The sequence below is a fragment of the Bacillota bacterium genome (genome assembly GCA_029961055.1).
Classification (GTDB): domain Bacteria; phylum Bacillota; class Sulfobacillia; order JAIMAT01; family JAIMAT01; genus JAIMAT01.
Map to the genome: position 1 here is coordinate 1 of JASBVM010000005.1, position 113,841 is coordinate 113,841.

Annotated in this window: 110 protein-coding genes and 1 pseudogene (1 of these 111 only partly in view); 96 read left to right on the forward strand and 15 right to left on the reverse strand. The window is 73.6% G+C overall.

The genetic code is table 11. The annotated features are described in order from the left end of the window. The coding region (locus tag QJR14_01640; GenBank protein ID MDI3316323.1) for an AAA family ATPase at positions 1-752 on the forward strand (752 nt) is incomplete at its 5' end. An 88-nt stretch (positions 753-840) separates the two neighbouring features. Here QJR14_01640 and QJR14_01645 read toward each other — a convergent pair. Continuing rightward, the gene (locus QJR14_01645; protein MDI3316324.1) at positions 841-2,097 is read right to left on the reverse strand and encodes a beta-ketoacyl-ACP synthase II; all 1,257 of its coding nucleotides are present in this window, start codon (positions 2,095-2,097) and stop codon (positions 841-843) included. A gap of 114 nt (positions 2,098-2,211) precedes the next feature. Continuing rightward, on the reverse strand, positions 2,212-2,481 hold the full coding sequence (locus QJR14_01650) for a ferritin-like domain-containing protein (GenBank protein ID MDI3316325.1): 270 nt from the start codon (positions 2,479-2,481) through the stop codon (positions 2,212-2,214). A gap of 230 nt (positions 2,482-2,711) precedes the next feature. Between QJR14_01650 and QJR14_01655 the strand changes: the two genes are divergently transcribed. From QJR14_01655 to QJR14_01750, 20 genes are all read left to right on the forward strand, one after another. Continuing rightward, positions 2,712-4,787, forward strand: coding sequence for a SpoIIE family protein phosphatase (locus tag QJR14_01655; GenBank protein ID MDI3316326.1), 2,076 nt, complete (start codon positions 2,712-2,714; stop codon positions 4,785-4,787). A 69-nt stretch (positions 4,788-4,856) separates the two neighbouring features. Beyond that, on the forward strand, positions 4,857-6,305 hold the full coding sequence (gene tilS, locus QJR14_01660; GenBank protein ID MDI3316327.1) for a tRNA lysidine(34) synthetase TilS: 1,449 nt from the start codon (positions 4,857-4,859) through the stop codon (positions 6,303-6,305). A 140-nt stretch (positions 6,306-6,445) separates the two neighbouring features. Beyond that, the gene (ftsH, locus tag QJR14_01665) at positions 6,446-8,428 is read left to right on the forward strand and encodes an ATP-dependent zinc metalloprotease FtsH (protein ID MDI3316328.1); all 1,983 of its coding nucleotides are present in this window, start codon (positions 6,446-6,448) and stop codon (positions 8,426-8,428) included. A 210-nt stretch (positions 8,429-8,638) separates the two neighbouring features. Then, the gene (coxB, locus tag QJR14_01670) at positions 8,639-9,691 is read left to right on the forward strand and encodes a cytochrome c oxidase subunit II (protein ID MDI3316329.1); all 1,053 of its coding nucleotides are present in this window, start codon (positions 8,639-8,641) and stop codon (positions 9,689-9,691) included. An 84-nt stretch (positions 9,692-9,775) separates the two neighbouring features. Then, entirely contained in the window at positions 9,776-11,632 is a 1,857-nt protein-coding gene (ctaD, locus tag QJR14_01675) for a cytochrome c oxidase subunit I (protein ID MDI3316330.1), read from the forward strand. Next, complete coding sequence (locus QJR14_01680; protein ID MDI3316331.1) at positions 11,629-12,243, forward strand: cytochrome c oxidase subunit 3; 615 nt, start codon at positions 11,629-11,631, stop codon at positions 12,241-12,243. Before ctaD ends, QJR14_01680 begins: the two co-directional genes overlap by 4 nt. A 13-nt stretch (positions 12,244-12,256) precedes the next feature. After that, positions 12,257-12,565 (forward strand): cytochrome C oxidase subunit IV family protein, encoded by a 309-nt coding sequence (locus tag QJR14_01685; GenBank protein MDI3316332.1) that lies wholly within the window; start codon positions 12,257-12,259, stop codon positions 12,563-12,565. A gap of 126 nt (positions 12,566-12,691) precedes the next feature. Continuing rightward, on the forward strand, positions 12,692-13,660 hold the full coding sequence (locus tag QJR14_01690; GenBank protein MDI3316333.1) for a heme o synthase: 969 nt from the start codon (positions 12,692-12,694) through the stop codon (positions 13,658-13,660). Then, positions 13,657-14,127 carry a DUF420 domain-containing protein gene (locus QJR14_01695; protein MDI3316334.1) on the forward strand — a complete coding sequence of 157 codons (471 nt, stop codon included), beginning with the start codon at positions 13,657-13,659 and terminating at the stop codon, positions 14,125-14,127. Before QJR14_01690 ends, QJR14_01695 begins: the two co-directional genes overlap by 4 nt. A gap of 61 nt (positions 14,128-14,188) precedes the next feature. Continuing rightward, positions 14,189-15,574, forward strand: a complete 1,386-nt coding sequence (locus QJR14_01700; protein MDI3316335.1) for an MFS transporter — start codon at positions 14,189-14,191, stop codon at positions 15,572-15,574. Positions 15,575-15,627: 53 nt separating this feature from the next. Further along, the gene (locus tag QJR14_01705; protein MDI3316336.1) at positions 15,628-16,635 is read left to right on the forward strand and encodes a COX15/CtaA family protein; all 1,008 of its coding nucleotides are present in this window, start codon (positions 15,628-15,630) and stop codon (positions 16,633-16,635) included. 107 nt (positions 16,636-16,742) lie between these two features. Then, the gene (locus QJR14_01710) at positions 16,743-18,017 is read left to right on the forward strand and encodes a hypothetical protein (GenBank protein ID MDI3316337.1); all 1,275 of its coding nucleotides are present in this window, start codon (positions 16,743-16,745) and stop codon (positions 18,015-18,017) included. Next, complete coding sequence (locus tag QJR14_01715; GenBank protein ID MDI3316338.1) at positions 18,014-19,327, forward strand: pitrilysin family protein; 1,314 nt, start codon at positions 18,014-18,016, stop codon at positions 19,325-19,327. The genes QJR14_01710 and QJR14_01715 overlap by 4 nt, the downstream gene beginning before the upstream one ends. Continuing rightward, the gene (locus QJR14_01720; protein ID MDI3316339.1) at positions 19,320-20,627 is read left to right on the forward strand and encodes a pitrilysin family protein; all 1,308 of its coding nucleotides are present in this window, start codon (positions 19,320-19,322) and stop codon (positions 20,625-20,627) included. Before QJR14_01715 ends, QJR14_01720 begins: the two co-directional genes overlap by 8 nt. Continuing rightward, complete coding sequence (gene hutH / locus QJR14_01725; GenBank protein ID MDI3316340.1) at positions 20,624-22,141, forward strand: histidine ammonia-lyase; 1,518 nt, start codon at positions 20,624-20,626, stop codon at positions 22,139-22,141. Before QJR14_01720 ends, hutH begins: the two co-directional genes overlap by 4 nt. Positions 22,142-22,218: 77 nt before the next feature. Next, positions 22,219-23,304 carry a hypothetical protein gene (locus tag QJR14_01730; protein MDI3316341.1) on the forward strand — a complete coding sequence of 362 codons (1,086 nt, stop codon included), beginning with the start codon at positions 22,219-22,221 and terminating at the stop codon, positions 23,302-23,304. A 32-nt stretch (positions 23,305-23,336) separates the two neighbouring features. Then, positions 23,337-24,308, forward strand: coding sequence for a D-glycerate dehydrogenase (locus QJR14_01735; protein ID MDI3316342.1), 972 nt, complete (start codon positions 23,337-23,339; stop codon positions 24,306-24,308). A gap of 53 nt (positions 24,309-24,361) precedes the next feature. Continuing rightward, positions 24,362-25,861 (forward strand): leucyl aminopeptidase, encoded by a 1,500-nt coding sequence (locus tag QJR14_01740; GenBank protein MDI3316343.1) that lies wholly within the window; start codon positions 24,362-24,364, stop codon positions 25,859-25,861. A 44-nt stretch (positions 25,862-25,905) separates the two neighbouring features. Then, entirely contained in the window at positions 25,906-26,682 is a 777-nt protein-coding gene (locus QJR14_01745; protein MDI3316344.1) for an enoyl-CoA hydratase-related protein, read from the forward strand. Beyond that, entirely contained in the window at positions 26,679-27,725 is a 1,047-nt protein-coding gene (locus tag QJR14_01750; protein MDI3316345.1) for a DUF3048 domain-containing protein, read from the forward strand. Before QJR14_01745 ends, QJR14_01750 begins: the two co-directional genes overlap by 4 nt. Before the next feature lie 25 nt (positions 27,726-27,750). On the opposite strand, the pseudogene QJR14_01755 reads toward QJR14_01750, so the two are convergent. Next, a pseudogene (locus QJR14_01755) lies at positions 27,751-29,001 on the reverse strand (oligosaccharide flippase family protein). Between the two features lie 24 nt (positions 29,002-29,025). After that, positions 29,026-29,589: a hypothetical protein gene (locus tag QJR14_01760; protein ID MDI3316346.1), complete on the reverse strand. Its 564-nt coding sequence runs from the start codon at positions 29,587-29,589 to the stop codon at positions 29,026-29,028. 307 nt (positions 29,590-29,896) lie between these two features. Here QJR14_01760 and speD point away from each other — a divergent pair, with 307 nt between their 5' ends. The 3 genes from speD to QJR14_01775 all read left to right on the forward strand — a co-directional run bounded on the left by speD (position 29,897) and on the right by QJR14_01775 (position 31,756). After that, a complete protein-coding gene (gene speD, locus QJR14_01765; protein MDI3316347.1) occupies positions 29,897-30,307 on the forward strand; it encodes an adenosylmethionine decarboxylase in 411 nt (136 codons plus the stop codon). 197 nt (positions 30,308-30,504) lie between these two features. Further along, on the forward strand, positions 30,505-31,128 hold the full coding sequence (locus QJR14_01770; GenBank protein ID MDI3316348.1) for a DUF1405 domain-containing protein: 624 nt from the start codon (positions 30,505-30,507) through the stop codon (positions 31,126-31,128). Positions 31,129-31,141: 13 nt separating this feature from the next. Continuing rightward, positions 31,142-31,756, forward strand: a complete 615-nt coding sequence (locus tag QJR14_01775) for a cob(I)yrinic acid a,c-diamide adenosyltransferase (protein MDI3316349.1) — start codon at positions 31,142-31,144, stop codon at positions 31,754-31,756. On the opposite strand, the gene QJR14_01780 is transcribed toward QJR14_01775, so the two are convergent. Continuing rightward, positions 31,742-32,668: a polysaccharide deacetylase family protein gene (locus tag QJR14_01780; protein MDI3316350.1), complete on the reverse strand. Its 927-nt coding sequence runs from the start codon at positions 32,666-32,668 to the stop codon at positions 31,742-31,744. The two genes, QJR14_01775 and QJR14_01780, sit on opposite strands and share 15 nt — an antisense overlap. Before the next feature lie 115 nt (positions 32,669-32,783). On the opposite strand from QJR14_01780, the gene QJR14_01785 reads away from it, so the two are divergent. From QJR14_01785 to QJR14_01825, 9 genes are all read left to right on the forward strand, one after another. Next, complete coding sequence (locus tag QJR14_01785) at positions 32,784-33,887, forward strand: alanine--glyoxylate aminotransferase family protein (GenBank protein ID MDI3316351.1); 1,104 nt, start codon at positions 32,784-32,786, stop codon at positions 33,885-33,887. Then, entirely contained in the window at positions 33,887-35,485 is a 1,599-nt protein-coding gene (gene serA / locus QJR14_01790) for a phosphoglycerate dehydrogenase (protein MDI3316352.1), read from the forward strand. Before QJR14_01785 ends, serA begins: the two co-directional genes overlap by 1 nt. After that, the gene (locus QJR14_01795; protein ID MDI3316353.1) at positions 35,482-35,892 is read left to right on the forward strand and encodes a nucleotide pyrophosphohydrolase; all 411 of its coding nucleotides are present in this window, start codon (positions 35,482-35,484) and stop codon (positions 35,890-35,892) included. Before serA ends, QJR14_01795 begins: the two co-directional genes overlap by 4 nt. Positions 35,893-35,961: 69 nt before the next feature. Then, entirely contained in the window at positions 35,962-36,354 is a 393-nt protein-coding gene (locus QJR14_01800; GenBank protein ID MDI3316354.1) for a hypothetical protein, read from the forward strand. A gap of 701 nt (positions 36,355-37,055) precedes the next feature. Next, complete coding sequence (locus QJR14_01805; protein MDI3316355.1) at positions 37,056-37,835, forward strand: S8 family peptidase; 780 nt, start codon at positions 37,056-37,058, stop codon at positions 37,833-37,835. 52 nt (positions 37,836-37,887) lie between these two features. After that, a complete protein-coding gene (gene ilvE / locus QJR14_01810) occupies positions 37,888-38,766 on the forward strand; it encodes a branched-chain-amino-acid transaminase (GenBank protein ID MDI3316356.1) in 879 nt (292 codons plus the stop codon). 190 nt (positions 38,767-38,956) lie between these two features. Beyond that, the gene (locus QJR14_01815; GenBank protein MDI3316357.1) at positions 38,957-39,220 is read left to right on the forward strand and encodes an alpha/beta-type small acid-soluble spore protein; all 264 of its coding nucleotides are present in this window, start codon (positions 38,957-38,959) and stop codon (positions 39,218-39,220) included. Positions 39,221-39,492: 272 nt separating this feature from the next. Continuing rightward, on the forward strand, positions 39,493-39,732 hold the full coding sequence (locus QJR14_01820) for an IreB family regulatory phosphoprotein (GenBank protein ID MDI3316358.1): 240 nt from the start codon (positions 39,493-39,495) through the stop codon (positions 39,730-39,732). Positions 39,733-39,888: 156 nt separating this feature from the next. Next, positions 39,889-40,443 (forward strand): stage V sporulation T C-terminal domain-containing protein, encoded by a 555-nt coding sequence (locus QJR14_01825; GenBank protein MDI3316359.1) that lies wholly within the window; start codon positions 39,889-39,891, stop codon positions 40,441-40,443. Positions 40,444-40,533: 90 nt separating this feature from the next. Here the strand turns inward: QJR14_01825 and QJR14_01830 are convergent, their stop codons facing one another. Together QJR14_01830 and QJR14_01835 are read right to left on the reverse strand one after the other, a co-directional pair. Beyond that, positions 40,534-41,142 (reverse strand): hypothetical protein, encoded by a 609-nt coding sequence (locus QJR14_01830; GenBank protein ID MDI3316360.1) that lies wholly within the window; start codon positions 41,140-41,142, stop codon positions 40,534-40,536. 48 nt (positions 41,143-41,190) lie between these two features. After that, the gene (locus tag QJR14_01835; GenBank protein MDI3316361.1) at positions 41,191-41,874 is read right to left on the reverse strand and encodes a DUF421 domain-containing protein; all 684 of its coding nucleotides are present in this window, start codon (positions 41,872-41,874) and stop codon (positions 41,191-41,193) included. 99 nt (positions 41,875-41,973) lie between these two features. Here QJR14_01835 and tatC point away from each other — a divergent pair, with 99 nt between their 5' ends. Continuing rightward, positions 41,974-42,774 (forward strand): twin-arginine translocase subunit TatC, encoded by an 801-nt coding sequence (gene tatC, locus QJR14_01840; GenBank protein ID MDI3316362.1) that lies wholly within the window; start codon positions 41,974-41,976, stop codon positions 42,772-42,774. 171 nt (positions 42,775-42,945) lie between these two features. Here tatC and QJR14_01845 read toward each other — a convergent pair whose 3' ends face one another. Next, the gene (locus QJR14_01845; GenBank protein MDI3316363.1) at positions 42,946-43,653 is read right to left on the reverse strand and encodes an HTH domain-containing protein; all 708 of its coding nucleotides are present in this window, start codon (positions 43,651-43,653) and stop codon (positions 42,946-42,948) included. Positions 43,654-43,785: 132 nt separating this feature from the next. Between QJR14_01845 and QJR14_01850 the strand changes: the two genes are divergently transcribed. Further along, positions 43,786-44,547, forward strand: coding sequence for a PKD domain-containing protein (locus QJR14_01850; protein MDI3316364.1), 762 nt, complete (start codon positions 43,786-43,788; stop codon positions 44,545-44,547). Here QJR14_01850 and QJR14_01855 read toward each other — a convergent pair. Continuing rightward, on the reverse strand, positions 44,513-46,093 hold the full coding sequence (locus tag QJR14_01855) for a DUF255 domain-containing protein (GenBank protein MDI3316365.1): 1,581 nt from the start codon (positions 46,091-46,093) through the stop codon (positions 44,513-44,515). The genes QJR14_01850 and QJR14_01855 overlap by 35 nt on opposite strands. 20 nt (positions 46,094-46,113) lie before the next feature. Here QJR14_01855 and QJR14_01860 point away from each other — a divergent pair, with 20 nt between their 5' ends. The 20 genes from QJR14_01860 to QJR14_01955 all read left to right on the forward strand — a co-directional run bounded on the left by QJR14_01860 (position 46,114) and on the right by QJR14_01955 (position 63,179). Continuing rightward, a complete protein-coding gene (locus QJR14_01860; protein ID MDI3316366.1) occupies positions 46,114-46,521 on the forward strand; it encodes a YraN family protein in 408 nt (135 codons plus the stop codon). A gap of 146 nt (positions 46,522-46,667) precedes the next feature. Continuing rightward, positions 46,668-46,979, forward strand: a complete 312-nt coding sequence (locus tag QJR14_01865; protein ID MDI3316367.1) for a metal-sensitive transcriptional regulator — start codon at positions 46,668-46,670, stop codon at positions 46,977-46,979. A gap of 57 nt (positions 46,980-47,036) precedes the next feature. Continuing rightward, positions 47,037-47,210, forward strand: a complete 174-nt coding sequence (locus QJR14_01870) for a YHS domain-containing protein (GenBank protein ID MDI3316368.1) — start codon at positions 47,037-47,039, stop codon at positions 47,208-47,210. Then, on the forward strand, positions 47,207-48,163 hold the full coding sequence (locus QJR14_01875) for a quinate 5-dehydrogenase (GenBank protein ID MDI3316369.1): 957 nt from the start codon (positions 47,207-47,209) through the stop codon (positions 48,161-48,163). Before QJR14_01870 ends, QJR14_01875 begins: the two co-directional genes overlap by 4 nt. Before the next feature lie 109 nt (positions 48,164-48,272). Then, positions 48,273-48,671: a cytochrome c maturation protein CcmE gene (locus QJR14_01880; GenBank protein ID MDI3316370.1), complete on the forward strand. Its 399-nt coding sequence runs from the start codon at positions 48,273-48,275 to the stop codon at positions 48,669-48,671. Beyond that, the gene (locus QJR14_01885) at positions 48,668-49,513 is read left to right on the forward strand and encodes a hypothetical protein (protein ID MDI3316371.1); all 846 of its coding nucleotides are present in this window, start codon (positions 48,668-48,670) and stop codon (positions 49,511-49,513) included. Before QJR14_01880 ends, QJR14_01885 begins: the two co-directional genes overlap by 4 nt. Positions 49,514-49,520: 7 nt before the next feature. Then, the gene (locus QJR14_01890; GenBank protein ID MDI3316372.1) at positions 49,521-50,237 is read left to right on the forward strand and encodes an ABC transporter ATP-binding protein; all 717 of its coding nucleotides are present in this window, start codon (positions 49,521-49,523) and stop codon (positions 50,235-50,237) included. 11 nt (positions 50,238-50,248) lie between these two features. Then, a complete protein-coding gene (locus QJR14_01895; protein ID MDI3316373.1) occupies positions 50,249-50,881 on the forward strand; it encodes a heme exporter protein CcmB in 633 nt (210 codons plus the stop codon). A gap of 35 nt (positions 50,882-50,916) precedes the next feature. Beyond that, positions 50,917-51,618, forward strand: a complete 702-nt coding sequence (locus QJR14_01900; GenBank protein MDI3316374.1) for a cytochrome c biogenesis protein — start codon at positions 50,917-50,919, stop codon at positions 51,616-51,618. A gap of 84 nt (positions 51,619-51,702) precedes the next feature. Then, positions 51,703-51,903, forward strand: coding sequence for a CcmD family protein (locus QJR14_01905; protein MDI3316375.1), 201 nt, complete (start codon positions 51,703-51,705; stop codon positions 51,901-51,903). 194 nt (positions 51,904-52,097) lie between these two features. Beyond that, a complete protein-coding gene (mdh, locus tag QJR14_01910) occupies positions 52,098-53,042 on the forward strand; it encodes a malate dehydrogenase (protein MDI3316376.1) in 945 nt (314 codons plus the stop codon). 67 nt (positions 53,043-53,109) lie between these two features. Next, the gene (locus QJR14_01915) at positions 53,110-54,378 is read left to right on the forward strand and encodes a malic enzyme-like NAD(P)-binding protein (GenBank protein MDI3316377.1); all 1,269 of its coding nucleotides are present in this window, start codon (positions 53,110-53,112) and stop codon (positions 54,376-54,378) included. An 83-nt stretch (positions 54,379-54,461) separates the two neighbouring features. After that, positions 54,462-55,586: an ADP-forming succinate--CoA ligase subunit beta gene (gene sucC, locus QJR14_01920; protein ID MDI3316378.1), complete on the forward strand. Its 1,125-nt coding sequence runs from the start codon at positions 54,462-54,464 to the stop codon at positions 55,584-55,586. After that, entirely contained in the window at positions 55,587-56,459 is an 873-nt protein-coding gene (gene sucD / locus QJR14_01925) for a succinate--CoA ligase subunit alpha (GenBank protein MDI3316379.1), read from the forward strand. It begins immediately after the preceding gene. 430 nt (positions 56,460-56,889) lie between these two features. Then, a complete protein-coding gene (gene trpD / locus QJR14_01930) occupies positions 56,890-57,942 on the forward strand; it encodes an anthranilate phosphoribosyltransferase (GenBank protein ID MDI3316380.1) in 1,053 nt (350 codons plus the stop codon). Next, positions 57,939-59,390, forward strand: a complete 1,452-nt coding sequence (locus tag QJR14_01935; GenBank protein MDI3316381.1) for a hypothetical protein — start codon at positions 57,939-57,941, stop codon at positions 59,388-59,390. Before trpD ends, QJR14_01935 begins: the two co-directional genes overlap by 4 nt. Next, a complete protein-coding gene (trpB, locus tag QJR14_01940) occupies positions 59,320-60,588 on the forward strand; it encodes a tryptophan synthase subunit beta (protein MDI3316382.1) in 1,269 nt (422 codons plus the stop codon). The genes QJR14_01935 and trpB overlap by 71 nt, the downstream gene beginning before the upstream one ends. After that, complete coding sequence (gene trpA / locus QJR14_01945; protein ID MDI3316383.1) at positions 60,585-61,424, forward strand: tryptophan synthase subunit alpha; 840 nt, start codon at positions 60,585-60,587, stop codon at positions 61,422-61,424. The genes trpB and trpA overlap by 4 nt, the downstream gene beginning before the upstream one ends. Positions 61,425-61,479: 55 nt before the next feature. Next, positions 61,480-62,034 (forward strand): HDIG domain-containing protein, encoded by a 555-nt coding sequence (locus QJR14_01950; GenBank protein MDI3316384.1) that lies wholly within the window; start codon positions 61,480-61,482, stop codon positions 62,032-62,034. Between the two features lie 143 nt (positions 62,035-62,177). Further along, positions 62,178-63,179, forward strand: a complete 1,002-nt coding sequence (locus QJR14_01955) for a rod shape-determining protein (GenBank protein ID MDI3316385.1) — start codon at positions 62,178-62,180, stop codon at positions 63,177-63,179. On the opposite strand, the gene QJR14_01960 is transcribed toward QJR14_01955, so the two are convergent. Beyond that, on the reverse strand, positions 63,164-63,487 hold the full coding sequence (locus QJR14_01960) for a hypothetical protein (protein MDI3316386.1): 324 nt from the start codon (positions 63,485-63,487) through the stop codon (positions 63,164-63,166). The genes QJR14_01955 and QJR14_01960 overlap by 16 nt on opposite strands. A gap of 128 nt (positions 63,488-63,615) precedes the next feature. Here QJR14_01960 and QJR14_01965 point away from each other — a divergent pair, with 128 nt between their 5' ends. Next, complete coding sequence (locus QJR14_01965) at positions 63,616-64,458, forward strand: YitT family protein (GenBank protein ID MDI3316387.1); 843 nt, start codon at positions 63,616-63,618, stop codon at positions 64,456-64,458. Positions 64,459-64,478: 20 nt separating this feature from the next. On the opposite strand, the gene QJR14_01970 is transcribed toward QJR14_01965, so the two are convergent. After that, positions 64,479-65,795, reverse strand: a complete 1,317-nt coding sequence (locus QJR14_01970; GenBank protein MDI3316388.1) for an MFS transporter — start codon at positions 65,793-65,795, stop codon at positions 64,479-64,481. Positions 65,796-65,833: 38 nt separating this feature from the next. On the opposite strand from QJR14_01970, the gene QJR14_01975 reads away from it, so the two are divergent. From QJR14_01975 to QJR14_02065, 19 genes are all read left to right on the forward strand, one after another. Beyond that, on the forward strand, positions 65,834-66,652 hold the full coding sequence (locus QJR14_01975) for an FtsQ-type POTRA domain-containing protein (GenBank protein MDI3316389.1): 819 nt from the start codon (positions 65,834-65,836) through the stop codon (positions 66,650-66,652). Positions 66,653-66,792: 140 nt separating this feature from the next. Then, entirely contained in the window at positions 66,793-67,854 is a 1,062-nt protein-coding gene (gene ftsZ / locus QJR14_01980; protein MDI3316390.1) for a cell division protein FtsZ, read from the forward strand. A 168-nt stretch (positions 67,855-68,022) separates the two neighbouring features. After that, positions 68,023-68,877, forward strand: a complete 855-nt coding sequence (locus QJR14_01985) for a sigma-E processing peptidase SpoIIGA (protein ID MDI3316391.1) — start codon at positions 68,023-68,025, stop codon at positions 68,875-68,877. A gap of 80 nt (positions 68,878-68,957) precedes the next feature. Further along, positions 68,958-69,620, forward strand: a complete 663-nt coding sequence (gene sigE / locus QJR14_01990; GenBank protein ID MDI3316392.1) for an RNA polymerase sporulation sigma factor SigE — start codon at positions 68,958-68,960, stop codon at positions 69,618-69,620. 191 nt (positions 69,621-69,811) lie between these two features. Further along, positions 69,812-70,582, forward strand: a complete 771-nt coding sequence (gene sigG, locus QJR14_01995; GenBank protein MDI3316393.1) for an RNA polymerase sporulation sigma factor SigG — start codon at positions 69,812-69,814, stop codon at positions 70,580-70,582. 43 nt (positions 70,583-70,625) lie between these two features. Beyond that, positions 70,626-71,510, forward strand: a complete 885-nt coding sequence (locus QJR14_02000) for a stage II sporulation protein R (protein MDI3316394.1) — start codon at positions 70,626-70,628, stop codon at positions 71,508-71,510. Positions 71,511-71,597: 87 nt separating this feature from the next. Next, the gene (locus QJR14_02005; protein ID MDI3316395.1) at positions 71,598-71,939 is read left to right on the forward strand and encodes a YlmC/YmxH family sporulation protein; all 342 of its coding nucleotides are present in this window, start codon (positions 71,598-71,600) and stop codon (positions 71,937-71,939) included. Positions 71,940-71,994: 55 nt separating this feature from the next. Beyond that, positions 71,995-72,798 (forward strand): peptidoglycan editing factor PgeF, encoded by an 804-nt coding sequence (gene pgeF, locus QJR14_02010; protein MDI3316396.1) that lies wholly within the window; start codon positions 71,995-71,997, stop codon positions 72,796-72,798. An 89-nt stretch (positions 72,799-72,887) separates the two neighbouring features. Further along, the gene (locus tag QJR14_02015; GenBank protein MDI3316397.1) at positions 72,888-73,355 is read left to right on the forward strand and encodes a cell division protein SepF; all 468 of its coding nucleotides are present in this window, start codon (positions 72,888-72,890) and stop codon (positions 73,353-73,355) included. Positions 73,356-73,398: 43 nt separating this feature from the next. Continuing rightward, positions 73,399-73,707, forward strand: coding sequence for a YggT family protein (locus QJR14_02020; protein ID MDI3316398.1), 309 nt, complete (start codon positions 73,399-73,401; stop codon positions 73,705-73,707). 72 nt (positions 73,708-73,779) lie between these two features. Further along, positions 73,780-74,334: a DivIVA domain-containing protein gene (locus QJR14_02025; GenBank protein MDI3316399.1), complete on the forward strand. Its 555-nt coding sequence runs from the start codon at positions 73,780-73,782 to the stop codon at positions 74,332-74,334. Between the two features lie 147 nt (positions 74,335-74,481). Further along, positions 74,482-77,286 carry an isoleucine--tRNA ligase gene (ileS, locus tag QJR14_02030; GenBank protein MDI3316400.1) on the forward strand — a complete coding sequence of 935 codons (2,805 nt, stop codon included), beginning with the start codon at positions 74,482-74,484 and terminating at the stop codon, positions 77,284-77,286. A gap of 60 nt (positions 77,287-77,346) precedes the next feature. Beyond that, entirely contained in the window at positions 77,347-77,808 is a 462-nt protein-coding gene (locus QJR14_02035) for a peroxiredoxin (protein ID MDI3316401.1), read from the forward strand. A gap of 73 nt (positions 77,809-77,881) precedes the next feature. Then, positions 77,882-78,331 (forward strand): TraR/DksA C4-type zinc finger protein, encoded by a 450-nt coding sequence (locus tag QJR14_02040; protein MDI3316402.1) that lies wholly within the window; start codon positions 77,882-77,884, stop codon positions 78,329-78,331. 106 nt (positions 78,332-78,437) lie between these two features. Next, the gene (lspA, locus tag QJR14_02045; protein ID MDI3316403.1) at positions 78,438-78,890 is read left to right on the forward strand and encodes a signal peptidase II; all 453 of its coding nucleotides are present in this window, start codon (positions 78,438-78,440) and stop codon (positions 78,888-78,890) included. Between the two features lie 34 nt (positions 78,891-78,924). Then, positions 78,925-79,908: an RluA family pseudouridine synthase gene (locus QJR14_02050; GenBank protein ID MDI3316404.1), complete on the forward strand. Its 984-nt coding sequence runs from the start codon at positions 78,925-78,927 to the stop codon at positions 79,906-79,908. A 59-nt stretch (positions 79,909-79,967) separates the two neighbouring features. After that, positions 79,968-80,516, forward strand: a complete 549-nt coding sequence (gene pyrR / locus QJR14_02055) for a bifunctional pyr operon transcriptional regulator/uracil phosphoribosyltransferase PyrR (protein ID MDI3316405.1) — start codon at positions 79,968-79,970, stop codon at positions 80,514-80,516. Next, the gene (locus QJR14_02060) at positions 80,516-81,907 is read left to right on the forward strand and encodes an aspartate aminotransferase family protein (protein MDI3316406.1); all 1,392 of its coding nucleotides are present in this window, start codon (positions 80,516-80,518) and stop codon (positions 81,905-81,907) included. The genes pyrR and QJR14_02060 overlap by 1 nt, the downstream gene beginning before the upstream one ends. Before the next feature lie 18 nt (positions 81,908-81,925). Further along, positions 81,926-83,128, forward strand: coding sequence for an acetoin utilization protein AcuC (locus tag QJR14_02065; GenBank protein ID MDI3316407.1), 1,203 nt, complete (start codon positions 81,926-81,928; stop codon positions 83,126-83,128). On the opposite strand, the gene QJR14_02070 is transcribed toward QJR14_02065, so the two are convergent. Further along, entirely contained in the window at positions 83,105-84,925 is a 1,821-nt protein-coding gene (locus QJR14_02070; GenBank protein ID MDI3316408.1) for an NFACT family protein, read from the reverse strand. The two genes, QJR14_02065 and QJR14_02070, sit on opposite strands and share 24 nt — an antisense overlap. 95 nt (positions 84,926-85,020) lie before the next feature. Between QJR14_02070 and QJR14_02075 the strand changes: the two genes are divergently transcribed. The 18 genes from QJR14_02075 to QJR14_02160 all read left to right on the forward strand — a co-directional run bounded on the left by QJR14_02075 (position 85,021) and on the right by QJR14_02160 (position 106,415). Next, positions 85,021-85,869, forward strand: a complete 849-nt coding sequence (locus tag QJR14_02075; protein MDI3316409.1) for an inositol monophosphatase family protein — start codon at positions 85,021-85,023, stop codon at positions 85,867-85,869. Positions 85,870-85,890: 21 nt separating this feature from the next. Then, positions 85,891-88,692 (forward strand): cation-translocating P-type ATPase, encoded by a 2,802-nt coding sequence (locus tag QJR14_02080; protein MDI3316410.1) that lies wholly within the window; start codon positions 85,891-85,893, stop codon positions 88,690-88,692. Positions 88,693-88,724: 32 nt separating this feature from the next. Beyond that, positions 88,725-89,564, forward strand: coding sequence for a diaminopimelate epimerase (gene dapF / locus QJR14_02085; GenBank protein ID MDI3316411.1), 840 nt, complete (start codon positions 88,725-88,727; stop codon positions 89,562-89,564). A 16-nt stretch (positions 89,565-89,580) separates the two neighbouring features. Next, entirely contained in the window at positions 89,581-90,750 is a 1,170-nt protein-coding gene (locus QJR14_02090) for an LL-diaminopimelate aminotransferase (protein ID MDI3316412.1), read from the forward strand. Continuing rightward, positions 90,747-91,955 carry a cysteine desulfurase family protein gene (locus QJR14_02095; GenBank protein MDI3316413.1) on the forward strand — a complete coding sequence of 403 codons (1,209 nt, stop codon included), beginning with the start codon at positions 90,747-90,749 and terminating at the stop codon, positions 91,953-91,955. Before QJR14_02090 ends, QJR14_02095 begins: the two co-directional genes overlap by 4 nt. Next, positions 91,952-93,154: a tRNA uracil 4-sulfurtransferase ThiI gene (thiI, locus tag QJR14_02100; protein ID MDI3316414.1), complete on the forward strand. Its 1,203-nt coding sequence runs from the start codon at positions 91,952-91,954 to the stop codon at positions 93,152-93,154. The genes QJR14_02095 and thiI overlap by 4 nt, the downstream gene beginning before the upstream one ends. A 61-nt stretch (positions 93,155-93,215) precedes the next feature. Next, positions 93,216-93,530, forward strand: a complete 315-nt coding sequence (locus QJR14_02105; GenBank protein ID MDI3316415.1) for a DUF370 domain-containing protein — start codon at positions 93,216-93,218, stop codon at positions 93,528-93,530. After that, entirely contained in the window at positions 93,527-94,240 is a 714-nt protein-coding gene (gene gmk, locus QJR14_02110; GenBank protein ID MDI3316416.1) for a guanylate kinase, read from the forward strand. Before QJR14_02105 ends, gmk begins: the two co-directional genes overlap by 4 nt. A gap of 6 nt (positions 94,241-94,246) precedes the next feature. Next, positions 94,247-94,456, forward strand: coding sequence for a DNA-directed RNA polymerase subunit omega (rpoZ, locus tag QJR14_02115; protein MDI3316417.1), 210 nt, complete (start codon positions 94,247-94,249; stop codon positions 94,454-94,456). Beyond that, a complete protein-coding gene (gene priA, locus QJR14_02120) occupies positions 94,453-96,699 on the forward strand; it encodes a primosomal protein N' (GenBank protein ID MDI3316418.1) in 2,247 nt (748 codons plus the stop codon). The genes rpoZ and priA overlap by 4 nt, the downstream gene beginning before the upstream one ends. Before the next feature lie 112 nt (positions 96,700-96,811). After that, positions 96,812-98,236 (forward strand): methionyl-tRNA formyltransferase, encoded by a 1,425-nt coding sequence (fmt, locus tag QJR14_02125; protein ID MDI3316419.1) that lies wholly within the window; start codon positions 96,812-96,814, stop codon positions 98,234-98,236. After that, complete coding sequence (gene rsmB / locus QJR14_02130) at positions 98,229-99,611, forward strand: 16S rRNA (cytosine(967)-C(5))-methyltransferase RsmB (GenBank protein ID MDI3316420.1); 1,383 nt, start codon at positions 98,229-98,231, stop codon at positions 99,609-99,611. The genes fmt and rsmB overlap by 8 nt, the downstream gene beginning before the upstream one ends. A 3-nt stretch (positions 99,612-99,614) precedes the next feature. Then, on the forward strand, positions 99,615-100,709 hold the full coding sequence (rlmN, locus tag QJR14_02135) for a 23S rRNA (adenine(2503)-C(2))-methyltransferase RlmN (GenBank protein ID MDI3316421.1): 1,095 nt from the start codon (positions 99,615-99,617) through the stop codon (positions 100,707-100,709). A 71-nt stretch (positions 100,710-100,780) separates the two neighbouring features. Next, the gene (locus tag QJR14_02140; protein ID MDI3316422.1) at positions 100,781-101,551 is read left to right on the forward strand and encodes a Stp1/IreP family PP2C-type Ser/Thr phosphatase; all 771 of its coding nucleotides are present in this window, start codon (positions 100,781-100,783) and stop codon (positions 101,549-101,551) included. Next, a complete protein-coding gene (gene pknB / locus QJR14_02145) occupies positions 101,548-103,473 on the forward strand; it encodes a Stk1 family PASTA domain-containing Ser/Thr kinase (GenBank protein MDI3316423.1) in 1,926 nt (641 codons plus the stop codon). The genes QJR14_02140 and pknB overlap by 4 nt, the downstream gene beginning before the upstream one ends. Next, entirely contained in the window at positions 103,470-104,366 is an 897-nt protein-coding gene (rsgA, locus tag QJR14_02150; GenBank protein ID MDI3316424.1) for a ribosome small subunit-dependent GTPase A, read from the forward strand. Before pknB ends, rsgA begins: the two co-directional genes overlap by 4 nt. A gap of 19 nt (positions 104,367-104,385) precedes the next feature. Further along, entirely contained in the window at positions 104,386-105,111 is a 726-nt protein-coding gene (gene rpe / locus QJR14_02155) for a ribulose-phosphate 3-epimerase (protein MDI3316425.1), read from the forward strand. A 38-nt stretch (positions 105,112-105,149) separates the two neighbouring features. After that, positions 105,150-106,415, forward strand: coding sequence for a CBS domain-containing protein (locus QJR14_02160; protein MDI3316426.1), 1,266 nt, complete (start codon positions 105,150-105,152; stop codon positions 106,413-106,415). Positions 106,416-106,764: 349 nt separating this feature from the next. Here QJR14_02160 and rpmB read toward each other — a convergent pair whose 3' ends face one another. Then, a complete protein-coding gene (gene rpmB / locus QJR14_02165; GenBank protein ID MDI3316427.1) occupies positions 106,765-106,956 on the reverse strand; it encodes a 50S ribosomal protein L28 in 192 nt (63 codons plus the stop codon). 187 nt (positions 106,957-107,143) lie between these two features. Between rpmB and QJR14_02170 the strand changes: the two genes are divergently transcribed. Genes QJR14_02170 through recG form a run of 3 tightly spaced genes read left to right on the forward strand, consistent with a single transcriptional unit; the run spans position 107,144 to position 111,721 of the window. Further along, positions 107,144-107,524, forward strand: coding sequence for an Asp23/Gls24 family envelope stress response protein (locus QJR14_02170; protein ID MDI3316428.1), 381 nt, complete (start codon positions 107,144-107,146; stop codon positions 107,522-107,524). 22 nt (positions 107,525-107,546) lie between these two features. Then, a complete protein-coding gene (locus QJR14_02175; GenBank protein ID MDI3316429.1) occupies positions 107,547-109,256 on the forward strand; it encodes a DAK2 domain-containing protein in 1,710 nt (569 codons plus the stop codon). Positions 109,257-109,282: 26 nt separating this feature from the next. Next, entirely contained in the window at positions 109,283-111,721 is a 2,439-nt protein-coding gene (recG, locus tag QJR14_02180; protein MDI3316430.1) for an ATP-dependent DNA helicase RecG, read from the forward strand. Positions 111,722-111,806: 85 nt separating this feature from the next. Here recG and QJR14_02185 read toward each other — a convergent pair whose 3' ends face one another. Continuing rightward, complete coding sequence (locus tag QJR14_02185; GenBank protein MDI3316431.1) at positions 111,807-112,829, reverse strand: hypothetical protein; 1,023 nt, start codon at positions 112,827-112,829, stop codon at positions 111,807-111,809. Positions 112,830-113,162: 333 nt separating this feature from the next. Further along, positions 113,163-113,841, reverse strand: the 3' portion of a protein-coding gene (locus tag QJR14_02190) for a VIT1/CCC1 transporter family protein (GenBank protein ID MDI3316432.1). It continues 32 nt past the right edge of the window; 679 of the gene's 711 nt are visible here — the last part of the coding sequence; its start codon lies beyond the right edge, outside the window — the gene reads right to left on this strand; it ends in the stop codon at positions 113,163-113,165.

The window sequence follows — 113,841 nt, forward strand, 5'->3', positions numbered from 1 at the left end:
AGCCGCACACCATCTCCCGGCTTCTCGGCAGCCCGCCCGGCTACGTCGGTTACGGCGAGGAAGGCCGGCTGGTCAAGGCGCTGAAGGAGCACCCGTACTCGGTCCTCCTCTTCGACGAGGCGGAGAAGGCGCACCCCGACATCTTCAACGCCTTCCTGCAGATGATGGCGGAGGGGCGGATCACGGGAGCCAACGGGCATACCGCCGACGCCTCCCATGCCTTCCTGATCTTCACCTCCAACGTGGGGAGCGAGGAGCTGGCGCGGGAGACCATCGGGTTCCGCGGCGACCGGGCGCAGGCGGAGCTCGACCGCCAGGAGCGGGCGATGCGGGCGCTGCGCCGCTCCTTCCGGCCGGAGTTCCTCGGCCGCCTGGATGCCATCGTCGTCTTCCACGACCTCGGGCCCGAGGAGTACCGGAGGGTGGCCGAGAAGTTCGTCCGGCGCCTGAGCGAGCGGCTCGCCGAGCGCTACCCGGGCCTCCGGCTCGAGGTGACCCCGGAGGCGGTGGAGAAGCTGGTCCAGCTGGGAACGGCGCCCGAGACCGGTGCCCGCCAGATGGGGCGCGTGGTGGAGCGCGAGATCACGGACCAGCTGGTGGACGTGGACGCCTGGATCAGCCAGGGCCGGCTGCAGCCGCCCGCCACCCTGACGGTCGACCTCCCCGGGGAGGGCGAGAGCGCGCCGGAGGGGGCGCACGTGGTGATCCGCGGGCCGCAGGGGTTGCTGACGCGGCCGAAGGTGCGGGCCTGAGCGGGGGCCTAGCCCGCGGCGCCGGGGCCCCGGGTCCTCCGACCCGGGGCCCCGGCGTGCGGCGGCGGCTTGGGGCTTGGCGGCGGCCTCAGGAGTCGCCGGGGAAGCGGCGGAAGAGGAGGCTGACGTTCTGGCCGCCCAGGCCGAAGGCGTTGGCCAGGGCGGCGCGCGCGGCGCTCTCCAGCGGGCGCCCGGCCACCACGGACAGGTCGCACTCGGGATCGGGCTGCTCGTAGTTGGCGGTGGGCGGCACCAGGCCGCGCGCCAGGCTCAGGACGGTGAAGACCGCCTCCACGGCGCCCGCGGCGCAGGCGGCGTGGCCCATGGCCCCCTTGAACGAGGTGACCGGCAGCCGCCGGGCGTGGCGGCCGAAGACGGCGTGGATGGCGCGGCTCTCGGCGACGTCGTTGAGCGGCGTGGAGGTGCCGTGCGCCTTGACGAAGCCGACCTCCTCCGGATCGGTGCCGGCGTCGGCCAGGGCGCGGCGCATGGCCAGCGCCTGCCCGTCGGGATCGGGGGCCGTGTCGTCGGTGGCGTCGAAGGACCAGCCCGCACCGGCCAGCTCGGCCAGGACGGGCGCGCCCCGTCGCCGCGCGTGCTCCTCGTTCTCCAGGACCAGGATCCCCGCGCCTTCCGCCAGGACGAAGCCGTCGCGGCGAGCGTCAAAGGGGCGGGAGGCCCGCTCGGGCTCCTCGTTCCTCCGGCTGAGCGCACCGAGGCGGGCCAGCGCCGCGATGGCCAGGGGCGCGACGGTGGTGTCCGAGCCGCCGGCCAGCATCACCTGCGCGTGTCCCAGCCGGATCAGGTTGAAGGCCTGGCCGACGGCGTCGGCGCCGCTGGCGCAGGCCGAGTTGACAGTCGTGTTGGGGCCGCGCAGACCCAGCTCGAGGCCGATGCGAGCGGCGGCCATGTGCGCCCCCACCTTGGGGACCAGCAGGGGGTCGACGCCGTGCGCACCCCGTTCTTCGAGCCGGCGCTCCTGCACGCCGGTCTCCCAGATGCCGCCCGAGGTGGCGATCGCGACGCCGGTCTCGTCGGGAGCCGGATCGAGGCCGGCCGAGGCCAGCGCCTGGCGCGCCGCGGCCAGCGCCAGCTGGGCGAAGCGCCCCGTGCGCCGCGCGGTCCGCCGATCCATGTAGAGCAGGGGGTCGAAACCCTTCACCTCGCCGGCGAAGCGCACCGGCAGCGCGGAGGCGTCGAAGGAGGTGATGGGCGCCACCCCGGATCGCCCGTGAAGAAGGGCCTGCCAGCTGCTTTCCACGTCCAGCCCGAGGCTGGTCAAAGCCCCCAGACCGGTGACCACCACCCGGGGAAACCGGGTGCGCGTGTCGCCCGTCTCGCTCAAGACCGCCACCCTCCTCGCGCCGGCTCACCTTCGGCCGAGGCTGCACCGCCCCCTTCCTACCGCCAGGTAGAAACGACGGGCCCCCGGGCGGTTCCTCCGGGAGGCCCGGCCGGTTCAGCCGGAGAGACGCCGGCGCATGTGGAGGAGCAGTTCGCGATGCTTCAGCTCATCCTGCCGGATCGACCAGAGGATGTCGGCGTCGGCCGCCTCCCGCACCATCCGTGCCATCTGGCCGTACATGCGCGCGGCCGCCTCTTCGTCACGGATCGCCTCGTCCAGCATCGCTTCCAGACCGCCGCCGGGCGGTACCCTGGCCCCCTGTGCCCCCACCTGCTGCTGGGGAGCGGCAGGGACGCGGGAGCGACTCGTCTCGTGGCGTGGCAAGAGCCATCATCTCCCCTTTCCGGCCCGCACCGGGGTTCGGGCCTCCCTTGCAGGCTATGAGGGAGGCGCCCGGCATGTCCCCGCGGGCCGCCGCGCGGCGCCTCCGGGTCGAAGCGTCGCGAGAAGGCGCGGGGCGCGCGGGGGAAGCTTGGCCGGAGTCGACAGGCACCCGGCCGTGCAGCGGCTAGAATGGCCGGCGCGCACTTGCCGAGGGGCAGGGAGGGGATGCCATGCGAGAGCGGTGGACGAGCCTGCCGGACGTCGCCCGGCGGGCCACCCCTTGGCTGGCCGCCGCCTCGACCGCCCTCTACGCCCGGGCGGCGCTTCTCGGCTCGCTCGGCGGCTTCGGTGCCGGCTGGTACGCGCTCCTGCTCGGCCGCGGCGCCACCCCGGCCGTCCGCCTGCTGGCGCTGGTCGCCGGCGCGGCGGGCGGCTTCAGCGCCGGCGGGCCCAGGGGCGCCGTCGGCTTCCTCGCGGGGTCGGCGGTTCTGGAACTGCTCTGGCTCCCCTGGAGCCGGCGGGGCAGGGGCCGTGCCGGGGCTGCCGCGGTCGCCGCGCTGGCCGCCAGCGCCGTCATGCTCGCGGGCCGCGACGCCCGCTGGCTGCTGGCTGTCTCGCTGCCCTCGGCCGCTCTGGGCGGCTCGCTGGTCTTCCTGGGCGAGCGGGCGCTGGTCCGGCGGGAGGCGATCGAACGCTGGACCGACCTCCTCCCGGTCGCCTTCCTGGCGGGTGCGGCCGCCGCCGGACTGCGCGGCCTGGCGCTGGGACCCGTGGCGCTGCAGCCGGTACCCATGGCCCTGGCCGTCCTCTCGCTGGGGACGCGAGCCGGGGCGGGCGCCGGCGCCGCGGCGGGGGCGGTGGCGGGGACGCTCCTGGCCTTGAGCGCGGGCGAGCCGGTCGCGGCCGCCTCCCTGGCGCTGGGGGGCTACCTGGCCGGCGCGGCGGCGCGCCTGGGGCGCGGCGCCGCGGCCCTGGGCATGGCCGCCGGGGCGGCCGCGGTGATCCTCGCCTACGGCGGGGCGCCCATGGCCGGCGCCGGCGTGCCGGAGGCGTTGACGGGGTCGCTCCTCCTGGGGGAGGCGGGGGGTGCGCTTCTCTTCCTGGTGCTGCCCGCCCGCTGGCTCGACTGGATCGCGGCGAGCCTGCCACGGCCTGGCGATCCCGGTCCGGGGACGACGCGGCGCCTGGCGCAGCTCTCGCTCCTCCTGGAGGACGTGGCCCGGCGGGTGGAGATGCCGGTGGGGCGGCCGAAACCGGCGGGCCCGCCGGAGATGGAGGAGCTGATCGGGCAGGTGACGGGCGGCCCCTGCCAGGGTTGCCCGGCCTTCCAGGAGTGCTGGGAGCGCCGCCTGGTGCGGCGCCGGCGCGAGCTGTCGGACCTGGCCGCGCTTCTCGAAGAGGCCGGCGAGGAAGCGGCGCTGCCGGAGGCCTGGCGGCCGCCGCGCTGTCTCCGGCCGCCGGCCGTGCGTGCGGCGGTGGAGCGATGGCTGGCGCGCCGGCGGGGCGAGCACGTGGCGGCGAGACGGCTGGAGCAGGGTCGCTTCCTCCTGGCCAGCCAGATCACCGGTGTGGCCAAGGTGGTGGGAGCCCTGGCCGAGGAGGCGGCAGCCGCGGTGGAGACCAGGGCCTGGACGGCGGCGGAGCCGGTCCTGGGCTGCGCCATCGGCGCGGCCAGCTGGCCGGCCCGGGAGGGCGCGCCCAGCGGCGACCGGCACGCGGCTCAATCGCTGGAAGGCGACCGGATCGCCCTCCTCCTCAGCGACGGCATGGGCAGCGGGCTGGCGGCGGCCCGCGAGGGAGAGGCGGTGCTCGAGCTGCTGGGGCGGCTCCTGGCCGCTCACTTCCCGCCGGCGGTGGCGGTGGAGACCGCCAGCGCCCTCTTCACCCTGCGCACCCCGCGGGAGAGCGTGGCCGCTTTGGACCTGGTCCTCCTCGACCTGCGCCGCGCCCGCCTGGAGTCCATCAAGGCCGGTGCGCCGCCGAGCTTCCTGCTGCGGGGAGGCGACGTGGAGGTGCTGGTCCAGCAGGGGCCGCCCCTGGGCGCGCCGGATTTCCCGCGCCCCACGCCGCTGGAACGCCCGCTCGAAGCGGGCGACCTGCTGATTGTGGCGACGGACGGCCTCCTCTCCGCCCTCGGCGTGGGGGCAGAGGGCGTGACCCGCCTCCGGCAGCTCCTTCGCCGCCCGCTGCCCCGGGAGCCCCAGGAGGCGGCCGACCGCCTGCTGGCGCTGGCGCTGGCGGCCTGCGGCGGGGAGCCGAAGGACGACATGACGGTGGTGACCGTCCGCCTCCTGCCCGAGTGCTGAACGCACGGCCCCGCCGGGACGGGGCGGCCTCCCGGCCGTCCCGTCTATACTCGACCCGGGGGATCGACCGTGGAAGCTTCCGGCGAGAAGCAGACGGTGGACGGCTTCCGCCGCCGGCTGGCCGAGGAAGCCTTGGCCCGTCACCTCTTCGGCCCGCACCAGCGCGTGCTGGTGGCGCTCTCGGGCGGCCCGGACTCCTCGGCGCTGCTGGACGCGCTGGCGGCGGTCCGGGAGATCTGGCCGCTCCGGCTCCACGCGCTCTACGTCGACCACGGCCTCCGACCGCAGGCGCCCGAGGAGGCCCGCTTCTGCGCCGAACTCGCCGCCGCCCGCCGCGTCCCCCTGGAGGTCCGGAGAGTGGACGTCCCCTCCCTGGCCAGCCGCCCCGGCTGGTCGGTCGAGAGCGCCGGTCGCCATCTCCGCCTCCGCGCCCTGGAGGAAGAGGCGCTCCGCCTGGGAGCCGAGCGGGTGGCCCTCGGCCACCAGGCGGACGACCGGGTGGAGACGGTGCTGATGCGCCTCCTCCGCGGCTCGGGCCGGCGGGGCCTGGCGGCGATGGCCTGGGTGCGACCGCCCTTCGTCCGGCCGCTCCTCGCCTTCCGCCGCGAGGAGACCCGCGCGTACTGCCAGGCGGCGGGTATCCGGCCGCGGGAGGACGCGAGCAACGCCGACCCCGCCTTCTTCCGGAACCGCCTCCGCCTCCGGCTCCTGCCGGAGATGGAACGATACGCGCCCGGCCTCCGCCGCCGCCTCTGGAACCTGGCGGAACTCCTCACCGACGAGGAAGCCTGGCTCGACGAGCTGACCCGCGCGCTCCTCCCGGAGGTGCGGCTTCCGGACGGCAGCCTGGACCGGCGCCGTTTCCGGCACCTGCCCCCGGCCGCCCAGCGGCGGCTCCTCCGCCTGCTGGCCGGCTCGCCTCCCCGGCAGCTGGACTTCCTCAGGGTGGAGGCGGCGCGCCGGGCGGTCCTCCGCGGCCGCGGACGCGAGGAGCTCGGCGCCGGCTGGGTGCTGGCGGCGGGAGGGAGGTCGGCACGGCTCCGCCGGAGGGACGGGGCGGCCCCGGCGGGCCGGGAGCGAAGCCCGGAGCAGGGCGTGACGACGCCGCCCGAGGCGACGGCCTGGACGCTGCCGCTCTCCGCCGTCCTGCTCTGGCGTGGGGCCGACGGCCGCTACTGGCGCTTCCGCCTGGAAGGGCCGGCGCCGCGCCCCGGGGAACCGGGCGCCCACTGGCAGCCGCTCTGGCTCGACGGCCGGCGGCTGACCGAAGGTGGCCTGGCCGTGCGCCCCGCCCGGCCGGGCGATCGCTGGCAGCCCTCCGGCCTCGGGCTGCCGGTCCGGCTCGACCGGGCGCTCCGGCGGCGGCTGGCGCCCGCTTCGCGCGCACGCTGGCCCGTGCTACTCTACCGGGGCCGGCCGGTCTGGAGCCCCGGGCTGCTGCCCGACGCCCGCATCCTGGCCCCGTCTGGCGCCATGGGCTGGGCGCTCCGGATCGAAGGCCCGGTTGCGCAGCTCTAGGGCACGGATCGAGCAGATGCCTATGATAGAATCAACTCGCATCTGGCCGCGACCCGCGGTAGCGGGCCGAGCGGGGAGCCGTGGGGGAGCAGCCGGGTCGTGACCGGCACCGGCTCCCCGTTTCTGCTAGGAGGGCGAGGATGAATTCGAATCGGGCGATCCGCAGCCTGGCCTTCTACGTGCTGCTGGTGCTCCTGGTGGTCACCATGTTCCAGCTCTTTTCCCACACGGAGACCAAGCAGCCGGAGGCGGTGAGCTATAACCGGTTCCTCACCTGGGTCGAGCAGGGTCAGGTGAGCAGCGCCCAGATCCAGACCGACGGCAGGCTGCTGGGCAAACTGAAGGACAAGACCGAGTTCACCACCACGGTGCCGCCGGACTCCATCAACGACATCAGCCGCCAGCTGGCCTCCAAGGGAGCCAACGTGGACATCCAGCCGCCGACCCAGCCGCCTTGGTGGACCGGCCTGCTCACCACGCTGCTGCCCATCGTGATCATCGTCGGCTTCTTCATGTACATGATGCAGTCCTCGCAGGGCGGCGGGAACCGGGTGATGCAGTTCGGCCGCAGCCGCGCGAGGATGAACGTGGACGACCCCAAGCACCGGGTCACCTTCGCGGACGTGGCGGGGGTCGAAGAGGCCAAGGAGGAGCTGGCGGAGATCGTCGACTTCCTCAAGCACCCCAAGCGGTATGCGGCGCTGGGCGCGCGCATCCCCAAGGGCGTGCTGCTGGTGGGCGCGCCGGGCACCGGCAAGACGCTCCTGGCCCGCGCGGTGGCCGGCGAGGCCGGAGTGCCCTTCTTCAGCATCAGCGGCTCCGATTTCGTCGAGATGTTCGTCGGCGTCGGCGCGGCCCGCGTCCGCGACCTCTTCGAACAGGCCAAGAAGAACGCTCCCTGCATCGTCTTCATCGACGAGATCGACGCCGTCGGCCGCCAGCGCGGGGCCGGCCTGGGCGGCGGGCACGACGAGCGGGAGCAGACGCTCAACCAGCTGCTGGTCGAGATGGACGGCTTCGGTCCCCACGAGGGGATCATCGTCATGGCGGCCACCAACCGGCCGGACGTGCTCGACCCCGCGCTGCTGCGCCCGGGCCGCTTCGACCGCCAGGTGGTGCTGGAGCGGCCGGACCTGAACGGCCGTCACGCCATCCTGCAGGTGCACGCCCGGAACAAGCCGCTGAGCCAGGACGTGGACCTGAAGGTGCTGGCGCGCCGGACGCCGGGCTTCACCGGCGCCGACCTGGAGAACGTCCTCAACGAGGCGGCGCTCCTGGCCGCGCGCCAGCAGAAGAAGAGGATCGAGATGGCCGACGTCGAGGCCGCCATCGACAAGGTGATGGCCGGCGGGCCGGAGCGGAAGGGCCGGATCATGAGCGAGGAGGAGAAGACCCGGGTGGCCTACCACGAGGGCGGGCACGCGCTGGTGGGCAAGCTCCTCCTTCACACCGACCCGGTCTACAAGGTCTCCATCATCTCGCGCGGCGCCGCGCTGGGCTACACGCTCTCGCTGCCGGAACAGGACCGCTACCTCACCTCGCGGGAGGAGATCCTCGACCGGATCACGGCGCTCCTGGGCGGGCGGGCCGCGGAGGAGGTGGTCTTCGGCGACGTCACCACCGGCGCCGCCGACGACCTGGAGAAGGCGACGAAGATGGCGCGCCAGATGATCACCGAGTTCGGCATGAGCGAGGAGCTGGGGCCGCTCACCTTCGGGAACAAGGCCTCGAGCCCCTTCCTGGGTCGCGAGCTGACCCGGGAGCGGGACTACTCCGAGCAGGTGGCGGCGGCCATCGACAGCGAGGTCAACCGGATCGTCACCACCCGCTACGAGACGGCCAAGGAGCTGATCCGGCAGCACCGCGACCGCCTGGACACGCTGGCCCACCGCCTTCTCGAGAGGGAGACGCTGGAGGGCGACGAGCTCCAGGCCATCCTGGAGGGCCGCATCCTGGACGCGCCGGAGGAAGCGCCCGTGCCCGCGCGCCGCGCCGCCGCCTCCGACGTCTCCCGCTCCAACGAGCAGGCCGGCGGCCGGGAGGAGGGCCGGCACGGCCTGATCAACCCCGGGCTGCCACTGCCGCCGCGGCCCAACCCGGAGGCGCCATCGGGCGCGATCTGAGGTGCCAGATCGAGCCAGCGGGTGCGAAGAGGGTGATGAGCCCTGAGAACGGCCGGGAGAGTGACCCGGCCGTTCTTTTTGACTTGGCATCGACCTGCGCGCGATAGATAATCAAGGCAAAAGCGCCTAATGTCTGAATAGTACCCCGCCTGGGCGCTCGAGATCGACGGGAGGTGACGATGCTTGGGTGGAGGTGGGCGTCACAGGAAGGTGGCGCTGGTGCCACTCGCTCTGGCGGCGGCGGCGCTGCTGGGTGGATGTGGGACCTATCCGCAGTCGGACTTCAACGCGGTCGGCCCGGTCTCCCAGCTGCAGCGGTCGGCGCTGGTGGAGGACATGCGCTTCCTGGGCGTCATCGGCATCATCGTGATCGGCTTGGTGGTCTACGCAGCGCTCCGGTTCCGTCACCGCCCCGGCCAGGAGGAGACCCCGGCGCAGATCGAGGGCAACCCCAGGCTGGAGATCGCCTGGTGGGTGGTGATCGCCCTGGGTCTCGTCTTCCTGGTGGTGCCGCCGCTCCGGGACGAGTTCGTCCTGGCCGGCGCGCCGAAAGGCCCTGGCGTCGTCCACGTCAAGGTGATCGGCCACCAGTGGTGGTGGGAGTTCCAGTACCCCGACTACAAGTTCGTGACCGCGAACGAGATGCACATCCCCGTGGGCGCGAAGGTGGACCTCGAGGTCACCTCGGTCGACGTCATCCACAGCTTCTGGGCACCCAACATCGCCGGAACGCTGGACGCCATCCCAGGCCGCATCAACAGCGAGTGGATCCAGGCCGACAAGCCCGGCGTCTACTGGGGCCAGTGCAAGGAGTTCTGCGGGCTGAACCACGCCAACATGCGACTCCGGGTGGTGGCGGAGTCACCGGAGGACTTTCAGAAGTGGGTGGAGTCGCATCAGCATCCGGTCGGCGTCTCGCAGCTGACGGGAGAGGCGCTGGCAGGCTGGCAGGTTTTCGACGGTCCCGGCACCTGCAAGAACTGCCACACCATCGACGGCACCGACGCCAAAGGGGTGATCGGGCCGAACCTGACCGGCATCGGCAGCCGCGTCGGTATCGGAGCGATGACCCTGGTCCCCAACGATACGGCCAACCTGGTCCGGTGGCTGCACGACCCCCAGTCGGTGAAGCCGGGCAACGACATGATCATCCCGAAGTTGAGCGACCAGCAGATCCGGGAGCTCGTCGCCTTCCTGCAGTCGCAGAAGACGTATGAGAGCCCCCAGGTGAAGGCTGCGCTGGAGAACCCGCTGGCCCCGTGATCGCGGAGCAGGCGAGGGGCAGCGCGGTCTGTCTCCGGCGTTGAGGGAGGCCAGACCATCACCTCGAGGGGAGTGAGGAGAGAGATGGCCACGGCGGAACGGGCGCTTCGCCTGCCCGAGGTGCGGAGGGCGGAGGAGCGCGGTTTTCTGAGCTGGCTGATGACGGTCGATCACAAGCGGATCGGGATTCTCTACCTGGTCACCTCGGCCGTCATGTTCGGGGCCGGGGGCGTCGAGGCGCTCCTGATGCGCACCCAGCTGATCCGGCCCGACAACACGGTCCTGGGCCCGAAGGCCTTCGATCAGATCCTGACCATGCACGGGACGACCATGATCTTCCTGGCGGTCATCCCGATGGCGGCGGCGTTCTTCAACTACTTCATGCCGATCCTGATCGGCGCTCGCGACGTCGCCTTCCCCCGCTTGAACGCGCTCAGCTACTGGCTCTACCTGGCGGGCGCCATCGTCCTCTATTCCAGCTGGTTCCTGGGCGGGGCTCCCGACGCGGGCTGGTTCAACTACGTGCCGCTCTCGGACGCCTTCTCCGGTCCCGGCGAGAACTTCTACATCCTGGGGCTGCTCCTGACCGGCTTCTCCTCCATCGTCTCGGCGGTCAATTTCATCACGACGATCCTCAATATGCGCGCGCCGGGCATGTCGCTGCTGCGCATGCCCATCTTCGCCTGGGGCGCCTTCCTCTGGTCGGCGCTCCTCCTCTTCTCGGCGCCTCCCTTCAGCGTCGCGCTGATCCTGCTCCTGCTCGACCGCATCGCCGGAACCGCCTTCTTCGTCCCGGCCCTGGGCGGCAACGCCCTCATGTGGCAGCACCTCTTCTGGATCATGGGCCACCCGGAGGTCTACATCCTGGCGGTGCCGGCCTGGGCCATCATCTCGGAGATCCTGCCGACGTTCGCGCGGAAGCCGCTCTTCGGCTACCGGGGCGCCGTGGTGGCGCTGATCGCGATCTCGGCGCTCTCCTTCACGGTCTGGTCGCACCACATGTTCGCGACCGGCATGGGCCCGGTCGTCAACGACGCCTTCATGGTGACGACCAAGCTGATCTCCCTGCCGACGGGCGCCCTCGTCTTCGTCTGGCTGATGACGCTGTGGGGAGGGCGGATCCGGTACACGACGGCCATGCTGTATGCCGTCGGCTTCCTCCCGCTCTTCATCTTCGGCGGTCTGACCGGCCTGATGCTGGCGACGGCCCCGGCGGACCTGCAGCTGACCGACACCTATTTCGTGATCGGCCACTTCCACTACATCGCCATCGGCGGCGTCCTCTTCAGCATGCTGGCGGCGGTCTACTACTGGCTGCCCAAGATGACCGGGAGGCTGCTGGACGAGCGGCTGGGGAAGTGGGGCTTCTGGCTGACCTTCGTCGGGTTCAACCTGACCTTCTTCCCCATGCACCTGAGCGGGCTCTTCGGCATGCCGCGCCGGATCTACACCTACTCGCCCCTGCTCGGGGTCGACCTCTACAACCTGCTGTCCAGCATCGGCGCCTACGTCCTCGCCGTCGGCCTGCTGGTCACCGTCGCCAACGTCGTCTGGAGCCTGCGCTCAGGGAGACTGGCCGGGGCGGATCCCTGGGACGCGCGCACCCTGGAGTGGGCGACGCCCTCCCCGGTTCCCGCCTACAACTTCCGCGTCATCCCGCTGGTGCGCAGCCGCGACCCGCTCTGGTACGAGAAGCACGCGGCCGACGGCGACGGCCGGATGCGTGCGGGCGACGAGGCGGCGGCGGCGATCCACATGCCCGGGCTGACTTACCTGCCGGCGCTCCTGGCGCTGGGCCTGATGGTGGCCGCCTATGGCATCTACTTCAAACTCGCCTGGCTGGCCGCGCTGGGCGCGCTGGTCGGCTTCTACTCGATCTTCCGGCAGATGTTCGAGGCGGACAGGGGCTACCTCCTCGAACCGAGGGGTGACAGCGAATGAGCAGCCGCCCGCTGGAGGCGCTGCAGGAGGAAGAGGAGCGCGAGGCGGCCCTTCACGCGGAGAACGTCCGCCTGGGCTTCTGGGTCTGGCTCTCCTCGGAGGCGGTCTTCTTCGCCTCGCTGATCGGCGTCTACGTGGCGCTGGAGGGGAGGAGCATCTCGGGGCCGACTCCCGCGGACGTCTTCGACCTGCCCATGACCACCCTGGCCACGCTCGACCTGCTGGTCTCCAGCCTGACCATGGTGCTCGGCGTCGTCTCCATGTGGAGGAAGGACCTGCGTGCGGTCAAGCTCTGGCTGGCGGTGACGGCAGTGCTGGGCCTGGTCTTCCTCGGGTTCCAGGCCAGCGAGTACTCCAGCTTCATGCGCGACGGGCTCCTCTTCAACACCAACGTCTTCTCGGCCAGCTTCTACACCCTGACCGGCTTCCACGGGGCGCACGTGGCCTTCGGCGTCGCCTGGATCGTCGGGCTCCTGATCAGCGCCTTCCGGGGCCACCTCCGCCCGGAGGAGGCGCACAAGCTCGAGGTGGCCGGTCTCTACTGGCACTTCGTCGACGTGGTCTGGATCGTCATCTTCACCGTGGTCTACGTGCTGGGCACCGCAGCCTAGGAGGCGAGGCGGCATGAGTGCAAGGTCCGAGGCAACCGGACGGCGGGCCGAGAACGAGCATCCCATCGGCGCCTATGTGATCAGCACGGTGGTGGCCGCACTCCTCACCGTGGCGGCGGTGGTCCTGGCCTACGCGCACGTCGCCATCGGGCTGCTGGCTCCGCTCCTGCTGGCGATGGCGCTGGTCCAGATCTTCCTGCAGATCTACTACCTGATGCACTTGAACCGGTCACCGCGCGCCTATCAGGTCATCTTCGGCATCGGCGTGGCGCTGGCCGTTCTGATCGGCGTAGCCCTGGGCGTCCTCGACCGGATCCCCTGACCGGCGCGGCCAAGGGTGTCGGAACGGGTCCGGGGCGCGTGGAGGGGCCCGGGGCGACCACCCGGGCCCCGTCCCCGGGCCGGGGAGAGCCGGTCCCGTGACAGGTGGGGACGGGAGGCGGCAACGATGAAGCACGAGCCGGGTTCGGTGGCGGCAGAGACCTACCTCGCCGGGGCGGGGGCGACCTCGCTGGAGCGGGGCAAGGCCCGTCCGCGGGAGGGCTTCCTGGCGAGGGCGTCGGACTACGTGGCGCTGACCAAGCCGGGTATCGTCCTGCTGCTGGTCCTGACGGCCTACGCGGCCATGCTGGTGGCGACGAGAGGTCTGCCTTCGCCCTGGAGGGTGCTCTGGACGCTGCTGGGGCTGGCGCTGTCTGCCGGCGGCGCCAACGCGGTCAACATGTGGTACGACGCCGACATCGACAGGGTGATGAGCCGCACGCGCCAGCGGCCGATCCCGGCCGGGCGGATGCGTCGCGAGCAGGCGCTGGGCTTCGGCCTGGCGCTGGGGGCGCTGGCCTTCACCCTCATGGCCTGGCAGGTGGGATGGCTGGCGGCGGGGCTGACACTGGCCGGCTACCTGTACTACGTCCTCATCTACACCATGTGGCTGAAGCGGCGGACGCCCGAGAACATCGTCATCGGCGGGGGCGCGGGCGCCTTCCCGCCGCTGGTGGGCTGGGCGGCGGTCACCGGATCGATCAGCCCGGCCGCCGTGCTCATGTTCCTGATCATCTTCCTGTGGACGCCGCCGCACTTCTGGTCGCTCTCGCTCTACAGGCAGGAGGACTACCGCCGCGCCCGGATCCCCATGATGCCGGTGGCCAGGGGGGAGCGGCGGACGAAGCTGGAGAGCTTCCTCTACACGCTGGCACTCCTGGTGGCCTCCCTGGCCATGGGCTGGACCGGGGTCGCAGGCCCGCTCTACATGGTGGTGGCGGCCGCCCTGGGCGCGGGGTTCCTGGTGCTCCAGGGACTGCTCTGGCGCGAGCGCGACCCGGCGGCGCCCTGGGCCAGGCGCACGTTCCGCTACTCGCTCCTCTACCTGACCCTTCTCTTCACGGCGCTGGTCGTCAGCCACGTGATGCGCGTATGAACGGCTTCGGCGCGTGGGGGGCGCCGCTTCTCAGCGAGCTGCTGATGATCGGCAGTGCGGTCTCGCTGGCCCTGGGCTGGCGGCGGATCCGCCAGGGGCGGGTGGAGCAGCACCGGGGGCTGATGCTGACCGCCGCGACGCTGGGAGCCGCCTTCTTCGTCAGTTACGTCCTGCGTACGCTGCTCGTGGGCGACACCACCTTCGGAGGACCCGAGAGCCTCCGGCTGCCCTACCTCGCCTTCCTCCAGGCGCACACGGTGCTGGCCACCCTGGCGGGGATCCTGGGCATCGTCACCCTGCGGCGCGCGCTCAGGGCGGAGTTCGACCGCCACCGGCGGATCGCCCCCTGGACCGCCGGCATGTGGCTGGTCGCGGCGGCCACCGGGCTGGTGGTCTACCTGATGCTCTACGTCGTCTACCCGCCGGGCCCGACGACCCATATTCTGAAGGCGATTCTTGGCCACTGACCGGGCCGGGCGCCCCGCAGGGATGCCCTGCGGGGCGCGGGCGCGGGAGGGAGGAAGCGGCTTGCAGGCTCTGCGTTCTCCGGAGAAGAGGCGGAAGGAGGCCAGGAGGTCGCGGGAGCGCCCGAGACTGCCGTGGGGCGAGCTGGCGATCTACCTGCTGGGCGTGGGCGTCGGAGCGCTGGACACCAGCATCCTGCCGCCGGTGTTGGGCCAGATCGCCCGCGACTTCCACGTCTCGCTGGCGTGGGCCGCCTGGACCCTCACCGCCTACACGGTGGCCTACGCCGCCTCCACCCCGGTGATGGGGGCGCTGGGCGACCGGATCGGTCACGTCCGCGTCTTCCGCGCCGGGGTCGCCGCCTTCGGCCTCGCCTCCGTGCTGGCGGTGCTCTCGCCCAACCTGGCGGTCTTCCTGCTCGCGCGGGTGATCCAGGGGGCGGGCGCGGGGGCCGTCTACCCCAACGCGCAGGCGGAGGGGATCGCCCTCTTCCCGCCGGAGCGGCGCGGCACGGCCCTGGGCATCTTCGGGGCCGTCTTCGGCCTGGCGAGTGTCATCGCCCCCAACCTGGGCGGCGTCCTCGGCCAGTACTTCCGCTGGCCCAGCGTCTTCCTGCTGAATCTCCCGCTGGTCCTGATCGTTCTCTGGCGGGCACACGGCCTCCGCCCGGGAGGCCGCTCCGATCGGCCGCTGCCGGATGTTCCCGCGGCGGCCGCCTTCAGCGGCGGACTCGCGCTCTTCCTCCTGGCGCTGACGGTGCAGGGGACGCCGGGCCGGGTGCTGGGCGCGGGCTCGGTCGTGGTGCTCGCCCTCTTCCTCCTCCGGCAGCGGCGGACGCCGGTGCCCTTCCTGGATATGGCGCCGCTCCTCCAGGCGTCGGGCGTCGCCCTGGTGGCGGGGTCGGCGGTGATCGGCTTCGATCTCTCCGCCTCCGCCCTCGTGCCCACCATGGTCCAGAAGGAGTTCGACTTCTCGGTCCTCGCCTCGGGCGTGGCCATGATGCCTGCCGCGGTGACCGGCGCCCTCCTGGCCGGCCTGGCAGGGGTGCTGGTCGACCGCGCGGGGCCGCGACCGGTCCTCCAGGGAGGCCTCGGCCTGGCGGTGGTCGGCTCGATCCTCATGGCCTGGCCGCACCTCGACCTGCCCCGCTTCGTGGCCGCCATGGCGCTGCTGGGCGCCGCCACCGCCTTCACCATGGGGGCCTCCATCAACCGTCTGGCGCTCGCCCTCTATGGCGAGGGACAGGCGGGCGAGGCGCTCTCGCTGGTGGCGGTCTTCCGCTCGGTGGGGATGGCGGCCGGTCCGGTCCTCCTGGGGCTGGCCGCTTCTGCGGGGAACTTCACGGGCATGTTTGCCGGCGTGGCCCTGGCCTCCCTTGCCGGCGTCGTCCTCTTCGGCCTGGTCCGCGGCGGGGCGGCCGGGACGGCGGGGGTGGCGGCCGGGCGCTGACGGACAGGTCCCCATCCGCGTATGCCGGCCGGGTATGGAGGTGCTCTGCGACCATGACCAAGCAAGCGACGATGCGCACCCGCGGCACCGGGGACCGAACCGGGGGCGGGCGGGCGGACCGGATCCCCTCCGGGCTCCGGGCGCTGGCGGTGGCCAGCACCCTGGCCATGCTGGTGGTGGTCATCGCCGGCGCCGTGGTGACCAACACCGGGTCCGGCCACGGTTGCGGGAACAGCTGGCCGCTCTGCCACGGCACGCTCTTCCCGCAGTGGACGCTGCCGGCGATGATCGAGTTCGGCCACCGCGTGGTGACGGGACTGGCCGGCCTGCTGCTGGTGCCGCTGGCCGTCTGGAGCTGGCGCCGGGGTGACGCCGAGGCGCGGCGTCTGCTTCTCTTCGGCCTGGCTTTCGTGGTGGTGGAATCCTTTCTGGGCGCCGCGGCGGTGCTCTGGGGCGAGCCGACGGCCATGCTCGCCCTCCACTTCGGCATCTCTCTCCTGGCCTTCACGGGAATCTGGCTGCTGACGGCCTCGCTCCTCCAGGGAGAGGAGGCGCGGCGGCGGCGCAGCCGGCCGGTGCCCGCCCGCTTCCGCCGCCTCGGCTGGGCCTCCGCGGCGGCGGTCTACGGCACCATCTACCTGGGCGCCTACGTCCAGCACACCGGCTCCGGCGGCGCCTGCGGCGGATGGCCCCTCTGCCAGGGGGCCCTCGTGCCCCCGCTGGTGGGCCATCCGGCCGTCGAGTTCGCCCATCGCCTGGCGGCGCTCGTGACCACGCTCCTGCTCCTCGCCTTCCTGCTGGAAGGGAGGAGACTCCGCCCCTCGCGTCCGGAGCTCGCCCATGCTTCGGAAGCGGCCTTCCTGCTCATGGTGCTCCAGGTGCTGAGCGGAGGCCTGGTCGTCCTGAGCGGGCTCGTCCTGAGCGTCAAGCTCCTGCACATTACGCTGGTCACGCTCCTCTTCTCGGCGATCAGCTACGCGCTCCTCATGAGCGGGCCCCGGCCCGCGACGCAGCCACTGGAGCGCGCGGAGCCCGCCCCGCGGCAGGCGGCGCCCGCCTGAGGCGGCGCCCGGGGATCGCATAGGCGCGCCGGCAGCCGAGCACGGTAGACTGGGACCCGCAGGGGGGAGGAAGGACGGAGCTCCTGGCAGCGGTCCCGCCCGACGTGGTGGCGGTTCTGGCGCGGCTGGAGAACCGGGGTGAGCGGGCCTACCTGGTGGGTGGCTGCCTGCGCGACCTGCTGCGCGGGCGGGTGCCGCACGACTGGGACGTGGCCACCTCGGCGCCGCCGGAGCGGGTGGGGGCGCTCTTCCCGCGGACGCTGCCCACCGGGCTGGAGTATGGCACGGTCAGCGTCTGGACCGGCCTCCGCTGGGTCCAGGTGACCACCTTCCGGAGCGAGGGCGCGTACGGCGACCGCCGCCACCCGTCCGAGGTCCGCTGGCTCGACCGGGTGGAGGGCGACCTGGCCCGCCGGGACTACACGGTCAACGCCATGGCCCTCGGGCTGGACGGCCGGCTGATCGACCCCTGGGGCGGGCTCGAGGATCTGCGCGCCGGCCGGGTCCGCGCCGTGGGCGACCCGCTGGAGCGCTTCCGGGAAGACCCGCTCCGTGTGGTGCGCGGCGCGCGGCTCTGCGCGGAGACCGGCTGGAGCATGGAGGAGGCCACCGCCCAGGCGGCGCTCCGGGGGGCGGCCGACCTGGCGGGCGTCTCGCGCGAGCGTCTCTTCGCCGAGATGCAGCGCCTCCTCATGGGCGACAGGGCCGCGCAAGGGGTGGCGCTGCTCTGGCGGACGGGGGCCGTCTGGGCCGTGGTCGGCGGCGCCGCCGGCGAGCTGGGCGAGGAAGAGGTCGGCCACCTGGGTGAGGCGGTGGAGCGGGCGCCGCGCGAGGAGGCGAGCCGCTGGACCGCCTTCCTCCACCTCTTCTCGCGCGCCGAGGAGGTGGCGGCGCAGCGGATTCTGGTCGGCCGCCTGCGCCGCCGGGTGGAGGAGCTGCTGCGCGTACTGCGCCGGCTTTCGGGGGTGGCGGCGCGGGAGGGAGGCGGCGGTGCGACGGCGAATGGCCAGCCCATTCCCTCCCTGGGGGTGGAGGCGCGGGAGTGGGCCTCACGGCTGGCGCCCGAGGAGGCGAGGCTCCTCGCCGGCTGGCTGGCCGCCCACCCGTGGGAGAGCTGCCCGCGGGCGGTGCTGTCGCCGGCCGCAGGCCGAGCCTGGTCCCGCGCGTTGCGCGAGGTGGTGGAGCGGGGCGACCCCTGCCGGGTCGGCCAGCTGGCGGTGCGGGGCGACCAGGTGGCGCGCTGGCTGGGCCAGGGGGGGGCGGCCATCGGGCGGGAGCTGGAGCGGCTGGCCGCCTGGGTGCGGGAGGATCCGGCCCGCAACCGCCCGGAGCGCCTGCGCCGGCACCTCCTGGAGAGGCGGAGCGAGGAGGGGAGAGCTTGACGGGTGAGGCGGGCGAGTTCGTCGCGCGGCGGCTGAGCAGCGGGATCCCGTTCTACTTCCTCCCGACGGGGAAGTTCCGGAGCCTGCGGCTCAGCCTCTTTTTCCTTCGCGACCTGCGGCCGGAGAGCGTGACGGAGACGGCGCTCCTGCCGGAGGTGCTGATCCGGGGGTCGCGGCGGCACCCCGACCTGCGGGCCGTCCACCGGCGGCTGGACGAGCTGTACGGAGCCGACCTGGCGGTCAACGTGCAGAAGCACGGCGAGGCGGAGAGCGTCGGCTGGCACCTCGACCTGCCGGAGGAGCGGTACCTGCAGGGGGGCGAGGGGCTGACCGGGCAGGCGCTGGACTTTCTGGCCGAGATGGTGCTGGAGCCCTACATGGAAGAAGGCAGGCTCTCGGCGCGCTACGTCGACCAGGAGAAGGTCAACCTGGCGCGGCGCCAGCAGGCGCTGATCAACGAGAAGGGGCGGTACAGCCTCCTGCGCTGCATCGAGGCGATGTTCGCGGGGGAGCCCTACGCGCTCTCCAAATGGGGGCGGCCGGAGGATCTCCCCGGCATCGACGCGGAGCGCCTGAGCGCGAGCTTCCGGGAGCTCCTCGCCTCCGCGCCGCGGGTCTTGATCGGTGTCGGCCAGGGGCCCGTGGACCGGATCGAGGCGGAGCTGGAGCGCCGCCTGGAGCGGCTTCGCCCGGAGGCGCTGAAGCCCCTGGAGGGGACCCGGGCGGCGGAGCCGCGCGGCGGCCAGCCGCGGGTGGTGACGGAGGAGCAGCCGGTGGCGCAGGGGAAGCTGGTGCTGGGCTTCCGCACCGGCGTCCAGATCGGCGACCCGGACTATGATCCTCTGGTGGTGGCCAACGGCGTCCTGGGCGGCTTCAGCCACTCCAAGCTCTTCCGGAACGTGCGCGAGAAGGCGAGCCTCGCCTACTACGCCTACTCCTTCCTCGATGCGAGCAAGGGCGTCGCCTTCATCCAGGCCGGCATCGAGCCGCCGGACTACCACCGGGCGCTCCAGATCGTCCTGGAGCAGGTGGAGGCGGTCAAGCGGGGCGAGGTGAGCGACGAAGAGCTGGAGACGACCAAGCTCCGCCTCTTCAACCAGCTGCGGGAGAGCACCGACAGCCCGGACGCGCTCATCCACCAGGCGCTGGAGGAGACGCTCTGGGGCATCCGGCGGAGCCTGCCCGAACGGCTGGAGGCGATCGCCCGCGTGGGGCGGGAGGATCTGGTCCGCGCCTTCCAGCGGGTGGAGCTGGATACCATCTACTACCTGACGGCCACCGGTCAGAAGGAGGCTCTGGGCCTTGCCTGAACAGGCGATCGAGCGCGTGGAGGCGCCGGAGATCGGGGAGCGGATGGAGCGGGCCCTGCTCCCCTCCGGACTGATGGTCCAGGTCCTGCCCAAGCCGGGCTTCGCGAAGAAATATGCGACCTTCGCCACCCATTACGGCGGTCTCGACTCCAGCTTCCAGGTACCGGGCGAGAGCGGGCGGACGGACGTGCCCGACGGGATCGCCCATTTCCTGGAGCACCAGCTCTTCGCCGAGGAAGACGGCGACGCCATGGACCGCTTCTCCCGCCTCGGCGCCGGCTCCAACGCCTTCACCACGCACACCTCCACCACCTACCTCTTCTCCACCAGCGAGCACTTCGAGGAGGCGCTGGGCATCCTCCTGGACTTCGTCCAGCACCCCTACTTCACCGAGGCGGGGGTGCAGAAGGAGCGGGGCATCATCCTCCAGGAGATCCGGATGTACCAGGACGACCCGCGCTGGCAGATCGACTTCCAGCTGCGCCAGGCGCTCTACGTCCGGCATCCCTTCCGGCTGGACGTGGCGGGGACGCCCGACTCCATCCGGCAGATCACCCGCGATCTCCTGGAGCGCTGTTACCGCACCTTCTACCACCCCTCCAACATGGTGCTGACGGTGGTGGGCGACGTCGATCCCCGGCGGGTGGTGGATCAGGTGGCGGAAGACCAGGCGCGGCGCGGCCTGCGGGCGCAGGTCCCGATCCGGCGCTTCCGGCCCGAGGAGCCGGACCGGATCGGCCGGAAGCGGGTGGAGAAGCGGATGCCCGTGGCGCGCCCCTGGGTGGCCGTCGGTTTCAAGGAGCGCGGCGGCGCGGCGGAGGGGCTCGCCGCCTTCCGCCGGGAGCTGGCCACCAGCCTCCTCCTGGAGCTCCTCTTCGGCCGCGGCTCCGACTTCTACGCCAGCGCCTACGAGGAAGGTCTGATCGACGGCTCGTTCGGCTCCGGATACAACGGCGACGAGGACTTCGGGATGAGCGTCGTGGAAGGCGAGACGGACGAGCCCGAGCGGCTGGTGGAGCGGGTGCTCGAGGCGGTGGAGGAGACGCGCCGGCGGGGCGTCGACCCGGATCGCTTCGAGGCGCTGCGCAAGAAGGTACTGGGCGGCCTCGTGCAGGAGCTGGACTCCCCGGAGAGCCTGGCCTACATGGCCAACGAGGCCTACTTCCACGGCCACACGCTGTTCGACTCCTTCGCGGTGGCGCGGGAGCTGAGGCTGGAGGAGGTGGAGGAGCGGCTCCGGGGCCACCTCGATCCCGACTTCCACGCCGTCTCGCTGGTCCTGCCGGAGGGGAGAGCGTGAACGTCCTGGAGGTGGACGGCGAGCACCTGACGGCGGCCGGCCTCGAGGAGGTGGTCCGGGAGGGGCGCCCCGTCCGCCTGGCGGAGGCTGCCCGGCAGCGGATGCTCCGCTCGCGCCGGGCGATCGAGGAGATGCTCCACCGCGGCACGGCGGTCTACGGCGTCAACACCGGCTTCGGCCGCCTGGCCGAGGTGGCCATCCCGCCCGAGGAACTCCGCCAGCTCCAGCAGAACCTCCTGCGCAGCCATGCCGCCGGCGTGGGGCCGGCCCTGGGCCGGGAGGAGGTCCGCGCCCTCCTTCTCCTCCGGGCGAACGCCCTGGCCCGCGGTCACTCGGGCGTCCGGCCCGAGGTGGTCGAGCTGCTCCTGGGTATGCTTAACGCCGGCGTCCACCCCCGCGTCCCCGAGCAGGGCTCCGTCGGCGCCAGCGGCGATCTGGCGCCGCTGGCCCATGCCGCCCTGGTCCTGGTGGGGGAGGGGGAGGCGGAGGTGGACGGTCAGCTCCTTCCTGGGGGCGAGGCGCTCCGCCGGGCCGGCCTCGAACCCATCGCCCTGGAGGCGAAGGAAGGGCTGGCGCTGATCAACGGCACCCAGCTGATGGAGGCGGTGGGCCTCCTTGCCTGGATGGGCGCCGAGCGCCTGATGGAGTGGGCGGACGCCGTCGGCGCCCTCAGCCTGCAGGCGCTCCGCGGCATCCCCGACCCCTTCCGGGCCGAGCTCCAGGCGCTCCGCCCCCATCCCGGCCAGATCCGCTCGGCGGCCCGTCTCCGCGCCTACCTGGAGGGGAGCCGCCTGACCACGGCGCCGGGGGAGCTGCGCGTCCAGGACGCGTACAGCCTCCGCTGCATGCCGCAGGTCCACGGCGCCAGCCGGGACGCCCTGGAGTACGTGGGCAGGGTCCTGGAAACCGAGATCAACGCGGTCACCGACAACCCGCTGGTGTTCGCCGACCCGCCCGAGGCGATCTCCGGCGGCAACTTCCACGGCCAGCCGCTGGCGCTGGCGCTGGACCTGCTGGCCATCGCGGTCGCGGAGCTGGGTGACATCTCCGAGCGCCGGACCGAGCGGCTCCTCAACCCGCAGTCCAGCGGCCTGCCGCCCTTCCTCGCCCGGAACGGCGGCGTCGAGTCGGGGCTGATGCTGATCCAGTACACCCAGGCGGCGCTGGTCTCCGAGAACAAGACGCTGGCCCACCCGGCCAGCGTCGACTCGATCCCCACCTCGGCAGGTCAGGAGGACCACGTCAGCATGGGCGCCTGGGCGGCCAGGAAGGCCCGCCGGGTGGTGGGGAACGTCGCCCTGGTCCTGGCCGCGGAGGCGATGGCGGCGGCGGCCGCGGCCGACCTGCGCGGCCCCGAGGAGCTGGCCCCGGCTTCGTCGGCGGTCTACCGGCGCATCCGCGCCGTGGTGCCGCCCCTGCGTGGCGACCGCTCCCCGGCCGCGGAGCTGGAGCGTCTGGCGGCGCTCCTGCTGCGGGAGACCCCGCCCGGAGCGGAGATTCCCGCTTCCGCCTGAGGGAGGGGCTGAACGCGCCGCGGCGGGCATACGTATCCCCGGCGCCGCCTCCAGGTCGGCGCCGGGGTGGGTGGCCGATGATCCGCCTCTCCCGCGGCCGGGGCTGCGCCGGAAACCGCCTGCTGTCCGGGCCCTGGCTGATCCCGCTGCTCCTGATCGCGGCGGCCCTGCTGCTCGTGCGCCCCGTCCGCACCGTGGGCGTGGAGCGCCGGGAGCTGGCCAGGCTCCCCTGGGGCTCCGGCCCGGGCCAGGTGGGCCGGTATCGCTCGCTGGACGGACTCTGGCGCGGACCCACGGCCGTGGCCACGGCGCCCGACGGGACGCCCGTCATCCTCGACGCGGCCAACCACCGGCTGCTCTTGGGCCGGCGAGGGGACAGGGGGCAGGGGCAAGGCGGGGGGCGCGGCGACCGCGGGCTCCTGCGCGAATGGCGGGCACTCGCCCTGCCCGGCGCCGGCTGGTACACGGCGCTGGCCCCGCTGCCGGAGGGCTGGCTGCTGGCCGACGGCCGGAGCGGGGCGCTCCTCGCCCTCCGTCCCGGCCCGGACACGGGGACGCCGCTGCCCCTCCTGGCGGCGCCCGGCGGCCGCGAGCTGCGCTGGCGGAGGATCCTCCTCCTGCGCGGCGGTCCGCAGGCGGTGACGGTGCTGGCCAGCGAGGGCGGCCTCCACTTCGTCCGGCGCCGGCTCTGGGTGCTGGAACAGGGGGCGCTCCGCCAGGTGGGCGAGAGCGGCGTCCGGGGCCCCGAGGCGGCCGCCTCCGCGCTTCTCCTCTCCGCGGCGCCCGCCGGGAGGGCCTTGGCCGTCCTCCGCGGCGGCGCCCCCTTGAGCCGCGAGCTCCTGCTCCTGGGAGGGAAGGGGGGAGAGAGGCTCTTCACCCTGGATCTCCGCTCGCCGGCGGAGGCGGTGGACCTGCTGGGCGAGCTGCCCGGCCTGGGCTGGCTCCTCTGGCGGCAGGCGCCCGGCCGGCCCGCGGCGGTGGAACTGCGCGACCCCCGGGGGCACCTCCTCTGGAGCGCGCGGGTGGCGGCGGGACCGCCCTACCTCCTCCATCCCGCCTGGCTCTCGGGCGAGAGCCTCACGCTCCTCGTCCCGCGGGGGGAGGGCGTGACCGTGGAGCGCTGGCGCTTCACCCGGCGCTGGGCGCTCACCTGGCGCTGGTAGCCCTGGCATAATGGACGCCAGATGACGGGGAGGTGGGAGCGACGGCGAGAGCGCGGGTGGTGGTGACGGGCGCCTTGCCCGGCGGCGGGATGGAGCGCCTCGAACGCGCGGCGGAGGTGATCGGCCCGCCCGAGGAGGGGGCGGATCGCCGCGCCTGGCTGCTCGAGGCGGTGCGCGAGGCGGACGGCCTCCTCTGCCTCCTCGTCGACCGGGTGGACAGGGAGCTTCTCGAGGCCGCACCGCGGCTGCGGGTCGTCTCCACCTTCTCGACCGGCGTCGACCACGTCGACCTCGACGCCTGCCGGGAGCGGGGCATCCGGGTCACCCACGCCCCCGACGTGCTGACCGAGGCGACGGCCGACCTGACCTGGGCGCTCATGCTGGCGGCGGCCCGGCGGGTGGCGGAGGGCGACCGGATGGTCCGGGCGGGCGCCTTCCGCGGCTGGCGCCCCGACCTGCTCCTGGGAACCGAGGTCTACGGGCGCACCCTGGGCATCGTCGGCCTCGGGCGGATCGGCAAGGCGGTGGCCAGGCGCGCCTCGGGCTTCGACATGAACGTCGTCTACTGGAACCGGACCGAGATCAACCCCATGGAGGACGAGTGGCTGGGCGTCAGCCGGGTCGAGCTGGACGAGCTCCTGGCCAAGGCGGACTTCATCAGCCTGCACCTGGCCTACACGCCCGAGACCCACCACTTCATCGGCCGGCGCGAGCTGGCGCTGATGGGTCCCCATGCCGTCCTCGTCAACACCTCGCGGGGAGCCGTCGTGGACGAGGAAGCGCTGGTGGAGGCGCTGGAGGCGGGGCGGCCGGCGGCGGCCGCGCTCGACGTCTTCGAGCACGAGCCAGCCGTCCACCCGCGGCTCCTCCGGCTGCCGCAGGTCGTGCTCACCCCGCACATCGGCAGCGCCACCCGGGAGACCCGGGAGGCGATGGCCCGCGTGGCGGTGGACAACCTGCTGGCGGTGCTGGAGGGGCGCCGCCCGCCGGCGGCGGTGGACTGACCCCCGGGTCGCCGCGACACCGATCCTCAGCAGCCCAAGGAAGGAGCGAGAGCATGACCGAGATCCGAACCACCCTCTCCAACCCCCTGGAGGTGGAGGCGGACGCCCTGGTGGTGGCGGTCTACCAGGACGCCGAGCGGCTGGACGCCAGCGCCCGGGCGGTCGACGAGGCCACCGGCGGCCTGATCAGCGGCTGGCTGGCGTCCGGCCGGATGCGGGGCAGCCTGGAGGAGACGGCGCTCCTGCCGGCGGCGGGAGCTCTGCGCGCGCCGCTCCTGATCGTCACCGGCCTGGGCGGGCACGCCGAGGTCGACGGACAAGCCCTCCGCCGGGCGGCCGCCCGCGCCGCCCGGGCGGCGCGACAGGCCGGGGCCCTCCGGCTGGCCAGCACGCTCTACGGTGCCTTCCTGGGCGACGACCTGGCGGCCGGCGCCATCGTCGAGGGAACGCTGCTGGGGCTCGACCGCTTCCTGACCTACAAGGGCCGCGACCAGGGGGAGCCGCGCCGGCCGGATCCGGAGCTCTTCCTGCTGCTGGCCGAGCCCGCGCGCGAGGCGGCGGTCCGGCGCGCCGAGGTCCTGGCCCGCGCCACCCTTCTCGCGCGCCAGCTCTCCAACGAGCCGGCCAACCAGCTGCCGCCGCGACGGATGGCGGAGCGGGCCCAGGCGGTCGCCGCCGAGGCCGGCCTGGAGTTCCTGGCACTGGACGAGCGGGAGATGGAGCGGCTGGGCATGGGGGCGCTGCTGGGCGTCAACCGCGGCAGCCACGAGCCCCCGCGCCTGCTGGTCCTCCGCTACCGCTGCGGCCGCCCGGACGCCCCGCTCCTGGCGCTGGTGGGCAAGGGCATCGTCTTCGACTCCGGCGGCATCTCGCTCAAGCCGGCGGCGGGCATGCACGAGATGAAGATGGACAAGTCCGGCGCCGCCGACGTGGTCGCCGCCATGCAGGCGATCGCCGCCCTCCGGCCCGCCGTCGATGTGATCGGCGTCGCGCCGGTGACCGAGAACATGCCCGGCGGCGGGGCGCAGCGGCCCGGCGACGTGGTCCGGGCCATGAACGGCACCACCATCGAGGTGCTCAACACCGACGCCGAGGGGCGCCTCGTCCTGGCCGACGCGGTCGCCTACGCCGCCCGGGAGGGGGCGCGCTGGATCGTCACCGTGGCCACCCTCACCGGAGCCGTGGTGACCGCGCTGGGACACGAGGCGGCCGCCGTCCTGGGCAACGACCGCCGCCTCATCGAGGCCGTGATCGAGGCCGGGCAGAGCGCCGGCGAACGGTACTGGGAGCTGCCTGCCTGGCCGGAGTACCGGCGGCTGTACAGGAGCGAGGTGGCCGACCTGGCCAACGTCGCGCCGCGCGACGCGGGCGCGGGCACCATCGTCGGCGGCCTCTTCGTCGGCGAGTTCGTGGGCGAGGCGGCCTGGGCCCACCTCGACGTGGCGGGCACCGCCTGGGTGGAGAAGCCCACGGCCCTGACCGAGTCGGGTGCCACCGGCTTCGCGACCCGCACCCTGGCCCTCCTGCCCGAGAGACTGGCGGCGCTCCTCTGAGCGCCCGAACCCCGAACGCCCGAGAGCGGAAGGAAGGTGCACGCATGCCCGAGAGCCGTTTCGTCGAGGTGAGCCGCGAGGAGCCGATCGCCGTCCTCACGCTCAACCGTCCCGAGGTGCTGAACGCGCTCAGCTTCGATCTGATGGCCGAGCTGGCCGGCCGGCTGGAGGAGCTGGACGCCGATCCCGCCATCGGCGCGGCCGTCCTGACCGGCAAGGGACGGGCCTTCGCCGCCGGCGCCGACATCGGCGAGATGAGCCGGCTCGGCACCCCCGACCTGCTGGAGCGCCAGCCTTTCGCCGTCTGGCGCCGGCTGGACCGCATCCGGATGCCGCTCATCGCCGCGGTCAACGGTTACGCGCTGGGCGGCGGCCTGGAGCTGGCGATGGCCTGTGACCTGATCCTGGCCGCCGAATCCGCCCAGCTCGGCCAGCCGGAGATCCAGCTGGGCATCATCCCCGGCGCCGGAGGCACCCAGCGGCTGCCGCGCAGGATCGGTCGCTACCGGGCCGGCGAGTGGATCCTGACCGGAGCCCGGTACTCCGCCCGGGAGGCGCTGGAGGCCGGGCTGGTCAACCGCCTGGTTCCGGACGACCAGCTGCTCGAGGCGGCGCGCGAGCTCGCCCGCACCATCGCCTCGCGACCCCGCCAGGCCGTCCGTGCCGCCAAGGAGGCGCTGCGCGCGGCGGAGGAGCTCCCCCTGGAGGAGGGGCTGCGCCTGGAGCAGCATCTCTTTCAGGCGCTCTTCGCCACCGCGGATCAGCGCGAGGGCATGCAGGCCTTCCTGGAGAAGCGGGCGCCGAGGTTCACGGGCCGATGAGACGCTCGCCCCTCGGCCTGGTGGTGGCCGCCGCACTGGCGGTGCTCCTGGCGGCCGCCGGGTGCACGGGGGGCGGCCGCCCGGGCGCCGCCCCGGCCCGCTCCCACGGCGGCGGCCAGCCCGGACCCGCGGGCGGGAGCGCGGCCGGCACCCCTGCGCCGGCCGACGCCCTGGACGGGCTCTTCGCCGTCACCATCGACAACCAGGCCGGCGCCCGCCCCCAGAGCGGACTCGACCAGGCGGAGATGGTCTGGGAGGTCCCCGCCGAGGGCTACATCACCCGCTTCGAGGCCTTCTTCCAGAGCCGGGCGCCCGACCGTATCGGACCCGTCCGCAGCGCGCGGCCCTATCTCGCCGCCATCGCCGCCGGTTACGGCGCGGTCCTCGTCCACGCGGGCGGGAGCCAGGCGGGCTTCGCCGCCATCCGGGCGCTCGGCCTCCCCCAGATCGACGGGCTCTTTCCCCCGGGCCAGCGCTATCTCTGGCGCGACCCCACCCGCCGCGCCCCGCACAACCTTTACACGTCGGGTACGGAGCTGCGCCGGGCGACCGCCGACCTGGGTCTCCGCCCGGAGCGGCTGGCGCTCCCGCGCGGGCCGGCCCCGGCGGGAGGGGAGCCCGCCTCTCAGCTGCGCCTCCACTACCTGACCTCGGGCGCGGACCGGAACCTGATCCTCTGGACCTACCGGGACGGGAGCTACGAGCGGGCGTTGAACGGTGAGCCCTTCCGGCTCCGGGAGGGGGCGGCCGTCCGCGCCGGGAACGTCGTCGTCCTCCTCACCGACATCCGCCGCCTCCCCGGCAAGGAAGGTTACCTGGACGTCCGCCTGGCCGGCACCGGCCAGGCCTGGTTCCTGCGCGACGGGCGGCTCTGGCAGGGGCGGTGGTCGAAGCCCTCGCAGGCGGCGCCCGTCAGCTTCGAGATTCGCTCAGGGGACGGGTGGCGTCCCTTCCCCTGGGCCCCCGGAGCCATTTGGGTCCAAGTGGTGGGCGACCCGCATGCGCTGGGGTTCGGATCTGCCTCTTCAGGGCCAGGAAGTTGAGCGCCAGCGTGACCGCCGTCCCCAGCGCGAAGGCCGGCAGCGGACCCACCTCGCCCAGCGCGGGATTGCCTGTCAGCCACCAGAGCAGCACCAGCCGCACCGCCAGACCCGCGCTCCCGTTGACCAGGACGGAGGCCGTCCGGCCCATTCCGTTGAGGGCCGAGCTGAAGACCTGGCCCACGTAGAGGAGGGGCGCGGCGGGCGCCAGCCAGACCATCAGCCCGCCCAGCGTCGCGTCGCCGTAGAGAAGGCGGGCGATGGCGCCGGGCGCCACCAGCAGCGCCAGCGACGTGCCCATGCCCACGCAGGCGGCCAGGGTCGAGTAGAGGGCGAGCTGCCGCCGGACGGACGTCCGGCTCCCCTGCTCGCTGGCCGCCGCGATCCCGGAGAGCGCCATGACCGCCAGGGGGTAGACGGCCACCATGGGCAGGTAGAGCACCGGCAGCGCCATGCCCACCACCCGGCCATAGGCGGCGGTGGCCCCGGCGGCGTCGAAGCCGGCGCTCTCCAGCCTGCGGGGTATGAGGACGGCGTCCAGCATGGAGCTGAGCGCCCCGGTCAGCCCGCCCACCATGACCGGCAGAGAGAGGCCGAGGAGCTGGGCGGAGGTGGGTTGGGGTCCGCGGGGCTGCCAGGGGCGCGGCCGGTTGGCCCGGCGGCGGTAGGCCAGGGCGTAGACGGCCATGCCGGCGGCCTCCCCCAGCGCCACCCCCACCATCGACCCCTCCACCACCGCGCCCAGCCCCCAGGGCAGCAGGAGCCGCGCCAGGACCAGGACTGCCAGGGCATGAAAGGTCTGCTCGGCGAGCTGCGCCCAGGAGGGCGTCTCGAGATCGTCCAGGCCCTGGAAGTAGCCGCGGAGCAGGCTGCTGGGGACCGCGATCAGCACGGCCAGCGGCATCCAGCGCAGCGCGCCCAGCACGCGCGGCTCGTTCAAGAGCTCGCGCGAGAGCCAGGGTGCGGCCGCCCAGAGGGCGGCGGCCGCCAGGACGGCGGTCGCCAGGGCGAGGCCGAGCGCCTGCCGGAGCGTCGCCTCGATGCGCCGCTCGTCCCGCCTTGCCCGTCCTTCGGCCACCAGCTTGGCGACCCCGGTCGGCAGGCCCAGGCTGGCCAGGATGACCACCAGATAGTAGGTGGGCATGGCCATCTGGACCACGCCGATGCCGGTGTCGCCGATCATCCGAGCCAGGAGGAGACGATAGAGGGCACCCAGCGCGCGCGAGAGGAGCCCCGCGACGAGCGAGGCCATCGCGCCGCGAAGAAGCCGGCTGCGCACCGGCTTCCCTCCTTCGGCGGAAGCTCAGCGTGTACCGGTCGCACCGAGCTGGGCGCCTTCCGGTCGAGCTTCCTCCTCGTCCGAATTGCCGCGTCGCTCGGATTCGTATGCCCGGCGGAGCCCCTCCATGCCGTCGAAGAGCGCGCGCTCCCCGTAGATCCAGCGCAGGAGGCTGGGTACCTCCGCCTTGATCGTCTCCGTGGTCAGCTCGTGCCCCTTCGCCTCGAGCAGGGCGATCTGTTCGAAGACGGTCCGGCGGATCTCCTCGGGCGTGCTGCCCCAGCGGATGCGCCGGCGTCCCTGGACCCGGAGGCCCTGGCCGGACGCGGTCTCGGCCTGCTCGAGAGCGTCCAGGCGCTGCTCCACCTGCGCCAGCCGCTCGGCCAGGGGGCTGACGGTGGCGTGGAGCAGGTCGGCGACGGCGTCGAGGGTCCGTTCGACAGCGAGGCGGTAGTTCTGAAACTCCTCCTCCATGCGTGCCAGCAGGACGCGCCTGAGGGCGGGCGTCTCCTGCAGCGTGCGGACGAGGAGGAGCGGGTCGATCGCCTCCGTCTTCCGTCCGGTCGCCTGTTGCTCCGTACGTAACACCCCCTTCCATTGGGAGATCGTTCCCCTCCCTTTGGATGCTCCTGGTAGGGCAGAAATATACGCCCGCCCTGGCGCCTCCCGGGGCGACCGCGAGCAAGCGGTGTCGTCTCTTGACGCCAGGGGGTACCCACCCTAGAATCTTCGCTGTTGGGTCCAAGCGGCCGAGCGTCGCCGGCCCGCCAATCAGGAACCTAGTTTCGCTCAAAGGGTTGGGGCAGTGCGGCCCGACTTCTTCCCCCGTGGCGAAAACGATGGTCCCGGCCAGCCTGAGAGGGCTGGAATGTCTGCACAAAGGGGGGCTTTTCTCATGGATGGGGTCTTCCACGACACCGTCGGGCATCACGTCCTGCTCGACGTGTGGGGTGTGCCGTTCGAGACGCTCAACGACCTCGACGGCATGCGTTCGCTCCTGCGCGAAGCGGCCCGGATCAGTGGGGCCACGGTGGTGGAGGAGACCTTTCATCGCTTCCCGGTGCAGGGACTGAGCGGGGTCCTGGTGCTCGCCGAGTCCCATATCTCCGTTCACACCACGCCCGAGCACAGCTATGCCTCGTTCGACGTTTTCACCTGCGGGGAGAACATGCGCCCGCTGGAGGCGGCCCGCTTCCTGATCGAAGCGTTGCCTGCGACCCGCTACTACATGCGCGAGTTCGTCCGCGGCACGGAGGACGGGATCGTGGAGGCCCAGGAGCCGCTGGCGGTGAGCGCGGCGCGCTGAGGCCGGCGACGGCGCGGGCGCGCAGACATACTCGGGCAGGGCCCGGAGAATCGAAGGCGAAAGGGCGGGGGCGCCGGCGGGCCGGCGCCCCCGCTGCGCGGGGGGTGGTCCGCCCGTTGGGCGGTACCCCCGGGGAGGAAGGATCCCCCCGCGGACCGGGGGAAGAGGACGGCGGGGAGGGCGTGGTCGTGCGCTGGATGCTGGAGATCCCCCGGCGGCGCGGCTGGGTTCTGGCGCTGATCGCCATCAACTTCGCCGGCTCGATCTACGGCTTTTACTGGTACGCGCCGCAGCTGGCGGTGACACCTTGGTGGCAGTGGCCGGTGGTGCCCGACTCGCCGTCCGCCAGCTTCTTCTTCACGCTGGCCTTGGCGGGCTTGGCGCTGGGCCGGAGGTGGCGCTGGCTGGAGGGCTTGGCCGCCATCAACCTGATGAAGTACGGGCTCTGGACCGTGCTGATCTTCGCCCAGTTCGCCTGGGTCCACGGCTGGCTGCCGGCCGAGGGGCTTCTGCTGGGGCTGACCCACGCAGGCATGGCGCTGGAGTCCTGGCTCTTTCTGCGCGTCTACCGGCCGGGGCCGGCGGCGGGGGCGCTGGGGGCAGGCTGGACGGTGCTCAACGACGTGACCGACTACCTGGCCGGCGACCTCCACCCGACCCTGCCCGACCCGGCGGCGCTTCCCTTCGCCCGGGGCGCCGCCCTCTTCCTCTCCCTCTTCTCCATCCTGTATTTCGTCACGGTGGCGGGGCGGCGGATCAGCCCCGTCGACGTCCGCAGCCGGCCGGTCAGCCTGGTGGGGCCTTCCGGCGGCTTGCGCTGAGGAGGCGGATGCGTTGCCCAGGGCACGGATCTACACGCGGACGGGGGATACGGGCGAGACCAGCCTGGTGGACGGCAGCCGGGTCCGCAAGTCGTCGCCCCGGGTGGAGGCGTACGGCTCCGTCGACGAGCTGAACGCGGCGCTGGGCGTCGTCCTCAGCCTGGAGCCTGGCGAGGAGCTGGCGCCTACCCTCCGGCGGGTCCAGGGCGAGCTCTTTGTCCTGGGCGCCCGCCTGGCCGCGCCGGCCGGCGGCGCCAGGGCCGGCTCCGCCGCACGGGTGGCCGGGTTGCCCACCCTCCCCGCGCAGTGGGTGGAGGTGCTGGAGCGGGAGATCGACCGGCTCGAAGAGACGCTGCCCCCCCTCGACCACTTCATCCTTCCCGGCGGCGGGCCCGCCGGCGCCTGGCTCCATCTGGCGCGGACCATCTGCCGCCGCGCGGAGCGGGCGGTGATCCGGCTGGGCGAGGAAGAGCCGGTGGAGCCCGAGATCCGCCGCTACCTCAACCGTCTCTCCGACTACCTGTTCGTCGCCGCCCGCGCGGTCAACCACCGCCAGGGACGGGCGGAGATCGCCTGGAGGGCGGGGGCGGGGGCCGAGGCCGGGGAGCCGGGCTCAACCGGCGCCTGAGCCGGACGGCCCGGGCTCGTCGTTGGGCGGGTAGTCCGGCCGGCCCCGCGGGTCGTCCCGCGCCGGAGGCGCCTCCTTGAAGAGCTCGCCCAGCGGGACGGCGCGGTAGCCGCGCGCCTTCAGCGTGGCCAGCACGGCGGGCAGCGCGACCGGCGTGTCCGGGGCGGAGTCGCTGGCGTGGAAGAGGAGGATCGCGCCGGGGAAAACCAGGGAGGTGACCCGCCGGACGATGGCCTCCGGCCCCGGTCGCTTCCAATCCAGGCTGTCCACCGACCAGATCACGGTCTCGTACCCCAGCTGGTGGGCGGTCTCCACGACCATGCCGCTGTACGCGCCGTTGGGCGGGCGGAGGAAGCGCGGCCGGACGTCGACGACGCTCCGGATGTCGCGCTGCGCGGTGAGCAGGTTCTCCCGGACCTGCTCGCGGCTGAGCCGGTCGAGGTCGACGTGCTCGTCGCCGTGGCTGGCGATCTCGTGCCCCTCCGCCACCATGCGCCGGACCAGGTCCGGGTGCTGCCGCGCCCAGAACCCGGAGAGGAAGAAGGTGGCGTGGACGTGGTGCTGTTGGAGCACGTCCAACACGAGCGGCGCCACCTTCGACCCCCAGCTGATGTCGAAGGTGAGCCCCGCCACCCGCCGGGTGGTCCGCGCGTAGAAGATGGGGAGTTGCGGAGGGGAGGCCCCGGGGGCGGGGGCGATCACTTCCTCGTGTTCGGGGACGGGGCGCTCGGCCCGGGCCCCTGCACCGGAGGCCAGCCCGCCGGCCCAGCGGAGGCCGTAGGCGGCGGCCAGGAGGAGGGCCAGGGCCGCCACCAGCGCCCGGCGGCCGACGAAGACGAAGAAGAGACCGCCTGCGCCGGTCCGCGGGCGAAGCCGGCCCCGCGGACTCCACCCCTCTCCGTGGCGACGCACGCTCCCACCTCCCCTCCGATGGCTATGGCGCTCCACCTTGGCGGATGCAGGCGGGGATGATACATTGGCGGCAAATTTCGCGAGGTCGGGCGAATGGGGGCGAGGAAGCAGGACCATGGACGACGACGAGATCCTTCTCACGCCGGGGCCGGTGCCGGTGCCGGCCGAGGTACGGGAGGCGGCGGCGCGCCAGGTGATCCACCATCGGGGCGCCGCTTTTCACCAGCTCTACGCCTCGGTGCGCAGCCGCCTGCTGCCGCTCTTCGGCGGCTCCGGCGATCCCTTCCTCTTTCCAGGGAGCGGGACGGGCGCCCTGGAGGCGGCGGTGGTCAACTTCTTCTCTCCGGGCGACCGCGTCGCGGCGGTGGTGATGGGGGAGTTCGGCCAGCGCTGGGCTTCCATCGCCGAGAGCTTCGGCCTGGAGGTCCGGCGCTACGAGGTGGAGTGGGGGAAGGCGCCGGAGGCGCCGCAGCTGGCCGCATGGCTCGACCGGAACGGACCCTTCGCGGGTCTCCTGCTCACCTACAACGAGACCTCCACCGGCGCCGCCGCCGACCTGCCGGCCATCGGCCGACTGGCCCGGGAGCGGAGCCTGCCGCTCCTGATCGACGCCGTCAGCGCCCTGGGGGGGATGCCCCTGGAGGCGGAGCGCTGGGGGGTCAGCCTGGTGGCGAGCGCCTCGCAGAAGTGCCTGATCAGCCCTCCAGGCCTGGCGCTGCTCTGGGTGGCTCCCGGCGCCTGGCCGCAGGTCGAGCGGGCGGGGCTGCCCCGCGCCTACTGGGACCTGCGCGAGGCGCGCCGCGCGGGGGAGCGGGCGGAGACGCCGTACACGCCGGCCGTCACCCTCTGGTATGCGCTGGAGGCCGCCCTGGAGCGGATCGAGGCCGAAGGACTGGAGTCCGTCTATGAACGGCACCGGGCGATGGCGGAGCGGTGGCGCCGGGGCTTGAGCCGTCTGGGGTGCAGCCTCCTGGCCGAGGAACGGGTGGCCTCGCCCACCGTCACCGCCTTCTTCCCGCCGGCAGGCGTGGAGGCGCCTGAACTCCTGGCCGCGCTCCGGGGGCTGGGCGTGGAGGCGGCCGGGGGCCAGGGGCCGCTCAAGGGCAGGATCGTCCGCGTGGCCCACATGGGCGAGGTGGGCCCGGAGGACGTGGACCGCGCCCTGGAGCTTCTCGGCAAGGCCCTGGCCCGGCTGGGAGCGCGGGAGGCGAAGGCGTGATGGGCGAGCCGAAGCGGGTGCTGCTGGCCGAGAGGATCGCCGAGGAGGGGGTGGCGCGCCTGCGCGAGGCCGGGCTCGAGGTGCTCCTCCACCAGGGTGGCCGCGACCAGCTGCTGCGCGAGCTGGCGGGCGCCGACGGGCTGGTCGTCCGCAGCGCCACCCGCGTCGACGCCGAACTCTTCGCCGCCGCGCCCCGGCTGAGCATCGTCGGCCGGGCCGGCGTCGGCGTGGACAACGTGGACGTGGCGGAGGCGACCCGTCGCGGGGTGGTGGTGGTCAACGTCCCGGACGGCAACACCCTCTCCGCCGCGGAGCACACCTTCGCCCTGATGCTGGCCATGCTCCGGCGTCTTCCCGTCGCCGACGCCGCCCTCCGCACGGGACGCTGGGAGCGCCACCTGGTGGGCGCGCAGGCCTACGGGAAGACGCTGGGCATCGTGGGTCTGGGGCGGATCGGCCGCCAGGTGGCGCTGCGGGCGCGGGCGTTCGGCATGCGGGTGCTGGCCCACGACCCCTTCCTCGGCGCGCAGCAGGCGGCGGGGGAGGTGGAGCTGGTGGAGCTGGACCGGCTCCTCCAGGAAGCGGACATCCTCACCGTCCACACCCCGCTCACCCCCCAGACCCGCCACCTGATCGGCGCCCGGGAGATCGCCCGCATGAAGCCGGGCGCCTACATCGTCAACTGCGCCCGCGGCGGCATCGTGGACGAGGAGGCGCTGGCCGCAGCCCTGGAGGAGGGCAGGCTGGCCGGTGCCGCCCTGGACGTCTGGGAGGAGGAGCCGCCGCGCCCCGACCACCCGCTCCTCCGCTCCGACCGCGTCGTGGTCACCCCGCACCTGGGCGCCTCCACGGTGGAGGCGCAGCGGCTGAACGCGGAGACGGTGGCGGAGGAGATGGTCCGCTGGTTCTCGGGCCGGCCCGTGCGCAACGCCGTCAACCTTCCTCCGCTCAGCGAGGAGGAGTGGGCCGCGGTCCGGCCCTTCCTGGGGCTGGCCGGCGTGCTCGGACCCTTCTTCGTGCAGGCGCTGCCGACCCGGCTGGAGCGGGTGAGCATCGGTCTCTCCCTGGAGGGCCGGGTCGCCGAGCTGGTGGCCGCGGCCGTCCTGGCCGGGCTTCTCAGCGCCATCCTCAATTCCCCGGTCAACCTGGTCAACGCCGCCGCAGTGGCGGCCGAACAGGGGATCCACTGGGAGCTGCGCAACGAGCACGACGGCGCCGGCCCGCAGGAGGTGACGCTGGAGGCGGGGCCTCCCGGGACGCGCCGGCGTCTCCGCGCCCGCATCGACCCGGACGGCCGGCCGCGGATCGTGGCGCTGGACGCCTTCGCCATCGACCTGGTCCCCACGGCGCACATGCTGCTCAGCCGCCACAGCGACAAGCCCGGCGTGGTCGGCCGCTTCGGCGGGCTGCTCGGGGAGCGCGGGATCAACATCGCCGAGATGCGCCTGGGACGGAGCGCCCCCGGGGGTGAGGCGGTGATGGTGCTGGGCACGGACCAGCCGGTGGACGAGGCGACGCTCGCCGCCCTCTCCGCCATCGAGTGGATCGAGGAGCTCCGCCGCATCGAGCTGGGCGCCTGGCTGGGCGCGGGGGCGTGAGCGGCGTGGAGCCGGAGCGCGAGGCCCCGCAGGGGCGGCTTCGCAGCCTCCAGGCGGAGGCCGACGCCTGGATCCGGGAGCAGGGGGCTTCCTACTGGGAGCCGCTGGCGCTCCTCGCCCGCCTGAGCGAAGAGGTGGGGGAGCTGGCGCGGGAGGTCAACCACCGCTACGGTCCCAAGCGGAAGAAGGCCGGGGAGCCGCCCGGCTCGGTGGAGGAGGAGCTGGGCGACGTCCTCTACGTGGTCGCCTGCATGGCCAACCGCCTCGGCATCGACCTGGACCGGGCCTGGGAGGAGACGCTGGCCAAGTACCGGCGCCGGGACCGGCTGCGCTGGTCCCGGCCGGCCGGCGGGAGCCGGGATGAGGTGCCTGCCGCGCCGCCGCCCCGTCGCCCGCCGGGGGTATAGCCGTCCTTCGGAGACCGGCTCTATGATCGACGTGGAAATGTCGTTTCGTAGAGACGGGGCGCGAGGGAGGTGCGGCCGATGATGGTCACCCTGGACGGTGACGAGGTGCTCGCCACTCTCGGTTGGAGCGAAGAACGGCTGCGGAAGGCGCCCGACGAGGAGTTCGACCTTTACTGCACCCTGAAGGCGGTCACGGAGGACGAACGCCTCTGGGCCGCCCTGGCCCTCTTCTTCGACGAGATCCCTGCCGGCCGCCGGGCCGCGGCCGCCGCACGGCTCCGGCGCGACCTGGAAGACAGCGACTACCCCGGCCTCTGGCTGTATATCCTCCATCGCCTGGAGCGGGAGACGTTCGCGCGGCGGCTGGAGCGCGAACTCGACCGGTACCGCGAGGCCGCCTTCGAACTCCTGCTCCAGAAGATCGGCGAACGGAAGGAAGCGGGCGACGAGGCCCCGGCCTGAACCGCCGCCTGCTCCGTAGAGCGGAACCCACCCTCGGATCGGAGTCCACCCGGCCCGGGGTCGCGCGCGGCGGGCACCGCGCCGCGCTGCGGCCCCGGGTCACGCGTCCACACCCCCGGGCGGCCGGCCCCATAGGCTGGCGCGGGGGTGTACAGGCATGCGCCTCGCTTGGGGTGAGGACCGCCGGCGGCTGGACGGGAGGGCCGCGGCCGGCTCGATGCGGAGGATCGTCGTCTTCCGCCCGGGAAGCCGCATCGACCTCTCGGAGATCCAGCGCATGGGCGGCGTCGTTCTTCAGCGCGTCTCGCTGATCAACGCCGTGGTGGCCGAGTTCGTCGAAGAGGGCGCCCTGGCGGCGCTCCACCAGCGGTCGGACGTGATCCGGGTGGACGAGGACCTCCCCCTGCGGCTGGTGGAGGAGGACAGGCACAGGAAGGGGGGACGCCCAGGAGGCGGGCTGGCCCCCGGGCTTCCTGCGGCGCGCCCGCCTTCCGCGCTGGCTCCGTTCCACCTGCTCCGCGCTCCGTTGCCTCCGCCGGCGCTGGGGGAACGCTCCCGCCCCCGGCCCTGCTCCGGCACCCGGACCGACGCCCCCGCGCCCGCCCGCCGGGCCGTCCACGCCGGATCACCAGGCCCGCATCCCCTGGGGGATCAGGCGGGTCCGGGCGCCGCAGGCCTGGGCGTGGAGCCAGGGACAGGGGATCCACGTGGCCGTCCTGGACACCGGCGTCGACCTGGACCACCCGGCGCTGGCCGGGCGGATCGGGCAGGGCGTCGACCTCCTCCGCCCGGGCCGCCCGCCGGAAGACGACAACGGGCACGGTACCCACGTGGCAGGGGTCATCGCCGCCCGCGGGGCCGTCCTGGGCGTGGCGCCCCAGGTCTGGATCCATCCGGTGAAGGCGCTGGATCCGTCGGGCAACGGCCGGCTCTCGGACCTGGTGCGGGGCCTGGAGTGGTGCATCCAGCACCGGATCCAGGTGGTCAACCTGAGCCTGGGCAGCCTCACCGAGAACCGGACCATGCGCGAGGCGATCCGGGCCGCCTCGCGCAGCATGGTGCTGGTCTGCGCCGCGGGCAATTCCGGCCCCGGCGAGGGGACCGTCCTCTTTCCGGCGCGCTACCCCGAGGTGCTGGCGGTGGGCGCCATCGACCGCCAGAACCGGGTGGCGCGCTTCTCCAGCCGGGGGCCGGAACTGGACCTCGTCGCCCCGGGGGTGGACATCCTCTCGCTCTGGCCGTCGGGCGGCCTCCGGCGGCTCTCGGGCACGTCCATGGCGGCGCCGCACGTGAGCGGCAGCGCCGCTCTGGCGCTGGCGGCGGGACTGCGGTTGCACGAGGTGCCGGCTCGCCTGCGCGCGACCGCCGCCCCCGTCGACCTGGCCGACCGGCGGGCGCAAGGGGCCGGCTGTGTGGACGCCCTCTCCGCCCTGGAGGGCGGCGGTGGGAGGAGGGCGGCCGGCGTCACCGAAGCTCTCTGACCGGAAGGAAACGAGAAGGCGCGCTCCGCCGGGCGTGCGGGAGGGTTGCGGCGTGGGACAAGTGGTCTACCTGAATGGCGAGTTCGTGCCGGTCGAAGAGGCGAAGGTCTCGGTCTACGATCACGGCTTCCTGTACGGCGACGGCGTCTTCGAGGGCATCCGCATGTACAGCGGGCGGGTGTTCAAGCTGGAGGAGCATATCCGGCGCCTCTACCACTCCGCCCGCGTCATCGACCTCGAGATCCCGCTGGCGCCGGAACAGATGAGCCAGGCGGTCCTGGAGACCTGCCGGCGGAACGACCTGGACGACGGCTACATCCGGCTTGTCGTCAGCCGCGGGCCAGGGGACCTGGGGCTCGACCCGCGCAAGTGCTCCAGGCCCACGGTGACCATCATCGTCGACCGGATCGCACTCTTCCCCGCCAGCCTCCTCGAGAAGGGTCTCACGGCGGTGACGGCCTCCACGCGGAGGACGGCGGTGGACGCGCTGGACCCGAGGGTGAAGAGCCTCAACTACCTGAACAGCGTCCTGGCCAAGATCGAGGGGAACCTCGCCGGCGTCGACGAGATCCTCATGTTCAACCACGAGGGGTACGTCTGCGAGGGGACCGGGGACAACGTCTTCATCGTCCGTGACGGCCGGGTGCTGACGCCACCGGCCTACCTGGGCATCCTGGAGGGGATCACCCGGGCGACGGTGATCGACCTGGCCCGCGAGCTGGGCATCGAGGCCGGGGAGACGGTCTTCACCCGGTACGACCTGTACACGGCGGACGAGTGCTTCCTCACCGGCACGGCCGCCGAGGTGGTGCCGGTCACCGTCATCGACGGCCGCCCCGTGGGCGACGGGCGGCCCGGGCCGGTGACCCGGAGGTTGCGCGAGGCCTACTTCGAGTATGCCCGCTCCCACGGAGCGAGCTTCCGCGACTGAACACCCCGCCTCCCCGTGCAAGCCCGCGGTAGCACCCGCTGCCGCGGGCTGGACAGAGTGGCAGCCGGGGACTCCCCTCCCTTTCTGAAGCAGGGCGCCTTCTGCGTAGCCAGCGGTACCATGCTTCCCTAGCATGGGCGGCGTCGGCGGGCTCCGATACTAGGCGTACCTACAGGGGAGGTGAGAAGCGATGGCGCGAGGTTCGAGCAACAATCGGGTTCTGGTCAAGGAAGCGGCCAGGGCGCTGGACCAGTTCAAGTACGAGGTGGCTTCCGAGATCGGCGTCAACCCGCCGGCGAGCGGGTACTGGGGCGATCTCGCCTCCCGTGACTGCGGCGCCGTGGGTGGCCAGATGGTGCGCCGGATGATCCAGCAGGCGGAGCACCAGCTGGCCGGCGGCCAGGCGACCGCCGCGGCCCCCACCGCCTTCGGTCGCTTCGGCAATCCCCAGTGAGCTCCGGCTAGAGACATAGCGGTCCCGGGGCGAGATCCCCGGGACCCCGCCCGCTTCGCGAGCAGGTCGAGGGTCGTGCCGATGCATGGGCGCGGCCCTCTTGCGGTATGGGAAGGGAGAGGAGAGCCGAGGAGGTACCTCTTCCCACCGGCTGGAGGAGCGGCTCCGGGCGCCGGCGAAGACTCCAGGCGACCGAGGGACGACAGTCCGCCAGGTGGTTGGTGGGGGTGATCCCGGTGGACGAGAGCAGGAGCGAGCAGGACGGCACCCGGGTGGTCCGGTCGGGACCGCCCGCACCGGGTGCGGAGGGTGACCTGGAGCGAATCCTGGCAGAGGTCTACCGGGCCCTGCAGGAGAAGGGGTATGACCCGATCCGCCAGCTGGCGTTCTACCTTTTGACCGGCGAGCCGGCCTACATCACCGCGCACCGGGGCGCGCGCAGCCTCGCCACCAAGCTGGAGCGCGACGAGGTTCTGCAGTTCTTGCTGCGCCACTACCTGCAGGGCCGATGATCCCCGGGACGGGGGGCCGCGCGCCCCACCCGTCCCCCGTACGTGGAGCCCGCCTCCGTCGCCCGTCTGCCGGGTGGCCCCGCCGGGCGCGGGATGAGCGATGGGCCTCGAGGGATACTAGCCCTTGACCATCGCCGCGACGAGAGGTGAGCGCTGGTGAAGGCTACGGGGATCGTTCGCCGCATCGACGATCTGGGTCGCATCGTCATTCCCATCGAGATCCGCCGCAGCATGAACATCCGCGACGGAGACCCTCTCGAGATCTTCGTGGAAAGGGATGGCGAGGTCATCCTCAAGAAGTACTCGGCCCTGGCCGACCTCGACCAGCTCGGGGAGGCGGCGATGCAGGCGACCGCCGCCGCCACGGGCTTCCTCAGCCTGCTGACCGACCGGGACCAGGTGGTGGCCGCGGCCGGCGAGGGTGCTTCGCGCTTCCTCGGCAAGGAAGTGGGCGTCCCGGTCCTCAACGCCATGGAGGAGAGGCGGGAGGCGCGCTACAGGACCACCTCGCACCATCACGAGGGGGCCACCGTGGGTGGAGGCGACACCTGTCCCTTCGCCAGCGAGGTGATCGCCCCCGTGGTGGTGGCCGGAGACCCCGTGGGGGCGGTGGTCGTCGCCTCGCTGGAGAACGGCCGTGATGTGGGCGATGCCGAAGCCAAGGTGGCAGCCGCCACTGCGGGCTTCCTGGCACGGCACCTGGCGGGTTGAAGCGGGCGCGGGGAGAGAAGGCCGGAGACGGAGGGAAGCGGGCGCGCCCGGCTCCGGCGAGCCGGGCCGTCGCTTGTGGGGCGCTCATCCTCATCCCGGGATGGCCCGGCCGGCGTTCCCGTCCTCGCCGCCTGCCGCCGGGGCGCCGGGCCCGGCGGCCGGGACGGGGTCCGCGAGGGGCGACGGGTCAGCCAGATAGAGCCAGCGCTCGCCGTGACGGAGCCAGGTGCCGGCCCAGCGCTCGGAGAGCAGCTGGTGGAACCGGCGCCGGCGGAGGGCGGCCGGGGTCAACCGGGCGTCCCCCAGTTCCCGCGCCAGCCGGCGGAAGAAGAGGGCCAGGGTGCGCACCTGCACCGGATGGCCGAGCCGGGTGAGCAAGAACCGGTCACCGCCGCCACGCCGCTCGCGGTCCAGGTACTGGGCGAGGTCGTCGACGAGCGGATCGGAGAGCCTCGCCCAGCCGTTCGCCCTTCGCCAGTGGATCTGCCGCCCGGCCAGGTCGACGTCCGCCAGCCCGAGCCCTTCCAGGTCCCCGGGCATGCATCCGAAGGCGATGGTCAGGTGGAGGATGACCCGATTCCTGCGAGGGTCGGGGGTGAGCCGCAGCGCGCGCTCCGCGCGCAGCAGCAGCTCGGGTTCCAGGCGCGGGGCCGGGTGCGGCCCCGCTTCCTCTCGCCGCGGGTGCAGCATGCCTCTCACCGCCCGGAAGAAGAGAGTGGACCGTTTCCTAGTTTGCCGGCGCGGCGCTCAGTCATGCGGGAAGGCGACCAGCTCCCCCTTCTCGTCCAGGAAGGCGGCCAGCACCCCCTCGGGCTCGCCGATGCCGCGCAGCGCCAGCTGCTCCCGCAGCCAGCGCTCGTCGCGGCCGAGCCGTTCCAAGGCCCAGTGGTCGACGGCGCCGTCGCGGATGACGGGGAGCTGAAGCCCCCGGTCCTCGGCGGGGATGCCCATCAGGGCGGGCGTGAGCGGCCGCTTGTCGGCATAGGGGACGACGGTCAGCTTTCCGCCTGTCTCGAGGATGGCGAACTCCACGTCGCGGATGTCGGTGACGTTCTTCTCCCGCAGCTGGGCCATCAGGTCGTCCAGGTTGTAGCGCATGCGTGCCATCGCCCGCCGGTCGAGGCGGCCGCGGTAGACGACCAGGGCGGGCGTCCCGCTCACCCACTGGCGGAAGCGGGGACTGCGCAGCAGGATCACGCTGATGAGGAGCTCCAGGGCGACGATGGTGGCCACCGGCACCATGCCCATCCAGAGCGGCATCTTCTCGTCGATCGCCAGGGTGGCCGCGTCCGCGATCATGATGGTGACGACGAAGTCGCTCGGCGAGAGGCGGCCGAGTTCCCGTTTGCCCATGAGGCGCGTGACCACCACCAGGGCGACGTAGAAGAAGAGCGTCCGGTAGAAGAGGCCAAGCGGGTCCGGCGAGTCCACTCCCGTGCCTCCTAGCGCAGATTACGCGGGATGCTAGTATGGACCGGGACGGCCGGAGGGCATGCGCCGTTCCGGCCCGGCGGGGGAAGGGAAGAGCCAGTGGCCGACACGAGAGAGCCCGGAGCGGGAGCCGAGGGCGGGGAGACGGCGAACAGCGAGCTCCAGATGACGGTGCTGGAGCACCTCGAGGAGCTCAGGCGACGGCTGGTGATCATGGCCATCGCCGCCGTCGTGGGCGCGGTGGGGGGATGGTTCCTGGCGCCGCACGGGATCGCCTTCCTCATCCGCCCGGCGCAGCAGCTCCATATCCAGATGATCTACCTGGCACCCTCCGAGCTCTTCTGGGTCTACATGCGGGTGGGCGTCATCCTCGGCCTGATCGCGGTCTCGCCCATCCTCCTGTACCAGCTGGGCGCCTTCGTCTGGCCGGGTCTGCGGCCCCAGGAGCGGCGGATGGTGATCCTGGTCTTCCCCGCCGTCCTCATCCTCTTCCTGGCGGGCAGCGCCTTCGCCTACTTCGTGATCGTCCCGTACGTGCTCCGGTTCTTCCTCAGCCTCTCCTTCCCCGGTGTCCGGCCCACCCTCTCCGTGCAGAGCGTGCTGGGCTTCATCCTCAACCTGATCTGGCCCTTCGGCCTCGTCTTCGAGTGGCCGGCGGCGGTGGCCGCGCTGACGGGTATCGGCGTCGTCAACGCCGCGCAATTGGCCCGGGCCCGGCGCTACGCCATCCTGCTCATCTTCGTGGTAGCCGCCGTCATCACGCCCCCCGACCCCATCTCGCAGATCGTCACGGCCATCCCCATGCTCGGCCTCTACGAGGCCAGCGTCTGGATCGCCCGCGCGGTCGGGCGGCGCCGCGAACGCTGGCTGGCCGCCTCCAGCGAGCAGCCTTCCTCCTGAAACGGCGAACCGGAGCCGGTGAACCGGTTGCCAGGAAGGAATTGGAAGACCGGTGACGAAGCCCTCCCTGAAACGGCTGGAACGGGGGATTCGCGGCCTCAGGAGGGGAAACGGAAAGACCGGTCCCTCGCGGGACCGGTCGGCGAGCCAGGGGCAGGGCGCGGGTGACCCTCAGCCCCGGGCGTGCTGGAGGGCGGGGGTCGGCTCGGGGCAGTCGCTCGGGTCCTCGCCCCCGGTCGGCCCGGCGCCCTCCCGATCGGCCACGCTGGCGGCGTAGACGCAGGGACCCTCGCCCCGGGCGGCGCATCCGGAGCGCTCCAGGTCGACGTCCAGCAGCCGCCGGTAGAGCTGGTACTCCTTTTCGCAGACCTGTGGATAGCGCACGGCGATGCGGGCGATCGGGCAGTTGTAATGGCGCAGGACCAGGCGGCCCTCCTGCACCTGCACCTCGGACTGGTAGCCCGAGCCGTCCTGGATCTCCGCCAGCTTCCGGAGCCGCTCCTCGCCCTCGGTGCCCTGGAGTTTCTCGCCCAGGTCCTGCGCGAGCAGCTCCTCGCGCGCGTCGAAGAGCCGGTCCACCAGCTCCGGTCCACCGATCCGCTCGGCGGCTGCCAGCAGCTGGAGCGCCAGGCGGTCGTAGGCGCGGGGGAAGGACTCCTGGCCCCGCTCGGTCAGGAAGTACAGGTTGGCCGGCCGACCCAGCCCGCCCCGGCGCTTGGTGCTGTAGATGAGCCCGTCCCGTTCGAGGATGGCCAGGTGCTGGCGCACGCCCATGGCGCTGATCCGGAGCGGCCGGCTGAGCTCTTCGACAGTAGCCCCGGGCCGCCGCTTCAGGAGCTCCAGGATCTCGTCTCTCGTCGTCGTTGCGGTCGCGGCCAAGAGCAACCCTCCTACACGTTCACGAGTCGTGGACGCCGGCATGGGAATCGCGTCGATTTCAAGCTACCTGAGCAAGGGCCGCTTTTATATAGCCCTTCTGTGTAATTCCGCGCAGGAAGGGGGTCACCCGTGATGCCAAGCATCCTGCCTTCCCGTCCGAGAGGCTCCGCTCGCGCCCTCCGGCCTCTCCTGGCGACGGCGCTCCTGCTGGCGCTCCCGGCCTGGCCGGCGTCGGAGCCGGACTTCGGAGGCCTCCGCCTCCCCCCGGGCGAGCCTTTCATCGAGGTGGTCTACCACAACCGCCGGACGACGGATCTGGAGCCCAACCAGCCGGGCCACGCGCGCTGGACCTGGTCCTTCGGCGACGGCAGCGGCTGGATCGACCCGCTCCCGGGGCACACGCGGCCCCTGGTCTTCCACCGCTACAGGCTGCCCGGCATCTACCAGGTGACCGCCTCCTCGTACAGCGCCGAAGGCCGCCTCTTGCGCCGGCAGCGCTGGCGGGTGGTGGTCCGGCCGGACGAGTTCCTGCCCCGGGACGGTCTTCCCGCCGCGACGGCGGGGCTCCGCCTCTTCCGTGCGCAGACGGTCGAGATCCCGACCCTGCAGCTCCGTCTCCACGGGCCCAGGCTCTGGTTGAGCGCGCGGCCCGCCGCCTGGAGGCTGGAGCTGGAGGCCGGCCGCGCACCCTGCCTGGACGGGGTCCGCGTCCGCTACGATCCGGCGCCGCGCTTCCACGTCGCCTGGAGGAAGCCGGGCACCTTCCAGGTGGACGGCGCGGCGGTCGTCACCCTCCGCTACGCCTGGCCCGACGGCGCCGTCACCACCGTGCGCAAGGTGGTGGTGGTCCATCGCAGCCTCAGGGTGCTGGGGTCGACCCTGTACCGGCCGTGAGGCGGAGGAAGAGGCGGAGCGGGAGGTACCAGGCCGCACCCTGCCAGCCCGATGTGGGCGCGAAGGGCAGCCCCCAGGCGAGGATGGCCCGGGCGGCCTCCAGCAGCTCCGCGGCGCTGGGGAGGTTCTCCAGCGCCCGGCGGCCGGCCGGGGGGAGGGCTCGTCTCCGCGGGGCCGGGGCGGGCGAGAGCGCATCGGCCAGGGTGAGGAACCAGAGCGCAGCCTCCGCGTTGAGCGCCGGATAGGCGGCGGCGCGGCGGAGGCCCAGCGCCCGGGCCGCTTCCTCCGGGAGGTCGTGGAGCGCCCCTGTTCCGCTGCGCAGGCTCTCCAGGGCGCCCGCCGCCAGCTCCAGCGAGCGCCGGAGGCAGTCGATCCGGCCTCCCGCCGCCCAGGCGGCCAGGAAGGCGCGCCCCAGCGGGGCCAGGTCGCCCAGGTAGCCGCGGAGCGGGGAAGGTTCGGGGTCGGCCACGCCCGGGAGGTCGTGGGGCAGCCGGAGGGCGGCGCCCGGACCCGCGGGGAGCTCCCGGTCCACTTCCTCCAGGAAGGCGCGCGCCCTCGCCGCCCGGCCCAGGCCGGCCGCCTCGGCTTCGAAGAGCGCCCGGGCCGCCTGGCTGGCGGCTCCCACCGGCGCCTGGGCCGAGAGAACGGCCCGGCCGCCGGGCCCGGGCACCGCGTCGAAGGCGGCGGCCCAGCCGTGGTCGCCCTCCATGGAGCGGAGGAAGCCGACCAGCTCCCCGGCCAGCTTCGCCGCGCGGAAACCGGCGGCTTCCAGCTCGTCGGCCCAGCCGGCCTCCGGCCGGGCCAGCCGCGCCGTCACCGCCAGCAGCCGGGCGTTGTCGGCCAGGAGGCGCTCGCCTACGGGGTCGCTCCAGTCGGCCTCCGCCGCCAGGCGGCGGAAACCGCCGCGGGGGTCGTGGAGCGGGCTCGCCTCCAGCGCCGCCAGGGTGGCGGGAAGGAGGCTCCGCAGCCTCTCCGGGAGCTCGCGCGGCGGAAGCGCTGCCAGCGCTTCCAGCGGCTCGAGGGGAAGGAACTTGGGGGCTCCGCCGAAGCCGGCATGCTCCGGGTCGTACTGGCGCAGGAGCCCCTCTTCCAGCTCCGCGACCCAGCCCGCTCCCGGCTCGGTCAGCAGCTCCGGCAGCTGGTCGGGCAGGCGGTAGCGCTCGAGGTGCCGCTCCAGGACCGGCTGCCGCGCCCCCCACTCCTCCGCGAGGGCGGCCAGGTAGGCGGCCAGCCGGGAGGGCTCGGCCAGGTTGGCGGCAGCCAGCAGGTCGCCGCCGGGCGCCAGCACGGCCAGGGTGGGCCAGCCGCCCAGGTTGTACCGGGCGTCCAGGTCGGGGCGCCGGTCCGGGTCGACGCGGACGGGGACGTAGCGCTCCGCCAGCACCCCCTGCACGGTGCGATCCGCCAGGGCGCCGTCCTCGTAACGGTGCGTGGCCTCGGCCCAGGCCGGCGAGAGAAAGAGGAAGAGGGGCCGGCGGCTCCGGGCGGCCTCGTCCAGGACGGCCGCCGACCAGCTGCGCCAGCGGAGCTGCGACGACGAAGACAAGGGGGTGACCTGCCTTTCCCATGAAGAGTCGCCCGGAGATCCGTCGAGACGGCGGTCTCTCCGCCCGCCTGGGGGCCGCCGCCGAGGAGGCCGCGGCACGCCTGCTGCTCTCCCAAGGATACACGCTGCTGGAGCGGAACTGGCGCCGCCCCGGCCTGGAGCTGGACCTCGCCGCCCGGAGCCCGGACGGCCGGCTGGTGCTGGTGGAGGTGCGGGGGAGGCGGCTGAACGCGACCGTCGACGCCGGCCTCTCGCTGATCCGCAGGAAGCGCCTCCGCTTCCTGCGGGCCGCGCGCCTCTACGCCGCTCTCCGCGGCGCGGAGGAAGCCCGCCTGGACGTGATCCTGCTGAGCTGGACGGACGGTGCCTGCCAGCTCCGGCACCTGCGCGACCTCGGCGGGGAGCTCCTGGGGGGCGGCGCGGGATAGGCGCTGAGCGGGGGTATACTCCGGACAGCGGATCGCGCGCCGTTGACCTGGTGAAGGCCCACAAGGTAAGATGGGCCTGCCGGAATACGCTGGGAGGGTACGGTATGGTGGAGCCGGCCGGAACGGAAGCGGAACTCGGCAAGGAGATGGGGGCGGCTGCCACCACCCGTCCCACCCTCCATCTCCACCTGAGCCCCTATGCCAACAAGCCCGAGCTCCAGCAGCGGCTGCGCAAGATCGAGGGGCAGGTCCGCGGTATCGAGCGGATGGTCGAAGACGAACGCTACTGCGTGGACATCCTGACCCAGATCGCGGCGGTGCGCGCGGCCCTGGACCGGGTCAGCCTGCAGCTGCTGGAGGCCCACGTGGAGGGCTGCGTCTCCGACGCGATCCGGAGCGGCCAGGGCGAGCCCTACATCCGGGAGCTGATGAGCGTCTTCACCCGCCTCATCAGGTAGCCGGGAGCGCTGGCGGGAGCATCCGCCCCTGCCGGGACATCGGGGAGGTGTCGATGGATGGCGAAGGATCCGGTCTGCGGCATGGAAGTGGACGAGTCCAAGGCACCGGCCAAGGCCGAGTACCAGGGCCAGACATACTATTTCTGCGCCCCGGGGTGCAAGCGCGCCTTCGAGAAGGAGCCCGAACGCTACCTCTCGGGTGGGGGCGAGCACCAGCACCCTATGGGTTGAGCCACCGCCCGGCTGACCTCTTCCTGGCGCGATGGGAGGAGGCGACGGTCGCCGAGCGGTCCGAGTGGGTGGTCGGCGTCAGCCTGGGGAGCCGCCGGCGCGACTTCGACCTCCGCCTGGAGGCGGAGGGGAGGCGCTGGCGGCTCCTTCGCGTCGGCACCGACGGCGACCTGGAGGCTGCGGAGCAGCTGATCAGCCGGCTCGACGGCCGGGTGGCCGCCATCGGCCTGGGCGGCATCAACCTGGCCTACCGGCTGCCGGGCCGCTCCTACGCGGCGCCGGAGGCGTGGCGCCTCGCCCGCCGGGCGCGGCGGACCCCCCTGGCGGACGGTTCCCTCTGGAAGGCGGCGGTCGAGCCGGAGGCGGTCCGGCTCCTCGGGGAGGCGGGCCTGGAGCCGGGCGAGGCCTTCCTCGCCAGTTACCTGGATCGGCCGGAGCTGGGCGAGGCGCTGGTCCGCGCCGGCTGGCGGGTCCGGGTGGGCGACGCCGCCCTGGCCCTGGGGCTGCCCTGGGCTCCGGGCCCGGCCGCCTTCCGCCGGGTCGCCCGGTGGACCCTGCCGTGGCTCCGCCGGCTTCCCATCCGGCGGCTCTACCCCCTGGGCGCCGCCCAGGAAGTGGCGGGCCGGAGCCGCCGCGGTCCCCTGGCGCGGTCCCGCCTTCTGGCGGGCGACTTTCACTTCCTCTACCGTCATCTCCCGCTCCGCCTGGAGGGCCGCTGGATGCTGACCAGCACCGTCCGGCCCGGCGAGCTGGACGAGCTGCGTCGGCGCGGTCTCGAGGGCGTGCTCCTCCTGGGTCCCGGGTGGCGAGGGCTGGCGCCTGGAGCCAACCTGCTGGAGGCGCTGGCACGAGCCTGCGGCGTCCGGACCGACCCCGACGCCCTTCGCGGCTTCGCCCGCCGGAACGGCCTTCTGCCCACCTTCGCCCTCCGCCCCGCCGGACCGCCGAGGTGAAAGGTGCTCACCTTCAGTTGGGCCCGGGATTATGCGAAAATGCACGTGCGATGAATTCGAAACGAGCCCGGACGGGGAAGGCCCTCGGTGGAAAGCGGGGCGATTCGGGTTGAGCAGGCGTTGGCGCTTGACGCTGGCCTTCTTCGTGGTCGTCGCGGTGGTGGGCGGCCTGGCCATCCGCTCCATCGCCCAGTCGGCCTCGGTCTACTACACGGTCGACCAGTACCTGGCCCAGGGAGCCTCCGCCTGGCAGCGACAGGCGGAGGTGAAGGGGACGGTGGTCCCGGGGAGCATCCGCTGGGACGGGACCCGGCTCCAGCTTCGCTTTTCGCTGGAGCATGGCGGGCGGGTCCTGCCGGTGCGGTATGAGGGCATGAAGCCGGACACGCTCCAGGCGGGGATCGAGGCGGTGGTGACCGGGAGCATGCGCGGCGGCAGCTTCGAGGCCCGTCACATCCTGGTCAAATGCCCGTCCAAGTACGTGCCCGCCACGCAGGGCAACGGGTGAGCGCGAGACTCGCCCGCTTCCCGGCCGCGCTCGTCCTCGCCCTGGCGCTCGTCCTGGTCCCGGGACCGGTCGCCGCGGGCGCGGCCGCTGCGGCCCCGGCGCCGGGCGGGCCGGTGGTGGCGAGCTCGCTCCGCTGGGTGATCACCCTCCAGGGGGGAGCGCCCGTGGTGCTGGAACTGGTGACCCTGGTCAACACGGGGTCGGAGGCCACCTCGGCCTGGTCCTGGCAGCTTCCTGCCGGCGCCCGGGAGGCCGCCCTCCAGACGGGGGGCGGCACGGCCAGGCTGAGCGGGGGCCGGCTGACGGACACGCGCGGACTGGCGCCGGGGGAGCAGCGGAGCTACGCGGTCCGGTACCGGCTTCCTTGGACGGTCCCCGGGGAGTTCCGCCTGCGCCCGTCGCTGCCGGTGGGCGCCGTGGCGGCGCTGGTGGACGAGGGGAGCGTCCGCCTCAGCGGGCCCGGTTGGGTCCGCCTGGGCGTGGTCAGCACGGCGGGGCGGGCGCTCCGCCAATATGCGCTGGACGAGCCGCTGGCGCCAGGGCAGACGGTCCGCTTCACACTCACGCCGCCCGACTGGTGGTATGAGCACGGGACGGGCTTCCTGGCCGGCGTCTGGGTGGCCCTGCTGGCCGGTGTGCCCGCGCTCGCGCTCTGGCTCTGGCGCCGCACGCGCCCCGAGCGGGAGCTGGAGCGGGTCCGCAGGGCGCTGGAACAGGTGGAGCGCCTGAGGACGGAAGGAAGGCTGGCTGAGGACCGGTACCGTCTCCGCCGCCAGCAGCTGGTGGACGAGGCGGCGGAACTCTGGCCGAAGGTAGGCGGCGGCCCGCGGCGGGCGGGGTGAGCGCCGCATGACGCTGCTGGAGGCCAGGGAGCTGGCCCTGCGGTTGGGCGACCGGCTGATCCTGCGCCGGGTGGACTTCGTCCTGGAGGCGGGCGAGCTGGCGCTGCTGCAGGGCCCGAACGGGGCGGGGAAGACCAGCCTGCTGCGCCTGCTGGCGGGAATGGAGCGGCCCTCGGCCGGCCAGCTGCTCTGGCGGGGGCGCCCCGTGCGCCAGTGGGGCCCGGCGTACCGGGGCGGGCTGGCGTGGGTGGGCCACCGGACCGGCCTCTACCCGAGGCTGACCGGGCGGGAGAGCCTCCTCCTCCAAGCCGCCGGCTACCCCTGGCTGTCCGCCGAGGAAGCCGGGCGGCGGGCGGAGGCGTGGCTCGCGCGAGCGGGACTGCTCCGCTGGGCGGACCGTCCCGTCTCGCACTACTCGCAGGGGATGCGGCAGCGGCTGGCCATCGCGCGGAGCTTCCTGCCGGAGCCGCAGCTGATCCTGCTGGACGAGGCGGCGGGCGGGCTCGACGCGGAGGGGCGGCGTTTCCTCCGGCTGGCCCTGGACGAGGCGCGGGGCCGGGGCGCGGCGGCGGTGCTGGTCTCGCACGAGGCGGAGCCCGGCCTGGGGGAGGTGGACCGGCGCTGGTGGCTGGAGGCGGGCCGGCTGCGGGTGGAGACGGTGGGGCGGGCGGCCGGCGAGCGGAACGGGGCGCCCGCCCCTATGCCCGGGCGGTGGCCGCGGTGATCCGCAAGGAGTTGCGGAGCGAGGCGCGGAGCGGCGAGACGCTGGGTGCCAGCCTCCTCTTCGCGCTCCTCCTCCTGACGCTCCTCAGCCTGACGGGCGGCGCCGGCGAGGATCCGGCGGGCGAGCGGTCGGCGGCCGTCCTCTGGCTCCTCCTCCTCTTCGCGGGCGCGCTGCTCCTCCATCGCTCCTTCGCCCAGGAGACGGAGGAGGACGCCTTCGCGCAACTCCTCCTCTGGCCGGTCGACCGGAGCGCGCTCTACTATGGCAAGGCGGTGGCCAGCTGGCTCTACCTGGCCGTGCTGGGCGCCGTCGTCTGGCTGGCGGCCCTTCCCCTGCTGGGCGTCTCGGTGCGCGGACCGGCCTGGGTTCTGCCGGCGGTCCTGCTCCTGGGGACGGGGGGCGTGGCGGGAGCCGGCACCTTCCTGGCGGCGGTGACCGCGCGCCTGCGAGCCGCTCCCATCCTGCTGCCGATCCTGCTCTACCCGCTCCTGGTCCCGCTGGCCTTGGCGGCGATCCGCCTCGGTGGCTGGGCGCTGAGCGGGGCGGCCCCGGCGCCCGCGCTCTGGTGGGAGCTCCTCGTCGGATACGATCTGCTTTTCACGCTGGTGCCGGCGCTGCTCTTCGAACTCCTGTGGGAGGGATGAGCGCGATGCAGGCCTCGGGGAGGGGCGATGGCGGGATGCGACGGCCAGGACGGGAGGAGCGGCGGGGGCTTCCCTGGGTGGAGCTGTTCGCCGGGGTGGCGGTGCCGGTGGCGCTCTACCTGGGGCTGGTCTGGGCGCCGCCCGAGCGGGTGATGGGCGACGTCCAGCGCATCATGTACTTCCATGTGGGCGCCGCCGTCACCGCCTATCTGGCCTTCGGGCTGGTGGCGGTCGCCTCCGCCCTCTATCTCTGGCGGCGACAGCCGCGCTGGGATCGGGTGGCGGTGGCGGCGGGCGAGGTGGGCCTCCTCTTCACCACCGTCACCCTGCTCTCCGGCAGCGTCTGGGCCCGGTCGGCCTGGAACGTCTGGTGGCTCTGGCAGGACGCGCGCCTGACCACCACGCTGCTCATGTGGTTCCTCTATGCGGGCTATCTGCTCCTCCACCGGGCGGCCAGGGAGGAGGGCGGCCAGGGGGGCGCACTGGCCGCCGTCTACGGTCTGGCAGCCGTGGCCATCGTGCCGGTGGTCCACTTCTCGGTGGTCTGGTGGTACTCCAACCATCCGCAGGTGATCACGGCGCAGGGGATCCGGATGGCGCCCTCGATGGTGGCGGCGTTGATGGCGGCGATGGCGGCCTCCGTCGCGGTGGGAGCCGCCCTCTTCCTGGGGCGCTGGCGGCTGGAGGAGCTGCGCGAACGGGTGGCGGAACTGGAGATGCGCTCCGAGCGCTTCTAGGCGAGGGGCCGACGCGGGGGCGCCGCGCCGGGGGAGCAGGCGGAGAGGCGGAGGGGCGCAAGAGGCGGAGAGGGGAGCGGAGCGGTGGCCTGGGTGGCTCTGGCGTATGGACTGATCTGGCTCGGTCTGGCGGCTTACATCGTTCGACTGGCGGTGGCCACGCGCAGGTTGGAGGGGGAGGTGCGCCGCCTGGAGTCGACCCTGCCGGAGGAGCCGGCCTCCGCCCCCGTCTCCGGGGAGGGAGGCGGGCGAGGCCCGGCAAGGCGGCAGGAAGGCTCGGACTGACCTGCCTTTTCCTGCATCCCGGGCGGCACTATAATCGGCCTCGGATGGCCGGGACCGGGGAAGCCTGAGGCCGGGTGCGAAGGACGAGTTCGCGGGACCCGGTCGGGAGACGTCGGCCCGGCCCTTCGTTTTCCCGCCACGGCTCGACGGGACTCGTCCGCACATGACCGTCGCGGACCAGGGGGGAGCACCTGATGGCGAAGAACAGAAGACCCAAGATCGGCATCGTCGGCGCGGGCGCCACCGGAGCCACCACCGCGCACTGGTGCGCCGCCAAGGAACTCGGTGACATCGTCCTCATCGACGTCGTGGAAGGTCTGCCCCAGGGGAAGGCTCTCGACCTGCAGGAAGCAGCCCCCATCGAGCGCTTCGACGTCCACGTCACGGGATCGAACGACTACGCGGCCCTGGAGGGCGCCGACGTGGTGGTGATCACCGCCGGGATCGCGCGCAAGCCGGGGATGAGCCGCTCGGACCTGCTCTCCATCAACGCCGGAATCGTCCGCTCCGCCTCCGAGCAGATCGCCCGTCACGCCCCCGAGGCCTACGTGATCGTCCTGAGCAACCCGCTGGACACGATGTGCACCGTCGCCCTGGAGTCGACCGGCTTTCCCAGGAACCGCGTGGTCGGCCAGTCCGGCATCCTCGACTCCACCCGCTTCCGCACCTTCATCGCCCAGGAGCTGGGCATCTCCTACCGGGACGTGAGCGCCATGGTGCTGGGCGGCCACGGCGACAGCATGGTCCCGCTGGTCCGGTACGCCTACGCGGGCGGCATCCCCGTCGAGAAGCTGCTGCCGGCCGAGCGCATCGAGGCGCTGGTGGAGCGGACCCGCAAGGGCGGCGGCGAGATCGTCGACCTTCTCAAGACTGGCAGCGCGTTCTACGCTCCGGGCTCGGCGGTCACCGAGATGGTGGCGGCCATCCTGCGCGACCAGAAACGGATCCTCACCTGCGCAGCCTATCTCGACGGCGAGTACGGCCAGCGGGGTATCTTTGCGGGGGTACCGGTCATCCTGGGCGGCAACGGCGTGGAAAAGGTGATCGAGCTGGATCTGACCGAGGACGAGCGTCGAGCCTTCGAACGCTCCTGCGAAGAGGTGAAGGGCAACCTGGAGGTCCTCCGCTCCCTCGGCTGAGGCCGAGCGGGCAGGCCACTCGCCGGGCGAGTCATTGGCGGCCCCCGGCAACACGGAGGTGGACGGGATGGCAGTGACGGAGCGCGAAGCCGACGAGCTTCGGGAGCAGGCGCTCACGCTGCACAGGCAGGTGCGCGGCAAGATCGAGGTGCGTTCGCGGGTTCCCGTCCGGGATCGTCATGACCTGAGCCTGGCCTACACCCCGGGGGTCGCGGAACCGTGCAAGGAGATCCACGAGCAGCCCGATCTGGCCTACGAGTACACGGGCAAGGGGAACACGGTGGCGGTGGTGACGGATGGCACCGCCGTCCTCGGGCTGGGCGACATCGGTCCGGAGGCCGCGCTGCCGGTGATGGAGGGGAAGTCCGTCCTCTTCAAGATCTTCGGCGGTGTCAATGCCATCCCCGTCTGCCTCGCCACCAAGGAAGTCTCCCGCATCACCGAGACCGTGAAGCTCCTGGCGCCCAACTTCGGCGGCGTCAACCTCGAGGACATCTCCGCGCCGCGCTGCTTCGAGATCGAGGCGCGCCTCCGCCAGGAGCTGGAGATCCCGGTCTTCCACGACGACCAGCACGGCACCGCCATCGTCACGGCGGCCGCGCTGATCAACGCCCTCAAGCTGGTGGGCAGACCGCTGGCCGCGGTCAAGATCGTGGTCAACGGCGCGGGAGCCGCCGGCATCGCCATCACCCAGCTCTTGCTGGACATGGGTGCCCGGGACGTCATCCTCTGCGACCGGGCCGGCGCGATCTGGAAGGACCGCAAGGAGGACATGAACCCGTATAAGCTCCGCATGGCCGAGCTGACCAACCCGCGGGGCGTCCGGGGCGGCCTGTCCGAGGCCGTCCGGGGCGCCGACGTCTTCATCGGCGTCTCGGCGGGAGGTGCCCTCACGCCGGAGATGGTTCGGACCATGGCGCCGGAGAACATCGTCATGGCCATGGCCAACCCGGTCCCGGAGATCTACCCGGACGACGCGCGGGCGGCGGGATCGCGGGTGGTGGCCACGGGGCGCTCGGACTTCCCCAACCAGATCAACAACAGCCTGGTCTTCCCCGGCGTCTTCCGCGGCGCCCTCGACGTGCGGGCGCGCGAGATCACCGAGCACATGAAGCGGGCGGCGGCGGAGGCGATCGCTGCGCTGGTCCGGCCCGAGGAGCTGCGGGAGGAGTACATCATCCCCTCCATGTGGAACGAGGAAGTGGCGCCGGCCGTGGCCGCCGCGGTCGCGCAGGCGGCCATGGAGGACGGCGTGGCGAGGGTGGAGCGGAAACCCGAGGAGGTGGCGCTCCACACGCGGGAGCTGGTGGCGGCGGCCCGCGCGGAGAGCGCCTGAGCGGGGTGGGACGGCGGCCCCGGTCGCGTCCAAGGCCGGGGCGCCGTCCGTTCCAAGGACCGATGGGAAGGTGATGTGCGCGGATGAAGCTTTACGAATACATGGCCAAGGGCGTCCTGCGCGACAACGGGGTTCCCGTCCCGCCGGGGCGCCTGGCGCGGACGCCTGAAGAGGCGGAGGCGGCGGCGCGCTCCCTGGGCCCCTGCGTCATCAAGGCGCAGGTACTGGTCGGAGGTCGCGGCAAGGCAGGCGGGGTGAAGCCGGCGCCGACGCCCGAGGAGGCGCGTGCCCGGGCGGGCGAGATCCTGGGCATGAACCTGAAGGGCTACGTCGTCGACACCGTCTACGTCGAGGGCATGCTGGGCGTCGACCGCGAGCTCTACCTGGGCATCGCCATGGACAACGCCAGCAAGCGACCGCTGCTGATCGCCTCCGCCTCGGGCGGCATGGAGATCGAGGAGGTGCCGGAGCGGGACATCGTCCGCCAGCCCATCCCGGTGGAGTGGGGCCTGATGCCGTACGCCGCGCGCTGGGTCGCCCACCGGCTGGGCCTCTCCGGAGAGCTCTCCAGGCAGTTCGGCGAGATCGCCCTCAAGCTCTACGAGATCTTCAAGCGGTATGACGCCGAACTGGTGGAGATCAACCCCCTGGTGGTGGCCGGGGGCCGGCTGGTGGCGGCCGACGCGCGGTTGAACGTGGATGACGATGCGCTCTACCGGCATCCCGACCTGCCCCGGACCAGCGAGGCGACGGAGCTGGAGAAGCGGGTGCGCGAGCTGGGGTTGGCCTACGTCCAGCTCGACGGCGACATCGCGGTGATGGCCAACGGCGCGGGCATCACCATGGCCACCCTGGACGTGCTGCAGCGCTACGGCGGCCGGCCGATGAACTTTCTCGACGCCGGAGGCGGCGCCGCGGCCGAGCCCATGGCGGAGGCGCTGAAGGTGCTGGTCTCCACCCGGCCCAGGGCCATCTTCATCAACATCTTCGGCGGTATCACCCGCTGCGACGACGTCGCCCAGGCCGTCATCACCGCTCGCCGCGAGGTGGGCATCTCCATGCCGCTGGTCGTCCGCCTGGTCGGCACCAACGAGGAGAAGGGCGTGGAGATGCTCCGCGGCGAGGGAATCCAGGCCTACCGGTCGATGGAGGAAGCGGCGGCCCGCGTGGTGGAGCTGGCCCGCCCGGGTGAGGGGGTCGAGCGCTGAATGGCGATCTTGGTCGACGACAAGACCCGGGTCGTGGTCCAGGCGATCACGGGTCGTCAGGGGAGCTTCCACACCCAGCTCATGCTCGCGTACGGCACCCGCGTCGTGGCGGGGGTCTCGCCCGGGAAGAGCGGGCAGGAGGTGCACGGCGTCCCGGTCTACGAGACGGTCCAGGAGGCGGTGGACAAACACGGTGCCAACGCCTCGGTCCTCTTCATGCCGGCTCCCGCCGTCAAGGACGCGGCCTTCGAGGCCATCGACGCGGGCTGCTCGCTGGTGGTGATCATCGCCGAGCACGTCCCGGTCCACGACGCCGCGGCCATCGTCGCCTTCGCCCGCCAGCGGGGCGCCACCGTGATCGGGCCCAACACCTACGGGATCTGCTCGCCCGGCAAGTCCAAGATCGGCATCGCGCCCAACAGCATCTTCCGGCCCGGTGTGACGGGGGTGGTCGCCCGCAGCGGTACGCTCAGCTACGAGATCGTCAACGCCATCTCCCAGGCCGGTCTCGGCGAGAGCACGGTGATCGGCATGGGCGGGGACCGGGTGGTGGGTCTCACCTTCATCGACGTGTTGAAGCGGTTCGAGGCCGACGAGGCGACGAAGGCGGTCGCCCTGGTGGGCGAGATCGGCGGCACGGCGGAGGAGGAGGCCGCGGAGTTCATCAAGACCATGTCCAAGCCGGTGGTCGCCTACATCGCCGGTCGCAGCGCCCCCCCGGGCAAGCGGATGGGCCACGCGGGCGCCATTATCGAGCGCGGCCGCGGCACCTACGAGAGCAAGGTGAAGGCGCTGGCGGCGGCCGGCGTCGAGGTGGCGGAGTTCCCGTGGCAGGTGGCCGACCTGCTCAAGGCCAAGCTGGCTGCCGCTTGACGCTCCCGGAAGAGCGGCGTTAGAATCGCACCCAAACCGACCCAGAACCTGGGCGATGAGGGGAACGAGTAGCCCGGCCGAACCGCTTCAGAGAGCCGGCGGTCGCTGTGAGCCGGCGCGGCAGGCGGGTGAATGGCTCCCCGAGCCGCGACCCGAGGGCGGAGGACGCCTGTAGGGTACGCCGGAGCTCCCCCCGTTACAGGGGAGCCGGATTCGACCGGATCCGGGCCGAGTGGGGTTCTCCCCAGGTGGGTGGTACCGCGGAATTCGACTTCCGTCCCATGCGGACGGAAGTTTTTTTATCCGCGGACTCCCGCTCGGGAAGGAGAGCTCCAGGTTTGGGTGGCACCGCGGCCTCCGCCCCAACGGGCGGGGCTTTTTTGCTATCCGCCCCGGCGGGGGGCGGGCAGCTCGAAGCGGGGGTGACGGGATGCTGCGGGAAGCGCTCCGCAAGGTGGCGTCGGGCGAGCGGCTGACGGTGACCGAGGCGGAGGAGGTGATCGGCGAGGTGATGGACGGGCGCGCCAGCGACGCCCAGATCGCCGCGCTCCTGACGGCGATGCGCGTCCGCGGCGAGACGCCGGAGGAGATGGAGGGAGCCGCCCGGGCCATGCGGCGCCGGGCCGCGCGGGTGGAGAGGAAGCGGACCCCGGTGGTGGACACCTGCGGGACCGGTGGCGACGGCGCGGGCACCTTCAATATCTCCACCACCGCCGCCCTGGTGGTGGCCGGGGCGGGCCAGGCGGTGGCCAAGCACGGGAACCGCTCGGTCTCCAGCCGGGCAGGCAGCGCCGACGTCCTGGAGGCGCTGGGCGTCGCCATCGACCTGGACGCGGAGGCGGCCGGCCTCTGCCTGGACGAGGTGGGCATCGCCTTCCTCTTCGCCCAGCGCCTCCACGCGGCCATGCGCCACGCCGCCGGCCCCCGGAGGGAGCTGGGCTTCCGGACCATCTTCAACGTGCTGGGGCCGCTGACCAACCCGGCCGGCGCGGAGAGCCAGCTGGTCGGCGTCTATGATGCGGCGCTGACGGAGCCGCTGGCCGAGGTGCTGATCCACCTGGGAGCGCGGCACGTGCTGGTGGCGCACTCGCTGGACGGCCTGGACGAGCTCAGCACCAGCTCGCCGGCCCGGGTGACGGAGGCGCGGCCCGGCCAGCTGCGCACCTACGTGCTGGAGCCGGAGCGCCTGGGGCTGACGCCGGCCCCGCGGAGCGCCCTGCTCGGGGGCGACGCCCGGGAGAACGCCGCGATCACCGAGGCGGTGCTCGCCGGGGAGCCCGGCCCGCGGCGCGAGACCGTCCTGCTCAACGCGGCTGCGGCGCTGGCGGCGGCGGACGTGGTGGAGGATCTCCGCGAGGGTCTGGAGCTTGCCCGTCGGAGCATCGACAGCGGCGCCGCCCGGGAGCGGCTCCAGGCGTTGCGCAGCTTCACCCAGGAGCTGGCCCGGCGCCGGCCGCCGGCGGAGGAGCGGCGCGGCGCATGATCCTCGACCGCATCGTGGAGGCGAAGCGGCGGGAGCTGGAGGCGGCCGGCCCGCGCCAGGCCGCGGCCGGGGTGGAACGGCCGCAGGGCCGGCCGCCGCTCTCGCTGGAGAGGGCGCTGAGGAAGAGGGCACGGGCGGGGCGGCTCGGGCTGATCGCCGAGTGCAAGCGCCGCTCGCCCTCGGCCGGCGAGATCGGCGCCATCCCGGAGCCCGCGCTGCTGGCGCGCCGCTACCAGGCAGGCGGCGCCGCCGCCATCTCTGTCCTGACCGACCGTTCCTTCTTCGGCGGCCAGCCGGGCGACCTGCCCGCGGTGCGGGAGGCCGTCGAGCTGCCCGTGCTGCGCAAGGACTTCCTGATCGACGTACGGCAGGTCGACGAGAGCGTGGAGCTGGGTGCCGACGCCGTGCTGGTGATCGCCCGCCTCTTCCGGGAGCGGGAGCGGCTGGCCGCCATGCTGGAGGAGGTGGAACGGGCCGGGCTGGAGGCGCTGGTGGAGGTGGACGACGAGGAGGAAGCGGCCCAGGTGGCCCGCCTGGGCGCGCGCCTGATCGGCGTCAACAACCGCGATCTCGCCACCTTCCGCGTCGAGGTGGAGCGGGCGGTGCGGGTGGCGCGCTCGCTGCGCGACCCGGGGGCCGCGTGGCCGCCGGGCGTGGTGGTGGTGGCGGAGAGCGGCTACCGGGAGCCCGCGCAGGTGCGGCCCGCGGCGCAGGCGGGGGTCGATGCCGTCCTGGTGGGCGAGGCGCTCGTCCGGGCAGAGGAGCCGGAGCGGCTGGCCGCCGGCTTCGCCGCGGTGGAGCGGCCCGGGGCGGGCGGCCGCCGGGGCCGGACCGAGGTGAAGATCTGCGGCCTGGACAGCCGGGAGGCGACGCGGGCGGCGGTGAAGGCCGGCGCGGACGCCGTGGGCTGGATCCTCCTGGAGGGGCGGCGGCGGAGCGTCCGGCCGGAGCAGGTGGCCGTCTGGGCGCGGGAGGTTCCGCCGGAGGTGCTGCGCGTCGGCGTCTTCGCCGGGCAGTCCCCGGACGAGGTGGCCGCCGTGGCGCGACGCTGCCGGCTGGACGCGGTCCAGCTGCACGGCGGCGAGGACGAGGCCTACGTCGAGCGGCTGCGGGCACTCCTTCCCGACGCGGAGGTGATCCGCGCGGTCGCCGCGCCAGAACGGGCGGTGGGGGAGGCGGACGTCTGGCTCCTGGACCCGGGCGCAGGAGGCGGCGGGCGGCCGGCCTCCGCCGAGAGCGCCGAGGGCTTCCGCCGGCGGGGCGGGCGCTGGTGGCTGGCAGGCGGCCTCGATCCGGCCAACGTGGCCGGCCTGCTCGAGCGGTACCGGCCCGGCGGGGTCGACGTCTCCTCGGGCGTCGAGACGGGCGGCAGGAAGGATCCCGCCCGCATCCAGGCCTTCGTGGCCGCGGTTCGGAGGTGGGAACGTGAGCACCCTGGTGGAGCCTGACGCGCGCGGCCGGTGGGGCCGGTTCGGCGGGCGGTACGTGCCGGAGACGCTGGTGCCGGCGTTGGAGCAGCTCGAGGAGGGCTACCGCGAGGCGGTGGCCGACGCGGCCTTCGTGGCCGAGTACCGGCGGCTGCTGAGCGAGTACGTGGGCAGGCCGACGCCGCTGACGCGGGCCGACCGGCTGACCGCCCACTACGGGCGGGCGACGATCTGGCTGAAGCGCGAGGACCTCAACCACACCGGCGCGCACAAGATCAACAACGCGCTCGGGCAGGTGCTGCTGGCGGAACGGATGGGCAAGCGGCGCATCATCGCCGAGACCGGCGCAGGGCAGCATGGCGTCGCCACGGCCACCGCCTGTGCGCTGCGCGGGCTGGAGTGCACCGTCTACATGGGCGAGGAGGACGTCCGCCGCCAGCGCCTCAACGTCTACCGCATGGAGCTGCTGGGTGCGCGGGTGGTGCCGGTTGACAGCGGCAGCCGGACGCTGAAGGACGCGGTCAACGAGGCGATCCGCGACTGGGTGACGCACGTGGACACGACCCACTACGTGATCGGCTCGGTGGTCGGGCCGCATCCCTATCCCAAGATCGTGCGCGACTTCCAGTCGGTGATCGGCGAGGAGACCCGCCGCCAGGTCCTGGAGGCCACGGGGCGGCTTCCCGACTTCCTGGTCGCCTGCGTGGGCGGCGGTTCCAACGCCGCCGGCTTCTTCGCCCCGTTCTTCCACGACGGCCGGGTCCGCCTGATCGGCGTCGAGGCCGGCGGCCGGGGGCTGGAGACGGGGCAGCACGCCGCCAGCCTGAGCGGCGGGAGCCTCGGCGTCCTCCACGGTGCCGCCACCTTCGTCCTCCAGGACGAGGAGGGGCAGGTCCGCCCCGCCTACTCGGTCAGCGCCGGCCTCGACTACCCCGGTGTCGGCCCGGAGCACGCCTTCTACCGCGAACGGGGCCGGGCCGAATACGTGGCGGTCCGGGACGAGGAGGCGCTGGCCGCGGCAGAGCTCCTGAGCCGCCTGGAGGGCATCCTGCCGGCCCTGGAGAGCGCCCATGCGCTGGCCTACCTGGAGCGGCTGATGCCGGCGACCGAGCCCGGCCAGCACGTGGTGGTCAACCTCTCGGGGCGCGGCGACAAGGACGTCGAGATCCTGCTGGCCGCGGGACGGGGGCGCCCCGCCGCCGGGGAGGTGGGGGCATGAGCCTGGGAGCGGAGAGCAGGGGCGGCGCGGAGCCCTCCGGAGCCCTCCGCATCGCCGATACGCTTCGCCGGCGACGGCGCCAGGGCACGGTCCCGCTCATCGCCTATGTCATGTACGGCGATCCGGACCCCCGGCGCTGGATGGCCGCGGCGTTGGGCGCGCTGGACGGAGGGGCCGCGGTACTGGAGCTGGGCCTTCCCTTCTCCGACCCGCTGGCCGACGGACCGGTCATCCAGGCGGCCGGGCAGCGGGCGTTGGCCGCCGGCGCCCGTCCCTCCCGGGTCTTCGAGGCGCTGCGGGAGCTTCTCCGCAGCCGGCCGGGAGCGGTGGTCTGCCTGATGAGCTACTTCAACCCGGTGCTGGCCTACGGCCCGGAGCGGTGGCTGGAGCAGGCGGCAGAGGCGGGGGCCGCCGGGGTGATCCTCCCCGACCTCCCTCCCGAGGAGGCGGGGGAGCTGCCCGCACGGGCGCGCCAGCTGGGCCTGGCCTGGATCCCCTTCGTCGCCCCCACCGGCACCGAGGCGCGCCTCCGCGCCGCCCTCTCCGCCGGCACGGGCTTCGTCTATGGCGTGGCGCTGACGGGGGTGACCGGCTCGTCGGCCGGCGTCGACCCCCGGGTCCCGGCTCTGGTCGGCCGTATCCGGGCGCTCTCTCCCTGGCCGGTGGCCGTCGGCTTCGGGATCTCCACGGCCGCCGACCTGCGCTCCGTGGGCCAGGTGGCCGACGCCGTGGTGGTGGGCTCGGCTCTGGTCCGGCGCGTGGCAGAGGGAGGAAGCTCCACCGAGATCGGCGAACGGGTCCGTCGAGAGGTGGTACGGCTGCTGGGTGCTTCCTAGGCGCGCCGCGGGGCGCCAGGGGAGCCGGAGAGGCTTCGAGAGGGGAGGCGGCGGATTGGTCTCGCGCCAGGAGGCGCTCGCCCTGCTCTACGAGTTCACACAGAGCCCCAACCTGAGGAAGCATGCCCTGGCGGTGGAGGCGGCGATGCGCGCCTACGCCCGCCGCTTCGGCGAGGACGAGGAGCGCTGGGGCCTGGCCGGGCTGATGCACGACTTCGACTACGAGCGCTGGCCCGACCCGCCGGACCACCCCCTGCGCGGGGCGGCCATCCTGGAGGAGCGCGGCTACCCGCCGGACGTGGTCCACGCCATCCGCGCGCATGCGGACTACACGGGCGTGCCGCGGGAGAGCCGGATGGACAAGGCGCTCTTCGCCTGTGACGAGCTCGCCGGTTTCATCGTCGCCGTCGGTCTGGTCCACCATAACCTCGCCACCGTCACCGTCTCCTCGGTGCGGAAGAAGTTGAAGGACAAGGCCTTCGCCCGGAATGTAAGCCGCGCCGACATCGAACGTGGCGCCGCCGACCTGGGGGTGCCGCTGGAGGAGCACATCGCCGTGGTGCTGGAGGCCCTGCAGGAGATCGCCGGCGAGCTGGAGCTGACCGGCTGAAGCCTGGCAAAGTTTTCGGGTTGTGACGCCCCCCGCTCGACACTAGCCTCCAGGTTGGACCGTCGGAGCCGGGAGGCGTTGTCGAGTTGGCCGCGAGAGGGTTTCCGCTGCGCCGGGCCGCCCCTTGGCAGGGCGGCTTCGGCGTGGATTTGGGCAGCGCCAACGTGCGGCTGGTGGACGGTGGCGGCCGGCGTCTGGCGGAGGCGTCGGTGCTGGCCGTCCGGCGCGCGGATCCGAAGCGGGTGGTCGCCTGCGGGGACGAGGCGCGCCGCATGGAAGGGAGGGCGCCCACCGGGCTGGAGCTGGTCCATCCCATCCACAGGGGGGCCATCGCCGACTACGACGCCGCGGAAGCGCTGCTCCGCCGGCTCCTGACCGCGCTGGGCGCCGGCCGGAGCCGCTTCCGCCGGGCACGGCCGGTCCTGGTGGCGGCCCGGTGGCAGCAGAGCCAGGTGGACGAGCGCGCCATCGAACAGGCGCTGGCCAACGCGGGCGCGGGGCAGGTCCACTTCCTGGCGGCGCCGCTGCTGGCGGCGGCCGGGCTGGGGCTGGAGGTCCGAGCGCCCCGCGGGCGGCTGATCGTCGACATCGGCGCGGAGGAGAGCTCGGCCGCCGTGGTGACGGCGGGCGGCATCGCCCGGGCGGGCCGCTGGGCGGTGGGCGGCGCGGCGATGGACGAGGCGCTCGTCCGCTGGTTCCGCCAGCAGCACGGGCTCGTGATCGGCAGGCCCACGGCGGAGGGGTTGAAGAAGGCCGCGGCTGCCCCGGGGGCCGCGCCGGCGGGGGAGCAGGTGAGCGTGGCAGGTGTCCGCCTCGGCGACGGCCTGCCGGCGGTGGTCACGGTTCCTGCCGCGGAGCTGACCGAGCCGCTGCTCCCGGTCCTGGACGAGCTGGCGGAGAACGTCGCGCGGCTTCTGGGGGAGACGCCGCCCGAGCTCCTGGCCGACGTCTGGGAGGACGGCGGCCACCTGGTGGGCGGGGTGGCCCTGATGCGGGGCCTGGCGGATCACATGGGCAGGAGGATGCAGCTGCGCATGCTGCCGGCCGAGAACGCACCCGAGGCGGTGGCCGACGGGTTGCAGGCGGTCCTGCGCGGCAGCTGGCCCGCGCAGGGCTCCGGGAGCGTCGCCTACAGGACGGCCTGAGCCGCCCCGCGGCTGGCCAGGCAGTAGAGCGCCCCGCCGTCGCGGATGACGCGCACGGTCACGCCCGGGGCCTCGAAGTAGTAGAAGGCGGCCAGGCGGCTCCGCCCGCCGCCGGCCGGGCGGGGATGGAGGTGCCCGTCCAGGACGTGGACCGGCTCGCCCATGCGGGGGAACCGCCGGTTCTCCTGGGCGCTCTCCAGCTCGACCGCCTCGGGCCAGACCGCCAACCGCAGGACGCCGGGGAGCGCGAGCAGCTCCTCGCCCGTGGAGAGTGGCGCCAAGCCCGCCTGCGCCGTCGATCGGATCAAGCGACCTGCCTCCTCGCGCCCGCCGCCCCTCGCCGGATCGGCAAGGGAGCCGCTTTTCACCCCGATTTCGACAGCGTAGGGTAGATTCCTGGCGAGGAAGCGAGGGGGAGAGTCCGATCCGTCGTCTCGTGGCAAAGCTCGTCGACGCCGGCTGGAGCCGGGCGCTGCTGATCACGCTGGGCACCGGTCTGATCGCGCTGGGCGTCAACCTCTTCCAGGTACCCTTCCGCATCGTGGACGGCGGCGTCAGCGGTGTCGGCGTCATCCTCCTCCACACCCTGGGCGTGCCGGTCAGCGTCACCATCGTGCTCCTCAACCTGCCCATCCTGGCCCTGGGGCTGCGCGCCCACGGCCACCGGTTCATCGCCCGGACCTTCTTGGGCATCGCTACGCTCGCGGGCTGGGTCCAGCTCACCTCCGGCCTTCCCACCGTCACCCACGATCCGCTCCTGGCCTCGCTCTACGCCGGCGTGCTCAGCGGCCTCGGCACCGGCCTGGTGCTCGGGGCGGGTGGATCGACGGGCGGCTCGGACACGCTCGCCCGTTCGCTGCAGCGTTGGTTTCCCTGGCCGGTGGGCAGCACCATCCTCTGGATCGACGTCGTGATCATCGGCACCGGCGGCCTCCTCTTCGGGCCTGAGCGGGCGCTGTACGGGGCGCTCGCGCTCTTCGTGGGCACGCGCGTCATCGACTTCCTCCTGGAGGGAGCCCGTACGGCCATGGTGGCCTGGATCGTCACCGACCAGGCGGACCGCATCGTGCGCGCGGTCTTCGAGCGGCTCGAGCGCGGCGTCACCCGCCTGGAGGTGGAGGGCGCCTTCACCGGGCGGAAGCACGCCCTCCTCTACGTGGTGGTGGGCCGCGAGGAAGTGGCCGAGCTGCGGCAGCTCGTCCACCAGCTGGACCCCGCCGCCTTCATGGCGCTGGGCGAGGTCTCCGAGGTGCTGGGGGAAGGCTTCCTGCGCTCCTAGGACGCCCCTCCTAGGGACCGTCAATGCCCGCCCTGGGGCCGGAGCGACTCCTCCGGCCGCCTCGGTTCGCGCTCGACGGCGGCGTGGACGGCGCCCGCAGGCGCGTCTCGACCGGCCGGGGCCGCCGTCCAGTTCCGCAGGGCGGCCGGGTGGATGCCCGTGCCGACGAGCAGGAGGGCGAGCGCCAGGAGCCCGGCGGCTCCCCAGGAGACCAGGGGCCGGTTCAGGTCGGCCACGCGGGTGAAGACGGGCGGCCCCAACGCCGCACCGAAGAAGCGGGCGGTCCCGTAGAGGGCGGTGATCAGGCCGCGTTTGGCCGGACCGACGCTGTTGGTCACCAAGGTATTGACCGGCGGGAGCAGGAGGCCGTTGCCGACGCCGACGAGGGTGACGGCGGCGGTCAGGCCCCAGAGGCTCCTCAGCCACCAGGCGGAGAGGACGAAGCCGGCGGCCCCCAGGGCGAGGCCGCCGATCAGGAGCGCCCGGCTCCAGCGCTGGATCCGCTGGCGGAGCACCCTCCCGGTCAGGTAGGAGAGGAGCGCCATGGCGCCCACGGGGATGGCCATGATCCAGCCTTTGACGAAGCCTTTCACGCCCCAGAAGGACTCCAGGAGGTCGGAATAATAGCTGAGGAAGCCGAAGAGGATGAAGAGCGCCACGAAGCCGACGGCGAAGAGGATGGCGAGCGGCCCGCCCTTTTGGCGGAAGACCTCGCCCAGGTCGCCCAGGTAGGCACGGAGCGCCCGCTTCCTCCTCGTGCCGCGGGCGCGGGGGGGCGGGATCAACCAGAGGACGGCGGCCGCGGCCGACCAGGAGGCCAGGGGATAGAAGAAGAAAGGCACCATCCAGCCGAGCACGCCCAGGGCGGAGCCGATGATCGGGGCAGCCACCTTTCCAGCCCCGTTGGCGGCCTCCAGCGTCCCCAGCACCTTCACCCTCTCGCCGCCGCGGTAGATATCGCCGGCCAGGGCCATGGCCACCTGGTAGGTGCCGCCCCCACCGATCCCCTGGATCAGGCGGCCCGCGACCAGCCACGCGAAGGGATGGGAGCTGAAGAGCGGGGCGAGCCCCGCCAGCAGCCCCCCCAGGCCGAAAAGGCCCAGGGCGGGGACGATCACCGCCTTGCGGCCGATCTGATCCGAGAAGTACCCTCCGAACGGGATGACCAGCCCGGCGGTGACGGAGAAGGCGGTGATCAGAAGGCCGGCCTGGAAGGCGCTCAGATGGGCGCCGCGCTGGATCGACGGCAGGACCGGGATCAGGAGCGAGTTGGAGAGGACCATGCAGAAGGGGACCGAGACCAGCGCCAGGAGGGCGCCCACGGTAGGAGAGCGCACGCAGGATGCCTCCGTTTCCGGGAAGAGTCGCGACGACGGTGGCTAGTCTCCCCGGAAGCCGTCGACCCGATGCCCGCGGGCGGGCGCGCGAGCGCCGGCTGCTCTGGATCGGCATCGTGTCGGTGCTGGCGGCGATTCTCGCCTACGAGCTCCTGCAGTGGCCGGGGCTGCGCGTGCAGAGGGTCGAGGTGACAGGACTCCGCCAGCTGACCGCCGAGGAAGTCGTGCGGGAGGCGGGTCTCCGCTACCAGCTCCCGATCTGGCAGGTCCGCCCGGGCGAGATGGTCGCCCGGCTCGAGCGCGATCCCCGGGTAGAGGGAGCGAACGTCCAGCTCCTCTGGCCGGACGGGCTGCGCATCGCCGTCGTCGAACGGCAGCCGGTGGCGGCCGTCGCGGCCCAGGACGGGAGCAGCTGGTGGGTCGACCGCTACGGCGTCCCCTTCCTGAAGCGGCCCGACCACCCGGGCCTGCCGCTGATCCGGCTGGGACGACCGGCTGCGGTCCGCCCGGGGCGCCCGCTGGGTCCCGCCGCAGCCCGGCCGGTGGCGCTGGCCGCGCTCCTGGCTGGCGCCCGGCCGCCCCTCACGGCTGTCGACGTCCATGCCGACGGCAGCCTCACCCTCTGGCTTCAGCCGGCCGCCCGGCCCGGCGCCGCCCCGGCGCGGCGGATCCCGGTCTGGGTGGGGCCGGAACCGGCCGCACGAGAGGTGGCGGAGGAGCTGCTCGGGGTGCTGGCCGAGGGCGCGAAGAGGGGGCTGGAGCCACTCTACGTCGACCTGCGGGCACCGGGGCGGCCGGCCGTGGCCTGGCCGCCCCGGGAGCCCCCGGGCTCCTCCGGGGCCAGCGGCGGCGGGTAAAGCCGGGGCGAATCAGGTCGAATCAGGGAAGTGAAGCGGTGGCACGGCAGGGTTTGCAAAGGGGCTAGCGAAGGACAGGCAGAAGACCGGGGGCATGCCTGACTTCCTGGGGAACAGGTACCCGGGAGGAGCGGAAGAAATTGTTAGAGCTAGAGCCTTCTGCATACAGTTATGCGGTCATCAAGGTGGTCGGTGTCGGCGGCGGCGGCAGCAACGCCGTCAATCGCATGATCCGGGCGAACCTGCACGGGGTCGACTTCATCGCCGTCAACACCGACGCGCAAGCGCTCGGGCTCTCGGATGCCACCGAAAAGATCCAGATCGGCCAGAAGCTGACCAAGGGGCTGGGGGCGGGCGCCAACCCCGAGGTGGGCAAGCGTGCGGCGGAGGAGTCGCGCGACCAGATCGCCGAGGTGCTCAAGGGGGCGGACATGGTCTTCATCACCGCCGGTATGGGCGGCGGGACGGGTACCGGTGCTTCGCCCGTGATCGCCTCCATCGCCAAGGAGCTGGGTGCGCTGACGGTGGGTGTGGTCACCCGGCCCTTCTCGTTCGAGGGAAAGCCGCGGGCCCAGGCGGCGGAGGCAGGCACGCGCGCGCTGCGCGATCAGGTGGACACCCTGATCGTCATCCCCAACGACCGGCTCTTGCAGGTGGTGGACAAGAAGACCTCCATGGTGGACGCCTTCCGGGTGGCCGACGACGTGCTGCGGCAGGGAGTGCAGGGGATCTCCGACCTGATCACGGTACCCGGCCTGATCAACCTGGATTTCGCGGACGTGCGCACCGTGATGACCGAGACCGGTTCGGCGCTGATGGGGATCGGCGTGGCCTCGGGCGAGAACCGGGCGGCGGAGGCGGCGCGGACGGCCATCTCCAGCCCGCTGCTGGAGACCTCCATCGAGGGCGCCCGGGGGGTGCTGCTCAACATCACGGGCGACGCCAACCTGGCGCTCTTCGAGGTGAACGAGGCGGCCGCCATCATCCAGCAGGCGGTCGATCCCGAGGCCAACATCATCTTCGGCGCGGTGATCGACGAGTCGCTCCGGGACGAGATCCGGGTGACGGTGATCGCCACCGGCTTCGACGCCAGCCGGCCCAAGCCCGAGGCGCCGCTGGAGGAGCTGGAGATCAAGCCCTTCGCCCGTTCGGACGATCTGGACATCCCCGCCTTCCTGCGGCGGAGGGGCCAGGCGCGCTAGGGAGCCGAAGGCGGCCTGCCGAGGGCGATCGAAGATGGGCAGGCGGCGGGGAGACTCCGGGGCCCCGGGGCGACAGCGGTCGCGCCGGGGCCTTCGCTATCCTGGGTCGGGCCCGGTGGCATCGGTGCGCGGGCGCCGGCATAGGGATCGAATGTTCCGGAGGGGCCCATGGTCGTCTACCTGGACGTCTACTGGCTGGTCAACGCCGCCGTCGACGCCGTCCTCCTCCTGGTCTCCGGCCGGCTGGCGGGTCTCCGGCCGCGCGCCGGGCGGGTGCTGGCCGCCGCCGCCGTGGGCGCGACGCTGGCGACGGCAGGCGAGGTGCTCCCCCTGCTGAGCAAGCTGCGGCTGCCCTGGCTGGCGGTCGTCTCGCTGCTCATGCTGCCCGTCGCCCACGGGTGGCACGGACCGGCGGCGCTTGCGCGGCAGGCGGGCTACCTTTACGCCGCCGGCGCCGTCGTGGCGGGCGTGGCCCTGGCCCTTCCGGTCTCCCCCGCCGCGGGCGGCTGGAGCTGGCTGCTCCTGCTGGTCGCCCTGGCCGTCGGGGGCCTGGCCATGGAACGGCTCACCCGCAGCGGGCGCCGGCAGTGGGCGCTCCAGGCCTGGGACTGCCAGCTGCTGCTGAGCGAGGGTGAGCGCACCCTGGTCCTGGAGGCGCTGATCGACTCCGGCGACACCCTGGTGGAGCCGCTCAGCGGCCTGCCCGCCGCCCTGGTCTGGGCGGGCGCCCTGGAACCGCTCCTGGGCGAGGAGGGGCGCCATTTCTTCCTCTTCTGGCGGCAGGGCGTGGAACCGCCCCGATCCCTGGAGTCGGCGCTGCGCTGGGTCCCCTATCAGGGACCGACCGAGAAGGGGCTTCTGCCGGCCTGGCGCCCGCAGCGAACGGAGATCCGGATGGGAGGGGAGCGGATCGAGGCGGAACTGGTGGTGGCGGTGGCGCCCGCACCACCGGCCCCGGGCCGCGGTGTGCTGGCGCTGGTGCCCGCGGCGGCGTTGGCGGCCGGGAGGAGGCTGATGCGGTGAGGCTCTGGCAACAGGCAACACTGGCATGGCGGTCATGGACGGCCCGCTGGGCGGTCCGATGGGCCCGCCTCTGGGGCGCCCTGGGCGGCGGCGAGGCGCTGGGCTACCTCAACGGGAGCGAGAGTCTGCCCCCGCCTCTCACCCGCGACGAGGAAGCGGAGCTGATCCGGCGCCTGGAGCGGGGCGACGACTCGGCGCGGACGCCGCTCATCGAGCGGAACCTGCGCCTGGTCGTCTACATCGCGCGCAAGTTCGACAACACCGGGGTGGGCGTCGAGGACCTGGTCTCCATCGGCAGCATCGGATTGATCAAAGCTGTTCGCAGCTTCGACCCGAGCAAGCGGATCAAGCTGGCGACGTACGCCTCCAAGTGCATCGAGAACGAGATCCTCATGTATCTGCGCCGGAACGCGAAGACGCGGAGCGAGGTCTCCTTCGACCAGCCTCTCAACGTCGACTGGGACGGCAACGAGCTCCTGCTGGCGGACGTGCACGGCACCGATCAGGACATGATCTACCAGAGCGTCGAAGAAGAGGTGGACCGGGCCCTCCTCCGCCGCGCCCTCTCCCGGCTCAACGGGCGCGAGCGGAAGATCATCGAGCTCCGCTTCGGGCTGCGCGACGGTGTGGAGTACACGCAGAAACAGGTGGCCGACCTGCTGGGAATCTCGCAATCTTACATTTCGCGCCTGGAGAAGCGGATCATGCGGCGCCTGCGCAAGGAGATCCTGGCCATGGAGTAGCGCCGCACCCAGCCGGGCTCGGGGCTCCCTGGGAGAAGCCGGCCTGCGGACCACGCGGGCCGGCTTCTTTTGTGCACGTATAAAACGCAAGAATCTCGTACAAGCTCCGGCTTGGATCGGGTGATCGATCGCCTCGACGCCGGGCGCTTCCTTCCGGTCGCGGGGGAAGCGCCCGCCTGGGGGGCCGGACCTTGGCGAACAAAGTGGAGATCTGTGGCGTCAACACTTCGGAACTGACGGTGCTCACCAACGAGCAGATGCGCCAGCTCTTCCAGCGCATGCAGCAGGGCGACCGGAAGGCTCGCTCCGAGCTGGTCCAGGGCAACCTGCGCCTCGTGCTGAGCGTCATCCAGCGGTTCAACAACCGGGGCGAGCCGGTGGACGACCTCTTCCAGGTCGGCTGCATCGGCCTGATGAAAGCTATCGACAACTTCGACCTCTCGCAGAATGTACGCTTCTCCACCTATGCCGTTCCCATGATCATCGGCGAGATCCGGCGCTACCTGCGTGACAACAACACGATCCGGGTCAGCCGCTCCCTGCGGGACGTGGCGTACACCGCCATGCAGGTGCGTGACCGGCTCACCCACCAGAACGGGCGCGAGCCTTCCATCGACGAGATCGCCCGGGAACTGGGCGTGGCCGCCGACGAGGTGGCGCTGGCCCTGGAGGCGATCCAGGAGCCCATCTCGCTCTTCGAGCCCATCTACGACGACGGCGGCGACCCCATCTTCGTCATGGACCAGGTGAGCGACGAGAGCCAGTCGGATGCGCGCTGGCTGGAGAGCCTGGCCCTGCGCGAGGCGATGGAGAAGCTGGGCCGCCGCGAGCGGCAGATCCTCAACCTCCGTTTCTTCGCCGGCAAGACCCAGATGGAGGTGGCCGAGGAGATCGGCATCTCCCAGGCCCAGGTCTCCCGCCTGGAGAAGGCGGCGCTCCTCCAGATGCGGCGCCACCTCTGACGGCGGCCCCATCATCCCTCGAGAAGGCGGTGTGGACGGAACCATGAGCCGTGCGCGCACTCTCTGGCGACAGGTCGACGGGCGGCCGAGCGGCCGGCCGCCGGCGCGGCAGCTCCTGCCGGCCCTGGCGCTGCTGGTGGCGACGGGCCTCCTCCTGGGGGGCCCGCTGCGCGGCGCCGCGGCCGGCAGCGCGCTGGTGGCCTCGCGGGGCGGTCCCGAAGGGCTCGTCCAGCTTCACTTCCTGGCGGCCAGCGACCGCCCGGCGGACCAGCGCGACAAGGAGCGGGTGGTGCGCGCCCTCCTCCCGGTGATCGTCCGCGACCTGTCGCATCCCTCGCTGCCCGCGGGGCCGGGGGAGGCGGAGAGGGTGCTCGAGCGCGCCCGCCAGCGGCGCACCGCCTGGGCCGCGCTGGCGGAGAGGGTGCTCCGGCGGGCGGGGTCGGGACAGCGGGTGGAGGTGGCGGTGGGCTACTTCCGCTACCCGGCCAAGCGGACCGGCTCGCTCTGGCTGCCCGCCGCGGTCTATCCGGCGGTGGAGGTCCGCCTGGGCCCCGCCCGGGGCCACAACTGGTGGTGCCTGCTCTTTCCCCAGCTCTGCCTTCCCCTGGCCAGCGGCCAGGTCCGGCAGCCGGTCCCGGGCCACGCCGGCCGGGGCGAGGGGAAGGACACCCGGCCGGCGGCGCCGCCCTCCACCGCCACGGAAGCGGCCTTCGCGCCCGCCGATCCCTGGCCTGGAGCGGCCGATCCCGCCGGCTCCGGAGAGGTCCTGACCGAGTACGCCTTCCGCCTCGACGAGGGCACCCCCCGCCTCAGCCGCCAGGACTCGGCACCCCGCTTCCGGCTGGCGCTCCTGGACTGGTTCCATGCGCTGGAACCCCGGGTGGCCTCCGGCTTCGAAAGGGCGCGCCTCCTCCTCGCGGAGCCGTGACCGGCCGCTCCGCGCCTCCGCACGCACCTCGCGGGCGAGGTTCGAGAGGGCCGAGCTCCCGCATAGGGTTCACCGGGAGGGTGACCTGTGCGCCTGCGTACCTCGGACATGCGGGAGCGGGACGTCATCGACGTCCTGACCGGGCGGCGTCTCGGCAACATCGAAGACCTGGACATCGACGTGGAGGCAGGGCGCGTCCGAGCGCTCATCCTGCCGGGCGAGCGGCGACTCCTCGGCCTCTTCGGCGGCGGGAAGGAGATCCGCATCCCCTGGACGGCGGTCCAGGTGATCGGCGAGGACGTCATCCTGGTCCGCAGCGAGCAGCTGGCGGCGGGCGAGGGAAGGAAGGAGGGGCCCTGGGCCGGCGCCGAAGAGGAGACGCGTCCGGGAGGTGAACCCCATGGGCGTGGAGGCTTTCCCCATTCCTGAGCGGTCCCTCCCTCCCCTCCCGCGGGGGTTCGAATGGCAGGCGGGCGGAGGAGGGGTGCTCCTGCTGCGCGCCAGCGCCTTGGAGGCGGAGGGGGCGACGGCCGCCTTCTCCACCCGGTTGGGCGGGGTGAGCGGCGGGCCGTACGCCTCGCTCAACCTGGGCCGGTCCAGCGGCGACCGCCCGGAAGCGGTGGAGGAGAACCGGCGACGCTGGCTGGCCGCGCTGGGCGGAGGCTGGCGTCCCTCCTGGCTCTGGCAGGTCCACGGCCGGCGCGTGGTGGAGGCGGCGGAGACGGACGGCGCGGCCGCCGGGCTTCCGCAGGCGGACGCTCAGTGGAGCGGCCGGAGAGGACTCCTCCTCTCCATCCAGGTGGCCGACTGCGTCCCCGTCCTGGTGGCCATGCCCTCGGCCGCGGGTCTCCTGGTGGGCGCAGCCCACGCCGGCTGGAGGGGGACGGCCGCCCGGGTGGCGACCGCCCTGGTGGCGAGGCTGCGCGAGGCAGGCGGGCTGCCGGAGGAAGGACTCGCCGCCATCGGCCCCTCCATCGGTCCCTGCTGCTACGAGGTGGGGGAGGAGGTCTTCGACGCCCTCGAGGCAGCCTACCCGGGGGCGCCGCTCCGCGTCCCGGCGGCGGGACGGGACCACGCCGACCTGTGGGAGGCCAACCGCCGCGCCCTGGTCGAGGCGGGTCTGCGCGAGGAAGCGGTCCACGTGGCGGGCCTCTGCACACGCTGCCACCCGGAGCTCTTCTATTCCTACCGGGGCGAGGGGAGGACCGGGCGGATGGTGGCGGCCATCGGCCTCCGCCCAGGAGGCGGGGGAGACGGGGGGAAGGGGGCGGAGTCACGCGGTTCTTAGCAGGCGACCGCCCACGGGTCTAGAATACGCTGGTGAGCTCGGCCGAGCCGGCGCAAGGCGGTGGTGAGCGGCCGGCGGAGGTGAGGCGCATGGCCTGGTGGGCGCGCATCCTCGACTTCATGGGCTTCGAGGTGGGCGAGGAGGCGGCTGCCGAGGAGGAGACGACGCTCGCCGCCGGTGCCAGGGTACCGGAGACGAGGCCCGAGCCGCGGCGCGTCGCGGTGGACGGTCGGACCGCGGCCAAGCGGGGTGGAAGGCAGGGAGCGCTGGTGACCCTTCCTCTGAGCGAGTCGCGCCTTTCGCGCCTGGGTGTCTTCCGGCCCAAGGTCTTCGACGACGTGCAGTCGATCGCCGACGAGCTGAAGAGCGGGCGGGCGTGCGTGGTCAACCTGGAGGCGAGCGATCCGGACGCTTCGCGGCGGATCCTCAACTTCCTCAGCGGTATCGTCTACGCGGTGGAAGGCGAGATCTTTCGCATCGGTCCCACGGTCTTCCTGGTCACCCCCGCCAGCGTGGAAGTGGTGGGGCAGGCCGAACCTTGGGTGCCGGAGCGGTAGGGCGCGCGCCGGGCTCGCTTGACCGGCGCCGCCCGGGAGAGGGGTGGCTGCGGTTCTTCTGGTCCTGGAGGTCCTGAACCGGACCGTCAACCTGTTCATCACCGTGCTCTGGGTGCTCATCCTGGTGAGAGCGCTCCTGAGCTGGTTCGAGCCGCCGGGCTATCGCTCGTGGTTCTACCAGCTGCAGCGCATCGTCTACCTGCTGACGGAGCCGGTCCTGGCGCCGGTGCGGAGCTGGATGCGGCCCGTGGGCATCTTCGACCTGTCGCCGCTGGTCGTCCTCTTCGCTCTCTTCCTGGTCCAGCAGGTGGTCTGGCCGGCGCTGATGGGTGTGCTCCTGCGCATTTTCTAAAGATGGACGGTGGGGGCGACCGGCCTAAGCCGAGCCGGGGGCCGGGCCGATAGGAGGAGGGGGTGACCGGAGATGCCACTCACTCCGCTCGATATCCACAACAAGGAGTTCGACCGCGCCTTCCGCGGCTACAACATCGACCAGGTGGACGAGTTCCTGGACGAGATCAACCGGGACTACGAGGCGGCTCTCCGCGAGGCGACCATGCTGCGGGAGCAGGTGGCCCGCCTCAACGGCCGGATCAAGCAGTACGAGGAGATCGAGGAGACGCTCCGGAACACGCTGGTGATGGCGCAGAAGACGACGGAGGAGATGCGGGAGAGCGCGCGCCGCGAGGCCGAGAACATCATCCGCGAGGCGGAGCAGGAGGCGCGCGAGCGCATCCGCAAGGCGGACGAGGAGGTGGCCAGGCGGCGCCGGCAGCTGGAGGAGCTGGATCACGAGGTGGAGGCCTTCCGCGCCCGGGTGCGGAGTCTCCTGGAGAGCCAGCTGGCCATCGTCAACAGCCAGTGGGGCCACCCGGGTCAGCGGGGTGAGCCGTGGACCGTGACCGGTGAGGAGCCGGCCCGAAGCGAGGCCGCAGCCACCTCGCCGGTTGTTGACAAGCGAGAGAGCGGCTCACTATAGTGACGCCAACCTGGAAACCGCCGCGAGGCGGGAGGGGCGGCGTCGCTGATCCGGCGGCCGGGCGGCGGAGATCGGCCGCTCGGCTGGCGGTGCGCCCCGCGTCGGCGGGGCGGCTTTTTTGTCGCTGGTTGGAGGGAACGGTGATCCATGGACTGGAGCGACACGCTCAACCTTCCCAGGACCGGTTTTCCCATGCGCGCCAACCTGGCCCAACGGGAGCCGGTCATGGAGGAACGGTGGCGGCGGGACCGGCTCTACGAACGCTTGCGCGAGAGGCGGAGCGGCCGCCCGCGCTTCGTCCTTCATGACGGCCCGCCCTACGCCAACGGCCAGATCCACATCGGCACCGCCATGAACAAGATCCTCAAGGACTTCGTGGTCCGCTACGCCAACCTGCGCGGCAAGGACGCCCCGTACGTGCCGGGATGGGACACGCACGGGATGCCCATCGAGCACCGCGCGCTGGAGGCGCTGGGGCTGGACCGGCACGACCTGGACCCGCTGGAGCTGCGCCACCGCTGCGAGGAGTTTGCGCGCGGATTCATCGGCGTGATGACCGACCAGTGCCGCCGCCTGGGCGTCCTGGGCGACTGGGAGCACCCCTACGCCACCCTCGAGCCGGAGTACGAGGCGCGACAGATCGAGCTCTTCGGCGAGATGGTGCGCAAGGGCTACATCTACAAAGGGCTGAAGCCCGTCTACTGGTGCCCCGTCTGCGAGACCGCCCTGGCCGACGCGGAGATCGAGTTTCACGAGATCTCCTCGCCCTCCATCTACGTGGCCTTCGACCCGGTCCCGGGCGAGGGGCGGCTGCCGGCGGGCAGCCGGGCGGTCATCTGGACCACGACGCCGTGGACGATCCCGGCCAACCAGGCGCTCGCCGTCCACCCGGAGGCGGAGTACGTCGTCTGCGACACCGGCCACGGTCCGCTCCTCCTGGCCCGCCCCCGCGCCGCCGCGGCGCTGGAGGCCATGGGAATGGGCGCCGACGGCCACGGCGGCCACGGCCAGCCTCGCGTGATCGCCCGCTTCCGCGGCGCCGACCTGGAGGGGCTCCGCTTCCTGCACCCGCTCTACCCCGACCGCCAGGTGCCGGTGGTCCTGGGCGACCACGTCACGATGGAGGAAGGGACGGGGATCGTTCACACCGCGCCCGGCCACGGCGAGGAAGACTTCGAAGTGGGTCAGCGGTACGGCCTGCCGGTGCTGGTCCCCCTGGACGACCGCGGCCGCTTCACGGAGGAGGGCTCGCCCTTCACCGGCCTCTTCTACCAGGAAGCCAACCCGCGCATCGTCGGCGCGCTGGACCGGGCGGGGGCGCTCCTCGCCCAGGGGACGGTGGAGCACAGCTACGCCCATTGCTGGCGCTGCAAGAATCCGGTCATCTGGCGTGCCACCGAGCAGTGGTTCGCCTCGGTGGAGCGGTTCCGCACCCGGGCGCTGGAGGCGGTCGACGAGGTCGAATGGCTTCCTCGCTGGGGGCGGGAGCGGATGCGCGCCATGGTGGAGGGGCGTTCCGACTGGTGCATCTCGCGCCAGCGCGTCTGGGGCGTCCCCATCCCGGCCTTCTACTGCCGCAACTGCGGCTACCTGCTGCTGAACGGCGAGACGGTGGCGGCCGTGGCCCGCCTCTTCCGCGGGGAAGGCTCCGACGCCTGGTGGCGGCACGAGGCGGAGGAGATCCTGCCGCCCGGGACCCGGTGCCCGTCCTGCGGCGCGGAGTCCTGGCGGAAGGAGACCGACACCATGGACGTCTGGTTCGACTCCGGCTCCAGCCACGCGGCCGTGCTGCGGGAGCGGCCGGACCTGGACTGGCCGGCCGACGTCTACCTGGAAGGTGGCGACCAGTTCCGCGGCTGGTTCCAGTCGTCCCTCCTCACCTCGGTGGCCGTCTACGAGCACGCCCCCTACCGGAACGTGATCGCCCACGGCTGGGTGCTGGACGGCCAGGGACGGGCGATGCACAAGTCGCTGGGCAACGTGGTGGCGCCCGAAGAGGTGGTCGACCGCTTCGGGGCCGACGTGCTCCGCATCTGGGTGGCCAGCTCCGACTACCGGGAGGACATGCGCATCTCCGACGAGATCCTGGATCAGGCGGCCGACGCCTACCGGAAGGTGCGGAACACGCTCCGTTTCCTGCTGGGCAACCTGGCTGACTACCGGCCGGCGGCAGGCGGCGCGGAGCGGGTGGAGGAGGAACTGGACCGCTGGGTGCTGGCGCGGCTGGCGGAGGTGGCCCAGCGGGCGGCCCAGGCCCTGGACCGCTTCGACTTCCGGGCCGCCTTCGGCGAGATCTACAACTTCTGTACCAACGATCTGAGCGCCTTCTACCTCGACGTCAGCAAGGACCGGCTCTACACCCTCACCCCCGATTCGCCGAGGCGGCGCTCGGCGCAGGCGGCCATCTGGATCACCGCGGGGGCGCTGATCCGGATGCTGGCGCTCTTCATCCCGCACACGGCGGAAGAGGCCTGGCAGTTCCTGCCCAAGGCCGGCGGGGAGCCGGACTCGGTCCACCTGGCCGAGTGGCCGGAGGAGCTCTCCCCGTGGCGGGACGCCGGACTTCTGGAGCGCTGGCGGGAAGTCCTCGCCATCGGGCAGGAAGCCGCCCGGGCTCTGGAGCAGGCGCGCCAGGGCCGGCGCGTCCAGCGCTCCCAGGATGCGCTTCTCCGCATCCGCACGACGCCGGCGCGCCGCGCGCTCCTGGCCGCCCTGGGTCCTGCCCTGGCCGACCTTTATCGCGTCGCGCAGGTCGAGATTGCGGAGGCCGACGGCGCCGAGGGCGAGGAGCGCTTCGAGGTGGAGCCGGCGCCGGGCGAGAAGTGCGACCGCTGCTGGAACGTCCGCCTCGACGTGGGCCAGGACCCCGAATACCCGGGCGTCTGTGGCCGCTGCGCCGGCGTGCTCCATGCGCTGCAGGTGCCGCCTCGAGGCGCCGCGGCGCAGACCTAGCGCGGCCCCGCCACCTGCGCGCCCAACACCCGGACGGGGTCCGGAGAAGGGAGGATGTGCATGATCGAGATCGGTCAACCGGCGCCCGACTTCCGCCTGCCCGCCACGCGGGTGGGCGAGGTCTCGCTCTCCGACTTCAGGGGCCGGAACGTCTATCTGATCTTCTATCCCAAGGACAACACGCCGGGCTGCCGGCGGCAGCTGAGCGCCGCCCGCGACGCCATCCAGGCCTACGAAGAGCGCGGGACGGCGGTGCTGGCGGTCAACCCCGGCAGTCTCAACTCGCACGAGAAGTGGAGCGAGAAGGAGGGCTTCCCCTTCCCCATCGCGGTGGACGCGGACCGCTCGGTGGCCGCCGCCTACGATGCCCTCAAGGAGAACGGGACCAGCATCCAGCGGACCGTCTACCTCATCGACCGCGACGGCGTCGTCCGCTATGCCAAGCGCGGCATGCCCTCCACCGAGGAGCTGCTGGCCGAGATCGACGCCATCAACGCGGGCTCCCGCACCACCGGGAGCTGAGGACCGGCCATCCAGGGTTGCGTTTTGAGCGGCTCCCGCCCCGGGGAGGCTACCTTCCGGGGGGGAGCCTTGGGTGTCTCTGCGCGAGGAGCTGCGCCGGCGTCTGGAGGCGGAGATCGACTCGCTCCGCCGGCGCATCGGCCATCTGGAGGGAGGGCTCGGCCGGAGTCTCGGCGATGCCCTGGGGGAGCTCTCCACCTACGACAACCATCCCGCCGACATCGGCGACGAGCTCTTCCAGCGGAGCCAGGACCTGGCCTTCCGCAACCGCTGGGAACGCCGGTTGGCGGATCTGGAGGCGGCGCTCCAGCGGATGGAGGAGGGCACGTACGGCTATTGCCAGCGCTGCGGGCGCCCCATCGAGGTGGAGCGGCTGAAGGCGGTCCCCGAGGCGCGCCTCTGCGCCGGCTGCCAGCGGGCTCTGGAGGCGAAGGCGGGCCCGGAGCGCGACCGCCCGGCGGAGGAAGGGCTCCTCTCGCCGCCCTTCGGGCCGGGCCGGGAGCCGCCCGGGGAGGGTGGCTGAGCCGCCTTGCTCCGTCTGTTCCGGCCGGGGGGAGGCCGGCAGCCGGTGGAGGCGGGGTCCCTCTTCCGGTGCGTGCTAGAATAGCGCGGTCGGAGGAGGGGACGGGGTGACCTTCGCCTGGGTGGCGCTGGCGGTGCTTGCGCTGGACTGGCTGAGCAAGCTGGCCGTGCGACGCTGGATGACGCCGGGCGAGTCCATCGCCGTCGTGCCCGGCGTCTTCCATCTCACGTACACCCGGAACACCGGCGCCGCCTTCAGCCTCTTCCAGGGGGGGAGCGACTGGTTGGCCGGCGTCAGCCTGGTGATCGCGGCCGGCGTCGTCCTCTTCGCCCTGCGCCAGGGGCGCGGCAGGCCCTGGCTGCAGGTGGCGCTGGGGCTGGTCCTGGGAGGGGCGTTGGGCAACCTGGTCGACCGTCTCTCGCGGGGCTGGGTGGTGGACTTCCTCGATTTCCGCATCTGGCCGGTCTTCAACCTGGCCGACAGCTCGGTCGTGGTGGGCGCCCTTCTTCTGGCCTGGCAGCTCCTGGCGGGCGATTCCCCGGCTCGGCCGGACGCCTGAGCAGGGGGGAGCGACCACGGTCTGGAGCAGGGAGGTGGAGACCGAGGCGGCCGGCCAGCGGATCGACCGGTGGCTGGCTGCCCAGGCGGAGCTGGAGGCGAGCCGGAGCCAGGTCCAGCGCTGGCTGGAGGAGGGACGGGTGCAGGTCGACGGCCGCCCGGTGCGGGCCTCCGAGCGCCTCCGCGCCGGGAGCAGGGTGACGGTGGACGTGCCCGCCCCTCCGGTCTCCCGCGCGCGCCCGGAACCGATACCGCTCCGCATCGTCTACGAGGACGCCGATCTGATCGTGGTCGACAAGCCGCGCGGCCTGGTGGTCCACCCGGCCCCCGGCCACCCCGACGGAACGCTGGTCAACGCGCTGCTCGGCCGGCTGGAGGGCCGGGAGGCGATGGGCGACCGGGAGCGGCCCGGGATCGTCCACCGCCTCGACCGGGAGACGACCGGGCTGCTGGTGGTGGCCAGGAACAGCCGCGCCTTCGCCCGCCTGCAGGCGATGGTGCACGCCCGGCAGATGCGGCGGGAGTACCTGGCCCTGGTCTGGCTCCCGCCGGGCCGGGAGCGCGAGCTGCCCGCGCGCGGCCGGGTGGAGGCTCCGGTCGGGCGCGACCCCGTGCGCAGGAAGCGGATGGCGGTCACCGAGGGCGGGCGCCCGGCGGTCACCCACTTCGAGGTGCTGGAACGCTTCCCCGGGGCGGCGCTGCTCCGCCTGCGGCTGGAGACGGGCCGGACGCACCAGATCCGGGTGCACATGGCCTTCGCCGGCTTCCCGGTGCTGGCCGACCCGGTCTACGGCGGCCGGGCCGCCCTCGAGATGGGGAGGAAGCTGGGCCTCCGCGGGCAGGCGCTCCACGCGGCGCTGCTCGCCTTCGATCACCCGGTCGAAGGGCGGCCGATGCGGTTCGAGGCGCCGCCGCCGGAGGACTTCCTGGGGGCACTGGCGGCGCTGCGCCGCGGCGACCGGGACGGGGAGCCGGTGGGGCCGCCGCAGGGAGAGGGGACCATGGACCGGCAGGGATGAGGGCGGCGCTGGCGAACCGCCCTGCTTCAGGGCGGGGGGAAGAGGGGAGAGGTGGAAGGATGGTCCTCCAGCAGAAGGCGCTGATCATGGACCAGGAGGCGCTGGAGCGGGCGCTCCGGCGGATCGCCCACGAGATCGTGGAGCGGAACGAGGGGACCGAGGGGCTGATCCTGGTGGGCATCCGCCGGCGCGGCGTGCCCATGGCGGAGCGGATCGCCCGGTACATCGAGGAGTTCGAACACGTCCAGCTTCCGACCGGGGTCCTGGACATCACGCTCTACCGGGACGACCTGTCGCTGAAGAGCGAGCGGCCGACGGTCAGCGGCACACAGCTGCCGGTGGACATCACCGGCAAGACGGTCGTCCTCTGCGATGACGTGCTCTACACCGGGCGGACGGTCCGGGCCGCCCTGGACGCGCTGATGGACCTGGGCCGGCCGGCCCGCGTCCAGGTGGCGGTGATCGTCGACCGCGGCCACCGGGAGCTGCCGATCCGCGCCGATTACGTGGGCAAGAACGTGCCCACCTCGCGCCGCGAGGTGATCGAGGTCCGCCTGGAGGAGGTCGACGGGCGGAACGAGGTGGCCATCATGGAGCTGACCGAGTGATGGAACCGCTGATCCGCCTCGAGGAGGCGCTCTTCCTGGGGCGCGCCCGGACGCGGGAGCTCTACCGGCGCTATGTCAACCCGGGTCTGGCCGCGCTCCTGGGCAGCGTCGGCTTCGACCGCCGCTACGTCCGGGCCAGCGGGGTCTCGGTCTGGGATGCGGAGGGGAACGAGTACTGGGACTTCCTGGGCGGGTACGGCGCGGTCAACCAGGGGCACAACCATCCGCGCATCGTGGCCGCGCTGGAGGCGGTCCGGGAGGCCCCCAACCTGCTCCAGGCGTCGCTCTCCTCCCTGGTCGCGGCCGTGGCGCACAACCTGGCCCAGATCACGCCGGGCGACCTGAGCCGGACCTTCTTCTGCAACAGCGGGGCCGAGGCGGTGGAAGGAGCGCTCAAGCTGGCCCGCGCGGCGACGCGGAAGCGACGCATCCTCTACGCCCAGGGCTCCTTCCACGGCAAGAGCTTCGGCGCCCTCTCCGTCACCGGGCGGAGCAAGTACCAGGACCCCTTCCGCCCGCTCCTGCCCGAGACGTACGCCGTCCCCTACGGCGACCTGGATGCGCTGGAAGGGGCGCTCCGCCGGCGGGACGTGGCGGCGGTCATCCTGGAGCCGATCCAGGGCGAGGGCGGTGTGATCGTGCCGCCCGAGGGCTACCTGCGCGGGGTGCAGGAGCTCTGCCGGCGGTACGAGGCGCTGCTCATCCTGGACGAGATCCAGACCGGCTTCGGGCGGACGGGGAAGCTCTTCGCCTGCGAGTGGGAGGGGGTGACGCCGGACATCCTCTGCCTGGCCAAGTCGCTGGGCGGCGGGGTGATGCCGGTGGGCGCCTTCGTCACCACGCCGCAGGTCTGGGACCGGGCGTACGGGGGGATGGAGCGCGCGCTCCTCCACACCTCCACCTTCGGCGGCAACGCCCGGGCGATGGCGGTGGCCCTGGCCTCCATCGAGGTGGTGGTGGAGGAGAACCTGGCGGAGAAGGCGCGCCTCCGCGGCGAACAGGCGCTGGCCGGACTGCGGGCGATCCAGCGCCAGTTCCCCTCGATGATCCGCGAGGTGCGCGGGCGGGGCCTCCTGATCGGGGTGGAGTTCGAGAAGCCCACCCGGGGATGGGCCGAGAGGCTGACGGGCGGGCTGGTCAACCGGGCTGCGGCCGAGTACGGAGCCTCCCTGGTGGCGGCGCAACTCCTGGATCGCTACCGCATCATCACCGCCTACACGCTGAACAACCCCAACGTGATCCGGTTCGAGCCGCCGCTCGTCGTCACGGAGGAGCAGGTGCGGCGGACGCTCAACGCCGTGCGGGCGGTGCTCAGCGAGCACCGGAGCTTCTTCAGCCTGGCCGCCGGGGCGGTCCGCAGCGCGCTGGGCGAGCGGATCCGCCGCGGCTAGCCGCGCGCGGCGGGCGACATGGTCTGGAACGGGCACTGGGACAGCGATCCGGTGGCGCTGGTCTGGGACCGGCGTCTGCTCCGTTACCGGTTCGGCGAGGGGCATCCCTTCGATCCGCTCCGCCTGGAGTTGCTCATCCACCTGCTGGAGAGCGCCGGGCTGCTCCGGCCGGGCGACATCCTCCGCCCGAGGGCGGCCAGCCGCGCCGAACTGGAGGTCGCCCACGACCCGGACTACCTGGAGGCGCTGGAGCGGATGAGCCGCTCCGGGGAGGCGGAGCCGGGAGCCGAGCGGTTCGGGCTGGGGACGGAGGACGACCCGGTCTTCGCGGGCATGGCGGAGGCGGCCGCCTGGGTGGCGGGGGGTGCGCTGGAGGCGGCGGACGGGGTGGGCAGCGGGCGCTTCCTCCACCTCTTCCATCCCGCCGGGGGGCTCCACCATGCGCAGCGGGGCCGGGCCTCCGGTTTCTGCCTGGTCAACGACGTGGTCCTGGCCATCGAGCGCCTGCGCCGGCGGTGGGGTCTCCGCGTCGCCTACGTGGACATCGACGCCCACCACGGTGACGGCGTCCAGGCCGCCTTCTACGAGGCGGCCGACCTGCTCTTCATCTCCCTGCACGAGACCGGCCGCTATCTCTTCCCCGGGACGGGCTCCATCGACGAGCGCGGGCGGGGCGCGGGGAGAGGGAACTTCTGGAACGTCCCGCTGGACGCCTTCACCGAAGACGGCTCCTGGATCGAGGCCTTCCGGCGGGTGGTCCCCCCCCTCCTGGAGCGGTTCGCCCCCGACGTGCTGGTCAGCCAGCACGGGGCGGACGGGCACCGGCTCGATCCGCTCACCCACCTGGCCCTGACCACCCGCAGCTACCAGGTGGCGGCCGAGGAGCTCCACCGCCTGGCCCACCGGCTCTGCGACGGGCGCTGGCTCGCCTTCGGCGGGGGCGGCTACGCCGTCTGGGAGGTGGTGCCCCGCGTCTGGGCGCTCCTCTGGGCGGAGCTGACGGGCCGACCGCTTCCGCAGCGGATCCCGGACGAGTGGCTCCGGCGCTGGCAGCCGCTCAGCCCGGTCCCCCTGCCGCGGCACTTCCTGGACGCCGAGGCCGGCGAGGAAGGGGCCTTCGCCCCGATCCCGCGCCGCCCCCTGATCGAGGAGTTCAACCGGCGGACGGTCGACCGGCTGCTCGGCCTTCCCGCCGGCTCAGGCGGGGCCGGACGCGCCTGAGCCCGCGACGCCGGAGAGGCTGCGCAGATCCGCCTCCAGCTCCGGGTCGGGGCGGACGGCCAGCGTCCGCTCGTTCCGGTAGAGGACGAAACCGGGCGGGGCACCGCGGGGCTTCCAGACGTTCCGGCGCTCCGTCCAGTCCACCTCCACCGAGGAGGAGCGGCGGCCGCCCGAGTGGAGGGCGGCCAGCGCGGCCGCCTCGAGGCGCGTCCGCTCCGGAGGCTGCTCCCGTCCGCGGACCGGCAGGAGGACGTGGGCGCCCGGGAGCCCCCGGGCGTGGAACCAGAGGTCGTCGGGCCGGGCCAGGCGCATGGTCAGCTCCTCGTTCTGCCGGTTGTTCCGGCCCAGCCAGATCTCCCAGCCGTCATGGGAGAGGAGCCGCAGCGGCCCCGTGGAGGCGGGCGGCTCCCGCCTCCGGGCCCGGGTGTGCCGCGGCGCGGGGAGCAGCCCCTCCGCCTCCATCTCCGCCTCCACGTCCGCCAGCTCCGCCGGGTTCTCCGCCTCCTCCAGCTCCAGCAGCACCGACTCCAGGTAGCGGAGCCGCTCCTCCGTCGCGGCCAGCACCGGCTCCAGGTGCTGCCTGCGGCGGACCGCCCTGCGGTAGCGGTGGAAGAGGCGCTGCGCCCGCTCCACCGGGCGCTCGCCGGGCTCCAGCTCCAGCCGCCGGAGCGGCTGGCCGGCTTCGAAGTGGTCGGGCACGTCCAGCCCGCGCTGGCCCGGCGCGAAGCTGGCCGCATAGGCGAGGAGCAGCTCGGCCTCACGGCGCCAGGCGTCGGCTTCCCCCGCCTCCTCCAGCTCCCGCCGCTGGGCCTCGAGGCGGCGGCGGAGGCGCTCCACCTCCGCCCGCACCGGCTGGAGCAGGGTGCGCCGGCGGCGCTCGAGATGCCATCGCTCCCCGCGCCGGGCGAGCGTCTCCGCCACCGCCTGGCTGACCGTGGCCACCGGGCGGAGGCGCGGCCGCCCGGCAGGAAGCCCTTCCGGCAGCACCGCCACCGCCTCCTCGGCACCCGGCTCCTCCATCACCGCGGGCCGGAAGTCGCCGCGCCCCGCCGCCCCGAGCATGGCCGCCACCCGGCCGGCCAGGCGGGCGAGCGCCGCCGGCTCCTCGGGCAGCCGTCCCGCCCCGCCCTGGCCAGCCGCCTCCAGGGCGAGGCGCGCGTGGGCCGGGCCCATCCCCGCCACCGCGGCGGCCAGCGCCTTGGCCGCCGGGCGGCCGGTCCGGGCGGCCGCGGCCAGCCGCTCGAGCAGCGCCGCCTCGCCCTCCTCGGGCTGCCAGCGCGGCTCCCGCGGCGGCGGCGGCAGCTGGTAGGGGAGGCCGGGCAGGACCGGGCGGGCCGGGTTCTCGTCCGGGCTGGCGCGGCGGAGCGCGTCCAGGATGCGGCCGTCCTCCCCCACGAGGAGCAGGTTGGAGCGCGTGCCCATCAGCTCCGCCACCAGCTCGTAGCGGGCCGGGTCGCCCAGCGCGTCCCGCCCCAGGAAGCCCAGCCGCAGGATCCGCTCCCAGCCCGGCTGGTCCACCCCGGTCAGGCGCGCCCCTCCCAGGTGCCGGCGGAGCTGCGCGAGCCAGAAGCCGGGGCGGTCCGGCGGCTCCGCGCCCGGCCCGTCCGGCCCTCCCGGCAGGCGGGGCGGGTCCAGCAGAACCCCGTCCGCCTGCGGCTCGAGCGAGAGCTCCAGCCAGTGAAGCGTCCCGTCGGCGAGACGCAGGCGGAAGCCGAAGCTCCGCTCGCCCGTCGCCGTCACCTTCTGGACGCGCGCCCCGGCCAGGCGTCCGCCCAGCTCCAGGGCCAGGGCGCGCAAGAGGATCCCGTCCGGCAGCCTTCCTCACCCCGCCCGCCCGCGAGGATACCATAGGGCCCGGGGGTGAGAGGGTGGAGGAGCGGAGAGGCCCTGCCGTGCCCCCGGGGCTGGAGGGCCGGGTGGAGCTGGCACGCGAGGCGGCGCAGGAGGCGGCCGCCCTCCTCCTGGAGGGGCTGGGCGTGCTGCACCGGGTGGAGGTGAAGAGCTCGCCCGCCGACCTGGTCAGCGAGGTGGACCGCCGCTCCGAGGAAGCGATCCGCTCCCGCGTGCGCGCGCGCTTCCCCGGGGACGCCTTCCTGGGGGAGGAGGGGGGGACCGGGTCCGGCCCCGGCGCGGCGCCGCAGCGGGCGGGCGCCCTGCCCTGGGCGCGCGGCTGGTGCTGGGTGGTCGACCCGCTGGACGGCACCAACAACTACCTGCACGGGATCCCCTTCTTCGCCGTCTCCATGGCCCTCCTGGAGGACGGGCGGCTCCGCTACGGGCTGACGCTGGACCCGGTGCGCGGGGAGCGGTTCGAGGCCTGGCCGGGCGGTGGCGCGTGGCTGGGCGAGCGGCCGCTCCACGTCAGCCGCGAGGAGCGGATCCCCTTCTCCCTGGTCGCCACCGGCTTCCCCTTCGACCGGCGGGGCCACCGGCGGAACCTGGACCGGCTGGCGGCGGTGGCCGACCGGGTGCAGAACGTGCGCACCCTCGGCTCGGCCGCGCTGGCACTGGCCTACGTGGCGGCCGGGCGGCTGGAGGCCTTCTGGGAGCTCCACCTGGCCCCCTGGGACATGGCGGCGGGCGCGCTCCTGGTCCGCGAGGCGGGGGGAAGCGTCAGCGACGCCGACGGCCGGCCTTTCCGCCTGGAGGGTGGGACCGTCCTGGCGGGCGCGCCGGCGGTCCACGACTGGCTGAAGGGGGTCTTCGGCGGGGCCGGTCTCTCCTCGTCCCGGGAGTCATAGCCCTGGGACGGAGGTTGAGCCATGCAGACCGGGACCCGATCGAGCCGGGCGGCGTCCGCCGCCGCCTGGCATGCCCGATCGTCGGCGGAGGTGCTGGAAGCCTGGGGGACCGATCCGGAGCGCGGGCTGGACGAGGCCGAGGCGGCCGCCCGCCTCCGGCGCTTCGGTCCCAACAAGTTGCCCGATGAGGCGCCGCCTTCGTGGTGGCGCATCTTCCTGGCCCAGTTCCAGGATTTCATGGTCCTCCTCCTGGTGGCGGCCACGGGCGTCTCCCTTCTCATGGGCGAGACCGCCGACGCCGTGGTCATCCTCGCCATCGTCCTCCTCAACGCGGTCCTGGGAACCTTCCAGGAAGCGCGCGCCGAGCGCTCCCTCTCCCTCCTCAAGGCGCTGACCGCCCCCCAGGTGCGCCTGCTCCGGCAGGGGCGGGAGGCGACGGTGGCGGCCGAGGAGGTGGTGCCCGGCGACCTCCTGCTGCTGGAGGCGGGCGACCGGGTCGGCGCCGACGCGCGGCTGCTGCGCACCGCGGCGCTGGAGGCGGACGAGTCCGCCCTGACCGGCGAGAGCCAGCCGGCGGCCAAGCGGGCGGACGCGGAGCTGCCGGAGGCGACGCCGCTGGGCGAACGCTCCAACATGGTCTACCAGGGGACGGTGATCACCCGCGGGCGCGGGCGGGCCGTGGTGGTGGCCACCGGCCTGGCCACCGAGATCGGGGCCATCGCCGGCCTGATCCACCAGTCGGAGGAGGTCCGCACGCCCCTGGAGGAACGGCTGGAGCGTCTGGGGAGGTGGATCGTGGCCGCCTGCCTGGCCATCGCCGGCGCCACCACCCTGATCGGGATCGCGCGCGGCTACGCGCCGTACGAGATGTTCCTGGCCGGCGTCGGCCTGGCGGTGGCGGCCATCCCCGAGGGGCTGCCGGCGGTGGTCACCATCACCCTCGCCCTGGGCGTCCAGCGCATGATCCGCCACAACGCCATCGTCCGCCACCTGCCGGCGGTAGAGACGCTGGGCACGGCCACGGTCATCGCCTCGGACAAGACCGGCACCCTCACCCGGAACGAGATGAGCGTCCGGGAGGTGCGCTGGCCGGGGGGCCGCTGCCTGGTGGACGGGGTCGGCTACGACCCGAGCCCGTCCGCGGCCCGTCTCGACCTGGAGGGGTCCGGCGGCGAGCCGGCCCTCCGGAGGCTGGCCCTGGCCGCCCTCCTGGCCAGCGACGCGCGCCTCGAGCGCCGGGAGGAGCGCTGGACCGTGGCGGGTGACCCGACCGAGGGGGCGCTGGTGGCGCTGGCGGGGCGGGTCGGGCTTCCTCCCGAGGAGAGCCGCGCCGCCTGGCCCCGCCTGGCCGAGCTCCCCTTCGAGGCGGAGCGGCGGGCGATGAGCGTCCTGGTCCGGGCGGAAGGCCGGGAGAGCGCCGCCCTCTGGCCGGCCCCCGCCGGCTCGCCGCAGGCCGGGGCGGTCCTGCTGGTCAAGGGCGCCCCGGACCGGATCCTGGACTCCTCCCGCTACCTCCTGGAGGGCGGGCGCTGCCGGCCGCTCACCGCCGAGGCGCGGCGCCGCCTGGCGGCCGGCGCGGAGGAGATGGCGGCCCGGGCGCTGCGCGTCCTGGCCGTCGGCTACCGTCCTGCCCGCCCGGCGCGGGAGATCGGGGCGGAGGAGGAAGAGGGCCTGGTCTTCCTCGGGCTGGTGGGGATGATCGACCCTCCCCGCCCCGAGACGGCCGGTGCCGTGGCCGAGTGCAAGGCGGCGGGCATCGGGGTGGCGATGATCACCGGCGACCACCCGGCCACCGCCCTGGCCGTGGCGCGCGAGGTGGGCATCGCCCACGGGCCGGAGGAAGTCCTCCTGGGCCAGGAGCTGGAGCGACTGGAGGACCGCGAGCTGGAGCGGAGGCTCCGGGTGGTCCGCGTCTTCGCCCGCGTCAGCCCGGCGCACAAGCTGCGGGTGGTCCGCGCCTTCCAGCGCCTGGGCGCGATCGTGGCCATGACCGGCGACGGGGTGAACGACGCGCCGGCCGTCAAGCAGGCGGACATCGGCGTGGCCATGGGACGCAGCGGGACCGAGGTGACCCGGGAGGCGGCCGACCTGATCCTGACCGACGACAACTTCGCCACCATCGTGGCGGCGGTCCGCGAGGGCCGGACCATCTACGACAACGTGCGCCGCTCCATCCGCTACCTGCTCGCCTGCAACACCGGCGAGCTCCTGGCCATGTTCGGCGGGATCGTGCTGGGCCTCCCGCTCCCCCTGACGGCCGCGCAGATCCTCTTCGTCAACCTGGTCACCGACGGGCTGCCCGCGGTCGCCCTCAGCCTGGAGCCGCCGGAGGAGGACGTGATGCGCCGCCCGCCCCGGCCTCCGCGCGAGAGCCTCTTCGCCCGCGGGCTGGGCCGCAGGGTGCTGGAGCGCGGGCTCTTCATCGGCCTGGCCACCCTGGCGGTCTTCTCCAGCGCCTGGTGGGGGAGTCGCGACCTGGCCCTGGCCCGTACGCTGGCCACCGCCACGCTGGTGCTGACCCAGCTGATCCACGCCCTGGAGGTCCGTTCGGAGGAGCGACCCTTCTGGGAGCTGGGGTGGAGCGGCAACCCCCTCCTGCTGGCCGCCGTCGCCTCCTCCCTCGGCGCCCTCCTCCTCATCCTCTACCTTCCCTGGGCCGCCCGGGCCTTCGAGGTGGTGGCGCCTCCGCCCGCCGGCTGGCTCCCCGTCGCCCTGGCCGGCCTGGTGGCGCTCCTGCTGGTCTTCCTGGACCACCTGGGCCGCCGGGGCCGGCCCGGGCGCGGGGGCGCCCGGCCTTTCGCCCGCCGCGCCGTGATCCGCTAAGATTAGAGGCATCCGACGGGGGGCGGGCGGCGTTGCGCTTCGTCAAGATGCACGGACTGGGAAACGACTACGTCTTCGTCGACGCCATCGGGGGCGGCGTCTCCCCCCTGGAGGAGCCCGGGCTGGCCGGATGGAGCGACGAGCGGCTCCAGCGGCTGGCAGTCGCCGTGGCGGACCGGCACCGGGGGATCGGCGGCGACGGGCTGATCCTCATGCTCCGCGGCCAGTCGGAGCCGTTCCGCATGCGCATCTTCAACGCCGACGGCAGCGAGGGCGAGATGTGCGGGAACGGCATCCGCTGCGTGGCCAAGTACCTCTTCGACGAGGGCTACACCCGCGAGCGGAGCCTGGCCATCGAGACGCGGGCCGGCCTGATCCGGACCGAGGTGGGCGAGGGTGACCGGCGGAGCCGCCAGGTGCGCGTGGACATGGGACCGCCCCGCTCCATCGAGGAAGCGCGGGAGCTGGAGGCGGCGGGCCGCCGTTGGCGCTACCGCTCCGTCTCCATGGGGAACCCCCACGCGGTCATCTTCGTGGACGACCCGGAAGCGGTGGACGTGGCCCGGGTGGGGCCGCAGATCGAGCATCACCCGGCCTTCCCGGGGCGGACCAACGTGGAGTTCGTCCGCGTCGACTCGCCCGAGCGCCTGACCATGCGGGTCTGGGAGCGGGGTTCGGGGGTCACCCTGGCCTGCGGGACCGGGGCCTGCGCCAGCGCGGTGGCGGCCGCCCACGAGGGGCGGACCGGGCGGCGGGTGGCGGTGGACCTGCCGGGCGGGCGGCTGGCCGTCGAGTGGGCCGCCGACGGCCGCGTCTGGATGACGGGGCCGGCCGAGGAGGTCTTCCGCGGCGAGTATCCCATCCCATTCTGAAGCGAGGTTGAGGCGGTTGCCCGAGGTGGCCGCACGACTGGAGAAGATCCCCCCCTATCTGTTCGCCGAACTGGACCGGCAGCGCGAGGAGGCCGTGGCGCGGGGCGTGGACGTGATCGACCTGGGGATCGGCGACCCGGTCGACCCGACCCCGCCCCAGGTGGTGGAGCGCCTGGCGCAGGCCGCCCGCGACCCGGCCAACCACCGCTATCCGAGCTACCGGGGCTCGCTCCGCTTCCGGCGCGCCATCAGCGACTGGTACCGCCGCCGCTTCGGCGTCCGGCTCGACCCGGAGCGCCAGGTGATGGCGCTGATCGGCTCCAAGGAGGGGCTGGCCCACCTGATCTGGGCGTACGCGGGTCCGGGCGACGTGGTCCTGGTGCCCGACCCGGCCTACCCCGTCTACGACGTCCAGACGCGCCTCGCGGGCGCCGAGCCGTGGCCGCTCCCCCTGGAGCGGGAGCGGGGCTTCCTGCCCGACCTGGCTCAGGTGCCGGAAGAGGTGGCGCGGCGGGCGAAGCTCCTCTTCCTCAACTATCCGAACAACCCGACGGCGGCCGTGGCGGACCTCGACTTCTGGCGACGGGCGGTGGCCTGGGCGCGGGAGCACGACGTCCTGATCGCCTCCGATGCGGCCTACGTGGAGAACACCTTCGACGGCTTCCGCGCGCCCAGCGCCCTGGAGGTGCCGGGGGCGGAGGAGTGCACCGTCGAGTTCTACTCGCTCTCCAAGCCCTTCAACATGACCGGCTGGCGCATCGCCGCGGCGGTCGGGAACGCGGCGGCGGTGGCGGCGCTGGGCCGGCTGAAGACCAACCTCGACTCCGGGCAGTTCGGCGCCGTCCAGGAGGCGGCGGTCACCGCCCTGGAGGAGGTCGGCGAGCCCTTCATCGCCGCGATGAACGAGATCTACCGCCGCCGCCGCGACCGGGCGGTGGCGGCGCTGACCGGAGCGGGGCTGCACGTCGCGCCCAGCCGGGGTACCTTCTACCTCTGGGTCCCGGTGCCGCAGGGCGAGAGCTCGGCCGGCTTCGCCGCCCGCCTCTTCCGGCAGACGGGCGTGCTGGTGGCGCCGGGCAGCGCCTACGGCCGGCAGGGGGAGGGCTTCTTCCGCATCTCCCTGACGGTCCCCGACGAGCGGCTGGACCAGGCCATGGCGCGCATCGAGGAAGGGTTCCACGCATGAGCGAGGAGGTCTACCTGGACCACGCCGCCACCTCCCCGGTCCGGCCGGAGGCGGCGGAGGTGGTGCGGCGGCTGATGGAGGAGGAGTGGGGCAACCCCTCCTCCGTCCACCGCAAGGGACTTGAGGCCAGGCGGGCCGTGGAGGAGGCGCGCCAGCAGCTGGCCGCCGTCCTGGCCGCGGAGCCGCGCGAGATCACCTTCACCTCGGGGGCCACCGAGGCGGACAACCTGGCCCTGCTGGGCGGCGCGGCCGCCCGCCGCGGCTGGGGCCGGAAGATCCTGGTCAGCGCCGTGGAGCACGAGGCGATCCTGCAGCCCGCCGCCCGGCTGGAGCGCGAGGGCTGGGAGGTGGAGCGTCTTCCTGTCGACCGCGAGGGCCGCCTCCGGCTGGACCGGCTGGAGGCCGCCCTGGACGAGCGGGTGGCCGTCGTGGCGGTGATGCTGGTCAACAACGAGCTGGGCACCGTGGAACCGGTCGACCAGGTGGGCGCCCTCCTGGCCCGCCGCTTCGGCCACCTGGCGCCCGCCCGGCGACCGCTCTTCCACGTGGACGCGGTCCAGGGGCTGGGGAAGATTCGCCTGCGGCCGCGCGCCTGGGGGGTGGGCTCCATGGCGCTCAGCGCCCACAAGGTGGGCGGGCCCAAGGGCGTCGGGGCGATCTGGCTGGCCAAGGAGCTGCGCGTGGAGCCGCTCCTCCTGGGCGGAGGACAGGAGCGGGGGCTCCGCTCGGGCACGGAGAACACCGCCGGCATCGCCGCCTTCGGGCGCGCGGCGGAGCTGGCGGAGGCGGAGCGGGCGGAGGCGGTCGGCCGGCTGGCGGCCTGGCGCGAGCGGCTGATCCGCGGCCTGGAGGAGCTGGGAGGGCGGCTGAACGGGCCGCGTCCGGCCAGCGACGGGGAGCGCCTGGCGGGGGCGGCGCCGCACATCGTGAACGTCGGTTTTCCCGGCCTGCGGGGAGAGACGCTTCTCCACGCCCTGGAGGCCGAGGGTGTCTACGTCTCCACCGGTTCGGCCTGCACGGCCAGCCGGCCGGAGCCGAGCCACGTCCTGCTGGCTGCGGGCCTCGAGCCGGCGCTCGCCCAGGGGGCGGTGCGGCTGAGCCTCTCCCCCTGGGCGACGCGGGCGGAGGAGATCGATGCGACCCTGGCCGCCTTCGGGCGAGCCCTGGCGATGCTGAGGGGAGCGGTGGGGGAGGTGCGGCGATGAGGCGCCGGCTCCTCCTGCTCCGCTACGGCGAGATCGGCCTCAAGGGCAAGAACCGGCCCGGCTTCGAACACCAGCTCCGCCGGCAGGTGGCGGCGGCGCTGGCGCGGACGGGGGTCCAGGGGGTGGAGGTCGCCTGGCGGAACGGCCGGCTCCTGGTGGTGCCGCCGCCCGGCCAGGAAGCCTGGGAGAGGGTGGAGCAGGCGCTCGGCCGGGTCTTCGGCATCGTCTCCTTCAGCCCGGCGCTGGGGGTCGAGCCGGAGCGCGGGGCGCTGGAGGAGGCGGCGCTGACGGCGCTGGAGGAGGCCCTCCGGGAGGCGGAGGCGCGGGGGCGGCCGGCGCGCTCCTTCAAGGTGGAGGCGCGGCGGGTGGACAAGCGTTTCCCCCTGGGCTCGCTGGAGATGAACGCCCTCCTGGGCGCCCTCCTCCACGAGCGCCATCCCGAGCTCCAGGTGGACGTCCACACCCCCGACGTCCGCGTCCAGGTGGAGGTGCGGGAGCGGGAGGCGTACGTCTTCGCCCTCACCCTTCCCGGACCGGGCGGGTTGCCGCTGGGCGCCAGCGGGCGCGCCATGCTGCTCCTCTCCGGCGGCATCGACAGCCCGGTGGCCGGCTGGATGGCCATGCGCCGGGGCATCGAGATCGAGGCCGTCCACTTCGAGAGCTTCCCGTACACCAGCGAGCAGGCGCGGGAGAAGGTGCTGGAGCTGGCGCGCATCCTGGCCGGCTGGAGCGGCGAGATGACCGTCCACGTGGTCCACTTCACCGACATCCAGACCGCCATCTACCGGGAGGCTCCGGCCGAGCTGGGCGTCATCCTGATGCGGCGGGCGATGTTCCGCCTGGCGGAGGAGCTGGCGCGGCGGCGGGGCGCGCTGGGGACGGTGACCGGCGAGAACGTCGGCCAGGTGGCCAGCCAGACGCTGGAGAGCATGGGCGTGATCAACCGGGTCACCACCCTGCCCGTCCTCCGCCCCCTGATCACCATGGACAAGAGCCAGATCATCGAGGAAGCCAGGCGGATCGGCACCTACGAGACCTCCATCCTTCCCTACGCCGACTGCTGCAGCCTCTTCGTCCCCGCCCACCCGGCGACCCGGCCGCGGCTGGCTGAAGTGGAGGGGGCCGAGGCGCGGATCGACTGGGAGCGCCTCCTGCCGGAGGCGCTGGAAAGGACCGTGGCGGTGAGCGTCCGGCCGTGACGGCGCCTGGAACGGCGGACCGTCCGGACGTATCATTCAGCCAACGAAGGGGAGAGGTTCGGTGGAGATCAAGCTCATCAACATCGGCTTCGGCAACATCATCTCGGCCAACCGCGTGATCGCCATCGTCAGCCCCGAGTCCGCGCCGATCAAGCGGGTGGTGCAGGAGGCGAGGGATGCCGGGCGGCTGATCGACGCCACCTACGGCCGGCGGACGCGGGCGGTGATCATCACCGACAGCGAGCACGTGGTGCTCTCCGCCATCCAGCCGGAGACGGTGGCCCACCGCATGCTGACCCGTGAGGGCGCCGCGGAGCGGGAGCCCGTGCCCAACTCGGCGCCGGACGCGCTGGTGGAGGTGGATCCGCAGGAGTGAGCGGAACGGCCGGCTCGACGGGCGCACCCAGGCCCCGCTTTCCGGGGCTGCTCTTCGTCCTCTCGGGGCCCAGCGGAGCCGGCAAGGGCTCGGTGAGGAAGGCCTGGCTGGAGCGCCACCCCGACGTCCGCTTCGCCCCCTCGGTGACCACGCGGGCGCCCAGGACCGGGGAGGAGCCGGGGGTCGACTACCTCTTCCTCGACGAGGAAGGGTTCGAGGACCGGCGGCGCTCGGGCGAGCTGGTGGAGTGGGCGCGCGTCTTCGACCATGCCTACGGGACGCCGCGGCGCCCCATGGAGGAGTGGCTCGGCCAGGGGGTCGACGTGGTGGTGGAGAAGGATGTCCAGGGCGCCATGAGCCTCAAGGCCGCCTATCCGGAGGCGGTCTTCGTCTTCATCCTTCCGCCCTCGTTCCAGGAGCTCCGCCGGCGCATGATCCGGCGCGGCACGGAGAGCCCGGAGGCGAGGGAGATGCGCCTGGCGCACGCCGCCCAGGAGCTGAGCTACATCGGCGAGTACGACTACGCGGTGGTCAACGACCGCGTAGAGCGGGCCGCGGAGCTGCTGGAAGCGATCCGGCGGGCCGAGCACTGCCGGGCCTGGCGCCAGCTGGCCGACGGATCGCCGCTGGTGCCGGAGGAGGAGAGTTCCGGCGACGGGCTGGGTGCGGTGCCGGCACCCGCGCGGCACCAGCCGCAGGGAGAGGGGTGAGAAGGGTTGGAGGGTCGACTCGACCCGACGCTGGAGGAGGTGCTGGCGGCCATGCCCCGCAAGTACGCGGTGGTCAACGCGGCCGCCCAGCGGGCGCGCCAGCTCCTGGAGGGGGCGGCGCCGGCGGTCTCCAAGCCCGGCTCGAAGCCGGTGGTGATCGCCCTCAAGGAGATCGCCGAGGGGAAGGTCAGCTACGAGGTGAGCGAGGGCGAGTGAACCGTCGGGCCGGCCAAGCCATGCGCCTGGCCGCCGTCGCGGTGGACGTGGCCGCGGCCGCCACCGACCGTCTCTTCGACTACTGGATCCCGCCCGAGTGGATCGGCCGGCTGGAGCCGGGCTGGCGCGTCCGCGTCCCCTTCGGGCACAGCCGGCGGGAGGGCTTTGTCATCGAGCTGCGCCGGGAGCCGTCCGTGCCCGCCTCCCGGGTCCGCTCCATCGCGGCCGTGCTCGACCCCATGCCGGCCCTGACGCCGGAGGCGCTGGAGCTGGCCCGGTGGCTGGCGCGGGCCTACGGGACCACGCTGGTCCAGGCGCTGCGGGTGATGCTGCCGGCGGGCCTGCGCGGCGACCGGATCCGGCAGCGGAGCGAAGAGGTGCTCCACCCCGGTCCGGCCTTCGCGGCCGCGGTGGAGGAGGGGCAACGGCTCTCGGCGGCGCGCCGGCGCGTCCTCGCCCTCCTCCAGGGAGCGCCGGGACCGTGGCGCCGCCCGGAGCTGGAACGGGCCGCCGGGGTGAGCGCCGCCACCCTCCGGCTGATGGTCAGGGCCGGCCTCCTGTCCGTGGAGCGGCGTCCCCTTCCTCGCAGCCCGCAACCCGCCCCGGTCGCCGGGGACGAGCGGCGCCCCGAGCTGACGCCGGATCAGGCGGAAGCGGTCGCGGCCGTGCGCCGCGCCCTGGCGGAGGGGCTTCCCACGGTCTTCCTGCTGGAGGGCGTGACGGGGAGCGGCAAGACGGAGGTCTACCTGCGCGCCCTGGAAGCCGTCCTGGAGGCCGGCCGGCAGGCCATCGTCCTGGTGCCGGAGATCGCTCTCACCCCCCAGACGGTGGCCCGCTTCCGCGGGCGCTTCGGCGACGGGGTGGCCGTCTTCCACAGCGGCCTCAGCGACGGCGAGCGGTACGACGAGTGGTGGCGGGTCCGCCGGGGCGAGGCCAGCCTGGTGGTGGGCGCCCGCTCGGCGGTCTTCGCCCCCTGCCAGCGCCTGGGCCTGATCGTGGTCGACGAGGAGCAGGAAGCCAGCTACAAACAGGAAGAGACGCCCCGCTACCACGCCCGCTCGGTGGCGCTCGAGCGGGCCCGGCGCGCCCGCTGCCCGGTCATCCTGGGCAGCGCCACGCCGGCGCTGGAGTCGATGGCCGAGGCGGCGCGCGGTCACTACCACCTCCTCCGGCTTCCCACCCGGGTCAACGGCCGGCCGCTCCCCGCGGCCGAGGTGGTGGACATGCGCAAGGAGCTGGCGGAGGGGAACCGCTCGCTCTTCAGCCGCCGGCTGGCCGAGGCGCTCGACGAGACGCTGGCCCGCGGGGAGCAGTCGGTCCTCCTGCTCAACCGGCGAGGCTTTCACACCTTCGTCCTCTGCCGGGAGTGCGGCTACGTCCTGCGCTGCCCGCACTGCGCCGTCTCGCTGGCCTACCATGCGGACCAGCAGCTGCTCCGCTGCCACTACTGCGGCTGGGCGGAGCGCCCTCCGTCCCGCTGCCCGGGTTGCGGCGGCACCGCCCTGGGCTACCATGGCTCAGGCACGCAGCGCGTGGAGGAAGAGCTGGCCCAGCGCTGGCCGGGTGCGCGGGTGCTGCGCATGGACGCCGACAGCACCGTCCGGAAGGGCGCCCACGAGGCGATCTACCGCCGCTTCCTGCGGGGCGAGGCGGACATCCTGGTGGGGACGCAGATGGTGGCCAAGGGCTGGGACGTGGGCGGGGTGACGCTGGTCGGCGTGATCAATGCCGATACGGCGCTCAACCTGCCCGACTTCCGCGCGGCGGAGCGGACCTTCCAGCTGCTCACCCAGGCGGCCGGCCGGGCCGGCCGCGGCGACCGGCCCGGCCGGGTGGTGATCCAGAGCTTCGCGCCGGAGCACTACGCCATCCAGGCGGCGCTGCGGATGGACCCCGAGGCCTTCGCGCGGCTGGAGCTGCCGGTCCGGCGGGAGCTGGGGTATCCTCCCTATCGCCGCCTGGTCCGTCTCCTGGCGCTGGCGGCCAGGCCGCAGGAAGCGGAGCAGGCGGCGGAGGCGGTGGCGCGCCGGCTGCGCGCGTCGTTGCCGCCCGGCGCCCGCCTGATCGGACCGAGCGAGGCGCCGCTGGGCAGGCTGAAAGGGCAGAGCCGCTGGCACCTGCTGCTCAGCGGCGAGCGGGTGGGGGCGCTGCGGGACGCGGCCTTGGCCGCCGTCGCCGAGGCCGGCCGGGCCGCGGGCGAGGTGCGACTCCTGGTCGACGTCGACCCGGTCTCGCTCCTGTAGAGGCCAGCCAGGGAAGGAGTCGGATGGTGGAGGTATGGGCGCGAACGGGCAGCAAGAGCAAGAGGAAGCCAGGCGTCCCGCGGCCGCGGAGAGGGCCGGGCGGCAGAAGGGGGTGATCCGCCCCATCCTGGACTCCTCGCACCCGGAGGTGCGACAGAGGGCCAGACCGGTCCGCCGGGTCACCCGGCAGATCTGGAAGCTCCTGGACGACATGGCCGTCACCATGTACGACGCCGACGGAGTCGGCCTGGCCGCGCCCCAGATCGGGGTCGACCTGCGCGTCATCGTGGTCGACGTCGGCGACGGCCTGATCGAGATGGTCAACCCGGAGCTCCTGCGCTCGGAGGGCGAGCAGACCGGCTACGAGGGCTGCCTCAGCGTGCCGGGCTACGTGGGCGAGGTGACGCGGGCCCGCCACGTCCGCGTCACCGGGCTGGACCGGCAGGGGCGGCGGATCTGGGTGGACGCCGACGACTTCAAGGCGCGGGCGTTCCAGCACGAGCTCGACCACCTGGAGGGCGTCCTCTACGTGGACAAGGCGCAGCGGCTGGTCCGCCTCCCGCCCGAGACGGCCTACCGGCTGGTCTTCATGGGCACCCCGGAGTTCGGCGTCACGGTCCTGCGCCGCCTGGCCCGGCACGGCTTCAAGCTGGCCGGCGTGGTCACCCAGCCCGACCGGCCCCGGGCGCGGGGGCAGGCGGTCCTCCCCTCCCCGGTCAAGCGCCAGGCGCTGGAGTACGGGCTCCCCCTCCTGGAGCCGGAGAACCCGCGCGAGCCCGGCTTCCTGGAACGGCTGCGGGAGCTCCGCCCGGACGTGATCGTCACCGCCGCCTACGGCTTCGTCCTGCCGCCCGAGGTGCTGGCGGTGCCCAAGCTGGTGGCGCTCAACATCCATCCCTCGCTGCTGCCGCGCTACCGCGGCCCGGCCCCGATCCAGCGGGCGCTGATGGCGGGCGAGAGGGAGACGGGCGTCACCGTCATCCGCATGTCCGAGCGCGTCGACGCGGGCGAGGTGCTGGCGCAGCGCCCGGTCCCCATCGAGCCGGAGGACGACGCGGGCTCGCTGGGGGCGAAGCTGGCGGCGGCCGGTGCGGAGCTGGTGATCGACGTCCTCCATCGCCTCGCGGTCGGCGAGGAGGTGCCGGGCGTCCCGCAGGACGAGTCGGCGGCGACCCGGGCGCCCAAGATCCGCCCCGAGGAAGAGCGCCTGGACTGGAGCCGCCCCGCGGAGCAGCTCCTCCACCAGATCCGCGCGCTCAGCCCCAAGCCCGGCGCCTACACCTTCTACCAGGGGCAGCGGTTCAAGGTCTTCCGCGCCGAGCCGCTGCCGGCGGCCGAGCTCCCGGGAGGCGGGACCGGGGCGCTCCAACCCGGGGAACTGGTGGCGGTGGACGCTCGCTCGGCGGTGGTCGCCTGCGGCCCGGACGGGGGCCAGCGGCTGCGGCTGCTGGAGGTCCAGGCGGCCGGGCGGCGGAGGATGTCCGTGGCCGACTTCCTGCGCGGCAACCCGCTCCGGCCCGGGGAGCGCCTTGGCTGAGAGGCCCGGCCGCCGGCCGGCCGGAGCCGGCCGGAGCCGGCGCGGCGCCCGGGAGGTGGCGCTCCGCGCCTGCCTGAGGGTGGAGGAGGGCGCGCGCAGCCGCGAGGCGCTGGAGGCCGAGCTGGCCCGGGCGCCGGGCCTGGCTGCCGCCGACCGGCACCTGGCCACGGAGCTGACCTACGGCACCGTCCGCTGGCTGCGCCGCTTCGACTTCCTCCTGGCGCGGACCTCCCGCCGGCCGCTGGCCCGGCTGCAGCCGCCGCTCCGCTGGGCGCTCCGGATGGCCCTCTACCAGCTGGAGCAGATGAAGATCCCCGAGCACGCGGCGCTCCACGAGACGCTGGAGGCGCTGCGGGCGGTGGCGGGCCCGGCGCCGGTCGGCTATGCCAACGGGGTGCTGCGGGAGGCGCTCCGCCGCCGCGGCGAGTGGAGCTGGCCCGACGACGGCTCACCCGGGAGCCTGGCCGTCCGCCACTCCTTCCCGGACTGGCTGGCGCGCCGCTGGGTGGAGCGGTACGGGGGCGAGGAGGCGGAGCGCCTGATGCGGACCATGAACGTGCCGCCGCCTCTGACCGTCCGGCTCAACCGGCTCCGCGCCCGGCCGCAGGAGGCGCTGGAGCGCCTCCGGGCGGCAGGCCTGGAGGCGCGGGCGGGCCGCTACGAGCCGCAGGCGCTGGAGGTGCGGGGCGCCGCGCCCCGGGAGCTCCCGGGCTGGGAGGAAGGCTGGTACCAGGTCCAGTCCGAGGCGTCCATCCTGGTCGGGCGCACCGTCGGCGCCCGTCCGGGCGAGCGGGTCCTGGACGTGGCGGCCGCGCCGGGCGGGAAGAGCACCCACCTGGCGGAGCAGATGGAGGACCGGGGGCTGGTGCTGGCCGTGGACGTGGATGCACGGCGGCTCGGCCGGGTGGAGGAGAACGCCCGCCGGCTCGGCCTCCGCTCGATCCGCGTCCTGGCCGAGGATGCGCGCCACCTGGCGGAGCGTCTGGAGGCCGCCTCCTTCGACCGCCTCCTGGTGGACGCACCCTGTACCGGCACGGGCGTGCTCAACCGCCGGGCGGAGGCTCGCTGGCGGAAGCGCCCGCAGGACGTGGGCCGGGCGGCCCGCCTGCAGGCGGAGATCCTGGACGGAGTGGCTCCCTTGCTCCGGCGCGGGGGGACGCTGGTCTATTCGACGTGTACACTCGAACCTGAGGAGAACCGTGAGACGGTGGAGAGCTTCCTGAGGCGGTGGCCGGGCTACCGGTGGGATCCGCTGGCTCCCTGGCTGCCGCCGGCGCTGGCCGGGCGGGTCGAGCGGGAGGGCGAGATCCAGTTCCTGCCGCAGCGCGACGGTCTGGATGGCCACTACATCGCCCGGCTGGTTCGGGAGGCGTGAGCGATGCAAGACGAGAGGCAGGCGGCCGCGGGGCTGCCCGATCCGCGGGGCATGGACCGGCAGGAGCTGGAGGCGTTCGCGCGGAGCGAGGGGCAGCCCGCCTACCGCGGCCGCCAGCTCTTCCGCTGGATCCAGGGGAGGGCCGCCACCGACTTCGAGAGCATGACCGACCTGCCGGCGGGCTGGCGGGCCAGCCTTGCCGGGCGGATTCCTCTCGAGCCGGCGGAGGTGGTCCGGCGGCAGGTCGATCCGGAGGACGGGACGGTCAAGCTCCTCCTGCGCCTGCGGGACGGCGAGCTGGTGGAGACGGTGCGCATGCGCTACCGGTACGGTACCAGCGCCTGCATCTCCACCCAGGCGGGCTGCAACGTCGGCTGCCGCTTCTGCGCCTCCACCCTGGGGGGGAAGCGGCGCGACCTGACGGCGGGGGAGATGGCGGAGCAGGCGCTGGCCATCCAGCGCGAGCTCCTCCCCCACGGCGAGCGGCTCTCGCGGCTGGTCCTGATGGGCATGGGAGAGCCGCTGGAGAACTATGAAGAGACGGTCCGCTTCCTCCGCCTGGCGCACGAGCCCGAGGGGATGGCCATCTCCTACCGGCGCATGACCGTCTCCACCTCCGGGGTGGCGCCGGCCATCGAGCGGCTGGCGGGGGAAGGGCTCCCGGTGACGCTCGCCATCTCGCTCCACGCGCCCAACGACGAGCTCCGGCGGCGGCTGGTGCCCATGAACAACCGCTACCCGCTGGCGCGGCTGCTGGAAGCGGCGCGGAGCTACCTGGAGCGGACGGGACGACGGCTCACCTTCGAATACGTGCTGATCGACCGCGTCAACGACGAGCCGGAGCACGCCCGGGAGCTGGCCGCGCTCCTCCACGGGCTGCTCTGCCACGTCAACCTGATCCCGCTCAACGAATCGGGCCGGGGTCTGGTCAGCTCGCCGCCGGAGAGGATCGAAGCCTTCCGGCGGGTCCTGGAGCGAAGCGGCCTGCAGGTGACGGTCCGGCGCTCGCTGGGACAGCAGATCGACGCCGCCTGCGGGCAGCTCCGCCGCCGCGAGGTGGCCGGGGGGGAGCGACGCCGGGCGCCGCTCCCCCGCTGACGGGGGAGCCCGCGTGCCGCCGGGCGGTCCTGGGCGGGGGCGGGCGGGAAGCGGGTCGGGGAGGGAGCGGCATGCGGGTCGACGCGGCCAGTGACGTGGGCAAGGTCCGCCCTCGCAACGAGGACGCCTGGGTCTGGCGCCGTATCCGGACGCTGGAGCTCCTGGCGGTGGCCGACGGGCTGGGCGGTCACAGGGCCGGCGACGTGGCCAGCCGGCTGGCGCTGGACGAGCTGGCCAAGGGGCTGGACGTGGACGGCGCCGAGACGGGGGAGGCCAGCCGGGAGAGCCTGCTCCGGGCCGTCCGCAGGGCGAACCAGGCGGTCTGGGAGGCCGCCCGGGCGCGGGCCGAATGGCAGGGCATGGGGACCACGCTCACCGCGGCGCTGGTCGACGGCGACCGGCTCACCCTGGCCCATGTGGGCGACAGCCGTGCCTACCTGTGGCGGGCCGGATCCCTCCGCCAGCTGACCTCCGACCACTCGCTGGTGCAGGCGCTGGTCGCCCGGGGCGCCCTCAGCGAGGAGGAGGCCGAGCATGTCCCCGAACGGCATATCCTCACCCGGGCGGTGGGGACGTCCCCCGAGGTGGAGGTCGACGTCCTCGAGATCCGCCTGGAGCCGGGGGACCGCCTGGTCCTGGCGACCGACGGGCTGAGCGCCGCCCTGAACAAGGAGCAGGTGGCCGCTCTCCTGGCGGAGGGCGGCGATCGGCCGGCCCATCGCCTGGTGGAGGCGGCCAACCGGGGCGGAGCTCCCGACAACGTGACGGTGCTGGTCGCCGATCTCCCCGCCGGCGGGGAGGAGCAGGACCAGACCGGCCTGGCCGCGGGTGGTCTCGGGTGATCGGACGGGTTCTCGGTGGCCGCTACGAGATCCTGACCCGCCTGGGCGGGGGCGGCATGGCCGTGGTCTACAAGGGCCTCGACCGTCTGCTCAACCGGGCCGTGGCGGTCAAGGTCCTGCGGGAACAGTACTCGACGGACCCCGAGTTCGTCCGGCGCTTCCGGCGGGAGGCCCAGGCGGCCGCCATGCTGGCCCATCCCAACATCGTCAACGTCTACGACGTGGGCGACGAGGGCGAGCTTCATTACATCGTGATGGAGTATGTCGAGGGGCGGACGCTCCGCCAGGTGCTGGACGAGGAAGGGAGGCTCCCCCCGGCGCGGGCGGCGCGCATCGCCGTCCAGATCCTGGACGCGCTCGACGAGGCGCACCGCCACGGCGTCATCCACCGGGACGTCAAGCCGGACAACATCCTCCTCACCCGGGACGACCGGGTGAAGGTGGCCGACTTCGGCATCGCGCGCGCGGTGACGCAGGCCACGCTGGTCCCCACCGGGGCGATCCTGGGCTCGGCCCACTACATCTCGCCGGAGCAGGCGCGAGGCAGCCCTCTCGACGGCCGCTCGGACCTCTATTCGGTGGGCGTGCTCCTCTTCCAGCTGCTCAGCGGGGAGCTCCCCTACGACGGGGAGAGCCCGGTGGAGGTGGCGCTCAAGCGTTTCCAGCAGGATCCGCCCGACCTCTCGCTCCTGGCGCCCGGCGTCCCCGCCGCCCTGGCGGCGGTGGTGCGGAAGGCCATGGCGCGCCAACCCGGCCTCCGCTACGGCTCGGCCGCCGCCATGGCCGAGGATCTCCGCGCCTTCCTGCTGGGCCAGCCGCTCTCCCACGCGGTGCGCCTGGAGCCGCCGCCGGATGGGGAGGCGACCATCGAGCTGGGCCGCGCCCCGAGGCCGAGCGGGGAGGAGGCCGGTGAGGCCGCTGCGCCGTCCAAGGGGGGCCGCGGCGGCGGGAAGCGGGCGCCGGCCCCGCAGCGACGGGGACGCCGGCTCTGGGCCCTGGTGGGGGCGATCGTGCTCCTGCTGGCCGCCGGTGGTTACGGCGCCTGGCGGTTGAGCCGCTGGTTCGACGTGCCCACGGTCCGCGTCCCTTCGGTGGTCGGGCAGAGCCTCAGCCAGGCGACGCGCACCCTGCAGGGGGCGCAGCTCACCCTGAGCGTGGCCGACCAGCGGTACAGCCAGCGCTACCCGGCCAACACCGTCATCTCCCAGGATCCCCGGCCGGGGGCGCAGGTGAAGGCGGGGCAGCCGGTCCGGGTGGTGGTCTCGCAGGGACCCCAGCAGGTGACGGTGCCCGCGGTGGGCAACATGCGCCAGAGCCAGGCCGAGGCGGTTCTCGCGGCGCGCGGGCTGCGGACCCAGGTGGTCCAGCAGTACAGCGACTCCGTGGCCACCGGTTACGTGATCGACCAGTCGCCCGCCCCCGGTTCGCCGGTCTCCCAGGGGAGCACGGTCACCCTGACCGTCAGCCAGGGGCCCAGCGTCACGCAGGTGGTGGTGCCGCCGCTGGTCGGCCTGAGCGTGGACGACGCCTTGGGCCGGCTCCGCTCGAGCCAGCTGGTCCCCGGCAAGATGAGCTACCAGCGCTCGGGCTACCCGGCGGGGATCGTGGTCTCCACCTCGCCCGCCTCGGGGCAGATGGTGGGGTCCGGCAGCTCCGTCGATCTGGTGATCAGCCAGGGCTGCGTCAACCAGGCGCAGCCGACGATCACCGTCCAGGGCGGGGGGGACCAGACCGTCCAGGTCCGGGTCGACTTGTCGGACGCGTCCGGTACGCGCACCATCTACGAGGCGCCCCACGCGCCCGGCGACAGCTTCCAGGTGAACGCCTGCTGGGGGAAGGGCGACGCCTACCTGAAGGTCTACGAGAACGGCAACCTGGTCAACCCTCCGGACGGGCAGCTGCTGAAGGGAGGCACGCCTTGAGCCTGACGGGGCGGGTCGTCAAGGTCCTCAACCAGTGGTACCAGGTGGAGACGACCGAGGGCACCCTGCCGGCACGGCCGCGGGGCCGCCTGCGCCGCGGCGAGGAAGGGGCCCCGGTGGCGGGCGACCTGGTCGAGCTGTGGCGGGCTTCCGACGGGACCGCGCGGATCGAACGGCTGCTGCCGCGCCGGAATCGGCTGGAGCGGCCGCCGGTGGCCAACGTGGACCTCCTCCTGGTGGTCGCATCCTGGGTGGAGCCGCGGGTCGTGCCGGAGCTGGTCGACCGGGCGCTGGTCGAGGCGGAACGCCAGTCCATCCCGGCGGCGCTGGTGGTCAACAAGGTGGACCGGATCGCCGGCCGGCCGGAGCTCCTGGACGAGGCGCGCCGCTTCCTGGAGGCCTACCGGCGGGTGGGGTACCCCGCGCTCTTCACCTCCGCCCGCGACGGCACCGGCCTCGCGGAGCTGCGAACGCTCCTCCGGGGCAGCCTGGTGGTGCTGGCAGGCGCCAGCGGGGTGGGGAAGTCGAGCCTGCTCAACGCGCTCATCCCCGGCGCAAGGCTCCGGACCGGCATGCTCAGCCGGGCCGAGCGCGGCACCCACACCACCCGCCACGTGGAGCTGCTGCCCATGCAGGGGGGCGGCTGGGTGGCCGACACGCCGGGCTTTGTCCGCCTCGACCCGCCCGCCCTGGCGGAGCCCGAGGACCTCCGCCGCTACTTCCCCGAATTCCGGGAGCCGGCCGCTCTCTGCCGCTTTCGGGACTGCCTCCACCTGGAGGAGCCCGAGTGCGGGGTGCGTCGGGCGGTGGAGCAGGGCGAGATCGACGCCGGCCGCTACGCCCGCTACCGGGGGCTTCTGGAGGAGCTGCGCGCGGTGGCGGAGCGGCGTTGAAGAGGAGGCTGCCAGCCCCATGCCCGTCATGCCCGTGATCGCACCGTCGGTCCTGTCCGCGGACCTCTCCCGCCTGGCCGACTTTGCCGCGCGGATGGAGGCGGCGGGAGCCGGCCGGCTCCACCTGGACGTCATGGACGGCCACTTCGTCCCCAACCTCACCTTCGGCCCCCCGGTGGCGGAGTCGCTCCGCCGCCACTCCCGGCTGCCCTTCGACGTCCACCTGATGGTGGAGGAGCCCGAGGCGTGGATCGACCCCTTTCTGGGGGCGCGGCCGGCGACGCTGGTGGTCCACGCGGAGGCGAGCCGCCACCTGCACAAGCTGCTGGCGACGATCCGCGCGCGCGGCTTCAGGGCCGGGCTGGCCCTCAACCCTGCCACCGGCACGGAGGCGGTCCGCTGGCTCTGGCCGCTCCTGGACCAGATCCTGGTCATGAGCGTCAATCCGGGTCGCGGCGGGCAACGCTTCCTGCCGCTGGCGCTGGAGAAGCTCCGCCTCCTGGCACGGGAGGCGCCACCCGGCTGGAGGGGCGAGCTGGCGGTGGACGGGGGCATCGGCGAGGAGACGGCCGAGGAGGCGGTGGCGGCGGGCGCCGAAGTGCTGGTGGCCGGCGCCTCCCTGGCGCGGGCGGAGGATCCGGGCGCGGCCTTCCAGCGGCTGCGGGCGCTGGCGGAGCGGGCGGCCCGGGGGGCGAGGGGCCGGGCGCCCGGCTCGGGGGAGGCGGGCCGGGGCGGAATAGCCTAGAACGTGCGCCGGCGGACGGCATGGAAGGGGGTGAGGCGGTGCTCTACCTGAGCCAGCTCCTGGGGAGCCGGGTGTACGCGCGCGAGTCGGAGGGCTCCATGGTGCTGGGGCGGCTGGAGGACGTGGTGATCCAGGCGGGGCAGTCGAACCCGGTGGCGCGCGGCTTCATCCTGCGGGGCAGGCGCGGCGACGCCTTCTGGGTGCCCAGCGGGCAGCTGGCGCCCGCCGCCGACGGGCGGCTGGTGGTCAGCTCGCCCCAGCGGTCGATCCGGCTCTTCCTGCCCGAGGCGCGGACCATCCGGCTGGGGTTGGACGTCCTGGACAAGCAGGTGATCGACATCATGGGCCGGAAGGTGGTCCGCGTCAACGACGTCCAGGTGAACTGGGTGGGGGAGACGCTCCGCATCGTCGCCGTCGACGTGGGCTGGAGCGGCTTCCTCCAGAGGCTCGGGCTGGGCTGGCTGACCGGACTGCTGCGCCGGCTGGGGCTGGCCGGGCGGGAGCGCCTGATCCCCTGGGCGCTGGTGGAGCCGCTGGGCTCTCCCTCCTCGCCGCTCAAGCTCGCCATCGCCTGGAACAAGCTGCGGGGCTACCACCCGGCCGACCTGGCCGCGCTCCTGCCCGACCTCGACCCGGAGGAGCAGGTGGCGCTCCTCCGCTCCATGGAGCTCCGGGACGCGGCGGAGGTGATCTCGCGCATCGAGGAGCCGCCGCTTCGCCGTTCGATCCTGGAGCGGCTTCCGACCGGCCTCGCCTCCGACATCCTGGAGCAGATGGCGCCGGACGACGCCGCCGACGTGCTGGCCGAACTGCCCCAGGACGATCAGGAGGCGATCGTGGGCGGGATGGAGCGGGCGGAGCGGACGGACGTGGAGCGGCTGATGCGCTTCGGACCGCACTCGGCGGGCGGTCTGATGACCACCGACTTCATCGCCTTTCCCCAGCGGCTGACGGCCCAGGAGGCGATCGACCGCCTGCGGGTCCTCGCCCCGGACGCCGAGACCATCTACTACCTCTACGTAGTCTCCGAGGAGGGCCGGCTGGTGGGGACACTCTCCCTCCGCGACCTGATCGTCGCGCCGCCCGATCGCCCGCTGGACGCGATCATGCACCGGCGTGTGGTCTCGGTCCCCCTGGAGGCGGACGAGGAGACGGTGGTGGACGTGATGGCCCGCTACGACTTCCTGGCGCTGCCCGTGGTCGACGAGCAGCATCGCCTCCAGGGGATCATCACCTACGACGACGTCATGGACGTGGTGCTGGAGCGGGGCGGGTGGAAGAGGCGGCTGCGCGCCCGCGACTGAGGACCGCGATGCGACGGGCCGGCGGGTCTCCTCGGGTCCGGTCCCGTGCGGCCCGCCCGCGAGCGCGGGCCGGAAGGAACCCGGCCGAGGCCGTGCGACATAGAGTGGACTCCGCCCCGCCCTGCGGGCCGGAGGAAGGAGGTTGCCCAGTGCGGTTCATCGTGATCCGGCTGCCGGCCTGGCTGCGCCCGCTGTTGCGCCGGCTGGCGGGCTGAACCGGCCGCGGCGGCTGGCGGGGCGCCCCCCTGGCGCCCCGCGGCCGGCGGGCGCGCCGACCGGACGTCGAACGGAGGAAGCGAGCCTGCGACGGGGCTCCGCGCGGAGCTCCCGGTCCTTCGCCAGGCCTTCGCTAGACCGCGCGCCGAACCCGGCCCGAGCGGAGGCAACGGGTGCAGACGCGCAGCCTCCTCCTCCCCTCCGCGGTCTCGACGCTCACCCTCTGCAGGTTGGGGCGCCAGACCCGGTTCCCCTTCCGGTTGGAGTGGCTGACCGAATGTCCGAAGGCCACCTCGCGACCGCAGAGTTCGCATCGCCTGGACACTGCCACCGCATCCTCTCGATCCAAGGCTGGAAACAGGCACCCCGCATGCTACCATCCCGGCGCCGCGGGCCGCAACCGGGCCGGGGCCGTGGACCGGCCCGCCGGCTGGGCCTGTGCTATCATTTCTGCGTCGCTCTGCGTCGCCGGCCGGCCGCGTGCCGGCCCCAGGAAAGGATCGGTGAGCCGGATGGGCCGCGAGATCGAGACGGCGCTCGGCACGGTGGAGATCAGCGAGGACGCGATCGCCATGTTGGCGGGGCACGCGCTGCAGCAGTGCTACGGCGTCACCGGGGTGGCCAGCCGCGGGCTGGAGGGGCTGGCCGGCGCCCTGGGGCTCGGCTCGCCCGGCCGCGGCATCTCCGTCCACCTGAGCGCGGAGCGGCTGACCCTCGACGTCGCCGTCGTCGTCGGCTTCGGCACCCGCATCTCGGAGGTCGCCCAGAACGCGCGCGAGCAGATCCGCTATAGCGTCGAGCAGGCGACGGGACTCAAGGTGGACCAGGTGAACATCGAGGTGGCGGATATCCAGCTCGACCGCCAGGAGCGTGGCGGGAGAGGCCGGCGCTGAGCGCGGGGGGATCGCCTTGGAAGTGCGCGAGTTGAACGGGCGGGGACTGCTGGCGGCCACCGAGGCCGCGGCGGAGCGGCTGGCTCTGCACGAAGCCGAAGTCAACGCGCTCAACGTCTTCCCGGTGCCGGACGGCGACACGGGCAACAACATGAGCCAGACGATCCAGAACGCGCTGCGCGAGGCCCAACGGTCCGGGAGTTCCCTGGGCGAGGTGGCCCGGGCCCTGGCCCAGGGGGCGCTGATGGGCGCGCGCGGCAACTCCGGCGTCATCCTCTCGCAGCTTCTGCGCGGCTTCGCCGATGGGCTCCGGGGGATGGAGAGGGCGGGGCCCCAGCAGGTGGCGGCCGCCATGCGCCGCGGCGTGGAGACGGCCTACCGGGCGGTGATGAAGCCGGTCGAGGGAACGATCCTGACGGTCGCCCGGCGCGCCGCCGAGGCCGCGGAGGAAGCCGCGCGCCAGGGGGCCGGGCTCTCCCGCCTCCTCAGCCGCGCCCTGGAGGCGGCGCGGCAGGCGCTGGCCGAGACACCGCGGATGCTGGAGGTGCTGCGGCACGCAGGCGTCGTCGACTCCGGCGGGCAGGGCTTGGTCTACCTGCTGGAGGGCGCCAGCGAGAGGATCGGGACGGGCGGCGGGCTGGGGGTGGCCTCGCCACCCTCGGGCGCGGCGGCGCAGGCCGTGCCGGCCGCCGCCCTTCCCGCGGCGGAGGAGTCCGGGCAGGCCGAGAGGGCTGGTGGAGCCGGCCTTGCGGCCTACCGCGAGGAAGCGGTCCGCCAGATGGAGCACCCGTACGAGACGGAGTTCTTCCTGGTGGCCGCGGCGGGGCCCGATTTCCCGCGCTGGCGGCGGGAGCTGGCGGCCATGGGCTCGAGCCTGGTGGTGGTGGAGGGGGAGCGGATGGCCCGCGTCCACATCCACACCGCGGACCCGGGCCGGGTGCTCAGCTGGGCGGTCCGACAGGGGGAGTTGCGTGACGTCAGCGTCGTCAACCTCCGCCTGCAGAGCGAGACGTACGCCCAGACCGCGGCCGGGGAGCGGGCGGCGGAGGCGGGCGAGCGTCCCGCTCCCGTGCCGGCGGTGGCGGTGGTGGCCGTCGTCCAGGGGGAGGGCATGGAGAGGGTCTACCGCTCGCTGGGAGCCCGCCGCCTCGTCCGCGCCGGTGCCACCTTCAACCCCAGCACCGAGGAGATCCTGGAGGCGATCCGCTCCGTGCCGGAGGAGGCGGTGATCGTCCTGCCCAACCACCGGAACGTCCGGATGGCGGCGGAGCAGGCGGCTCGCCTGGCCGTCGGCCGCCGCGTGGAGGTGGTTCCCACCGCGGACATGGCCCAGGGGATCGCGGCGCTGATGAACTTCGTGCCCGACCAGGGCCTCGAGGCGAGCCTCTCCGCGATGCGGGAGGCGCTGGCCTCGGTGCGCACGGGCATGGTGACCCGGGCGGTGCGGGAGGCGACGCTGGACGGCGTCGAGGTGCGGGAGGGCGAATTCCTGGCGCTGCACGGGAACGAGCTGGTCCACGCCGGTCCGGACCTGGAGGAGACGACCCTGGCGCTGGTCGAGCGGCTGGCGGGCGAAGACGCCCGTCTGATCACCCTCATCTACGGCGAAGGGGTGGACGAGGGCCGGGCGAAGGCTCTGGCCCGGCAGGTGGAGCAGGCGGTGCCGGCCTGCGAAGTCCAGGTGGAGCGCGGCGACCAGCCCCTCTACCCCTACCTGGTCGCCGCGGAGTAAGCGCCGGAGCGAGCCTGCGGACCGCCATGGAGACGGCTACCGATCAGGTGGCTCGCGAGCTGCGGGCCATCCTGCGCCAGGAAGAACGGGACGGCTTCCGCGACCGGACGGTGGTGGGCGGCGTCGCCGCCTACGTGGAGAGACGACTGGAACCCCTGCGGCGCCAGGCCCACACGGACGACGACGGGGCCGGTGGCCTGGCGGCTTGGCTGGCCGAGGTCAGCCGGCTCCTGCGGACTTACGCCGAGGCGCCGCCGGAGCGGCGGCCGGCCCTGGCCCGGGCGCTCCGGGCACGGCTCGGGACGGGGTCCGACCTCGAGCGCGGGCCTGGATCCGGACCTGGAACCGGGTCCGGGCGCGGGGAGAAACCCTCGCCCGCCGATCCGGTCACGCGCCTGCGCGGCGTGGGCGGCCGGCAGGCGGCAGCCCTGGCGCGCCTGGAGATCCGGACCGTGGCCGACCTGCTCTTCCACCTCCCCCTGCGGTACGAAGACTGGCGCCAGCCCGTGCCCGTCGCCCGCCTGGAGAGCGGCCGGGAGCAGCTGGTGCTGGGCGAGGTGGTGGCGGTCCGCCGCTGGCAGGCCCGCCGGGGGATGGAGCTGGTGGACGCGGTCCTGCGGGACGGGAGCGGGACGCTCGTCCTCCGCTGGTTCAACCAGCCCTTCCGCGAGCGGCAGCTTCCCCCGGGTGCCCGCCTGGCCGCCTTCGGCCGGGTGGAGCAGTTCCGCGGCCGCTGGCTGATGCAGAGTCCTGACGTGGAGCCGGCGGACGAGGCGGGCGGCCGGCTGGGCCGGCTGGTGCCCGTCTATCCCGCCGGGCAGGGTCTCTCCCAGGGACTCCTGCGGCAATGGTGCCGGCAGGCGGTGGAGGGATCCGCGGACGAGACGGGGGCCGTGCCGGAGGAGGTCCGCCGGCGCCAGGGCTTCCTGGCGCAGGGCGAAGCCTGGCGCGCCGTCCACCTGCCGCGGTCGCCGGAAGAGGCGGAGCTGGGCCGGCGGAGCCTCGCCTTCGAGGAGCTCTGGCTCCTGGAGCTGGGCATCGGCCTCCTCCGCCGGCGGGCGCGGGAGGGGCTGCCGGGCGTTCGCCACCGGCCGGACGGCCGGCGGGTGCGCGCCTTCCGGGAGGGGCTCCCCTACCGGCTGACCGCCGGTCAGGAGCAGGCCTGGCGCGAGATCGAGGCGGACATGGAGGGGCCGCTCAGCATGAACCGGCTCCTCCAGGGCGACGTGGGCGCGGGAAAGACGGTGCTGGCGGCGATGACGCTGTTGAAGAGCGTCGACTCCGGCTACCAGGGCGCCCTGATGGCCCCGACCGAGATCCTGGCGGAGCAGCACTGGCTCCTCCTGGCGCCGCGCTTCGCCCGGCTGGGCGTGGAGGTGGGGCTCCTGCGCGGCGGCCTCTCCCCCGGCGAGCGGGCCGAACTCCTGGATCGGCTGGCCCGGGGCCGGCTCCCGGTGGTGGTGGGGACGCACGCCCTGCTCGAGGAGGACGTCCGCTTCGCCCGCCTGGGCGCCGTGGTGATCGACGAGCAGCACCGCTTCGGCGTGGAGCAGCGGGCGGCGCTCCAGCAGAAGGCGGCGCGGCTGGGGGTCCGGCCGGACGTCCTGGTGATGACGGCCACGCCCATCCCGCGGACGCTGGCGCTCACCCTCTACGGCGACCTGGACCTCTCGGTGCTGCGCGAGCTGCCGCCGGGCAGGAAGCCCGTCCGGACCCGGCTCTTCCCTCCCTCGGCGCGGGAGGAGGCGTACCGGCGGCTGGAGCGCCACCTGCGCGCGGGCCACCGGGCCTACGTGGTCTGCCCGCGCATCGGCGAGGGCGTCGAGGAGGAAGGGGAGGAGCAAGAGAGCGGGGTCGCGGCGGCCGCGCCCGGCGTGACCGCGCTCGCCCGCGAGCTGGAGCGCCGCCATCCGGAATGGCGGGTCGGCCTGCTCCACGGCCGCCTTCCTGTGCGGGAGAAGGCGGCGGTGATGGAGGCCTTCTCCCGCGGCCAGATCCAGGTGCTGGTGGCCACCACGGTGGTGGAGGTGGGCCTGGATGTGCCGGAGGCGACGGTCATCCTGATCGAGGGCGCCGACCTCTTCGGGCTGGCGCAGCTCCACCAGCTGCGGGGGCGGGTGGGCCGCGGCCGGGTCGCCTCGGAGTGCCTCCTGGTCGCCTCCCGCGAGGGCGGCCAGGGCTGGGAGCGCCTCCAGGTGCTGGCCGAGACCGGTGACGGCTTCGCGCTGGCCGAGGCGGACCTCGCCCTGCGGGGGCCGGGCGAGTTCCTGGGCCGGCGACAGCACGGGCTGCCGCAGTTGCGGGCGGCCGACCCGGCCGGAGACCGGGAGCTCCTGGAGTCGGCCCGGGCGGAGAGCGAGCGGCTCCTGGCCGGCGACCCGCGCCTGGAGCGACCGGAACACCGCTTTCTCCGCCGGGAGCTGGTGCGCCGCTTTCCCCAGCTCGACCTCTTCTTCACCGGGTAGGAGCCGGCGGGACGGGGAGGGCCGCCCCACCCCGGGGCGGCCCTCCCCCTCGGTCCGTTCGCGGGTTCCGGCGCACCCGGGCGGATCAGCGGATCACCGCCGGGTCGACGAAGTAGACGTGCTGGCTCCAGAAGAACTGGCCCATGGTCGGGTCGTAGGAAGGCCGGTTGGGCTCCTGGTCATAGAAGCGCTGCCAGCCGTTCCCCGTCTGGTCGGCGGGGAAGGCACCGGCCAACGCCACCACGCGCCCCTTGCGGTCGGTCATCACCTCGATGCCGGGTCCCTTGTGACCCCAGTGCTGCCCCATGCCCAGCATATAGGGACCCATTTTCTGGAGCCGGCCCAACTGCGGGTTGTACCGGAGCAGGGTGGAGAGGCTGGACAACCCGTAGGTGGCTCCGGCCGTCCCGGTGACGCTGGCGGTGTTCGGCCAGGCGGTGCCCGGTACCCCCGGGGGCGGTGGCGTCCCCGGCATCCAGCCCGTCCGGGTCCCCGGGGCGGTACCCGTCCGCCCGGGGGCGGCTGTGCCCGGACCTGTGATGCCCACGCTCCCGGGACCCGCCGTACCCGGAGCGGTGGGGCCCGTCGTCCCGGGACCCGCCGGCCCGGTGACGGTCCCGGTGGTGCCGGTGGTTCCTCCCGTGGTGCCGGGCGCGCCGGGACGGGTGGCGGTTCCGGGGGTGGTCGCGGACCGCCCGCCGGGCGGGACCAGGTAGAGCGTCTGGGTGGTCCACCCGTTGCCTGCTCCGATCCCGGGGACGGCACCCGTGGTGCCACCCGCGGTGCCGGCCCCCGTGGGGGTTCCCGTCGCGCCCGTCCCCGTCGTCCCGCCTCCGGGGGTGCCCGCCGCGCCGCCGCCGTCGTACCAGGGTTGGCGGCCCGCGGAAGCCGGGATGCGTGCCCGCACCCCGATCACGTTGCCGGCGCGATCGACCAGGAACTGGAGGGAGGGCACGTCCTTCGTCTTGGGCGTATAGATGCGGGCGGCCCGGGGGTCGTCGCTGGGCTGGGCGACGTAGTCGGCCAGCTTGGAGTTGGCTTGTACCAGCGTGCTCCAGGCGACCGGCCGGCTGAGCGAAGCGGGATCGAAGACGCTGGCCGGGAGCATGACCGTTCCCCTCGTCCCTCCCGGCACCAGTTGCGCCCTCCCGGTCTGGGCGGGACCCGGCGGGTTGGTCCGGCGGGCGGTCCCGCCGGGGGTTGTGCAGGCCGAGGCGGCCAGCGCTCCTGCGAGCAGGAGGACCGGGAGCCCCCAAGCTCCTCGACGGATCTTGCCTCTCACGGCTTCCACTCCCCTCCGGCCCGGTCGGCACGGATTGGGAGCCTTCCGGGCGGCACTTCGTTCGAATGCCGCGGCCTAGTATTCCCGGAAGACGATCCCGTGATCGGCGAACGGTTCGGTCGAAGGTCCTCAGGGCGCGGCCGGACCGGTCCACGCCGCTCAGCCGAAGGCGGAGATGGCGCGCGCCAGCGCGTAGGCGACCGCCGCCGCGACGCCGCCCACCAGCGCCGTCTGCGCGGAGGAGCGGAGGGGAGGGACGCCGGTGAAGCTCCCCTTGAGCCAGCCGAAGACGAGGAGGGCGCCCAGGGTGACCGCGGCCGAGAGGAGGAGCGCGCTGTGCGTGGGGATCGGCAGGAGGTAGGGCGCCAGCGGGATGATGCCGCCGGCCACGTAGCTGCCGCCGATGGTCAGCCCGGAGCGGCGGGCACGGCCGGGCTCGGGCTCCTCCAGGCCCAGCTCCTCCCGCATCATGAAGCGGACCCAGGCCTCGCGGTCGGAGGCGACGGCGCCCACCGCCTGCTCCAGCGTGGCACCCTGCAGGCCGTAGCGCTCGAAGATCTCGCGCACCTCCTGGCGCTCCACCTCCGGCAGCTCCGCGACCTCCTGCCGCTCGCGCCGCAGCTCGCTCTCGTAGGTCTCACGCTCGCTCCGAGCCGCCAGGTAGCCGCCCAGGCCCATGCTGATCGCACCGGCGGCCAGCTCGGCGAAACCCGCGACGACGACCAGGAAGTTCTGCGCCACGGCTCCCGAGATTCCGGCCGCCAGGGCGAAGGGGACCGTCAGGCCGTCGGACATGCCGAGGATGATGTCGCGGATCCAGGCGCCACCGGTGAAGTGC

What these genes read in the sequence shown, in the direction of transcription:
- QJR14_02095 (MDI3316413.1), top strand. Translation starts at nt 90,747, where the DNA reads ATGAGCGAGGAGGTCTACCTGGACCACGCCGCCACCTCCCCGGTCCGG.
- trpA (MDI3316383.1), top strand. Translation starts at nt 60,585, where the DNA reads ATGAGCCTGGGAGCGGAGAGCAGGGGCGGCGCGGAGCCCTCCGGAGCC.
- mdh (MDI3316376.1), top strand. Translation starts at nt 52,098, where the DNA reads ATGGCGAAGAACAGAAGACCCAAGATCGGCATCGTCGGCGCGGGCGCC.
- QJR14_02080 (MDI3316410.1), top strand. Translation starts at nt 85,891, where the DNA reads ATGCAGACCGGGACCCGATCGAGCCGGGCGGCGTCCGCCGCCGCCTGG.
- QJR14_01900 (MDI3316374.1), top strand. Translation starts at nt 50,917, where the DNA reads ATGCGACGGCCAGGACGGGAGGAGCGGCGGGGGCTTCCCTGGGTGGAG.
- ftsH (MDI3316328.1), top strand. Translation starts at nt 6,446, where the DNA reads ATGAATTCGAATCGGGCGATCCGCAGCCTGGCCTTCTACGTGCTGCTG.
- QJR14_01680 (MDI3316331.1), top strand. Translation starts at nt 11,629, where the DNA reads ATGAGCAGCCGCCCGCTGGAGGCGCTGCAGGAGGAAGAGGAGCGCGAG.
- QJR14_01690 (MDI3316333.1), top strand. Translation starts at nt 12,692, where the DNA reads ATGAAGCACGAGCCGGGTTCGGTGGCGGCAGAGACCTACCTCGCCGGG.
- QJR14_01705 (MDI3316336.1), top strand. Translation starts at nt 15,628, where the DNA reads ATGACCAAGCAAGCGACGATGCGCACCCGCGGCACCGGGGACCGAACC.
- QJR14_02185 (MDI3316431.1), bottom strand. Translation starts at nt 112,829, where the DNA reads ATGCTCCCGGCCAGCGTCTTCGATCCCGCTTCGCTCAGCCGGCCGGTC.
- QJR14_02140 (MDI3316422.1), top strand. Translation starts at nt 100,781, where the DNA reads ATGCGGGTCGACGCGGCCAGTGACGTGGGCAAGGTCCGCCCTCGCAAC.
- QJR14_01730 (MDI3316341.1), top strand. Translation starts at nt 22,219, where the DNA reads ATGATCCGCCTCTCCCGCGGCCGGGGCTGCGCCGGAAACCGCCTGCTG.
- rpe (MDI3316425.1), top strand. Translation starts at nt 104,386, where the DNA reads ATGCCCGTCATGCCCGTGATCGCACCGTCGGTCCTGTCCGCGGACCTC.
- serA (MDI3316352.1), top strand. Translation starts at nt 33,887, where the DNA reads ATGGGCGAGCCGAAGCGGGTGCTGCTGGCCGAGAGGATCGCCGAGGAG.
- QJR14_02170 (MDI3316428.1), top strand. Translation starts at nt 107,144, where the DNA reads ATGGGCCGCGAGATCGAGACGGCGCTCGGCACGGTGGAGATCAGCGAG.
- QJR14_02000 (MDI3316394.1), top strand. Translation starts at nt 70,626, where the DNA reads ATGAGCCGTGCGCGCACTCTCTGGCGACAGGTCGACGGGCGGCCGAGC.
- ileS (MDI3316400.1), top strand. Translation starts at nt 74,482, where the DNA reads ATGGACTGGAGCGACACGCTCAACCTTCCCAGGACCGGTTTTCCCATG.
- QJR14_02035 (MDI3316401.1), top strand. Translation starts at nt 77,347, where the DNA reads ATGATCGAGATCGGTCAACCGGCGCCCGACTTCCGCCTGCCCGCCACG.
- ctaD (MDI3316330.1), top strand. Translation starts at nt 9,776, where the DNA reads ATGGCCACGGCGGAACGGGCGCTTCGCCTGCCCGAGGTGCGGAGGGCG.
- QJR14_01655 (MDI3316326.1), top strand. Translation starts at nt 2,712, where the DNA reads ATGCGAGAGCGGTGGACGAGCCTGCCGGACGTCGCCCGGCGGGCCACC.
- sucD (MDI3316379.1), top strand. Translation starts at nt 55,587, where the DNA reads ATGGCGATCTTGGTCGACGACAAGACCCGGGTCGTGGTCCAGGCGATC.
- QJR14_01695 (MDI3316334.1), top strand. Translation starts at nt 13,657, where the DNA reads ATGAACGGCTTCGGCGCGTGGGGGGCGCCGCTTCTCAGCGAGCTGCTG.
- QJR14_01785 (MDI3316351.1), top strand. Translation starts at nt 32,784, where the DNA reads ATGGACGACGACGAGATCCTTCTCACGCCGGGGCCGGTGCCGGTGCCG.
- sucC (MDI3316378.1), top strand. Translation starts at nt 54,462, where the DNA reads ATGAAGCTTTACGAATACATGGCCAAGGGCGTCCTGCGCGACAACGGG.
- QJR14_01915 (MDI3316377.1), top strand. Translation starts at nt 53,110, where the DNA reads ATGGCAGTGACGGAGCGCGAAGCCGACGAGCTTCGGGAGCAGGCGCTC.
- recG (MDI3316430.1), top strand. Translation starts at nt 109,283, where the DNA reads ATGGAGACGGCTACCGATCAGGTGGCTCGCGAGCTGCGGGCCATCCTG.
- QJR14_01685 (MDI3316332.1), top strand. Translation starts at nt 12,257, where the DNA reads ATGAGTGCAAGGTCCGAGGCAACCGGACGGCGGGCCGAGAACGAGCAT.
- trpD (MDI3316380.1), top strand. Translation starts at nt 56,890, where the DNA reads ATGCTGCGGGAAGCGCTCCGCAAGGTGGCGTCGGGCGAGCGGCTGACG.
- QJR14_01850 (MDI3316364.1), top strand. Translation starts at nt 43,786, where the DNA reads ATGCCAAGCATCCTGCCTTCCCGTCCGAGAGGCTCCGCTCGCGCCCTC.
- thiI (MDI3316414.1), top strand. Translation starts at nt 91,952, where the DNA reads ATGAGGCGCCGGCTCCTCCTGCTCCGCTACGGCGAGATCGGCCTCAAG.
- QJR14_01860 (MDI3316366.1), top strand. Translation starts at nt 46,114, where the DNA reads ATGAAGAGTCGCCCGGAGATCCGTCGAGACGGCGGTCTCTCCGCCCGC.
- QJR14_01745 (MDI3316344.1), top strand. Translation starts at nt 25,906, where the DNA reads ATGCCCGAGAGCCGTTTCGTCGAGGTGAGCCGCGAGGAGCCGATCGCC.
- QJR14_01740 (MDI3316343.1), top strand. Translation starts at nt 24,362, where the DNA reads ATGACCGAGATCCGAACCACCCTCTCCAACCCCCTGGAGGTGGAGGCG.
- QJR14_02015 (MDI3316397.1), top strand. Translation starts at nt 72,888, where the DNA reads ATGGCCTGGTGGGCGCGCATCCTCGACTTCATGGGCTTCGAGGTGGGC.
- QJR14_01935 (MDI3316381.1), top strand. Translation starts at nt 57,939, where the DNA reads ATGATCCTCGACCGCATCGTGGAGGCGAAGCGGCGGGAGCTGGAGGCG.
- QJR14_01865 (MDI3316367.1), top strand. Translation starts at nt 46,668, where the DNA reads ATGGGGGCGGCTGCCACCACCCGTCCCACCCTCCATCTCCACCTGAGC.
- QJR14_01815 (MDI3316357.1), top strand. Translation starts at nt 38,957, where the DNA reads ATGGCGCGAGGTTCGAGCAACAATCGGGTTCTGGTCAAGGAAGCGGCC.
- speD (MDI3316347.1), top strand. Translation starts at nt 29,897, where the DNA reads ATGGATGGGGTCTTCCACGACACCGTCGGGCATCACGTCCTGCTCGAC.
- QJR14_01890 (MDI3316372.1), top strand. Translation starts at nt 49,521, where the DNA reads ATGACGCTGCTGGAGGCCAGGGAGCTGGCCCTGCGGTTGGGCGACCGG.
- QJR14_01750 (MDI3316345.1), top strand. Translation starts at nt 26,679, where the DNA reads ATGAGACGCTCGCCCCTCGGCCTGGTGGTGGCCGCCGCACTGGCGGTG.
- QJR14_01770 (MDI3316348.1), top strand. Translation starts at nt 30,505, where the DNA reads ATGCTGGAGATCCCCCGGCGGCGCGGCTGGGTTCTGGCGCTGATCGCC.
- QJR14_01985 (MDI3316391.1), top strand. Translation starts at nt 68,023, where the DNA reads ATGGTCGTCTACCTGGACGTCTACTGGCTGGTCAACGCCGCCGTCGAC.
- QJR14_02025 (MDI3316399.1), top strand. Translation starts at nt 73,780, where the DNA reads ATGCCACTCACTCCGCTCGATATCCACAACAAGGAGTTCGACCGCGCC.
- pyrR (MDI3316405.1), top strand. Translation starts at nt 79,968, where the DNA reads ATGGTCCTCCAGCAGAAGGCGCTGATCATGGACCAGGAGGCGCTGGAG.
- QJR14_02065 (MDI3316407.1), top strand. Translation starts at nt 81,926, where the DNA reads ATGGTCTGGAACGGGCACTGGGACAGCGATCCGGTGGCGCTGGTCTGG.
- QJR14_02060 (MDI3316406.1), top strand. Translation starts at nt 80,516, where the DNA reads ATGGAACCGCTGATCCGCCTCGAGGAGGCGCTCTTCCTGGGGCGCGCC.
- rlmN (MDI3316421.1), top strand. Translation starts at nt 99,615, where the DNA reads ATGCAAGACGAGAGGCAGGCGGCCGCGGGGCTGCCCGATCCGCGGGGC.
- QJR14_01870 (MDI3316368.1), top strand. Translation starts at nt 47,037, where the DNA reads ATGGCGAAGGATCCGGTCTGCGGCATGGAAGTGGACGAGTCCAAGGCA.